Annotated in this window: 95 protein-coding genes and 2 tRNA genes (1 of these 97 only partly in view); 50 read left to right on the forward strand and 47 right to left on the reverse strand. The window is 38.7% G+C overall.

Annotation, left to right across the window (positions count from 1 at the left end; genetic code table 11):
* The first annotated feature begins 89 nt into the window (after window positions 1–89).
* The 8 genes from cmk (at window position 90) to LVD16_RS08325 (ending at window position 7,535) form a co-directional block, all read left to right on the forward strand.
* Window positions 90–791 (forward strand): (d)CMP kinase, encoded by a 702-nt coding sequence (gene cmk / locus LVD16_RS08290; RefSeq protein WP_233773461.1) that lies wholly within the window; start codon window positions 90–92, stop codon window positions 789–791.
* Between the two features lie 112 nt (window positions 792–903).
* A complete protein-coding gene (locus LVD16_RS08295) occupies window positions 904–2,268 on the forward strand; it encodes a Na(+)-translocating NADH-quinone reductase subunit A (protein WP_233773462.1) in 1,365 nt (454 codons plus the stop codon).
* A 19-nt stretch (window positions 2,269–2,287) separates the two neighbouring features.
* Window positions 2,288–3,493, forward strand: coding sequence for an NADH:ubiquinone reductase (Na(+)-transporting) subunit B (locus LVD16_RS08300; protein WP_233773463.1), 1,206 nt, complete (start codon window positions 2,288–2,290; stop codon window positions 3,491–3,493).
* Between the two features lie 28 nt (window positions 3,494–3,521).
* Window positions 3,522–4,241, forward strand: coding sequence for an NADH:ubiquinone reductase (Na(+)-transporting) subunit C (nqrC, locus tag LVD16_RS08305; protein WP_233773464.1), 720 nt, complete (start codon window positions 3,522–3,524; stop codon window positions 4,239–4,241).
* A 38-nt stretch (window positions 4,242–4,279) separates the two neighbouring features.
* Complete coding sequence (locus LVD16_RS08310) at window positions 4,280–4,957, forward strand: NADH:ubiquinone reductase (Na(+)-transporting) subunit D (RefSeq protein ID WP_233773465.1); 678 nt, start codon at window positions 4,280–4,282, stop codon at window positions 4,955–4,957.
* A gap of 11 nt (window positions 4,958–4,968) precedes the next feature.
* On the forward strand, window positions 4,969–5,580 hold the full coding sequence (gene nqrE / locus LVD16_RS08315) for an NADH:ubiquinone reductase (Na(+)-transporting) subunit E (RefSeq protein WP_233773466.1): 612 nt from the start codon (window positions 4,969–4,971) through the stop codon (window positions 5,578–5,580).
* 77 nt (window positions 5,581–5,657) lie between these two features.
* Window positions 5,658–6,230: a DUF502 domain-containing protein gene (locus LVD16_RS08320; RefSeq protein WP_233773467.1), complete on the forward strand. Its 573-nt coding sequence runs from the start codon at window positions 5,658–5,660 to the stop codon at window positions 6,228–6,230.
* A 3-nt stretch (window positions 6,231–6,233) separates the two neighbouring features.
* Window positions 6,234–7,535: a pyridoxal phosphate-dependent aminotransferase gene (locus tag LVD16_RS08325; protein WP_233773468.1), complete on the forward strand. Its 1,302-nt coding sequence runs from the start codon at window positions 6,234–6,236 to the stop codon at window positions 7,533–7,535.
* A gap of 55 nt (window positions 7,536–7,590) precedes the next feature.
* Here the strand turns inward: LVD16_RS08325 and mnmA are convergent, their stop codons facing one another.
* On the reverse strand, window positions 7,591–8,787 hold the full coding sequence (gene mnmA / locus LVD16_RS08330) for a tRNA 2-thiouridine(34) synthase MnmA (protein ID WP_233773469.1): 1,197 nt from the start codon (window positions 8,785–8,787) through the stop codon (window positions 7,591–7,593).
* 393 nt (window positions 8,788–9,180) lie between these two features.
* Here mnmA and mraZ point away from each other — a divergent pair, with 393 nt between their 5' ends.
* From mraZ to ftsZ, 14 genes are all read left to right on the forward strand, one after another.
* Window positions 9,181–9,624 carry a division/cell wall cluster transcriptional repressor MraZ gene (gene mraZ, locus LVD16_RS08335; protein WP_233773470.1) on the forward strand — a complete coding sequence of 148 codons (444 nt, stop codon included), beginning with the start codon at window positions 9,181–9,183 and terminating at the stop codon, window positions 9,622–9,624.
* A 92-nt stretch (window positions 9,625–9,716) separates the two neighbouring features.
* Window positions 9,717–10,619, forward strand: a complete 903-nt coding sequence (gene rsmH / locus LVD16_RS08340) for a 16S rRNA (cytosine(1402)-N(4))-methyltransferase RsmH (protein ID WP_233773471.1) — start codon at window positions 9,717–9,719, stop codon at window positions 10,617–10,619.
* 1 nt (window position 10,620) lies between these two features.
* On the forward strand, window positions 10,621–10,989 hold the full coding sequence (locus LVD16_RS08345) for an FtsL-like putative cell division protein (RefSeq protein ID WP_233773472.1): 369 nt from the start codon (window positions 10,621–10,623) through the stop codon (window positions 10,987–10,989).
* A complete protein-coding gene (locus LVD16_RS08350) occupies window positions 10,986–13,079 on the forward strand; it encodes a PASTA domain-containing penicillin-binding protein (protein WP_233773473.1) in 2,094 nt (697 codons plus the stop codon). Before LVD16_RS08345 ends, LVD16_RS08350 begins: the two co-directional genes overlap by 4 nt.
* Complete coding sequence (locus LVD16_RS08355; RefSeq protein WP_233773474.1) at window positions 13,079–14,542, forward strand: UDP-N-acetylmuramoyl-L-alanyl-D-glutamate--2,6-diaminopimelate ligase; 1,464 nt, start codon at window positions 13,079–13,081, stop codon at window positions 14,540–14,542. The genes LVD16_RS08350 and LVD16_RS08355 overlap by 1 nt, the downstream gene beginning before the upstream one ends.
* A 5-nt stretch (window positions 14,543–14,547) precedes the next feature.
* On the forward strand, window positions 14,548–15,756 hold the full coding sequence (gene mraY / locus LVD16_RS08360) for a phospho-N-acetylmuramoyl-pentapeptide-transferase (RefSeq protein WP_233773475.1): 1,209 nt from the start codon (window positions 14,548–14,550) through the stop codon (window positions 15,754–15,756).
* Window positions 15,757–15,821: 65 nt separating this feature from the next.
* On the forward strand, window positions 15,822–15,965 hold the full coding sequence (locus tag LVD16_RS08365; protein WP_233773476.1) for a hypothetical protein: 144 nt from the start codon (window positions 15,822–15,824) through the stop codon (window positions 15,963–15,965).
* Complete coding sequence (murD, locus tag LVD16_RS08370) at window positions 15,959–17,317, forward strand: UDP-N-acetylmuramoyl-L-alanine--D-glutamate ligase (protein WP_233773477.1); 1,359 nt, start codon at window positions 15,959–15,961, stop codon at window positions 17,315–17,317. Before LVD16_RS08365 ends, murD begins: the two co-directional genes overlap by 7 nt.
* A complete protein-coding gene (locus LVD16_RS08375) occupies window positions 17,314–18,471 on the forward strand; it encodes an FtsW/RodA/SpoVE family cell cycle protein (RefSeq protein ID WP_233773478.1) in 1,158 nt (385 codons plus the stop codon). The genes murD and LVD16_RS08375 overlap by 4 nt, the downstream gene beginning before the upstream one ends.
* Entirely contained in the window at window positions 18,471–19,580 is a 1,110-nt protein-coding gene (gene murG, locus LVD16_RS08380; RefSeq protein WP_233773479.1) for an undecaprenyldiphospho-muramoylpentapeptide beta-N-acetylglucosaminyltransferase, read from the forward strand. The genes LVD16_RS08375 and murG overlap by 1 nt, the downstream gene beginning before the upstream one ends.
* Window positions 19,577–20,968 carry a UDP-N-acetylmuramate--L-alanine ligase gene (gene murC / locus LVD16_RS08385; protein WP_233773480.1) on the forward strand — a complete coding sequence of 464 codons (1,392 nt, stop codon included), beginning with the start codon at window positions 19,577–19,579 and terminating at the stop codon, window positions 20,966–20,968. The genes murG and murC overlap by 4 nt, the downstream gene beginning before the upstream one ends.
* 4 nt (window positions 20,969–20,972) lie before the next feature.
* On the forward strand, window positions 20,973–21,725 hold the full coding sequence (locus tag LVD16_RS08390; RefSeq protein WP_233773481.1) for a cell division protein FtsQ/DivIB: 753 nt from the start codon (window positions 20,973–20,975) through the stop codon (window positions 21,723–21,725).
* Between the two features lie 67 nt (window positions 21,726–21,792).
* Window positions 21,793–23,100: a cell division protein FtsA gene (gene ftsA / locus LVD16_RS08395; RefSeq protein ID WP_233773482.1), complete on the forward strand. Its 1,308-nt coding sequence runs from the start codon at window positions 21,793–21,795 to the stop codon at window positions 23,098–23,100.
* Window positions 23,101–23,139: 39 nt separating this feature from the next.
* Window positions 23,140–24,714 carry a cell division protein FtsZ gene (ftsZ, locus tag LVD16_RS08400; RefSeq protein WP_233773483.1) on the forward strand — a complete coding sequence of 525 codons (1,575 nt, stop codon included), beginning with the start codon at window positions 23,140–23,142 and terminating at the stop codon, window positions 24,712–24,714.
* 145 nt (window positions 24,715–24,859) lie between these two features.
* Here ftsZ and LVD16_RS08405 read toward each other — a convergent pair whose 3' ends face one another.
* The 5 genes from LVD16_RS08405 to LVD16_RS08425 are packed head-to-tail and all read right to left on the reverse strand — an operon-like array spanning window position 24,860 to window position 29,355.
* Complete coding sequence (locus LVD16_RS08405) at window positions 24,860–25,390, reverse strand: NADPH-dependent FMN reductase (RefSeq protein WP_233773484.1); 531 nt, start codon at window positions 25,388–25,390, stop codon at window positions 24,860–24,862.
* A gap of 1 nt (window position 25,391) precedes the next feature.
* Complete coding sequence (locus tag LVD16_RS08410; protein WP_233773485.1) at window positions 25,392–26,144, reverse strand: head GIN domain-containing protein; 753 nt, start codon at window positions 26,142–26,144, stop codon at window positions 25,392–25,394.
* The gene (locus tag LVD16_RS08415) at window positions 26,141–27,253 is read right to left on the reverse strand and encodes an acyloxyacyl hydrolase (protein WP_233773486.1); all 1,113 of its coding nucleotides are present in this window, start codon (window positions 27,251–27,253) and stop codon (window positions 26,141–26,143) included. The genes LVD16_RS08410 and LVD16_RS08415 overlap by 4 nt, the downstream gene beginning before the upstream one ends.
* Before the next feature lie 21 nt (window positions 27,254–27,274).
* Window positions 27,275–28,012, reverse strand: coding sequence for a 3-deoxy-manno-octulosonate cytidylyltransferase (kdsB, locus tag LVD16_RS08420; protein WP_233773487.1), 738 nt, complete (start codon window positions 28,010–28,012; stop codon window positions 27,275–27,277).
* Window positions 28,009–29,355, reverse strand: coding sequence for an NfeD family protein (locus tag LVD16_RS08425; RefSeq protein ID WP_370687647.1), 1,347 nt, complete (start codon window positions 29,353–29,355; stop codon window positions 28,009–28,011). The genes kdsB and LVD16_RS08425 overlap by 4 nt, the downstream gene beginning before the upstream one ends.
* 59 nt (window positions 29,356–29,414) lie before the next feature.
* Here LVD16_RS08425 and LVD16_RS08430 point away from each other — a divergent pair, with 59 nt between their 5' ends.
* The 3 genes from LVD16_RS08430 to LVD16_RS08440 are packed head-to-tail and all read left to right on the forward strand — an operon-like array spanning window position 29,415 to window position 32,173.
* Window positions 29,415–30,206, forward strand: coding sequence for a DUF4905 domain-containing protein (locus tag LVD16_RS08430; protein ID WP_233773489.1), 792 nt, complete (start codon window positions 29,415–29,417; stop codon window positions 30,204–30,206).
* A gap of 45 nt (window positions 30,207–30,251) precedes the next feature.
* On the forward strand, window positions 30,252–31,388 hold the full coding sequence (locus LVD16_RS08435; RefSeq protein ID WP_233773490.1) for a LysM peptidoglycan-binding domain-containing protein: 1,137 nt from the start codon (window positions 30,252–30,254) through the stop codon (window positions 31,386–31,388).
* Window positions 31,389–31,438: 50 nt separating this feature from the next.
* A complete protein-coding gene (locus LVD16_RS08440) occupies window positions 31,439–32,173 on the forward strand; it encodes a TIGR02757 family protein (protein ID WP_233773491.1) in 735 nt (244 codons plus the stop codon).
* 260 nt (window positions 32,174–32,433) lie between these two features.
* Here the strand turns inward: LVD16_RS08440 and pyrE are convergent, their stop codons facing one another.
* A complete protein-coding gene (gene pyrE, locus LVD16_RS08445; RefSeq protein ID WP_233773492.1) occupies window positions 32,434–33,069 on the reverse strand; it encodes an orotate phosphoribosyltransferase in 636 nt (211 codons plus the stop codon).
* Window positions 33,070–33,171: 102 nt separating this feature from the next.
* Between pyrE and LVD16_RS08450 the strand changes: the two genes are divergently transcribed.
* Window positions 33,172–33,855, forward strand: a complete 684-nt coding sequence (locus LVD16_RS08450) for an NUDIX hydrolase (RefSeq protein ID WP_233773493.1) — start codon at window positions 33,172–33,174, stop codon at window positions 33,853–33,855.
* A gap of 3 nt (window positions 33,856–33,858) precedes the next feature.
* On the opposite strand, the gene coaD is transcribed toward LVD16_RS08450, so the two are convergent.
* The 4 genes from coaD to LVD16_RS08470 form a co-directional block, all read right to left on the reverse strand.
* The gene (gene coaD / locus LVD16_RS08455; protein WP_233773494.1) at window positions 33,859–34,320 is read right to left on the reverse strand and encodes a pantetheine-phosphate adenylyltransferase; all 462 of its coding nucleotides are present in this window, start codon (window positions 34,318–34,320) and stop codon (window positions 33,859–33,861) included.
* Between the two features lie 14 nt (window positions 34,321–34,334).
* Window positions 34,335–35,222, reverse strand: a complete 888-nt coding sequence (locus LVD16_RS08460; protein WP_233773495.1) for a DUF3822 family protein — start codon at window positions 35,220–35,222, stop codon at window positions 34,335–34,337.
* Window positions 35,223–35,231: 9 nt separating this feature from the next.
* Window positions 35,232–36,041: a hypothetical protein gene (locus LVD16_RS08465; protein WP_233773496.1), complete on the reverse strand. Its 810-nt coding sequence runs from the start codon at window positions 36,039–36,041 to the stop codon at window positions 35,232–35,234.
* Window positions 36,042–36,119: 78 nt separating this feature from the next.
* Window positions 36,120–36,605 carry an NUDIX domain-containing protein gene (locus LVD16_RS08470; protein WP_233773497.1) on the reverse strand — a complete coding sequence of 162 codons (486 nt, stop codon included), beginning with the start codon at window positions 36,603–36,605 and terminating at the stop codon, window positions 36,120–36,122.
* Between the two features lie 78 nt (window positions 36,606–36,683).
* Here LVD16_RS08470 and LVD16_RS08475 point away from each other — a divergent pair, with 78 nt between their 5' ends.
* The 3 genes from LVD16_RS08475 to LVD16_RS08485 all read left to right on the forward strand — a co-directional run bounded on the left by LVD16_RS08475 (window position 36,684) and on the right by LVD16_RS08485 (window position 39,021).
* The gene (locus LVD16_RS08475) at window positions 36,684–37,124 is read left to right on the forward strand and encodes a PaaI family thioesterase (protein WP_233773498.1); all 441 of its coding nucleotides are present in this window, start codon (window positions 36,684–36,686) and stop codon (window positions 37,122–37,124) included.
* A 3-nt stretch (window positions 37,125–37,127) separates the two neighbouring features.
* On the forward strand, window positions 37,128–38,531 hold the full coding sequence (locus LVD16_RS08480) for an ATP-dependent DNA helicase (RefSeq protein ID WP_233773499.1): 1,404 nt from the start codon (window positions 37,128–37,130) through the stop codon (window positions 38,529–38,531).
* A gap of 70 nt (window positions 38,532–38,601) precedes the next feature.
* The gene (locus LVD16_RS08485) at window positions 38,602–39,021 is read left to right on the forward strand and encodes a DUF1573 domain-containing protein (protein WP_233773500.1); all 420 of its coding nucleotides are present in this window, start codon (window positions 38,602–38,604) and stop codon (window positions 39,019–39,021) included.
* 55 nt (window positions 39,022–39,076) lie between these two features.
* On the opposite strand, the gene LVD16_RS08490 is transcribed toward LVD16_RS08485, so the two are convergent.
* Window positions 39,077–39,460, reverse strand: coding sequence for a DUF423 domain-containing protein (locus LVD16_RS08490; protein WP_233773501.1), 384 nt, complete (start codon window positions 39,458–39,460; stop codon window positions 39,077–39,079).
* Window positions 39,450–40,127 carry a YggS family pyridoxal phosphate-dependent enzyme gene (locus LVD16_RS08495; RefSeq protein WP_233773502.1) on the reverse strand — a complete coding sequence of 226 codons (678 nt, stop codon included), beginning with the start codon at window positions 40,125–40,127 and terminating at the stop codon, window positions 39,450–39,452. Before LVD16_RS08495 ends, LVD16_RS08490 begins: the two co-directional genes overlap by 11 nt.
* A gap of 67 nt (window positions 40,128–40,194) precedes the next feature.
* Here LVD16_RS08495 and LVD16_RS08500 point away from each other — a divergent pair, with 67 nt between their 5' ends.
* Entirely contained in the window at window positions 40,195–41,742 is a 1,548-nt protein-coding gene (locus LVD16_RS08500) for a GH3 family acyl-acid amido synthetase (RefSeq protein WP_233773503.1), read from the forward strand.
* A complete protein-coding gene (locus LVD16_RS08505; RefSeq protein ID WP_233773504.1) occupies window positions 41,742–42,353 on the forward strand; it encodes a LysE family translocator in 612 nt (203 codons plus the stop codon). The genes LVD16_RS08500 and LVD16_RS08505 overlap by 1 nt, the downstream gene beginning before the upstream one ends.
* Here LVD16_RS08505 and LVD16_RS08510 read toward each other — a convergent pair.
* Genes LVD16_RS08510 through LVD16_RS08520 form a run of 3 tightly spaced genes read right to left on the reverse strand, consistent with a single transcriptional unit; the run spans window position 42,350 to window position 45,171 of the window.
* Window positions 42,350–43,402, reverse strand: coding sequence for a vWA domain-containing protein (locus tag LVD16_RS08510; protein WP_233773505.1), 1,053 nt, complete (start codon window positions 43,400–43,402; stop codon window positions 42,350–42,352). The two genes, LVD16_RS08505 and LVD16_RS08510, sit on opposite strands and share 4 nt — an antisense overlap.
* Window positions 43,392–44,300, reverse strand: a complete 909-nt coding sequence (locus LVD16_RS08515; protein ID WP_233773506.1) for a hypothetical protein — start codon at window positions 44,298–44,300, stop codon at window positions 43,392–43,394. The genes LVD16_RS08510 and LVD16_RS08515 overlap by 11 nt, the downstream gene beginning before the upstream one ends.
* On the reverse strand, window positions 44,293–45,171 hold the full coding sequence (locus LVD16_RS08520; RefSeq protein WP_233773507.1) for a DUF58 domain-containing protein: 879 nt from the start codon (window positions 45,169–45,171) through the stop codon (window positions 44,293–44,295). The genes LVD16_RS08515 and LVD16_RS08520 overlap by 8 nt, the downstream gene beginning before the upstream one ends.
* A gap of 154 nt (window positions 45,172–45,325) precedes the next feature.
* Here LVD16_RS08520 and LVD16_RS08525 point away from each other — a divergent pair, with 154 nt between their 5' ends.
* Together LVD16_RS08525 and LVD16_RS08530 are read left to right on the forward strand one after the other, a co-directional pair.
* Window positions 45,326–45,787, forward strand: coding sequence for a DUF4296 domain-containing protein (locus LVD16_RS08525; RefSeq protein WP_233773508.1), 462 nt, complete (start codon window positions 45,326–45,328; stop codon window positions 45,785–45,787).
* A gap of 5 nt (window positions 45,788–45,792) precedes the next feature.
* Window positions 45,793–48,177: an endonuclease MutS2 gene (locus tag LVD16_RS08530; protein ID WP_233773509.1), complete on the forward strand. Its 2,385-nt coding sequence runs from the start codon at window positions 45,793–45,795 to the stop codon at window positions 48,175–48,177.
* A gap of 45 nt (window positions 48,178–48,222) precedes the next feature.
* Here the strand turns inward: LVD16_RS08530 and LVD16_RS08535 are convergent, their stop codons facing one another.
* The 6 genes from LVD16_RS08535 to LVD16_RS08560 form a co-directional block, all read right to left on the reverse strand.
* Complete coding sequence (locus LVD16_RS08535; RefSeq protein WP_233773510.1) at window positions 48,223–48,663, reverse strand: hypothetical protein; 441 nt, start codon at window positions 48,661–48,663, stop codon at window positions 48,223–48,225.
* A 104-nt stretch (window positions 48,664–48,767) separates the two neighbouring features.
* Complete coding sequence (locus LVD16_RS08540; protein ID WP_233773511.1) at window positions 48,768–49,406, reverse strand: ABC transporter ATP-binding protein; 639 nt, start codon at window positions 49,404–49,406, stop codon at window positions 48,768–48,770.
* A 3-nt stretch (window positions 49,407–49,409) separates the two neighbouring features.
* Window positions 49,410–50,189 carry an acyl-ACP--UDP-N-acetylglucosamine O-acyltransferase gene (gene lpxA / locus LVD16_RS08545; protein WP_233773512.1) on the reverse strand — a complete coding sequence of 260 codons (780 nt, stop codon included), beginning with the start codon at window positions 50,187–50,189 and terminating at the stop codon, window positions 49,410–49,412.
* 72 nt (window positions 50,190–50,261) lie between these two features.
* On the reverse strand, window positions 50,262–51,656 hold the full coding sequence (locus LVD16_RS08550) for a bifunctional UDP-3-O-[3-hydroxymyristoyl] N-acetylglucosamine deacetylase/3-hydroxyacyl-ACP dehydratase (RefSeq protein ID WP_233773513.1): 1,395 nt from the start codon (window positions 51,654–51,656) through the stop codon (window positions 50,262–50,264).
* Window positions 51,656–52,711 carry a UDP-3-O-(3-hydroxymyristoyl)glucosamine N-acyltransferase gene (gene lpxD / locus LVD16_RS08555; RefSeq protein WP_233773514.1) on the reverse strand — a complete coding sequence of 352 codons (1,056 nt, stop codon included), beginning with the start codon at window positions 52,709–52,711 and terminating at the stop codon, window positions 51,656–51,658. Before lpxD ends, LVD16_RS08550 begins: the two co-directional genes overlap by 1 nt.
* 29 nt (window positions 52,712–52,740) lie before the next feature.
* Window positions 52,741–53,970, reverse strand: a complete 1,230-nt coding sequence (locus LVD16_RS08560; RefSeq protein WP_233773515.1) for an HD domain-containing protein — start codon at window positions 53,968–53,970, stop codon at window positions 52,741–52,743.
* Between the two features lie 65 nt (window positions 53,971–54,035).
* On the opposite strand from LVD16_RS08560, the gene porX reads away from it, so the two are divergent.
* The 3 genes from porX to LVD16_RS08575 are packed head-to-tail and all read left to right on the forward strand — an operon-like array spanning window position 54,036 to window position 57,256.
* Entirely contained in the window at window positions 54,036–55,601 is a 1,566-nt protein-coding gene (gene porX, locus LVD16_RS08565) for a T9SS response regulator signal transducer PorX (RefSeq protein WP_233773516.1), read from the forward strand.
* The gene (gene tsaE / locus LVD16_RS08570; protein ID WP_233773517.1) at window positions 55,591–56,037 is read left to right on the forward strand and encodes a tRNA (adenosine(37)-N6)-threonylcarbamoyltransferase complex ATPase subunit type 1 TsaE; all 447 of its coding nucleotides are present in this window, start codon (window positions 55,591–55,593) and stop codon (window positions 56,035–56,037) included. Before porX ends, tsaE begins: the two co-directional genes overlap by 11 nt.
* A complete protein-coding gene (locus LVD16_RS08575; protein ID WP_233773518.1) occupies window positions 56,030–57,256 on the forward strand; it encodes an alanine dehydrogenase in 1,227 nt (408 codons plus the stop codon). Before tsaE ends, LVD16_RS08575 begins: the two co-directional genes overlap by 8 nt.
* A gap of 87 nt (window positions 57,257–57,343) precedes the next feature.
* On the opposite strand, the gene LVD16_RS08580 is transcribed toward LVD16_RS08575, so the two are convergent.
* Window positions 57,344–59,965: a valine--tRNA ligase gene (locus LVD16_RS08580; protein ID WP_233773519.1), complete on the reverse strand. Its 2,622-nt coding sequence runs from the start codon at window positions 59,963–59,965 to the stop codon at window positions 57,344–57,346.
* 181 nt (window positions 59,966–60,146) lie between these two features.
* Between LVD16_RS08580 and fahA the strand changes: the two genes are divergently transcribed.
* Window positions 60,147–61,433 (forward strand): fumarylacetoacetase, encoded by a 1,287-nt coding sequence (fahA, locus tag LVD16_RS08585; RefSeq protein WP_233773520.1) that lies wholly within the window; start codon window positions 60,147–60,149, stop codon window positions 61,431–61,433.
* Window positions 61,430–62,293: a flavin reductase family protein gene (locus tag LVD16_RS08590; RefSeq protein ID WP_233773521.1), complete on the forward strand. Its 864-nt coding sequence runs from the start codon at window positions 61,430–61,432 to the stop codon at window positions 62,291–62,293. The genes fahA and LVD16_RS08590 overlap by 4 nt, the downstream gene beginning before the upstream one ends.
* Here the strand turns inward: LVD16_RS08590 and LVD16_RS08595 are convergent.
* On the reverse strand, window positions 62,288–63,103 hold the full coding sequence (locus LVD16_RS08595; RefSeq protein WP_233773522.1) for a universal stress protein: 816 nt from the start codon (window positions 63,101–63,103) through the stop codon (window positions 62,288–62,290). The two genes, LVD16_RS08590 and LVD16_RS08595, sit on opposite strands and share 6 nt — an antisense overlap.
* 98 nt (window positions 63,104–63,201) lie before the next feature.
* Here LVD16_RS08595 and pbpC point away from each other — a divergent pair, with 98 nt between their 5' ends.
* The 3 genes from pbpC (at window position 63,202) to LVD16_RS08610 (ending at window position 68,330) form a co-directional block, all read left to right on the forward strand.
* Window positions 63,202–65,553 (forward strand): penicillin-binding protein 1C, encoded by a 2,352-nt coding sequence (gene pbpC / locus LVD16_RS08600; protein ID WP_233773523.1) that lies wholly within the window; start codon window positions 63,202–63,204, stop codon window positions 65,551–65,553.
* Between the two features lie 173 nt (window positions 65,554–65,726).
* A complete protein-coding gene (locus LVD16_RS08605; RefSeq protein ID WP_233773524.1) occupies window positions 65,727–66,956 on the forward strand; it encodes an OmpA family protein in 1,230 nt (409 codons plus the stop codon).
* 72 nt (window positions 66,957–67,028) lie between these two features.
* A complete protein-coding gene (locus LVD16_RS08610; RefSeq protein ID WP_233773525.1) occupies window positions 67,029–68,330 on the forward strand; it encodes an OmpA family protein in 1,302 nt (433 codons plus the stop codon).
* Between the two features lies 1 nt (window position 68,331).
* Here the strand turns inward: LVD16_RS08610 and asnB are convergent, their stop codons facing one another.
* From asnB to LVD16_RS08625, 3 genes are read right to left on the reverse strand one after another with little or no spacing between them, the layout of a single operon-like run.
* The gene (asnB, locus tag LVD16_RS08615) at window positions 68,332–70,227 is read right to left on the reverse strand and encodes an asparagine synthase (glutamine-hydrolyzing) (protein ID WP_233773526.1); all 1,896 of its coding nucleotides are present in this window, start codon (window positions 70,225–70,227) and stop codon (window positions 68,332–68,334) included.
* 3 nt (window positions 70,228–70,230) lie between these two features.
* Complete coding sequence (locus LVD16_RS08620) at window positions 70,231–72,333, reverse strand: ATP-binding protein (protein ID WP_233773527.1); 2,103 nt, start codon at window positions 72,331–72,333, stop codon at window positions 70,231–70,233.
* Window positions 72,334–72,368: 35 nt separating this feature from the next.
* Complete coding sequence (locus LVD16_RS08625) at window positions 72,369–75,293, reverse strand: FAD-binding and (Fe-S)-binding domain-containing protein (protein WP_233773528.1); 2,925 nt, start codon at window positions 75,291–75,293, stop codon at window positions 72,369–72,371.
* A 108-nt stretch (window positions 75,294–75,401) separates the two neighbouring features.
* Here LVD16_RS08625 and LVD16_RS08630 point away from each other — a divergent pair, with 108 nt between their 5' ends.
* The 3 genes from LVD16_RS08630 (at window position 75,402) to LVD16_RS08640 (ending at window position 78,173) form a co-directional block, all read left to right on the forward strand.
* Window positions 75,402–75,872 (forward strand): C40 family peptidase, encoded by a 471-nt coding sequence (locus tag LVD16_RS08630; RefSeq protein ID WP_233773529.1) that lies wholly within the window; start codon window positions 75,402–75,404, stop codon window positions 75,870–75,872.
* A gap of 45 nt (window positions 75,873–75,917) precedes the next feature.
* A tRNA-Ala gene (locus LVD16_RS08635) sits at window positions 75,918–75,991 on the forward strand.
* Window positions 75,992–76,724: 733 nt separating this feature from the next.
* Window positions 76,725–78,173 carry a hypothetical protein gene (locus tag LVD16_RS08640; protein WP_233773530.1) on the forward strand — a complete coding sequence of 483 codons (1,449 nt, stop codon included), beginning with the start codon at window positions 76,725–76,727 and terminating at the stop codon, window positions 78,171–78,173.
* Window positions 78,174–78,252: 79 nt separating this feature from the next.
* On the opposite strand, the gene LVD16_RS08645 is transcribed toward LVD16_RS08640, so the two are convergent.
* The 17 genes from LVD16_RS08645 to LVD16_RS08725 form a co-directional block, all read right to left on the reverse strand.
* Window positions 78,253–78,669 (reverse strand): response regulator, encoded by a 417-nt coding sequence (locus LVD16_RS08645; RefSeq protein WP_233773531.1) that lies wholly within the window; start codon window positions 78,667–78,669, stop codon window positions 78,253–78,255.
* 151 nt (window positions 78,670–78,820) lie between these two features.
* Window positions 78,821–80,368 carry an L-piperidine-6-carboxylate dehydrogenase gene (amaB, locus tag LVD16_RS08650; protein WP_233773532.1) on the reverse strand — a complete coding sequence of 516 codons (1,548 nt, stop codon included), beginning with the start codon at window positions 80,366–80,368 and terminating at the stop codon, window positions 78,821–78,823.
* A 73-nt stretch (window positions 80,369–80,441) separates the two neighbouring features.
* Window positions 80,442–81,878: a trypsin-like peptidase domain-containing protein gene (locus LVD16_RS08655; RefSeq protein WP_233773533.1), complete on the reverse strand. Its 1,437-nt coding sequence runs from the start codon at window positions 81,876–81,878 to the stop codon at window positions 80,442–80,444.
* 7 nt (window positions 81,879–81,885) lie between these two features.
* Window positions 81,886–83,913 (reverse strand): excinuclease ABC subunit UvrB, encoded by a 2,028-nt coding sequence (uvrB, locus tag LVD16_RS08660; protein WP_233773534.1) that lies wholly within the window; start codon window positions 83,911–83,913, stop codon window positions 81,886–81,888.
* Between the two features lie 158 nt (window positions 83,914–84,071).
* Window positions 84,072–84,476 (reverse strand): hypothetical protein, encoded by a 405-nt coding sequence (locus tag LVD16_RS08665; protein WP_233773535.1) that lies wholly within the window; start codon window positions 84,474–84,476, stop codon window positions 84,072–84,074.
* A gap of 245 nt (window positions 84,477–84,721) precedes the next feature.
* The gene (locus LVD16_RS08670; protein ID WP_233773536.1) at window positions 84,722–85,174 is read right to left on the reverse strand and encodes a lipocalin-like domain-containing protein; all 453 of its coding nucleotides are present in this window, start codon (window positions 85,172–85,174) and stop codon (window positions 84,722–84,724) included.
* Window positions 85,174–91,284, reverse strand: coding sequence for a type I polyketide synthase (locus tag LVD16_RS08675; RefSeq protein WP_233773537.1), 6,111 nt, complete (start codon window positions 91,282–91,284; stop codon window positions 85,174–85,176). Before LVD16_RS08675 ends, LVD16_RS08670 begins: the two co-directional genes overlap by 1 nt.
* 303 nt (window positions 91,285–91,587) lie before the next feature.
* Window positions 91,588–92,328 carry a shikimate dehydrogenase family protein gene (locus tag LVD16_RS08680; RefSeq protein ID WP_233773538.1) on the reverse strand — a complete coding sequence of 247 codons (741 nt, stop codon included), beginning with the start codon at window positions 92,326–92,328 and terminating at the stop codon, window positions 91,588–91,590.
* Complete coding sequence (locus tag LVD16_RS08685) at window positions 92,328–93,269, reverse strand: DUF368 domain-containing protein (protein WP_233773539.1); 942 nt, start codon at window positions 93,267–93,269, stop codon at window positions 92,328–92,330. The genes LVD16_RS08680 and LVD16_RS08685 overlap by 1 nt, the downstream gene beginning before the upstream one ends.
* A gap of 14 nt (window positions 93,270–93,283) precedes the next feature.
* On the reverse strand, window positions 93,284–94,057 hold the full coding sequence (locus LVD16_RS08690) for a phosphosulfolactate synthase (RefSeq protein ID WP_233773540.1): 774 nt from the start codon (window positions 94,055–94,057) through the stop codon (window positions 93,284–93,286).
* Window positions 94,057–95,460 carry a tetratricopeptide repeat protein gene (locus LVD16_RS08695; protein WP_233773541.1) on the reverse strand — a complete coding sequence of 468 codons (1,404 nt, stop codon included), beginning with the start codon at window positions 95,458–95,460 and terminating at the stop codon, window positions 94,057–94,059. The genes LVD16_RS08690 and LVD16_RS08695 overlap by 1 nt, the downstream gene beginning before the upstream one ends.
* Window positions 95,461–95,529: 69 nt before the next feature.
* Window positions 95,530–96,510, reverse strand: a complete 981-nt coding sequence (locus LVD16_RS08700; protein WP_233773542.1) for an NAD-dependent epimerase/dehydratase family protein — start codon at window positions 96,508–96,510, stop codon at window positions 95,530–95,532.
* Complete coding sequence (locus LVD16_RS08705; protein ID WP_233773543.1) at window positions 96,510–97,241, reverse strand: tyrosine-protein phosphatase; 732 nt, start codon at window positions 97,239–97,241, stop codon at window positions 96,510–96,512. The genes LVD16_RS08700 and LVD16_RS08705 overlap by 1 nt, the downstream gene beginning before the upstream one ends.
* Complete coding sequence (locus tag LVD16_RS08710; RefSeq protein ID WP_233773544.1) at window positions 97,234–99,564, reverse strand: GumC family protein; 2,331 nt, start codon at window positions 99,562–99,564, stop codon at window positions 97,234–97,236. The genes LVD16_RS08705 and LVD16_RS08710 overlap by 8 nt, the downstream gene beginning before the upstream one ends.
* The gene (locus tag LVD16_RS08715; RefSeq protein ID WP_233773545.1) at window positions 99,565–100,251 is read right to left on the reverse strand and encodes a polysaccharide biosynthesis/export family protein; all 687 of its coding nucleotides are present in this window, start codon (window positions 100,249–100,251) and stop codon (window positions 99,565–99,567) included.
* Window positions 100,252–100,335: 84 nt separating this feature from the next.
* Window positions 100,336–100,881: a dTDP-4-dehydrorhamnose 3,5-epimerase gene (gene rfbC, locus LVD16_RS08720; RefSeq protein WP_233773546.1), complete on the reverse strand. Its 546-nt coding sequence runs from the start codon at window positions 100,879–100,881 to the stop codon at window positions 100,336–100,338.
* Window positions 100,882–100,941: 60 nt separating this feature from the next.
* On the reverse strand, window positions 100,942–102,048 hold the full coding sequence (locus tag LVD16_RS08725; protein WP_233773547.1) for a glycosyltransferase family 4 protein: 1,107 nt from the start codon (window positions 102,046–102,048) through the stop codon (window positions 100,942–100,944).
* Between the two features lie 237 nt (window positions 102,049–102,285).
* Between LVD16_RS08725 and hflX the strand changes: the two genes are divergently transcribed.
* The gene (gene hflX, locus LVD16_RS08730) at window positions 102,286–103,419 is read left to right on the forward strand and encodes a GTPase HflX (RefSeq protein ID WP_233773548.1); all 1,134 of its coding nucleotides are present in this window, start codon (window positions 102,286–102,288) and stop codon (window positions 103,417–103,419) included.
* Window positions 103,420–103,422: 3 nt separating this feature from the next.
* Here hflX and LVD16_RS08735 read toward each other — a convergent pair whose 3' ends face one another.
* Window positions 103,423–103,863, reverse strand: coding sequence for a helix-turn-helix domain-containing protein (locus LVD16_RS08735; protein ID WP_255697886.1), 441 nt, complete (start codon window positions 103,861–103,863; stop codon window positions 103,423–103,425).
* Window positions 103,864–104,143: 280 nt separating this feature from the next.
* On the opposite strand from LVD16_RS08735, the gene LVD16_RS08740 reads away from it, so the two are divergent.
* Both LVD16_RS08740 and LVD16_RS08750 read left to right on the forward strand, forming a co-directional pair.
* Complete coding sequence (locus LVD16_RS08740; protein WP_233773550.1) at window positions 104,144–104,425, forward strand: hypothetical protein; 282 nt, start codon at window positions 104,144–104,146, stop codon at window positions 104,423–104,425.
* A gap of 705 nt (window positions 104,426–105,130) precedes the next feature.
* Window positions 105,131–105,202, forward strand: a tRNA-Arg gene (locus LVD16_RS08750).
* Between the two features lie 63 nt (window positions 105,203–105,265).
* Here the strand turns inward: LVD16_RS08750 and LVD16_RS08755 are convergent.
* Entirely contained in the window at window positions 105,266–105,940 is a 675-nt protein-coding gene (locus LVD16_RS08755) for a hypothetical protein (RefSeq protein ID WP_233773551.1), read from the reverse strand.
* Between the two features lie 287 nt (window positions 105,941–106,227).
* On the opposite strand from LVD16_RS08755, the gene LVD16_RS08760 reads away from it, so the two are divergent.
* Together LVD16_RS08760 and LVD16_RS08765 are read left to right on the forward strand one after the other, a co-directional pair.
* Window positions 106,228–109,365: a SusC/RagA family TonB-linked outer membrane protein gene (locus LVD16_RS08760; RefSeq protein ID WP_233773552.1), complete on the forward strand. Its 3,138-nt coding sequence runs from the start codon at window positions 106,228–106,230 to the stop codon at window positions 109,363–109,365.
* Window positions 109,366–109,427: 62 nt separating this feature from the next.
* Window positions 109,428–111,320, forward strand: coding sequence for a RagB/SusD family nutrient uptake outer membrane protein (locus LVD16_RS08765; RefSeq protein ID WP_233773553.1), 1,893 nt, complete (start codon window positions 109,428–109,430; stop codon window positions 111,318–111,320).
* Between the two features lie 81 nt (window positions 111,321–111,401).
* On the opposite strand, the gene LVD16_RS08770 is transcribed toward LVD16_RS08765, so the two are convergent.
* Window positions 111,402–113,825, reverse strand: coding sequence for a glucuronyl esterase domain-containing protein (locus LVD16_RS08770; RefSeq protein WP_233773554.1), 2,424 nt, complete (start codon window positions 113,823–113,825; stop codon window positions 111,402–111,404).
* Window positions 113,826–114,483: 658 nt separating this feature from the next.
* On the opposite strand from LVD16_RS08770, the gene galB reads away from it, so the two are divergent.
* Window positions 114,484–115,343, forward strand: the 5' portion of a protein-coding gene (galB, locus tag LVD16_RS08775) for a beta-galactosidase GalB (protein ID WP_233773555.1). It continues 1,885 nt past the right edge of the window; only the first 860 of its 2,745 coding nucleotides appear in the window; the start codon lies at window positions 114,484–114,486; its stop codon lies beyond the right edge, outside the window.

Here is a 115,343-nt window from a genome sequence, read left to right on the forward strand (position 1 = left end):
GTTAACGGTAGGATGTGCCTCCGGCAAAAAGAGAAATGGTAAATTAAAGAAAGGGAAGCCAATTCCCTGCCCTATGAAAGACTGCTAACATGAAGAAAATTATACTGGCTATTGATGGATATTCAGCGTGTGGAAAGAGTAGTACTGCCAAGGCAGTAGCTGCAGAGCTGAATTATACCTATATAGATACAGGAGCCATGTACAGAGCGGTAACGCTTTACTTTCACGAGCATCACGTTAGCCTTACCAATGATAAAGAGGTAGAAAAAGCCCTTAATAATATTGATATTACTTTTCATAACAACGCTGAAAAAGAAACTGAAACGTTTCTCAATGGCTTAAACGTGGAAGACGAAATCAGGAAGATGTATATTTCTGAAAAAGTGAGCCATGTGAGCAGCCTTGCAGCTGTGAGAGAGGCTATGGTGGCTCAGCAGCGTAAGCTAGGTAAGAAGAGCGGCATAGTGATGGATGGGAGAGATATTGGCACTGTGGTATTTCCAGAGGCGGAACTCAAAGTATTTATGTTTGCTGATGTATATGTAAGAGCAGGTCGCAGACAAAAAGAGCTCATGGAAAAAGGCCAGCTGGTAGATCTTAGTGATATCATTCAGAATTTAGAGAAAAGAGATAAGATAGATAGTACTCGTGAGGTAAGCCCTTTAAGGCAGGCCAAAGATGCTATTGAATTAGATAGTTCTTTCTTAACCTTAGAAGAGCAAGTTGACCATATTGTGAGATTAGCTCTGGGTAAGATTTTGGAAGAAAAGAAAGAAACAATTAGCGCCTAGAAACGACGCTAATTTTTATTTGTTTTAAATTATTACATTAATTTTAATTGTAGGAAAAATTGTTAATTTTGCCTCGATTTTAAAAGATGAGATTTCAATCTTAAAGTATAGCATGTCTAAATTCATCAAGCTAAAAAAGGGGTTTGATATCAACCTGGCGGGCAAAGCTGAGAAGAAGATCGCGGAAGTAGGACAACCCGAAACTTTTGCGTACAAGCCCACGAGTTTTCACGGTATTTTAAGGCCAAAATTAAAAGTTAAGGAAGGTGATGTTGTAAAAGCAGGAACTCCTATACTTTTTGACAAGACGAACGATAAAGTGCTTCATGCAGCTCCTGTGAGCGGTGAGGTAGTTGAGATCAGACGAGGAGAGAAGAGAAAAATTCTTGAGATCGTAATCTTGGCCGATAAAGAGATCGAATTTGAAAGCTTCCAAAAATATTCAACTTCAGAGTTAAGCACTTTAACTAAAGAAGCTGCCATAGAGCAAATGCTTGCTGGTGGTGTATGGCCTAACATTATCCAAAGACCATACGGAGTTATTGCTGACCCTGCAGAAGCGCCTAAGGCAATTTTCATTTCTGCATTTGACACCCATCCTCTTGCACCTGACTTTGATGTATTATTCAAAGGTCAGGAAGTTGCATTTCAGGCTGGTATAGATGTGCTAAAGAAACTTACCACTGGTACAGTGCACGTAAACATTGATGCAGATGCTGAGGTTTCTCCGGTATTCTCTCAAGTAAAGAATGCACAAATCAATAAATTCTCAGGTCCACACCCTGCTGGTAACGTAGGTGTTCAGATCCACCACTTAGATCCTATTAGTAAAGGGGACGTGGCATGGACAGTAACTCCTTTCGGTGTTATCCAAATAGGTAAGTTATTCCTGGAAGGTAAGCACGATGCTTCAAGAGTAATAGCAGTAGCTGGTTCTGAAGTGAGCAAGCCTCAATACTACAAAACTTATACTGGAGCCAGTATCAAAAAGTTTGTAGAAGGAAACCTTACTAATGATCACGTGAGATACGTGGCTGGAAACGCTCTTACAGGAGAAAAGATCGCTATCAATGGCCACTTAGGTCACTTTGATAATTTATTGACTGTACTTCCAGAAGGAGACCAATATGAAATGTTAGGTTGGATTTTACCTACCACTAAGAAGTTAAGTTTCCAAAGAGCATTCGGTCTACTTTCTTTCCTTAATCCTAAGAAAGAGTATGTTATCGATACAAATACCAAGGGTGAGCCAAGAGCTTTTGTTCAAACAGGAGTATTTGAGAAGGTAATGCCAATGGATATTCTTCCTACTTATTTATTGAAAGCTATTTTAGCTGAAGATTTTGATGAGATGGAAGCTTTAGGTATTTACGAGGTTATCGAAGAGGATTTAGCTCTTTGTGAATTCGTGGATGTTTCTAAACATGAGATCCAGGAGATTCTTCGTGAAGGAATTAATTTGATTCAATATAGTTAACAGAATATAGATTCATAGGATGAAGTTTTTAAGAGATGCACTAGATAAAGTAAAACCCCATTTCGAGAAAGGCGGAAAATGGGAGAAGTTTTACTATATATATGAAGCGCATGATACCCTACTTTTTGCTCCTAATCATACCACCAAGCCAAAAGGTGCTCAGATTAGAGATGCAATAGATATGAAACGTATGATGATGACAGTAATCATAGCTATGATTCCTTGTCTTCTATTCGGTATCTATAATGTTGGTTATCAGCATTTTTTAGCCATAGGTCAGCCCGATGCTGGTCTTCTAGACATGATTATAGTGGGAGCTATTCAGGTATTGCCTGTAGTAGTAGTTTCTTACGCAGTGGGATTAGGTGTTGAATTTGCTTTTTCTGTAATAAGACAGCACCCAATTAACGAAGGCTTCCTGGTAACAGGTATGCTTATACCTTTGGTTATGCCTCCAGATATTCCTTTATGGCAAGTGGCTTTAGCTACAATTTTTGCAGTAATCATTGCAAAAGAAGCTTTCGGAGGTACTGGAATGAACGTGCTTAACGTGGCTTTAACTGCCAGAGCGTTCTTATATTTCGCTTATCCAAGCCAGATTTCTGGTAATGTTTGGACATACATAGGAGCTGATAATCAAGCTTTAGATGGTTTCACAGGTGCTACTCCTTTAGCGCTTGGAGCTACTACAGTAGAAACTGGAGAAAAAGTAGTAACGTCATTAGCTAGTTACGGCGAAGGTTGGGCTGACGGACTTTACAGCTTTAGTAATATGTTCTTCGGTTTTATGCCGGGTTGTATTGGAGAGACTTCTACTTTAATGTGTTTGATCGGAGCTATTATCCTTATCATCACTGGTGTAGGTTCTTGGAAAGTAATAGTAAGTGTTTTTGCTGGTGCTTATGGCATGGGATGGTTATTAAACCTATTAGCTGTAAACGAATATATGGCTATGCCTGCTCACTATCACTTAGTAATAGGTGGTCTTGCATTCGGAGCTGTATATATGGCTACTGATCCTGTAACAGCAGCTCAAACTGAAACTGGAAAATGGATCTACGGTCTTTTAATAGGTATGTTAACCGTAGTAATAAGGGTATTTAACCCAGCTTACCCTGAGGGAATAATGCTAGCTATTCTATTGATGAACGTTTTTGCCCCTCTAATTGATCACTATATAGTAATTGCTAATAAGAAAAGGAGGTTACAACGTGCGACAGTCTAACGCTTATATTATAATATTCACAGTAGTCATGACCGTTGTGGTGGGTGGCTTACTGTCACTAGCTTCTCAAGGCTTAGCTCCAGCTCAAAAGAAATCTATAGAGTTGGATACCAAAACTCAAATTTTATCCTCTGTAATGGACAGAACTAAACTTGAGACCATGGAGCCAGATGCTATTTTGAAAATGTATCAAGAAAGAATTACTTCTTTAGTAGTAGATTATAGTGGTAATGAAGTAACTACAGATGAAAAAGGTGCCGCTATAAAGGCTGAGAATGTAGATATTCTGAAGAACTACAAAAAGAAGCCGGAAGATAGACTTTACCCTGTATTCAAATACAAGGCAGATGCGGCAGCTCAAGGCGTAGATGCTTACATATTACCTTTATATGGAGCTGGTCTTTGGGATAAGATTTGGGGATTCGTGGCTATGAAAAGTGATCTGAACACTATCGCTGGTGTGTCATTTGATCATAAGCAGGAAACTCCAGGTTTAGGTGCTAGAATTGCTACTCCAGAAATTCAGGGTAGATATGTAGGTAAAACTATTTTTAACGAAGGTGGAGAACTTGTTTCTGTTACTATGTTAAAAGGAGAAGGAAATGCTGACATCAGTAACCATCAGGTAGATGGTATGTCTGGTGCTACTTTAACAGGAAAAGGTGTTACAGCCATGTTAAAGAACTACCTTTCTTACTATAGCGCCTATTTTGAAAAGCTTAACGCAGGTGAAACGGCTAGCCGCTAAGGTCAGTCATATTTTTGACATCAAGAGTTTATATTATTATGAGCACTGAAACTTTAGAACAACAAAAGGAAGAAGTTGCAATCAAACCCGCTGAGGGATTGCTTTCTAAGAGAAGAAAGAGATTAGTAACTGATCCTTTAAATGAAGATAACCCGGTTACTGTACAGGTATTGGGTATATGTTCTGCTTTAGCTGTTACAGTAAAAATTCAGCCAACATTAATTATGGCTATCGCTGTAACTTTCGTTATTGCAGCTTCAAACCTTCTTATTTCTCTTATGAGAAATTTGATTCCTAACCGTATTAGAATCATCGTGCAGCTGGCAGTTATCGCTACACTAGTAACACTAGTAAGTGAGGTACTTAAAGCTTATAGCTACGATATGTACAAAGTACTTGGAGCTTTCGTAGGTCTTATCATTACAAACTGTATTGTAATGGGACGTCTGGAAGCTTTCGCCATGGGAAATAAACCTTATGATTCAGTTTTAGACGGACTTGGAAGTGGGTTCGGTTACGCATGGATCATCCTTACAGTTGCTTTCTTTAGAGAGCTGTTTGGATCAGGTTCTATATTTGACTTCAAAGTATTTGAAGCGATGCATATTGACAACTTCCCTACAAATGGTCTTATGGTAGATTCTATCGGAGCATTTATGGTGTTAGGAATACTTATTTGGGTACAGAGATCTAGAACTGGTTACGTAGAACATTAAAAAAATTAAGGATGGAATTATTAAGCATAGGAATAAAATCCATATTTATTGAGAACATGATTTTCGCATACTTCTTAGGTATGTGTTCATTTCTCGCTGTATCAAAGAAAGTTTCTACGGCAGTAGGTTTAGGTGCGGCAGTTATTTTCGTACTTACTATAACAGTTCCTGTTAACTGGCTGTTACAAGAGTATATTTTGAAGGAAGGTGCGCTAGCCTGGATCAGTGCTGATTTCGGTGGTGTAAGCTTAGAGTTTCTTCAGTTCATTATGTTCATCGCTATTATCGCTGGTATTGTACAGTTGGTAGAGATGATCATTGAAAAGTTCTCTCCTTCATTATACGGATCATTAGGTATCTTCTTACCGCTTATAGCTGTAAACTGTGCTATCTTAGGTTCTTCTCTTTTCATGGTACAAAGAGATTATACTTTATCTGAAGCTACAGTTTTCGGTTTCGGTTCAGGTATTGGTTGGATGTTGGCCATCGTTGCTCTTTCAGCTATCCGTGAGAAGTTAAAGTATTCTAATGTTCCTGATGGACTTAAAGGTTTAGGTATCACCATGTTAATCACTGGTTTGATGGGATTAGCCTTTAAATCTTTCATTGGTATTGCTATATAATAGAAACAAAAAATAAATATATTTAAAGGGTTTCTGGCAGCAGAAACCCTTTTTTTGTACGCAACTAATTACAATACATGAGCAGATTCACATTTAACAGGTTTCTTTCTTATTTCTTTAGAGGTCTATTGTTTGTGGTGCCTTTGGCATTGACCATTTACATTATCTATGAAATACTTGATTGGTTAGATAATTTAATACCAGTGAATATTCCTGGGCTGGGTATTGTGATTATTGTGGTAAATATCACTTTTCTGGGGTATTTGGCTTCTTTCTTTATAACGAGGCCATTTTTTGATCAGTTGGAGAAGTATCTGGTTAAAATACCTTTAGTGAATATTTTATATACTTCTATTAAGGACCTTATTGGTGCTTTTGTAGGAGATCAGAAGAAGTTTAATGTGCCTGTAACAGTAGCTTTTAATGACTCAGGTACGGTGCTGAAGGTAGGTTTCATTACAAGAGCAGATCTTGAGGAGATTGATTTGCCAGGTTTTGTATCAGTATACCTGCCACACTCTTATAACTTTTCAGGAAACCATTTTTTAGTAGATAAAAATCATATTAAACCATTACACATGGACGGGGCCGACGCTATGAAATTTGTAGTTTCAGGTGGGGTATCTGGTCTCGAAGAAAAAGAAGCTTAAACCATGAGAAGAAAGTTGCTTTCAGAAGGAGCGAACAAGCTTGAATATGAAATTAGGCAAATCGTTCAAAAGGCAGAGAAGGTAGCGGAGTGTGGAGTGCCAATTACGTGGGAGAACATCGGAGATCCCATTCAGAAGAATGCTGAAATACCAGACTGGATTAAGGAAATTGTTTCTGAGCTGGTCAGAGATGATAAGAGCTATGGCTACTGTCATTCAAAAGGTGTTTTAGAAACAAGAGAATTTTTAGCGGAAAGAAATAACAGGCTAAATGGCGTGCAGATTTCTGCTGACGACATTCTGTTTTTTAACGGACTTGGGGATGCTATTTCCAAGCTGTATCAATATTTGCCGCCTACTTCAAGGGTTATTGGCCCATCACCGGCTTATAGTACCCACTCTAGTGCGGAAGCGGCTCATGCTAATAGCAATGCGCTAACCTATCCATTAGATCCTGATAATTCATGGTATCCTAATCTGGAGGAGTTGTATAATAAAGTAAAGTACAACCCTAACATAGTAGGCATTCTCATTATTAACCCGGATAATCCAACTGGTATGATTTATCCGGTAGAATATCTTGAGAAAATCGTGAAAATTGCCGATGAATTTGATCTGCTTCTTATCAGCGATGAGATTTACATGGCCATTACTCAGCCCGAGATGCACACCTTGCCTTTGGCTAAGATGCTTGGTGATAGACCTGGAATATCCATGAAGGGAATATCCAAAGAACTGCCATGGCCTGGAAGTAGGTGTGGATGGATGGAATTTTATAATAGAGACAAGGATAAGGAGTTTGATCAGTTCTGTAAGTCATTAGAAGATGCTAAGACTCTTGAGGTCTGCTCCACTACCTTACCGCAAAGAGCTATCCCGAGAGTATTCTCACATCCGAAATATCAGGAATATATCATTGAAAGAAACCATCAGATATATACCAGGAATAAGCTGATTACCAGTATTCTGCAAGACGTAAAAGGGATAAGGTATATAGAAACCAAAGGAGCTTTCTACAACACTATCTTATTTGATAAGTCACTTTTGAATAGTACTCAGCAGCTAACCACTGATAATCCGGGAATTCAGAAACTGTTAGATGAGTGGATTTATCCTGAAATGGATTTTGACAGAAGGTTTACTTATTATCTATTGGCTACGAAGGGTATTTGTGTGGTGCCAATATCTTCATTCCAGTCTGATTTGTTAGGCTTCAGAGTAACTCTACTAGAGGAGAATCAGGAAATTTTGGTTAACACCTTCCAGACTTTGAAAGAAGCGATTGTAGAGTATCTTAATTCATAAATAAAAGAGGCTGTACCAAAATCATATTTGAGACAGCCTCTTTTCATTCTTTTGATCAGCTGATTACTCCTGATCCAACTAATTCTTCACCGCTATACCATACTGCAAACTGCCCTGCAGCCACGGCTTTCTGAGGGGAGTCAAAGATTATGTATAAGCCATCATCATGCATATACAGATGGGCTTTTTCCAGGTCTTGTCTGTACCTGATCCTCACCATATACTCTTTATCTTCACCAGGCTGAAGTACCATGTCTGGGCGAACCCAATGTACATCTTCAGGAGCTATTCTCAATCCTTTTCTATATAAGCCAGGATGATCTTCACCCTGACCTGTATAGATCACATTTTCTTCTGTATCAGTCTCTATAATGAATAAAGGCTTAGGAGTTCCTCCAATATTCAATCCTTTTCTTTGACCAATGGTAAAATAGTGAGCACCACTGTGTTCTCCAACCACGCGGCCATCAGCCTGCTCGTAGCTAAAACCAGTGGTTAGCTTTTGTAATGTTTCCTTTTCAGCACCATTCAGCTCCACCTGCGATGGATGGTTGACGTAATTGGAAGCATCTGCACCCACTTCAATGACTACACCTTTTTTAGGTTCTAACTTCTGCTGTAAAAACTCAGGTAGACGCACTTTACCTATAAAACACAAGCCTTGACTGTCCTTTTTATCGGCAGTGACTAAATCTTGTTCTTTAGCTATACGTCTTACTTCTGGTTTTTCCAGTTCGCCAATAGGGAAGAGGGCCTGAGATAATTGCTCCTGTGTAAGCTGACATAAGAAATAGCTTTGATCCTTATTCTTATCCTTACCGGCCAAAAGCTGATATGTGGGTTTGCCATCCACTTCTGTTTCTCCTCTTCGGCAGTAATGACCTGTTGCTATAAAATCAGCATTAAGCTTTTTGGCTGCCTTTAAGAAGATATCAAATTTAATTTCTCTATTACAAAGCACATCAGGGTTGGGAGTACGTCCTTTTTGGTACTCGTCAAACATATAGTCTACTATGCGCTCTTTATACTGCTCACTTAAGTCAATAGCCTGAAAGGGAATGCCCAGTTTCTGAGCTACTATCATAGCATCATTGCTATCCTCCAGCCAAGGGCATTCGTTGCTAATGGTAACACTGTCGTCATGCCAGTTTTTCATGAACATGCCTATTACCTCATATCCTTGCTCCTTTAGCAGATAAGCAGCTACACTGCTATCTACCCCGCCTGACATACCTACAACTACTCTTTTCATAATGCAAAATTAGGTCTTTTTAGCCACTTTATTAATACACTGATTATCTAGATAAAGGTTTCAAAGCTATCCTATTAATTTGATTTTGGATATTTTCCCCCACTTCCACCCACCACCCCCAAATGCCCACTTTTCCTCCCACTTCCTCCCACAGTGTGCTTAAATGATTCGCATTCGATGAAAATTCTGGCATATTTGCAGAAAATATCATTCCCAGGCCTTAATCAATAGTTTTTGATCTGCATTAAAATGAGCTTTTCCCAGGCCTTATTACCCAAATTTTAATTTTGATGTAAGAAAATGTGAAAAAGTGGAGGAAAGTGGAAGAAAGTGGTGGGATATGTCAAATTATTTTCTAGCTTTGTTTATTAGAATCCAAGTATACCGTCCGCAATGGCATTTTTCACAAGTGAATATGAGTGCAAGATTGATGCTAAAGGTAGGCTAGTTTTACCAGCAAAAATCAAAGCAAATTTACCAGAATCCTCTGGTAATGAGCTCGTTGTGCGACGAGGTTTTGAACCGTGCTTGATTCTTTACCCCATGGTAGAATTCAAAAAAATCTACTCTAAAATCGCTGGATTGAATGAATTTAATGAGGAGTACAGGAAGTTGCAGCGTAATTTCTTCAGGGGTAGTTCTGTTGTTGAGCTTGATAATTCTGGGAGATTTCTCATACCTAAACTAATGATGGGTTATGCCGGCCTGCAGAAAGATGCAGTGGTGGTAGGTATGGGTAATAAAGTGGAAATATGGGATCCTGAAAAATACGAAGAGCATCTTATCAGTGATCCTGGTGAGTTCTCTAAGTTGGCTCAGAAATATTTAGATGATTAAAATTGGCTGGTAGCGAAAGCTTTTGGCTGTAAATAAAAATTATTAACAAATGCCTGAAGCTTAGTTGCTTAAGGTAATAACTGGAAAATTGGATGAGTTATCATGATCCGGTAATGCTGACAGAGTGTATTGAGGCACTAAACATTAAGCCCAACGGGGTTTATGTGGATTTGACTTTTGGCGGTGGGGGGCACTCTAAAGAGATTTTGAAAAAGCTTGACGGCGGACACTTATACAGCTTTGATCAGGATCAGGATGCTAAACTCAACGCAGAAAATATAGATACAAGTTCTTTTACATTTATTGAAGGAAACTTCAGGCATCTCAGAAGATACCTCAAAATGCACGGCGTAAAGACCGTGGATGGTATTTTGGGTGATTTAGGTATTTCTTCACATCAGATAGACGCTGCTGAGCGTGGCTTTTCAACTCGTTTCGAGGCGGAATTGGATATGCGAATGGATCAATCAGCCACCAAGAGCGCTAAGGATGTTTTGAATACTTATAGCCAGGCAGAGCTGCATCGCATATTAGGAATGTACGGTGAGGTGAAAAATGCAAAAACGTTAGCCGCTGCTATAGTGGCCAGGCGCACCAATGCTGAGATAAATACGGTGAACGAGCTTAAAGAAGTTTTAAGTAAGTACACTAAAAGAGGTAAGGAAAACAGGTATTACGCTCAGGTTTTTCAAGCCATAAGAATAGAAGTGAACGAAGAGTTGAAAGCGCTGGAAGAAGCTTTAGAGCAAAGTGCTGAGATGCTTGATATAGATGGGAGGTTAGTCATTATGTCTTATCATTCTTTGGAAGATAGAATAGTGAAAAACTTCATTGCAAAAGGAAAGATGACAGGTGAGGTGGAGAAAGATTTTTACGGTAACGTAATAAGGCCACTAGAACCTGTAAACCGAAAGCCAATAGTGGCTGGGGCAGAAGAAATAGAGAGGAATAATAGAGCGCGTAGCGCCAAGTTGAGAATAGGAAAGAAAATTTAATATGGCATCTAATAGCTATAGATTAAAACAAGGAGAGGCTGGAAAAGGTAGCATTTTTTCCAGGTTGGAAAAGTGGGTCCGTATAGACACCGCTTTTCAACATGGGCTACCAGTGAAGTTCTTACCTCACGTGTTGTTTGTAACGGCTATTGGCATTTTCTATATAGGAAACAGCCATTATGCTGAAAAAAATGTAAGAAAGATTGACCGCCTAAAAACCGAAGTGGAAGATCTAAGGGCTGATTATACCACGCTGAAAGCGGATTATATGAAGGCCAGCAAGCAGTCTGAGGTGGCAGCAAATGTTAAGAAATTAGGTTTAAAAGAAAGTTTACAACCTCCTGAAAAAATAGTGATAGAGGAAGAGTGAATATTAAGAAGTCCATATTATTAAGAGTAAGAGTAGCGTTTCTATTAGTTGCGCTTTTTGCTATTGCAATAGTAGTGAAAACGGGACTTATACAGTTTGCTGAAGGGGAGAAGTGGACTGAGATGGCAGAGCAAATAAACGTGAAGTACAAAACAGTGAAGGCTACCAGGGGTAATATCTACTCTGATAACGGAAGCCTGCTAGCTACCTCTTTGCCTTTTTATAAGCTTGCTTTTGATGCTACCATTTCTAATGAAGAAGTTTTTAACCAGGGAGTAGATTCTCTGGCTTATTTGCTTTCAAACTTTTTTAGAGACGAGTCTAAAGATACCTACAAGAGAAAGCTTAAAAATGCTCGCGCAAAAAATCGTCAGTATTTGGTGTTGAATCGAAAAATGGTGGGATATCAGGATAAAAAGAAGATGTCTCAGTGGCCCATTTTCAGACAAGGCCAAATGAAAGGTGGCGTAATATTCGAGAAAATTGATAGAAGATTTCATCCTTTTGATAACCTAAGCAGAAGGACTATTGGCTTTATAAATGAGAATAGTAGAGGAGCCGGTCTTGAATACAGTTTTAACGAGCAGTTGGCAGGAAAAGATGGAGAAGCATTATATCAAAAGTTAGCTGGTGGTGGTGAGAAGCCTCTTTTTGATAGCAATGATGTGAAAACTGAAAATGGTTATGATATCGAGACTACAATTGATATCAACCTTCAGGATGTAACAGAAACAGCGCTTTTAAGAGCTCTTGAGCATCATAATGCTGACTATGGCGTGGTGGTAGTAATGGAAGTGGCTACCGGAGAGATCAAGGCTATTTCAAATCTGAGCAAAAGCAAGAGTGGCTACTATCATGAAAGATATAACTACGCTGTAGGTGGACTTAGAGAGCCAGGGTCAACTTTCAAATTAGCAACCATGATTGCTCTATTGGAAGATACAAACATCTCATTGTCAGATAGTATTGATACAGGAAATGGGGTGCTGCAGTTTTATAAAAACACTGTAAAAGATCATGAGCAGGGTGGTTATGGAACCATTACTGTGCAGCAGGCTTTTGAAAAATCATCTAACGTGGCCATGGCTAAGTTAGTAGATAAGCACTTTGGGTTAGATCCGGATAGGTTCCTGTCTTATATCGATCACTTGGGTTTATCGCAGCCGCTTGGTCTTCAGATCAAAGGAGAAGGTATTCCGAAGATAAAAAGGCCAAATGATAAAAGCTGGAGTGGTATCACTTTGCCGTGGATGGCTTATGGCTATGGTTTGGAGTTAACTCCTATTCAGTCGCTGGCACTTTATAATGCCGTGGCTAATGATGGAAAATTGATCAAGCCTATTCTGGTTAAGAAAATTAGAAGAGCTGATAAAGTGCTCGAAGAGTACAATACAGTGGTGCTAAACAAAAAAATATGCTCTGATGAGACGCTGGAAAAGCTAAAGATAATGCTTGAAGGTGTGGTGGAAAGAGGTACTGCAGAAAATATTAATAACAGCTACTATAAAATAGCTGGTAAAACGGGTACAGCCCAGATTTTGGACAAAGGAAAATATACCAAACGATACCTTACCTCTTTTGCAGGTTATTTTCCGGCAGATGAGCCTAGATATAGTGCAATTGTACTTATTAAAAACCCACAAGGGTACAAGCAATATGGTAGCAGCGTGGCGGCGCCAGTATTTAAAGAAATAGCGGATAACATCTATTCCAGAGATATTGATATGCATAAGCCAATGCCTAAAGAGTATATCGCTGAAGAAGATGTGTTTCCGGTTATCAAATCAGGTAATTACGAAGAGTTGAGCCTGGTATGTAATGAGTTAGGAATTAAAAACCTAAGAGGAAACAGCGTAGAAGATTGGGTAACTACTGCCGCCCAGGGAGATTCTATCTTATGGAAAGACAACAGCGTGAGCACCAAGTTTGTGCCCAACGTAAAAGGAATGACTTTAAGAGATGCACTTTACTTGTTAGAAAGCTGCGGACTTAGAGTAAATATAAAAGGAAAGGGTAGAGTGAGTAAGCAGTCTCAGTACCCTGGAAGTAAAGTATTGAGAGGAAGCACAGTAACCATAGAATTGAGTTAATGCCTGTTTTAAAAGACATATTATATAAAGTATCATTAGTTTCTACCTCTGGAGATATGGAGCGAGAGGTGAAATCTATTGCCTTCGATTCCCGAAAGGTAGAAGAGGATACTTTGTTTGTGGCTATCAAAGGCACTCAGTCAGATGGGCATGAATTCATTGAAAAGGCCATTGCTTCAGGTGCTACGGTAGTGGTATGTGAAGAGATGCCTGGTGAGATTAACCCTGCTGTAACTTATGTGGCGGTAGCTGATAGCTCCAGAGCTTTAGGCTTCATTTCTTCTAATTTTTATGGTGAGCCATCTACCAAGCTAAAGCTGGTAGGTGTTACCGGTACCAATGGAAAAACCACAGTAGCTACCTTGCTTTTCAACCTATATGTAAAAATGGGTTATAAAACAGGTTTGCTATCTACTGTAAATAATAGAATAGGTGATGAAATTATTCCTTCATCACACACTACGCCTGATGCTTTGAGCTTAAATCAGCTTTTAGCTAAGATGGTGGAGAGCGGCTGTGAATATGCTTTTATGGAGGTGAGTTCTCATGCCATTCAGCAGGAGCGCATCGCTGGTCAGTTGTTCGCGGGAGCTATTTTTACCAATATCTCTCATGATCATTTAGACTACCATAAAACCTTTGATGCTTACATTTCTGCTAAGAAAAAGCTGTTTGATGATTTGCCATCTACTGCTTTTGCTTTGGTAAATGTAGATGACAAGAGAGGTCGTATCATGTTGCAAAACACGAAGGCTACTAAAAATACATTTGCACTAAAAAGTGTAGCTGAGTTCAAGGGTAAAATGATAGCGAATACCCTCCAAGGCCTTGAAATGGACATCAATAACAAGAATGTTTGGTTCAGACTTATTGGTGATTTTAATGCTTATAACCTACTAGCGGTATATGCTACTTCAGTGCTGTTGGGTAAGGATGCTGATGAGGTTTTAACTCAGTTATCAGTGCTGGAAGGTGCCCCGGGAAGATTTGAGCAAGTGATATCACCATCTAAGATAACCGCAATAGTGGATTATGCCCACACACCAGATGCATTGCAAAATGTGCTGGAGACCATCAATAACTTCCGAACTGGAAATGAAAGGGTGATCACCGTGGTTGGTTGTGGTGGTAATAGAGATAAAACAAAGAGACCTTTAATGGCCTCTATTGCTTGTAAGCTGAGTGACAAAGTGATCCTTACTTCTGATAATCCCAGAAATGAAGATCCTATGGAGATCATTAAGGACATGCAGGAAGGTGTAGGTCCTGTAGATTATAAGAAAACAGTTGTAATTGCTGACAGAGAAGAGGCTATTAAAACCTCATGTATGCTGGCAGGTGAAAATGATATTATTCTGGTGGCCGGTAAAGGCCATGAAACATATCAGGAAATAAATGGAGTGAAGCATCCCTTTGATGATAAAGAGGTGCTGAGTAGAATGTTGAACTTATTTGCTAACTGAGATAGATGTTATACTATATTTTTGATTATCTGGAGAAGAATTTTGACCTCATCGGGGCGAGTGTATTCCAGTACATTTCGTTTCGGGCAGGTATGGCTGCGGTCATTTCTCTATTAATCACTATCACTTTTGGTAAAAAGCTTATCAACTTCCTGAGAAGAAAGCAGGTAGGAGAGACCGTGCGTGACTTAGGTTTAGAAGGGCAAATGGAGAAGAAGGGTACGCCTACCATGGGTGGTATCATCATTCTCAGCGGAATACTGGTTCCGGTTTTACTTTTTTCTAAGCTGGATAACATTTATGTAATCCTTCTCATAGTAGCTACCGTCTGGTTAGGACTTATTGGCTTTTTAGATGATTATATCAAAGTATTTAAAAAGAACAAAGAAGGACTTGCAGGCCGATTTAAGATAGTAGGGCAGATTGGAATAGGCCTTATTGTTGGGCTCACACTTTATTTTAATGATGATGTGGTGATCAGAGAATATTCTGATACTGCTACCATTGAAAACAATGAAATAGTGAGAGAATATGAAGAGGTAAAGTCAACTAAGACTACGGTGCCTTTCTTCAAAAATAATGAGCTGGATTATGATGAGGTATTCTCCTTTTTAGGGCATGATTTTACATGGGCCATTTATGTGCTTATTGTAATCTTCATCATTACGGCAGTATCTAATGGAGCTAACATTACTGATGGTATAGATGGTCTGGCGGCAGGAACCTCCGCCATTATAGGGCTCACCCTAGCCATTTTTGCCTATATATCAGGCAGGGTGGATTTTAGTACTTATCTCAATATCCTTCACATTCCTAACCTAAGTGAAGTGGTAATTTTCTGTACCGCTTTTGTAGGAGCTTGTTTAGGGTTTTTGTGGTATAACTCATATCCGGCGCAGGTTTTTATGGGTGATACAGGAAGCCTTTCATTAGGAGGTATCATAGCAGTAATTGCCCTTGTAGTAAGAAAAGAATTGATGATTCCATTGTTGTGTGGAGTCTTTTTGATAGAGAATTTATCAGTGATTTTACAGGTGTCTTATTTCAAGTACACCAGGAAGAAATACGGTGAAGGTAGACGGATATTTTTAATGTCTCCACTACATCACCACTATCAAAAGAAAAATTTACATGAGGCAAAAATTGTCACCAGATTCTGGATAGTAGGTATCCTGTTGGCCATACTTAGTTTGGCCACATTGAAGCTGAGATAATTTGTGCTGAAGAAAGGTTGTGATGTTGAATTTATAAGAATAGGAGAAGTTTTAAATTCTTGATAATGATAACAGTAGCAGACATTTATTTAAAAGTATTTGAATTGATCGCTGTCGCTTTCAAGAGAGGTGCTAAAGTTTTGAAACAATGGTACCTGGAGGCGATAACATCAATCAGAGAGATGGAACAATTACAGATTGAATGGTAAACAAGAAGGTGACCATATTGGGCGCTGGAGAAAGCGGAACAGGTGCAGCTCTTTTGGCGAAAGCTAAAGGGTATGATGTATTTGTGTCCGATGCTGGAACCATCAAAGATAAGTACAAGGCTGAGCTTGAGGCTGAGGCTATTGTCTTTGAAGAGAAAACTCATTCTATGGATGAGATTCTTGGTTCTGAGCTTATTATCAAAAGCCCAGGTATACCTGAAAGTGCTGAAATCATTCAAAAATGTATCGAAAAGCAAATTGAAATCATTGATGAGATTGAATTTGCCTTTCGATACACCAATGCTCAGATTATTGCCATTACGGGAACGAATGGCAAGACTACTACTACACTTTTGACTTATCACTTGCTGGAGCAGGCTGGGTTAAAGGTGGGCTTAGCAGGCAATGTTGGTCATAGCCTGGCCAAGCAGGTAATCAAAGACGAATATGATTACTATGTAGTGGAAATGAGCAGTTTTCAATTAGATGGAACGGTCACGTTCAAGCCATACGTAGGTGTGCTTTTGAACATTACGCCAGACCATATGGATAGGTATAACTATAGCCTTGCTAAGTATGCCGATTCCAAATTTCAACTCATTAAAAACATGGACAAAGCTAGCCACTTTGTCTATTACCAGGATAATGAGTTGGTCAAAGCTGGTCTTTCATCACGAGCTGATAAAGGAGCCAGACATGCTGTTTCCTTAGTAGAGGAAACAGCCAACTACTTTGATCAGGGTATGATGTACTTCGATCAAAGTGTGAAAATAGCTCAGGAAGAAACCTCATTGAGAGGACTTCATAACGCTATTAACATGATGTGCGCCATTAGGGTGGCTTTAATTTTAGAGCTTCCTGAGGACAGGATAAGAGAAGCATTGAAAACATTCAAAAATGCTCCTCATAGAATGGAATATGTGGCTACCATCAATAATGTAGATTTTGTAAATGATTCAAAAGCTACCAATGTAGACTCAGTGAAATATGCTTTAGGAAGCTTCAATGAGTCTTTGGTTTGGATAGCCGGAGGAATAGATAAAGGTAATGACTATAACCTGATCAAGGACAGTGTTAATGCCAAGGTAAAAGCTTTGATATGCCTGGGCAAAGACAATAGTAAGCTGAGAGATGCATTCCATGAACAGATTATTGATTTGCTGGAAACGGATAACGTAAAAGATGCAGTGCGATCAGCACTGAAATATGCTGATGCTCATGATGTGGTGTTATTATCACCTGCATGTGCCAGTTTCGACCTTTTTAAGAACTATGAAGATAGAGGTGAACAGTTTAAAAAGGCCGTTTTAGAGTTGAAAGAAGAATTTGAAAGTAACGCGATAAAGCAATGATGAAGATCAAGGCATGGGCGGATAATAACCTGAAGGGAGATCCTGTGATCTGGGCGGTAGTGTTTGCACTTTCACTTATCAGTATTCTGGTAGTGTATAGTGCTACAGGTACACTAGCCTTTAAGCACATGCGTAACCCTGAAAGTTACTTGCTTAAACATACCGTGCTTATTGGTGTGGGTATTTTAGCTATGTGGTTGGCGCACAGGGTAGATTATAGATATTACTCAAGAATATCAAGGTTAGCACTGTGGGTAAGTGTGCCCTTATTGCTTTATACTTTTACTAATGGAGTAAGCTTAAACGATGCATCAAGATGGATCAGTGTGCCCATTATTCACGCTACTTTCCAGCCTTCAGATTTAGCGAGTTTGGCCCTGATTACCAGCTTGGCCAGTATGCTTTCTAAAAGGCAACAAAATATAGCAGACTTTAAAGAGTCATTAATTCCAATACTGATTTGGTGTGGGGTTATCTGTGGTCTTATTGCCCTTACTAACCTGTCGTCAGCTATCCTATTATTCCTTACCTGCATGTTGATCATGTTCATAGGTAGGGTGCCTGTAAAATATCTGGCTATGCTGGTTTTTGTAGGTGGCTTAGCCGGAGTAGTAGCATTGAAGTTTGGAGTAAGAGCTGAAACGGCCAAGAGTCGTATCGAAAGTTTTGTGAGTGGTGATGATCTTCCATTCCAGTCATTACAAGCTCGTTTGGCAGTAGCTACGGGGGGCATTACTGGAAAAGGACCAGGCAAAAGCCAGCAAAGAAATATTCTTCCTCACCCATATTCGGATTTCGTGTATGCCATCATTATCGAAGAGTATGGAATGATAGGAGGCGTAGTGGTTTTAGTGCTCTACCTGATTTTACTATCACGCGGTATGAAAGCCGTGGTGAACAGTGAAAGGGCCTATGGAGGGCTTCTCTCCGCAGGACTCAGCTTTTCGCTGGTGCTTCAGGCATTAGTGAATATGGGGGTAGTAGTAGGATTAGGACCTGTTACAGGTTTACCATTACCGATGGTAAGTATGGGTGGTACATCATTGATGTTTACCGGTCTGTCATTAGGCATCATCCTCAGTGTGAGCCGAGGTGAGACAGATACAAGCTGGAAAGACAGCTCAAGTTTAGTTAAAAACATGGCCAGGGCATAGTGAGTAAGAATAGACCATATCGATTCATGATCAGTGGTGGCGGCACCGGCGGGCATATTTACCCTGCTATAGCTGTGGCCAACGAGATCAAGCGCCGTTATGAGGATGCTGAAATCCTTTTTGTAGGAGCTAAAGGTCGTATGGAAATGACTAAGGTGCCTGAGGCAGGTTATAAAATAGAAGGACTATGGATCAGTGGTTTACAAAGAAGGCTTACAATAGATAACCTGTCTTTTCCGCTAAAAGTAGTTCATAGCTTTTTAGCAGCTAAGCGCTTAGTGTCCAGCTTTAAGCCTGATGCGGTGGTAGGATTTGGTGGATACGCCAGCGGACCTACTATGCTTGCAGCTACAGGCAAAAAGATTCCGGCTATGGTACAAGAGCAAAACTCACATGCCGGTATCACAAATAAAAAATTGGGCAATAAAGCCCGGAAAGTATGTGTGGCCTATGAAAATATGGACAGATACTTTCCTAAAGAAAAGATAGTAATTACAGGAAACCCTGTAAGAAGAGATATACTGGAGGTAGACAGCAAAAAGGAGAAAGCACTGAAGCACTTCAATTTGTCCGCTGGCAAGAAAACGATTTTGGTTTTAGGCGGAAGCCTGGGAGCCAGGACTATAAATAACAGTGTCATTGGTCAATTGCAAAAGGTGGTTGATGCCGACGTGCAGTTGGTATGGCAAACGGGTAAAATCTATCACTCTGAAATGACTGCCAAGGCAAGCAATTTTGACCTTAGTAACATCAGAGTGATGGAGTTTATTAAAGAAATGGATTTGGCTTATGCAGCGGCAGACCTTGTTGTTTCCAGAGCTGGTGCTCTTTCCATTTCAGAATTATGCCTGGTGGGCAAACCGGTTATTCTGGTACCATCAGCTAATGTGGCTGAAGACCATCAGACTAAAAATGCCATGGCGCTGGTTGTGAAAGATGCAGCGGTAATGGTGAAAGACAGCGAAGCTGAAAATAATATGATTCCAGAAGCATTAAACCTTCTGGCAGATAATGATAAACAAAAGTCATTAGGCGCTAATATCAAGAAAATGGGTAAGCCTAATGCAGCAGAAGATATTGTGAACGAACTAATGAGCATAGTGAATTGAAGCTTACTGATTACCATAGCGTGTATTTCATAGGCATCGGGGGCATCGGTATGAGTGCGCTTGCCAGGTGGTTCGTGCATAACGGCTATCAGGTAAGTGGTTATGACCGCACGCCTACTAAGCTCACAAAAGTGCTGGAGCAGGAGGGTATGGCTATTCATTATGATGATAACGTGGAGAACATTCCAGCAGATGTGATGGATAATATGGAAAAAAGCCTGGTGGTGTATACCCCAGCTATTCCGGCATCGCATCAGGAGTTTAACTATCTGAAAGATAAGGGCTATACCATTAAAAAGAGATCGGCCATTTTGGGTATGATCAGTGAACATTTCTTCACTGTAGCTGTGGCCGGAACTCATGGTAAAACCACTACTTCATCTATGGTGGCGCACTTGCTGAAATCAGCAGGTAAAGACATCACCATGTTCTTAGGTGGTTTGGCTACCAACTATGACTCTAATTTCATAGCGAATGAGTCAGATAAGGCGGTGGCCATTGTAGAAGCAGATGAGTTTGACAGGTCATTTTTAACCCTGTCACCAGATTTGGCAATAGTGACATCAGCAGACGCTGATCATTTAGATATTTATGGCGACAAGTCTCATTTAGAGCAGTCGTTTAAGGAGTTTATAAACAAAATAAAAGATAGCGGTAAGCTATACATAAATGATAAGATAGTAAACGAATTGGTGGATCATACTGCTAAGGCAGAGATCAATACCTATGGAATGAACCGGGGGCAATTTTTGGCCAGTAATGTTACCATGGAAAATGGATTTTTTCAATTTGATTATAACGACAAGCAGACTAGGATTGAAAGGTTGATACTAGGCGTCCCCGGATTTCATAATGTTGAAAATATTACAGCAGCCATTGCCATAGGATTGGAGCTCGGTCTCTCAGATGATCAGATTCGTCATGGTGTAGAAACTTATAGTGGTGTTAAAAGAAGGTTCGAGTATCAGCTCAGAACCGAGCAGATTGTATATGTAGATGATTACGCGCATCATCCAGTGGAGATAAATGCATTTTTAACTTCCCTGAAAGCACTATATCCGGATCGTAAAGTGACGGCCATTTTCCAGCCGCACCTCTTTACACGAACCAGAGATTTTGCTGATGGTTTTGCGGAAAGTTTAAGCCTGGCAGACGAGGTGATTTTGCTGGATATCTATCCGGCACGTGAAGAGCCTATTGAAGGTGTTACTTCAGAACTTTTGTTCAAGGATATTACCTCAGAAGCGAAGGAATTGTGTAGTAAGGAGCATTTGATAGAATGCTTAAAAGAGAAGGAATTAGAAGTGGTGGCTACCATAGGTGCAGGAGATATTGATAAGCTGGTGGAGCCGGTAAAAGAATTATTAAACAACAGGTATCATGTTTAAAAAGATGAAACTAAAAATCGGGGCGAAGTTGCTGATAGCAGCCGTGGTGCTGATATCTGTTATTGGCTTTACTAATAGCAGGCAGAGCGGCGAAGTGTGTAAAGACATAGCCATTCGTATAGCTAACCAGCATGAAAACTATTACATAGATGAGCAGGATGTAATAGCGCTTATGACTGAAAATGGTGATAGAGCTATCAAAGGAACAGATTTTAAAGAGCTGAACCTTAAGGAAATAGAGCATAGAGTAGAGCAGGAGAAGTTTATAAAATCTGCTGAAATCTATAAGGATTTGAAAGGTAATCTGGTGGTAAAGGTTTCTTTAAGAAGGCCGGTAGCCAGAGTGATCCAAAATATGGGGCCAGATGCTTACGTGGCTGAAGATGGCAGCATGTTGCCCACTTCAGGAAAGTTTACCTCGCGAGTATTATTGATTAGCGGAGGTTATGCAAACACGCTGGTAAAGCAGGATCTACCTGAAACTGAAGAAGGAAAGAAGGTATTTAATCTGATCAACTATATCAGTAAAGATAAGTTCTGGAGAGCCCAGATAGCTCAGATAGAGATAGATAAAAAACTGAACGTGATACTCTACCCGCAAGTAACAAAGCAGTACGTAGAGTTAGGGCAGCCAGATAAGCTGGAGGCCAAGTTCAAAAAGCTTAAAATATTTTACGATCGAATTTTAAAGCAGAAAGGCTGGAATACCTATGAGAGGGTAAACCTGGAGTATGAAGGGCAGATAATAGCAGAGTAGAAAATCGATCTATAGAAGGAATTAAGAAATTAGAAAACAACAACCACTTAAAAATAAATTTACAACCATGGAAAATGACAAAATCGTAGTAGGGCTCGATATCGGCACCACCAAGATTTGCGCTATTGTGGGCAGGAAGAACGAATTCGGGAAGCTGGAAGTTCTTGGAATGGGTAAGGCCGAGTCAGATGGCGTTATTAGAGGAATAGTAACAAATATTGACAAAACGGTAAACGCAATAGAGAAGGCGGTACGTGAAGCAGAAGATCAGTCTGGTATTGATATCAGAGTGGTAAATGTAGGTATTGCAGGGCAGCATATAAAGAGCTCAATTCATCATGGTAGCATCACCAGAAGCACTAATGATGATGAGATCACGATAGAAGATATTAACAGATTGAATAATGATATGTACAGGATTGTAATACCTCCTGGCAGTGAAATTATTCATGTTATGCCACAGGATTATACTGTAGATTATGAAGACGGTATTAAAGATCCTGTAGGAATGTCTGGTGTTAAATTAGAGGCAGACTTCCATATTATCACAGCACAAACCAATGCTATCAATAACATTAACAAATGTGTAAAAAGAGCTGGTTTGGAGATAGAGCATCTTATTCTGGAGCCTTTAGCTTCCAGTATGGCTGTGCTTAGTGATGAAGAAAAAGAGGCTGGAATATGCCTTATAGATATAGGTGGTGGTACTACAGATATTGCTATTTTCCATGATAACATTATACGCCACACCGCAGTAATTCCTTTCGGGGGTAACATTATCACATCAGACATTAAGCAAGGATGTATGGTAATGCAGCACCAGGCGGAACTACTTAAAACTAAATTTGGTAAGGCTATAGCTGAAGAGGCTAGCCCTAATGAAATTGTTTCTATTCCAGGTATCAGAAACCGTGCTCCAAAGGAAATATCAGTGAAGAATTTGGCGCACATTATTGAAGCTAGAATGGAGGAAATAATAGAACTGGCTCATACTGAGATTATTACCTCAGGTTTTGAGAACAGACTAGCTGGTGGTATTGTAATCACCGGTGGTGGTGGGCAGCTGAGCTGTCTTAAGCAACTCGTAGAGTATATGACTGGTATGGATGCCAGAATTGGTTATCCTAACGAGCATCTTGGCAGGAGCAAGGTGGACATAGTGAAGAGTCCTATGTATGCTACTTCTGTTGGGTTGGTACTATCTGGTTTCCGTGCTATTGATGAGCGCGAAAACAGATACAATGAAGTGAAAGTGTCCGGCCGTCCCGGAGTACAACAGAAGAAAAAAATTGGAGGAGGAGACTTCTTCAGCAAGATTTTAAACAAAACCAAAGGTCTTTTAATAGACGATCTTGACGGTAAGAGCGATTATTAAGAAGACATAACAATTTGCAACCACTAAACAAGAAATACTATGTCTGAAAACGCATATAAATTTGAAATGCCAAAACACCACAAATCGATCATAAAAGTGATTGGTGTGGGTGGCGGCGGAAGTAACGCTGTAAACCACATGTTTAGCCAGGGCATTAAAGATGTGGAATTTGTAGTATGTAATACAGATTCGCAAGCTTTAAAAACCAGCTCTGTTCCAGGTAAAATTCAGATAGGTGTAAACCTTACTGAAGGTCTGGGTGCTGGAGCTAACCCTGAAGTGGGTAAAAACGCTGCTTTAGAAAGCAAAGAAGATATAAGAGATTTATTAGGTAATGATACCAAAATGGTATTCATCACCGCCGGAATGGGTGGAGGTACCGGTACTGGTGCAGCGCCTGTTATAGCTAAAATAGCTAAGGAGATGGACATCCTTACAGTGGGGATAGTTACGGCTCCTTTCGGTTTTGAAGGTAAGAAAAAAGCTAACCAGGCAGAATCAGGGATCAACGCTTTAAAAGAAAGCTGTGATACTGTGTTGGTTATATTAAATGATAAACTAAGAGAGATTTTTGGAAACCTTTCTATAGGTAGTGCTTTTGCTCAGGCGGATAATGTGTTGACCACAGCCGCCAAAGGTATAGCAGAAATTATTACGGTAGCAGGTTATGTAAACGTCGATTTTCAAGATGTTAGAACAGTAATGCACAATGCTGGTGCGGCTGTTATGGGATCTGCCGAAACTAAAGGTGAAAACAGAGCTAGAAAGGCTGCTGAAGAGGCATTAGCTTCGCCTTTATTGGATAACAAAGACATCCTTGGTGCTCAGAAAATATTGCTTTCCATTATATCTGGTGAGCAGGCTGAGTTACAAATGGATGAGCTTACTGAAATCACAGAATACATCCAGGAGCAAGCTGGTGACGATGCTGAGGTGATCTTCGGTCACGGTGTAGACCCTGACTTGGGAGATAGTATCAGAGTGACAGTAATTGCTACAGGCTTTGATCATGATCAGGCATACCTGCCTCAAAACAGACCTTCTAAAATGGCTGAGCACCCTCAGGAAGAGGAGAGAAAGGTGTATGATCTTGATGCTAATAAGCAGATCACTATGTTCGAAGTGGACAATACAGTGAATCATGCCAAGCAGGAGATGAGCAAGAGAAATATTAACGACGGTAACAACGCATCAGACAATCGTTTTGCTGAGCCTGATAGAAGCTATTCTTTCACCAGCCCGGTAAACTCAGATTTTAATGATGACGATGGTGACGACGGTCTTTTCTCTGAGCTAGAGGATGAGTTCGAATTCATGCAAGATGATTCTGATCAGCGCATCAATGATGATGGCATGATGGACGTGAATAAGAACACCAAAGATGTAATGCGTAAAAAAGCTCAGGACAGAATAGACAGACTTAAAGGTCTGCATAAAGCTGACATGGGAGCTGAAGAGTTTAAGGAAAAATTAGATGTGCCTGCTTACTTGAGAAAGGATATCAGGTTACAAAACGTGCCTCACTCATCTGAGCCTCACGTGTCTAAGTATAACTTAAATGATGATAATCAGATATTAGGAAACAATAGATTCCTACACGATAATGTTGATTAAAGATCACTGATTGACATGGCAGCGCAACCGGCTTGCTTCCAATTTTGTAGTGGTTGTTGGTTGTAAATTTTTTGGCCGGTGCTGTAGTGTCATCTTTTTCAACTAGACCTCCGGGGTGCGCCCCAGGAGGTTTTTTTATTTCTATCTAAAAGGCGATAAGTTTTTCTGCTTGGTCTGTTAGAAGCTGGGTGTAAAGCTCATTTACAATGCTTCCATCCTGAAAATGCTGGTTGATGTGAGATAACTTAGGCTTTTGTGCCAACACATGCATGCCGCAGTAGTTAAAGATGTCAGTAAGGTGGCTAAGCGCCATGCCAGCACCCTGAATACCAGATGATACACCCACCAAAGCACATTTCTTATTGGTGAAGCTATCCGGATACTGTAAGCCATCTATAAAGGTCTTGAGCACTCCTGGGAAAGAGCCATTATATTCAGGAACAATAAAAACAAACTTTTGGCTGCTCAGCATTACTTTTCTGAAGTGATTGAAATCCTTGTTCATTCCGGCCTTTTCATACAGCGCAGAAAAAGCAAAGTCAGCAGGCAATTCGGTTAGATCTAGCAGTTCGCTGCTAACTCCTAAACCATCTAAAATTTCCTGGTATATAGTAGCTATTTTATAAGATACAGAGTCAATTCTGTTAGTTCCGCATATAATTATGATCTTCTCCATTTTATTGGGTTTGGTCTATTAGTTCGCCTAAATTTCTATCCTCTATTTCAATCAATTTAGGTCTTGATCCTCTTAATATAATATTTCCTGAAGAGAGAATGCTCCCTGTTAAAGTATCAGAAACATTTACTATAATGTCATTAGATCCTCTGTTGGTCACATTCGCATTTCTTGTTTTTAAATTTTCACCTTCAAATCTCCCATCACCAGCGGCAAAGAATATTCTAAATTCATCCGTGAGGCCATCCACACGAAAGTTTGACAGGCTATTAGTTACCACTCCGAAGTAGTTAGTTTCAATAGTAAGATCGAAATCGCCACTTCTATCTTCGCAAGATACGCTCAATCGGTCTAGTTTTAAGGTATCAATAGAGGACACAGTTCCGTCTCCATTGTTGATAATGTTATTGATGTCGGGGGTGTAGATAGTCACTTCTGGAAAACCATAGCTTCTTACCCATTTGCAACCTAGGTTGTTGGTTAAGTATAAAACACCGCCTTCGTCTACAGAATAGGCTATATCGTTAATCAGGTTACTGCCGACCGTGAGTTCTACCCTTTGCTCGCTGGCTTGTTTAATGAATACATTTAAACTGTTGGTGATCTCAATCTTTTCAAAAGCATCTACTTCCAGCTCTACAGTGGTTGTATTTCCTGCTTTTTTCAGGCAATCAGGAGCGCTGTCATTATCGCATTGAGCAAATAAGGATAGAATAGCTACAAAGGTCAATATGTTGAATAATACCTTTCTCATTTAAATCTATATCCTATTCCAAATTCAAATGCCTCTGCTTTGGCTCCATGTGATTTTAAAAGGATGGAAGTGTACATCTTATTTTTAAAATACCTTCTTAAACCGATCCTTAAATACATTTTGCCAAAGTAATCGTATTCATCAAACACATAATAACCAGCCTGTGTAAGCACTGAAAGCCTACTAACAAATAGCTCATGGCTAAATGCTACTCCCAGTCGCATCCAGCTGGGCTTATTAGGCTCATCCATGAGATGCCAGTCATACTTTATATCCTCTCTCATAGATAACGACCCAAACCATTCTACAGCCAGACCTAAGGCACTTTTATGGTTTAGTCGTTTATCAACCGTTCCTGAGAGTACAAAAAACGGATGCTGACCAGTACCTTGTCTGGAATAGGCGTGCATGCCAGAGGCTAATGTGGCGGTAAATCCTACAGACCTCTCGGCCTTAGGTTCGTCCTTGAAAATATACTCTTTGGGCTGGTAGTTAAACTTGTAAGCGATGCCTGCATTAGCCGAAACGATGTTAATGCCAGAGTTCGGCTTTTTCAGTGATCCATTTGAGAAGTGGGTCAATGATATTGAGCTTAAAAAGAATAGCTGCGGAGTAACTTCTCTCCTGTAGCCGGCTTCAAATAAAACGGCGCCGTTAATGTCAGTGCTAAGCAGATTGTTTTTGTTATTGGTTTCCCGGTCATATTTTTCAGTATTATACTCTGCTCCAAAGCCAATAGTGTAATGAAATTGATTCTTAGCTTGCTTATTCTTATTGATATATGCTTTGTAATGAGGTATAATAGCTATTGACTTTCCTATTACAGGGTTTTTATAATCCAGGTAAATGGCAGTAAAACCAATATCAGGAAAATTATACCGTTGTTGCCATGGTTTTCCACCATAGGTCTCACGATCAAAGTCTATTCTTAAGCCAACTGGGTGGTGGGTTATCAGGTGCGATATACCAGCCTTATGCTCAAAGATAAAACCACCTATATATTCTGCACTAATGATCTTATTATCATGACCTTTAAACTGACCGGAGCAGAGCCTGGGCAAACTGAAAAGGCAAATCATTACTAAAACCACTTTGGTTGACTGCATCATAAGGAGAAAAAGGCCTTTGGTTTAACTGAGGAAAGGTTTTAGTTTCTCCAAATCTTCCGGCGTATCAATGCCAATAGAGTCATAGCTGGTTTCAGCTACTTGAATAGCATAACCATTTTCAATCCATCTGAGCTGCTCCAGAGATTCGGCTTTTTCCAGTGAAGACACACCTAGTTGAGTTATTTGCTCCAAAACATCCGTTCTGTAGGCATAAATCCCAATATGTCGGTAATAACTATGCTGATTAAGCCAGTCATCTTTTTCATGATTCCTGTTGTATGGTAGAGGAGTTCTGCTGAAATATATGGCTTGTTTAGTATTGTTGAAGATCACTTTTACCACGTTAGGGTTAAATACATCTTCAGAGCTGTCTATTTTCTTAATAAGTGTCCCCAGCTGAGTTTCTCCATCTAACATTTCAGCTACCAAATTGATCTGTTCAGGTGCTATAAAAGGCTCATCACCTTGAATGTTAATGACATAGTCATACGTAGAGCCTTGTTGCTGAAGGGCTTCGTAACATCTATCCGTACCACTCTGATGGTCTTCTGAGGTCATGACTACTTCACCACCAAAGCTTATTATCTCTTCATAAATAGCTTCATGATCTGTAGCTACCACCACTTCACTGAGCATAGAAGCCTTCTTAGCTTGTTCGTAAACCCTGCGTACCATCGTTTTACCACCAATATCGGCTAATGCCTTGGCTGGAAAGCGGGTGGATCCATACCTTGCTGGAATAATTCCCAGTATCTTCATTCGTTAACTTTTACTTTAAGAGACGTTCCTTCATTGCTGGTAACTATTATGGGGGTGCCTTTTTCTATGTACTCGCCTCTGGTATAAGCATCATATACTTCACCTTCAATGAGCACTTTGCCACTTGGTCTAAGAATGGTATAAGCCTCTCCTGTTTTACCTACTAATGATACTTCATTGAAGTTAGAAGTAAAGCCTTCTTCTCTTCCCATGGTATCTGTCAGTGCTATTCTGGCAAATGCTTTTGATTCTGTAAACCGCACGCCGCCAATAAATAAAACGGCCAGACTTCCCAAAAATCCTCCTAAAGTAGCTGCTAGAGCCAGTAGGAGTTCGTTACTACCCACAAAGCTAAAATTAAATAGATCATTATTCAGCATTACGAGAACTAATGAACTCAAAGTAAAGGTAATACCGAGCACACCAGCTACTCCGAAGCCAGGAATCACAAAAACTTCCATGGCGATGAGTATTATTCCTATGAAGAAGCAGATGATCTCCCAGTTTTCGGCCAGGCCATTCAGGTAATAAGGAACAAAGTATAAAACAGCGGCAATTATGGCCGCCAATATAGGGAATCCTATGCCAGGTGATTGTAATTCAAAATAAATGCCCCCAATGATAACCAGGATCAAAAGTCCACTGATAAATGGGTTGAGAAATACTGAAATGATCTGCTCGGTGGCATCTAGCTCGTAAGTCTCAATGTCATAATTGGTTACGCCATTCCTTTCTAATATTTCATCTATAGAATTGACTTTTCCTTCGCAAAATCCCCATTTAATAGCTTCTGAAGTAGAGAATGTGATCACCTGACCGGCCTCAGATACGCTATCTACTGCCAGATTCTGATCTACCATAGCCTCAGCTATTTTTGGATCTCTACCTTTTTCTTCAGCTATTGATCGCATGGTACTTCTCATATAAGATTGATACTTATCCGGAGCTGCTACCCCATCAGAAGTCACCACCGTGGCAGCACCAATATTAGCGCCGGGAGACATGTAAATACTGTCGCAAGCAATAGAGATTAGAGCCCCTGCTGATGCCGCATCTTTATTGATAAAGACCCAAACGGGCTTTTTAAAATTCAGAATGTTTTCTACTATGTCCTTGGCATCTGTTACGGCACCTCCATAGGTATCCATTTCTATAATTACATAATCTGCCTTTATGTCTTCTGCGTGTTCCAAACTTAATTCTACATAGCGGTTCATGCGCGGATCAATTTCTGCTTTTATCTCCATTTTCATGACTTTAGCCATGGTAGAGTCCTGAGCAAAACTGATAAATGGTGTGGCAACTATGAACAATATGTTAAGAAGCCAGTATATCTTTCGTATTATCACTTTTTTGAGTTATTAATGCCTTAATTTTGTTAAAATAACAAATAAATAAGCACGTGAGAAAACTCCCACTTAAATTTTCATATTTATCTGAGGGTAAGATCTGGAATATCATATCTGCTTTTGGTAGTGATTATATGCTACTGGAAATCAGGCATCCTGATGAGCTTCTGGCGCAGTACTATCTGCTTGATTTGGAAAATAATGAATGGCTGATAGAAGGGCTCACATTTGAAGAGAAGTGGTGGATCAGCGCCTCTTATGTCTATGAAAATGTAATCCTGTTTTATACCTATGGCGGAAAGGATAATCCTGACTATAAAGACTTTTTTGCTTACGATGTGTCTGGTAAGAAAATCCTTTGGACCAAAGAAGAAGTACGGTTGCTTCAAACGGGCAATAACCATCTCTTACTAGGGAAAAAAGGCGAGGAAGATCCTTTTATTGTTGATTTTAGAACTGGTAATACCGTGGCTGCTACTACGGAAGAGGAAATAGAAAATATTCCGATAATACAGCCGTTCTACTACCAGCAGGATTCGCCTCATTTTCATACGGTGAGTAAATTCCTAAAATCAAGGCTGGCCATAGGGATAGTGAAAGGAGCTCATTACTTTGAGAATGAGCAATTTATAGTTGTTTCATATTATTATAATGAAGAGGAAACTCTAAATAATAAGCTCATAGTTCTGGATAGAAAGGGCAATATTTATTTAAATGAGTTAATTGGGCAAAAATTGCCAGGAATAGCTGATGATACCTTCTTCGTTTATGATGATAAGCTTATTTTTGTTAAAGATAATTCTGAGCTTTTTATATATCATTTACGAATAGATAACGTTAACTAGTTTAGTGTTTATAATTTATCCGGTTTAATAATTTTCAAAAGGGGAATGAGATATTTTTTATTAGTTGCACTTCTAGGGTGCAGTTTTTATGGTCGTGCTGAAATCTACCCAATGGATTCAGTAGGGGTGGAGAAGAAAGATGGAAAGGTATTTATACTTCATAAAGTGGAAGACAAGGAAACGTTGTATTCACTTTCCAGAAGATATAATGTTTCTATTTACAATATCATAGAACATAACCCACCTGTGGAATTTGGACTTGAAGTAGGGCAGATAGTGAAAATTCCTTACCAGAAAGCGGCTAAGACAGAGGTTGTTTCTAATAAGCCAAATAATACTACCCCTGTAAATAACACAGTGACTACACCCAAACCAGTATCATCAGATCCTGGTAAGAAAATACATGTGGTAAAGCCTAAGGAGACTATCTACTCCATTTCTAAGATGTATGGCATCACCCGTGAAGAGCTGAGAGAGTGGAATGGTATTGAAGGAAATGTTTTAGACATAGGGCAGGAGCTTATTATTAAGCAATCTAATACAGCTACTGCAACCAATAATACTCCCACATCAAATACGCCTGCAGCGTCTGGAGATAAAATCCATGAGGTGAAAGCCGGCGAAACATTGTATTCACTTTCTAAGAAATATGATGTGGCCATGGGTGAGATTATGGTTTGGAATGACCTTCAGGAAGCTACTGCTATAAGTGTAGGTCAAAAATTGATTGTAGGCAAATCAAATGGAGCCGCTGAAACAAATACGGTGAAAGAAGAGCCAGTATTTGATCATACTAAGCCAGTATCCAGTGAAACTACTACATCTGAGGAGAATCAGTTTCCTTCTATAGCTAGAAAGAAAGATAGCACCACAGTTACCACACCAAAGGGAACCATGGAGCCTACTTTTAAGAAAGAAATTATCGAATCTGGAAATGCTCAACTGATCGATGGTTCGGGGAATACCAGAAAATATTTAGCACTTCATAGAACAGCCAAAGTAGGCACTATTATGAAAGTGAGAAATGAAATGAATGGCCAGGAGGTTTTTGTTAGAGTAATGGGTAAGTTACCTGATACCGGAGTTAACGATAATGTTCTCATAAGAATCTCAAAATCAGCTTATGATAGGTTAGGTGCCATAGATCCTAAATTCAGAGTGTCTCTTTCATACCTTCCATAAATCATTGAGTTATTAAGCACGATCAGTTAAAGGCTTTCTTAGATGCTAAGGTGGAGGAATACAATCACCCGGGTTTCATTCTGAATGATCCTGTATCTATCCCTCATCAGTATACTAAGCAGCAAGACATAGAAATAGCAGGTTTCGTAGCAGCTGTGCTGGCCTGGGGGCAGCGTGTAACCATAATCAATAAGTGCAATGAGCTTTTCGGGCTGATGGATAATGCTCCTCATGATTTTATCATTAATCATGAGGAAAGTGATCTCAAGAAGTTTTTAAACTTTAAGCACCGTACATTTAATGCTACGGATACCCTGTACTTCATCGAATTCTTTCGGGAATTTTATCAGCATAATGGCACACTTGAAACGGCTTTTATTAAAGGATTGAATGCAGAAAGTGAGCATGTGGGTGAAGGCATTAAAAACTTTCATCATACCTTCTTTAGTCTGCCAGATGCCCCTCAGCGTACTAAAAAACATATTGCCACCCCGGAAAGAAAATCAGCTTGCAAAAGGATAAACATGTTCCTTCGCTGGATGGTTAGGCAAGATGAAGCCGGTGTAGATTTTGGCTTTTGGACTAACATAAAGCAGAGTCAGCTCATCTGCCCCTGTGACCTACATGTAGATAGAGTAGCTAGAAAATTGGGGCTCATCAAAAGAAAACAAACTGATTGGCAAACAGCCGTAGAATTAACGGCTGAACTAAAGTCCTTTGATCCAGAAGATCCGGTAAAATATGATTTTGCCCTATTCGGCCTCGGAGTTGAAGAGAAGTTTTAAAAAGGCTGAATGTACGAGGCCAACAAACAAATAATAATTTCGCAATTGTATTTCTCTATTGTTTGTATCTACATCCGCCATTGTCTGTGTCTTCACAAACAATCTCACCTAAGCTTTTGAATCCGCTCCGCCATTGTTTGTGTCCTCACAAACAGTCTCACCTAAGTTTTTGAATCCACTCCGCCATTGTTTGTGTCCCCACAAACAATCTCGCCAAACAATCTACTGCACTTGTATCTCCACAAGCAATCAAACTCAAATTACTTACCCCAGGTATCTGGGCTTTCTCTCCATTCTTTTAAAGAGTCTATCTGATCTTCAGAAACATACCCTCTTTTTAATGCTTCTTCTATTAATAGGTTGTAGTTGCTCAGGCAAACAAGAGATACATCAGCGTCAGTGAAGTTTTTATCGGCTATATTGAATCCGTAGGTGAATATGGCTGCCATACCAAGAACTTCCATATCAACAGCTCTAAGCGCTTCTACAGCCTTCAGAGAGCTTCCCCCGGTAGATACCAGGTCTTCGATTACCACTACTTTTTGTCCTTCAGTGATTTTACCTTCAATCATGTTTTCCATGCCATGTCCTTTAGGTTTGGATCTAACATAGATAAAAGGAACTCCTAAGGCATCAGCTACAAGGGCACCTTGTGGTATACCGGCAGTGGCTACCCCAGCAATGGCTTCTACATCAGGATATTGCTCCTTAATAGTGCTGGCTAAGGCATCTTTTATTAAAGTTCTTGTCTCAGGGAAGGATAAAGATAACCGGTTGTCGCAGTAGATAGGTGACTTCCATCCGGAGCTCCAGCTGAAAGGAGAATCAAGGTTGAGCTTAATTGCTTGAATATCTAAAAGTTTCGCGGCGATGGTGTATCCTAAATCTGCAGACATATTTATGTGTTTTGCATGCGAAATTATGGATTAAAAAACGGAAATTCTATTGGCGTGCTGCCAAATATTTTTTTCATTTGTGACTGGACTAAAAAATCTTGGATGAACCTATTCATCAATGACATTCCTGTTCAGCTGGTGAAAGCTACGGAGAAGCTTGATAAGCGTGAATTTAACAATATCATAAATGCAGAAGTGGAGCCTATCACACAGGCTAAATTGTTGCATAGGGTTTGGATAAAGCATGTGAAACGTGAGGACTTGGATCATTTGTTTGATCTGCTGGATACCACAGTGCCTCAAGGACTTATTGCTTTAACCTTGACCATCGATGACTATGATGATATGAAGAAGTTTCTGAAAAAGAAATTTAAGATCATCAAAGCCGCAGGTGGTATTGTAAGAAAGAAGGATAAGATCCTTATGATCTACCGCCTTAAAAAGTGGGATTTGCCTAAGGGTAAGCTAGATAAGGGTGAGGGAAACCGTGTGGCAGCTCAAAGAGAGGTGGAAGAGGAATGTAACGTTAAGGTAGATCTTCAAGCGAAGATTTGTACTACATGGCATACCTATACCATGAAGAAAAGGCGCATTTTAAAGAAGACCGCCTGGTATAGTATGGATATAGTTAAAGACTCAAAAATGAAGCCTCAGCTGGAAGAAGATATTGAAGAGGTGAGATGGATGACACGTAAAGAGATTTTTCACGCCCTCCAGGACTCATACAAATCTATAGGCTTTGTATTTGATCAATACTTCCAAAAGGAGAAAGAGGAAACGGAATAAGGCTTATTTAGGAAGCGGGTAGGGGATGAAGTCACTTACATCTCCTCCGTACTTATGTACCTCTCTGATAATAGAACTGCTTATTGCTGCTAACTCTGGTGATGTAATCAGGAAAACAGATTCCAAATGCTCATAAAGGTATTTGTTTACCTGAGCAATGCTGTTTTCATACTCAAAGTCGGTAGTATTTCTTAGCCCTCTCAGTAAGTAGTTGGCTCCATGCTTTCTAGCCAGCTCTGCCGTAAGCTCATTATATACCACTACCTTTATATTATCATAGTCTTTAAAGGTCTCTTCTATTAAACCTACCATAACATCAATATCAAAGTATCTGATGTTCTTTTTGCTGTTATGGCCTATACCGATAATAATTTCGTCAAATAGTGTTAAACCACGTAAAACTATGTCCTCATGCCCCTTGGTGAAGGGATCAAAGGAGCCAGGAAAAATAGCTATTTTTTTCATGAAGGGTTTGTTTGCTAATCGCAAAGGTGGATACTGTACAAGTCAAAATAGTGATGATCCTGTACCTCATCAAAAATATATCCGAAGTCAAGGTAAGAAGGTCTCTCACCGAAAGATATGTTTTTGATAAACTTGTAAAATTCCTGATAGTGAGGAGACTGCTTACCGATGTAGCCCCATAAAATCACCTCAGTTTTTTGCTGGCTCTTCTGTAATCCTTTCATTACCAGCATAATGTATTTAATGTAATCGTTAAACTGCTTAATAGAAAACTGGTTATAATATTCCAGTTTATTGTTCTTAAGGGTAATAAGGTGCAGTTTAAAACGGTCTATGTAAAGGTAAAGTGTGTCCTTTTTGTTAGACTCTTCGTAGTTGGTTGTTCCTTCTATCAATACACTAGACTGGTGCAAGAAGCCTACATCTGCGTTAGGATATAGCTCTTTAAGCCATTGGTATAGGTTTCTATTAATAGCGAAAACGCAAATAGCATCTGACTTAATGTGCTTGTAATAAAGCACCTCTTCCTTTTCAGGATTTACAGGGCTGTTAAGACTTAAATAGTCTACTAGCGCTTCTTTTACAAATAGTGATGAAGGGACTAAAGAGAATTTAGAATTTTTAATGCTAATTCTCACGTTTTTCCAGAAACCAGCCATCAATATGTGGTGGTCTCCAAATAGTGCCTTTAAGATGTCTAAGAACTCGTGGTGAGTTTTGGCACTTGATAATATATAATCTTCTAAAAGAAGAGTACGGTTGCTGGTAGAATCAACTACAGCCACCTGTAAGTCTCTGATTCCAATCTGAATCATCAGATTATAAAGGTGAAGATTTTCTACATCAAACTTCTCGTCCTTTATTTTCTTTATAAGCTTATAGCTGGCTGTAGCGGTATTCAAAATATAATATTATTCCCAGTTTCCTGATGTTGTTACGTCTGTTCTGCTTCCGAATCTTAAAGGCTTTCTACCTTTGATTTCTGCGTCTTCGGTTCTTGTAGGGTCAAATGGATGAGAGTTTTTAACCTCAATTACGTTTACCGCACTTCCATTTTTGTCTAACTGATCAGCGAAGATTTCAAATTTCACGTTATCTAAACCTGGCACGTAAGCTAGTTGGCTTAGGTCAATGTTTTCGTTAAATTTAGTTTCTTCTAGTGTCATCAAAAGATCTCCTTTAGTAACTTTTTGACCAGCTGATATATTTTCTTTCTTAACTACTTTACCATTATCTCTAAACTTGTGAGTAGTTCTTTTACCATCTTGATTAAGAACGTAGGCACCTGAACTTTTAGTCACGTTAGATCCAACTTCAGCAATGAAATTTACGAACGTACCATTGTTAGCAGCTGTAACGTTATGAGTTTGGATGAAGATTCTTTCTTTGGCAGGAATCATACCTAAAGTATCGTAAGAAACCACTGTACTATCAGCTCCGTAGCTTAAAGTATAAACTGTTTCTTTTCTTTCTACAATAGGGAATTGACCATTAGCAATGAAGTCAGCTAATTTATCCCAATCACTAGTATATTTTCCATTTACCTCTTGATAAGCAATTTCTGCTTCTCTGATAAGCATTAAGCGATCAATAACAGCTGCTTCCTGTGAGGCAATTTGTTCCTTAGCCTTGATTTCTGTGTTTATATCATCAAATAGAAAGTAAGCTAATCCTAGACTTCCTATAAGTAATAGTATAGAAATAATTTTGGTGACGTTCATTTTCTACGTTTTTTTTTGGTGCAATAATAAAACTTTTGAACTGCAATACATAATTTATTAAACCGCTATTTTATACAATTATCGGCAAAATTTAAAATAGCCGTTCATATTTAATATCGAATTTTTGTCCTTCGCTTCGTGAAGTATATTATGTAATGTTTCATCTGCCATAATCACTATTTCATCAAAAGTCACAAAGCGCACTTCTTTAATGATCTGATTTTCCTCTTCCAATTCCGGATCGTGCCCTTTTATTAGGGAATCATTCAATGCGCTGACCTGAAAAAATAGCTCCACCGCATGCAGCGGATTCTCCTTATACTCGTTGATAAATAGGAACTTATCCACCTGAATGTCTAAGCCTGTTTCTTCCTTAAATTCTCTGATCAATGCAACTTCTGCTGTTTCGTCAAAGTCAATTTCACCGCCGGGCGGAGCCCAAAGGATTCCTTTCTTTCCAAGCCCAGAATGTTTAACAAGTAAAAGGCTGTCCTGTTTTATACAAATGCCAGATACTCTGACCCTTATTCTGTTGCCAAATGTTTTTTCTAAATTCTTATCCATCAGTTAGTTTCGGGTATCTTGTCATTCACTGTTTATGGGTGAAGGTTTGGCTTATATTTGTGAAGTAAAATAGTAAATATGGTTAAAAGTTATAATCCTCAATACAAGGAGCGGGTAGAAAAGTTTTTAGAAAGGCAATTTTTCATGCAGCACATCCATTTCTCATTGTCAGAAATAAAGGAAGGCTACACAGAAGGATGGATGGATATTGAGAAATTTCATCTTCAGCAAAAAGGGTTGGTTCATGGTGGCGTAATCGCTACTCTGGCTGATAGTGTCATGGGTTTTGCTGCCTATACCTTGCTGCCCATTAATCAACATGTGGTTACTGGTGAGTTGAAAGTTTCTTACCTAAATCCTGGTGCCGGTGAAAAGCTGTTTGCTAAAGGCTGGGTGCTAAAGCAGGGGAAAAAGATTAATTTTTGTGAAGCAGAAGTCTATGTAGTAAAAGGAGATAAGAAAACGCTCATTGCCAAGTCTAGCTCCACCATGGTGACTATATTTCCTGAAGCACACTAGTTTATGCCTAACCCGTCAGACATATTAAAAAATAAGTTTCCGTTTACGCCTACGCCAGGTCAGCTCCGCCTTTTCTCTCAAGTGGATGACTTTCTGAAGGAGAAGGACGAGAAATCTGTTTTAGTGATTAAAGGATATGCGGGTACTGGTAAAACTACGGTAGTTAGTGTTTTAACGCAGGTATTGCCTTTATTTAATAAGAAGTTCGTTCTGCTGGCTCCGACAGGAAGAGCGGCCAAGGTAATGTCTCAATATGCTAAGAGGGTAGCTTTCACTATTCATAAAAGGATTTACAAACAGGTAGGTGATGCCTCTGAAGGGCCAGCCTTTAAAAGACAAAAGAACTACGCGAAAAATACCGTATTCATTGTAGATGAGGCATCTATGATTCATGAAGATAAGAGTTTTGGTAGCCGGGGTCTGCTTTCAGATCTTATACAGTTTGTATTTTCAGAGGAGAGTAATAAACTTATTCTCATAGGTGACAATGCACAGCTTCCGCCAGTGGGCCAGCTAATAAGTCCGGCGCTGGATAAAGATTACCTGGAGTCGGGTTATGGTGTATCGGTACATCATTCGTTGCTTACCGAGGTAATGAGGCAGGAGGGTGATTCCGGTATTCTTATGAACGCTACAGATCTACGAAATCAGTTGGGGAAAGAGAAACCGGAAATCTTATTCAGTACCAAAGGCCATAAGGACATTTATAAGATGACTGGTGAGAAGATGGAAGATGGCTTGAGGTATGCCTATGATAATTTCGGCATGGAAAACACTATAATTATCTGCAGATCTAATAAGCTGGCTAATAACTATAATCAATACATAAGAAATAGAATTCACTTTTATGAGTCTGAATTGGAGGTGGGAGAAATTCTTATGATAGTTCGAAATAATTACGTTTTCACCCCTGATGATGTACCTGGTAGTTTTTTGGCCAATGGTGATTTTGTGGAGGTAATGAAGATAGTAAACTTCGAAGAAATGTATGGCTTTAGATTTGCTACGTTAGAACTTAGAATGCTAGACTATCAATCAGAAACATCATTCGAGGCTAAGGTAATACTGGATACACTTCATTCGGAGTCTCCTTCTCTTAACTCCGAGCAGAATAGAGGGCTGTATGAGGCGATCATGGAAGATTATCAGGATTTGGCTTCGGTAAAGGAGCGCCGTGAGGCTATGAGAAAAGATCCTTATCTCAATGCACTGCAGGTGAAATTTGCCTATGCACTTACTTGCCATAAATCTCAGGGTGGGCAGTGGAATGCTGTTTTTGTAGACCAAGGTTACCTGAAGGAGGATGGGATAGATACAGAATATGTACGCTGGCTGTATACGGCAATTACCCGTGCTACAGATCAACTTTTTTTAGTGAATTTTAACAAGAAAATGTTTGTTAATTGAATTATATTGAGCAGGATTGCTGTTCTTTATAGATAACTTTGAATTAGTAACCAATAAAAACGATCTTAATATGAAGACTTTTGTATCATTTATTTTTGGGATTTTCGTGATTTTCAGCGCTTTAGCTCAAGAAGATAGTACTATGGAGACCAAAAATGGACCTGCTATGACTTTTCAGGAGGTGAAACATGAGTTCGGTGATATCCATCAGGGAGATAAAGTTGAGCACGTGTTTAAGTTTGAGAATACAGGAAACGAGCCTCTTGTTATCAGCAACGTACAAGTTACTTGTGGTTGTACTGCTTCTGATTGGCCTAGAGACCCAATTGCTCCTGGTCAGGAATCTAGCATGACTATCAAGTTTAATAGTGCTGGTAAAATGGGAACACAGAATAAAGTAATTACCATTATTAGTAACTCTGAAGAGAAGTATAGATTAACTATTACTGCTAATGTTCTTCCAAAAGAAGAATCTGGAGATACTAACTAAGGAGTAAATAGACATTACATGAAAAAGGCTAGCCGATTTGGCTAGCCTTTTTCATTTATTTAATCTTTCTTATTCCGAGTAGCAATAACACCCAGCCCACAATCAGAAGCACTCCGCCAAAAGGAGTAATGGCTCCTAAAATTGGTGTGTTAGTTAGGCATAAGATGTACAGTGACCCACTGAAGATAATCACACCTATAAAAATGCTATAGGCGGCATAGCTAAGTAGTTTTTGAGGCCACTTGGTATCTATTATACCTATGGCTAATAAGGCTAGTGTATGATAAAATTGATATTTAACGGCCGTTTCAAATGTTTCTATTCTGCCATATTCAGTAAGTAATGGCCTTAAGCCGTGAGCTCCAAAGGCTCCAATCATAACAGACAATGCTCCCAGAGCACAGGCTGTAATAAGAATATTTTTACTTTTAGTTGGCATAATTTCTCGCTCCGAAAATCGCGCTCCCCACTCTAATTAATGTGCTTCCCTCTTCTACAGCTATCTCATAGTCGCCGCTCATACCCATGGAAAGCTCCGCCATCTCTACGTTATCAGGAAGGCTCTTCTCTTTCATGGTATCAAATAGTGACTTTAACGACTGAAACTCTTCTCTAATTTGAGATTCCTTTTCAGTGAAAGTAGCCATGCCCATGAGACCTACCACTTTTATGTTTTTCATTTCAGCAACTTCCTCAGATTCGATGAGTTCTATTAGCTCTTCCTCAGATAATCCGAATTTGGTTTCCTCTTTGGCGATATGAATTTGTAGTAGACAAGAGATGACTATGTCATTTTTCTGGCCCTGCTTGTCAATTTCCTTGAGTAGTCTCAGGCTGTCTACAGAATGAATGAGACTCACAAACGGAGCGATATATTTTACCTTATTTCTCTGTAAATGACCTATCATGTGCCATTCTATGTCTTTAGGTAAAACCTCATACTTGTCTGATAACTCCTGAACCTTGTTTTCACCAAAAATCCTAATCCCCTCATTATAAGCTTCTTGTATAAGATCATTGGGCTTAGTTTTGCTTACAGCAACTAATCGACAAGATTTGTCTGATAAAAAACTTTTAAATTCTTTAATATTGTTTTTGATATCCATTTGTATAGTTTTAAATATCGATTCAATATTTACTACTGACAAAGTAAGAAATTTTAACTGAGAGCATATGCCTATTTTAGGTACTTTATTAAAGAAGGGAATTCGAATTAGAGAGAGCCTTGAGCAAGAGTATTCGAACCCTTACGACCTACAAAAGCAGGAATTAAAAAAACTACTAATCACCGCCAGTCAGACCCAATTCGGAAAGTACTACGATTTCGATAAGGTGCTGAAATCTTACAGGGAGTTAGATCCAAAGGCCTTCTTTAATTTATATAAGGAGCTGGTTCCTATACATAATTACAATAAAATGTATAAGGACTGGTGGCAAAAAGCGCAGGGTGGCAAAAATGATGTGTGCTGGCCAGGGAAAATCAGATATTTTGCCCTGAGCTCAGGTACATCAGAGGCCTCTTCAAAATACATTCCTATTACAAGGGATATGAAGCGCGCCATTCAAAAGACCAGTATTAGACAGATATTATCACTATCTAAATATGATCTTCCCTCAGAGATCTTTCAGGGTGGCATACTTATGCTTGGGGGAAGTACGCATTTAAATAACAGGGGTAGCTACTTTGAGGGCGACCTCAGTGGTATACAAGCTGCTCAGCTACCGTTTTGGTTCCAACATTTCTATAAGCCTGGTAAAAAGATAGCTCAAACCAGAGATTGGGACGAGAAGTTGACGGAGATAGCTAAAAAGGCCAAAGAATGGAATATCAGTATCATTGTAGGGGTGCCTGCCTGGATACAGATATTGATGGAGAAAATATTGGAGCATTATCAGGTAGATAATATCCATGAAGTATGGCCAAACCTTACCGTGTATGTGCATGGAGGGGTTTCCTTTGATCCATACAGAAAAGGATTTAAAAGACTTTTAGGTAGAGAGATTCATTATATAGAGACCTACCTGGCTTCTGAAGGCTTTATCGCTTTTCAGGCCAAGCCGGATACTCGCAGTATGAAAATGGTGCTTAATAATGGAACATTCTATGAGTTTGTGCCATTTGAAGAGCAAAATTTTGATGATAACGGTGAGGTCCTTGCCGACGCACCAACTTACATGATTGACGAGGTAGAGGAAGGCAGAGAGTATGCCTTACTATTATCTTCTTGTGCAGGTGCATGGAGATACATGATCGGGGATGTGGTGAAGATAGTTTCTAAGGAAGAGGCCGAGATAGTGATCACGGGAAGAACCAAGCACTTCCTTAGTTTGTGTGGAGAGCACATGTCTGTGGATAATATGAATAAGGCCATAGAAATGCTTTCTGATGAACTTAACATCACCATCAGAGAATTTACAGTAGCAGGTATCCCTCACGGAACACTATTTGCCCATCATTGGTATATCGGAACCGATGCTGATGTTGATCCTAACGTAATTAGAGAAAAGCTAGATGGCTACCTGAAAGAATTAAATGACGATTATAAAGTCGAAAGGATTGCTGCGCTAAAGGAAGTGCTGGTAGATGTTCTACCGGTGAGCACTTTCTATAAATGGATGGAGTCTAAAGGAAAAGTGGGAGGGCAACATAAATTCCCTCGTGTTATTAAAAGTCATCAATATGATGATTGGAAGGAATTTATAAAGACTATTGATTCGTAATGTATATTGTTAATGGGGTCTTGTTTGGTCTTTTACTTATGGTTTTGGTGGGGCCGGTGTTTTTCACACTCATCCAAACCAGTATAGAGAAAGGATTAGACAAGGCAGTTTTTGTGGCGTTGGGTATTTTCTTTAGTGATGCTCTTTTTATTGGCTTAGCTTACCTGGGCGTTTCTCAGTTTGTAGATAATGCCGGATATAATGTATGGATCGGTTATATAGGAGGAGTGATACTTTTCTCTTTTGGTTTATACTATCTCATTAGATCTCAGAAAGCAGCTGTTTTTACGGAAGCTAAGTCTGTAGCCGTAAAGGGTAAGTTCAGGTTTATATTCAAAGGTTTTATCATCAACGGTGTCAGTCCTTTCGTACTCCTGTTTTGGATAGGAGCCATGAGCTTGGCTACTGCCAGATATCAATACCATGGACACGAGTTACTAGCTTTCTTTATTACCATTCTCATTGTAACCCTCTGCAGTGATGTCTTAAAAGCTTATTTGGCTGGTAGGCTAAGGAAACTATTTACCCCTAAGCTTTTTAAAATATTAAATCTGATCGTGGGTCTTGCCATGATTGGCTTCGGCATTCATATGTTTATCTATAGCATTTAATCCTGAAGCACGTTAGATATAAACGTGGACTTTAGGAGAAGCCATAAAAGGAAGAAGCACATGGCCCATAGTAGATAATTTCTGTAGAAGTCAGTGGTGTCCTTATACCTTGACTCTTTGATTTCAGCTTTTTCGTATTTGTCAATTAAATCGAAAACTTGCTGTAAAGCTTCATTATCAGACACCCTATAGAATTCGCCTTCACCGATTTTCGCGATCTCCCTAAGTGTAGTCTCATCAAGGGTATTATCTATCATCCTGGGTCTGCCAAAGAAGCCTTGTCCAAAAGGTACTTTACCCTCTTTGCCTATGGCAATGGTGTAAATCTTAATGTCATAGGCAGCAGCCAGCTTAGCAGCGGTTATAGGGTCTATATTTCCGGCGGTGTTGTCTCCATCACTTAACAAAATCACCACTTTTGATTTAGAGTCAGACTCTCTCATACGGTTGGTGGCTACCGCCAAAGCACTACCAATGGCCGTACCTCTGTTTTCAATCATATCAAAGTTTATTTCTTCGATGTATGATTTAAGTAGGTCATAATCAGTGGTTAGTGGGGATAATGAATAAGCATCTCCAGAAAATATTACCATACCTATTCTATCCTGAAAGCGGCCATCAATGAAATTTTCAGCTACCTTTTTAGCGGCCTCAAGGCGGTTAGGTTTGAAATCTTCAATCTGCATAGATTGCGAAATATCTACCACTAGCATTATATCGATCCCTTCAGTCCATTGCTCTACTTTTTCATTGGTTTTCTGAGGACGGGCCAAAGCCACAATTACTAGGGCCACAAAGAAGATAAGTAGAATGTCCGGAATCAATCTCACCAAGTTGGTAGGGTTAGATTTTACCTGACTTTTAGTAAGCGCTATAGGCAACTTTTGGTTAAAGAAATGCCTGATTACCCACCTTAGAACGATAAATATAGGAATCAGAAGCAAGGCGTAAAGCACGAGCTGATACTCCCAGGTGAAGCTCTTAAAAGTAGAAGCTGCAAACCACCTCAATGAATACCATGGCATGTCAAATCCTGAATTATCTGTCATTTTTCACCTCCTCTACTTTCTGGTTAAACCTGTCATGAGCATACTTTTTAAGGCTGGTATAAGCCGGCATAAGCTCTTCAGTACTTTGCTTGCTGTAAATGGCTCTATCAATAGTTTTAAGAGATCCTTCAATCCCCTCTACTTTATACCATTTTATAATTTCTTTGGTGGTAAGTTTGGTATAAGGTCTTCTCTCAAGTCCTTCCAGATATCTTTTCCATGAGATCAATGCTTTTTCAGCCTTAAAAGTCGGGGTTGTGGCTGAATCAGAAATAATTTGATCATAAGATGCCACAAATTTCTGATATGATTTTCTCATCCTCCTTATTACAAAATTCTGCTTAATTTTTCCTCCGAATATGATGAGGAAAATGGTAATTGCCACAATCAGTATACCTAATATTAAGATAAGTACTGGGTAGTTAAATTGCGTGTCTACATTCTTATAAGTAGTATTTTCTTTTAATGGCAAGGCCTCTATAGCCACAGAGTCTGGTACTTCCTCTACTAATTGATCTAAAATAATAGAATCAGTATTGGAATAGACTGTGGTACTATCTTTACTGTGCAGAATAAAAACGGGCAGTTTTAACGTTTGAATGCTATCTATCTCAAATGATAAGAAATAGTAAACCGCACTATCATAGCTATGGGTGCTGTCAGATTTGGTAGGGAAGTATTCTTTATGATCGATTTCATAAGGTGAGAAATCATATAAAGAATCAGGAAACACCACGTCAAGTTCTTTTGGGTATTTCAAGGAAAGAGAATACCCTACAGGCGTTCCAATTTTAATGGTGTCTTCCAGAAATAGGCCCTTAGGTTCAATTTCCTGGGCTAAAACTGACTGGTTTACAAAAAATAAAACGAATAACAGACCTAAAATACCTCTAAACACTCTTTACTGTTTTATTTCTTACTTTGAATAATTTAAGGAGTTTGGGCACGTAATCTTCTTCTGTATCTACTGATAAGAAGTTGATCTGGTGCTTTTTAGCGAAAATAGAAAGAGCTTCCTCATTCACATCATAATTCTGCTTTATTTTCGATCTGAAATTCCCAAACGATGTATTTACCCAGATAGTTTTTCGGCTTTCTTTTTCAAAAACAGGAACAATTCCCAGCTTAGGTAGCCTGGTTTCTCTCTTGTCAGTAACTCTTATCATCACCACATCATGCTTTTTGGCAAGACCTTTCAGGTTGTGCTCATAATCCTCATCTATGAAATCGGAAATGAAAATGATTACGCTTCTTTTCTTTATGGCATTGAGAGTCCATAAGATAGCAGCATTGAGATTTGTGGTATATGATGTTGGCTTGAGTTTAGCCAGACTGCTTACTAATTCATATGCCTGTCTGGGGCCTTTGGCCGGTTTTACATATTTTTCTTTTTGATCTGAATAACAAATTAAACCTACCTGGCTGGCTTGCTTTACCGCAGATAGTGCCAGCACTCCACAAATTTCTTTGCTTATATCCAGCTTTTGCTTTCCTGGACTACCAATTTCTTGAGAGCCACTAACATCTAATATGAAAAATACCGTTTGCTCCTTTTCCTCTTTAAAGGTTTTCACAAAGGTACCATGTCCTTTAGCACTTACATTCCAGTCTATAGTTCGAATGTCATCACCATATTGGTAGGTGCGTACATCATCAAACTCTAGTCCTGATCCCTTGAAAATAGAATGAAAATCTCCTTGCATCTGGCTGTTGATAGCCTTTCTAATTTGGATTTCATATTTTCGCAGTTTTTTTAACAGGTGCTTCATTGGCCTAATTTTCGCTATAAAACTATTACAAATTTCACGATTATCTGCAATTTGCAAAAGAGTGATTATTTAGCAGGGATAATTATTTTATTAATGGACGTATTTGAACCTAGAATACTAATCTGGTTCAATGCGCTAAATCAAAACCACTGAAATGAAAACGAAAATATTTGTTATATGTTATCTTTTTCTCATCGGATGTAGCTCTGATAAAGAGGTGCCCAACGATATCATAAAGCAAGACAAAATGGTAGCGGTAATGCTGGATATGTATCTGGCCGAAGGCAAGGTAAATAATATGCGTTTAAGCCGTGATTCGTCACTAGCTATATTCGATGTGTATGAAGATATGCTCTATAAGAAACATGGAGTAATAGATAGCGTATATGAGAGGAGTATGTCTTACTATTATGATCACCCGGACATGCTCGAGACAATATATGAATCCGTGCTGGATAGTTTAAACCTGAAGCAGGAAAGGCTCAAAGAAAAAGCGGAGGATCCTGAGGATGACAAAGCTGAGCCTAAGAAAGAAGATGAACAAGGGAAGACTTTGGAAGTGAAGAAGGATGACGCTAAAGTGGAGGGTGATAAGAAAGATAATAAAAAGGAGTAAAGAGAATGTTATATCCGAAGGATATTGAGCAAAAAATAGGATTTGATAAAATACGGGAGTTTCTCAAAGAAAGATGTTTATCTGCCCTGGGAACTTCCATTGTGGATAAAATCAGTTATACAGATGACGTAGAACAGATTCAGAAATTACTGCATCAGGCATCTGAGTTTGTTAAGATCATTAGTGCTAATGACCCTTTCCCTACTAATTACTTTTATGATGTGTCATCATCGTTGAAAGGTATTAGGGCTGAAGGTACGTTTCTTACGGTAGAGGAGTTTTTAAGAGTAAACAACTCCTTAAAAACCATAATTGCTTGTATAAGCTTTTTAGATAAGCGAAAGGAAGAATACCCATATTTACAGTCATTAAATGGCTTGGTAAAGTTCAATGAGACAATTATTGATGCCATAAGTCATAAAATTGATGAAGGTGGTTTTGTTAAAGATTCGGCCAGTGAGGCTCTGGCGGATGTAAGACGAAACTTAAGAGGTAAGCACGCCCAGGTGAGAAGAGCACTAGATGCTATCTATAAAAGCGCCGTTAAGAATGGCTATGTGCCTGAAGGAGCATCCCTTACCGTAAGAGATGGTAGGATGGTGATTCCAATCACTGCGGAGAACAAAAGAAGGATTAAAGGCTTTGTTCATGATGAGTCATCTACAGGGCAAACTGTATTCCTGGAGCCCTCAGAAGTGCTGGAAGGTAATAATGAGATTCGCGAACTGGAAAATGCAGAGAAGCGTGAGGTGATCAAAGTACTCACTCAGCTTACCGATTTATTGCGAGATGATCTGCCTAATATAAAAAGAGGCTATCAATATCTGAGTTTAATTGATTTCATAAGAGCTAAAGCCAAGTTGGCCTTAGACATGGAGGCGGTAAGGCCAGAAATTGAAGATAAGCCTTTCTTCGATTGGCGAGATGCCAGGCACCCAACTTTGTATATGACTTACAAAGCAAGTGGAAGAAAAGTAGTGCCGCTCACGATCGTTATTAAAGAAAACCAGAATTTTATAGTTATCTCAGGACCTAATGCTGGTGGTAAGTCTGTCTGTTTGAAGACTGTGGCTTTAACACAGTATATGCTCCAGTGCGGGCTTCTGATTCCGGTGAGAGAAGATTCAAGAGCAGGTATTTACAAAAATATCTTTATCGATATAGGAGATGAGCAGTCTATAGAGAATGATTTGAGTACCTATAGTTCTCATTTATCTAACATGAAGTTCTTCCTGCAGCATGCCGGTAAGGATTCCCTGTGTCTTATAGATGAGTTTGGAACCGGAACTGACCCACATTATGGTGGCGCTATTGCCGAAGGTATTTTGGATCAGCTGGTGCAGAGAGAAGCTAAGGGGGTAATCACCACTCACTATAGTAATATAAAGCACTACGCTGAGAATAAAGAGTCAGTAGTTAATGGTGCCATGAAGTATGATGTGGAGCATCTGGAGCCGTTATATCAACTGGAAATAGGTAAGCCTGGAAGTTCATTTTCTTTGGAAATCGCCAGAAAGATTGGCTTGGCCAATGTGGTGACGAAATATGCCAGAGAGGTGATAGGTAGAAAGGGACTGGATGTAGATGATCTTATTCTAAAGCTGGAGAAACAGACTCAGGAAATCCAGAACAGAGAGAGAGAAGCCAAGGAGATGGACCGTGAGGTGAAAAGGCTCAAGAACAAATATGATCAACTTTATGATGAGTTAGAAGCCAATAAAAAGGAAATCATTAATAAAGCCAAGAGAGATGCAGCTTCTTTACTGGCCACTACCAATAAGGAGATAGAAAAAACAATTAGGCATATTAAGGAAAACAAAGCTGAGAAGAAAGAAACCTTGAAAATGCGTAATCGTCTGGCTAATCTGAAGGATGAAGTTCAGGTTAAACCAACTGTACAGAAGGCTAAGGTTGAAGTGGTGCCAGGTGAAATTGAAATAGGTGATAGCGTTAGATTTATCGATAATCAGGTAACTGGAGAAGTTATAGATATTAGAGGTAAAGATGTAGAGGTGAAAGTGGGCGACCTGAAAACGGTGGTGAAGAAAAAGAGGCTGGAAAAGATCAGTCGTACTAAGGCACGTGAAATAACGCGAGGATATACCAAGCCAAGTTCTAGTATGAACATTAATCAAAAGATGGCTGATTTCAGTGGTACTTTAGATGTAAGAGGTAAAAGGGGAGAAGAAGTGCTCGGGCTGGTAGATAAGTTCATAGATGATGCCTTACTAGCCAATAGCTCGGAGCTTAAAATACTTCACGGTAAAGGAAACGGAATTTTAAAAGACTTAATCAGAAACCACTTGAAAGGCTCTCATATGGTGCAGAGTGTTCAGGATGAACATGTAGAAAGAGGCGGAGCAGGTATAAGTGTGGTGACACTAAAATAAAAAAGGAGCTCATTGAGCTCCTTTTTTATTTATATCTAATTGAAATTAGTTCTTTTCAAATACGAATGTCCAATCACCATTAACATTCGCAGTTTTGGCGTTTCCAGGGAAACCATCACCATTGTAAGTGAATGTTATAGTAAGCACATCGTCAACTATGCCATAAGTCATAGGCTGACTAGACAATGAAATGCTACTAGTAACTGGAGTTCCTAAAGACCATGAACCACTATTTTGGAAAGGAAGAGCTTTATCTCCTTCTGGTCCACCTGTAGTAGAATAAGTGCTTTGAGTAAATGTTATGGTAAAGTCATCATAATCATCTCTTACAGTTCCATCATTTACTGTAGTGGCAGTCCATACGCCAATTAGTTTAGCAGTCTGCTGCTCCTCTTCAGTGGGGCCACCGTCATCACTACCGCATCCTATAGTAGCTAAAAGCATAAAAAGTATTCCTGCCGAAAGTAAAAAGGTTAATTTTTTCATTATCTATTAGTAATTTTTCAGGGTTTTAATTTAGTAATTAATAACGTTTTATCTAAGTAAAGATAGGTAAAGTAACCATTTTGAAAACAAAATTCAATGTTAATTTAATTCGATGGCTTAATCTCAGTAAGGTTTATTACCTCAGGGCAATATTTTTCGTACTCTTCCAGCTGATTGCTGGCTATGATCAAAGTCTTATCTGAACTTGCAATCTTCTCTATTTCTGCATGATACCAATCTATTCCTTGTGCATCTAGATTAGATGTAGGTTCATCAAGCAATACGTAGTCACTCTTGGTATAAAAGGTAAGGGCTAGCTTTAGCCGTTGCTTCATTCCCGAACTAAAATTCTTAATGTATTTATGAGCAGAGTTTGAAAGCCATGCTATTTCCATTATCTCTTTTGGGGAGATGTTATCGGTGATCTTCCTGAATTTAAAATGAAAATCAAGGTGTTCGGCCAGAGTGAAATCTTCAATAAGCTCCATGTAGGGAGTAGCCACTGTGAAATGCTCGAAGACAGAGTCTATAGGAATTTCATTATCCGATTGCTCACTAAAGTAACTTATTTGGCCTTCAGTAAATAAATGATATCCACTAATGATTTTTAAAAGGGTAGACTTACCGCTACCATTGTGTCCGGTAAGTGCATATCCTTTGCCCTGATAAAAGGTATAGTTGAAGTTTCGAAATATCCATTCGTTTTGGTAGCGCTTACCAAGCTTTTCGATGGATATTTTCATATTTTAATAGCTGTAACCTTTCATTACTCCTCTATCTGAGTTTCTGATGAAATTAATAATTTCATCTCTTTCTTTAGAAGGAGGAAGCTCTAATTCTACTAAATCTAATGCTTTAGAGTTATTTAGACCTTTTAGGAATACATATCTGTAGATCTCCTGTATTTCATTGATTTTTTCCGAAGGAAAGTCTCTTCTTCTTAAACCAATAGAGTTAATACCACAGTATGTAAGAGGCTCACGAGCTGCTTTAGTGTAAGGAGGTACATCTTTTCTTACCAAAGAACCACCGCCAATATAAGCATGAGATCCTAATCTTGTGAATTGCTGTACAGCACAAGAGCCACCAAAGATTACAAAGTCATCAATCAAAACATGGCCAGCTAGCTGAGTAGCATTACCAAGTATACAGTTATTTCCAATAATACAGTCATGACCGATGTGAACGTATGCCATGATAAGGCAGTTAGCTCCCACTTCAGTCTTGTATTTATCTATAGTTCCTCTATTGATGGTAGCACACTCTCTAATAGTAGTATTATCACCAATAATAGTAAGCGTCTCCTCACCAGCGAATTTTAAATCCTGTGGTATAGCAGAGATAACGGCTCCAGGGTAAATTTTTACGTTTTTACCAATTCTGGCTCCCTCAAAGATGGTAACGTTAGGGCCTATCCATGAGCCTTCTTCTATTACTACATTTTTATGAATAGTAGAGAAGGGTTCAATTACTACGTTTCGGGCTATTTTAGCCTGAGGATCTATATATGATAACGGTTGGTTCATAAAATTAAATTCAAATAACCAAGTTTTGCAACCTAAGTATGTACCTGAGATGCCTCAGGTACTCATTAAAAATTAACTGTCTTTTCTAACTATGCTGGCGGTCATAGTACCTTCACAAACTAAGGTATTACCTACATAACCTCTTCCAGACATTTTAGCAATACCTCTCTTAATAGGTGCAAGAAGATCACACTTAATAACTAGTGTGTCACCTGGTAATACCATTTTTCTGAATCTAAAGTTCTCGATTCCAAGGAAATAAGTCCAATAGTTTTCAGGATCAGGAACGGTATTTAATACAAGAATACCACCTATTTGAGCCATAGCTTCTACTTGTAATACTCCTGGCATTACAGGGTTTCCTGGGAAGTGACCTAGGAAGAAGTGCTCATTTAAAGTGACATTTTTTACTCCAGATACGCTCTCTTCATCTAAATGAATGATCTTATCGATCAATAAGAACGGATATCTGTGAGGTAATATATTGGTGATTTGGTTGATGTCCAGTACGGGTGGTAAACTAGGGTTGTACTTAGGGACATTGTTTTTGTTAGAGCTCTGCATCGCTTTTTTAAGCTTTTTAGCGAAAGCTACGTTAGCCGCGTGGCCAGGACGTGCCGCTAAAATCTGAGCTTTAATAGGTCTACCTGCTAGTGCAAGGTCTCCCATAATATCTAACAGCTTGTGTCTTGCAGGCTCATTTTTATATCTAAGCTCTACGTTATTTAAGATGCCTTCTTTTTTAACTTCCACTTTGGGTTTGTTAAACAATCCGGCAATACTTGCTAATTCTTCATCTTTAACAACTCTGTCTACTACTACAATGGCATTGTTTAAATCACCACCTTTAATCAGGTTGTTTTTATGTAACATTTCAAGTTCATGTAAAAAACAGAAAGTTCTACATGAGGCAATTTCTTTTTCGAACTGGCTGATGTTCGTTAATGAAGCATGCTGACTACCTAAAACAGGAGAGTTGTAGTCAATCATTACTGTAACTCTATAGTCATCTAAAGGTAAAGCAGCAATTTCTACATCTCTTGATGCATCTCTATAGAAAATACTGTCTTGTACTTCATAAAAGTCTCTCAGAGCATTTTGCTCTTCGGTACCAGCTTCTTTAAGGATATCTACAAACTGCTGAGAGCTACCGTCCATAATAGGAGGCTCTGGCCCATCTAGCTGTATAAGTACGTTGTCTATTTCTAAACCTACTAACGCGGCAAGGGTGTGCTCTACCGTGTTTACTCTAGCGCCACTCTGCTCTATGGTGGTACCACGAGATAAGTCTACTACGTTATCTACGTCAGCATCTACTATAGGCTGGCCTTCTAGATCTACTCGTTGAAATTTGATTCCATGACCTGGTTTGGCGGGAAGGAATGTCATGTTGGCTTGAACGCCTGTATGTAATCCTACACCAGATAATGTAACCGATTTTTTGATTGTTTGCTGCTTGATATTCATTATTTTTCTTGAAATGTCGGCAAATTTAGTACTTTTTCTTCAAGTTGCTTTAATCTGACATTTAAATCCGGGAGATTTTTAAAAATTGCGTAGGTCTTGTAATAGTCTTTGTAGTTAAAAGCGGGGCTACCCATGAGTTGAGCGCCTTCATCCTTGATATTCTTTCCTAATCCTGCCTGTGCTCCTATAGATGTTTTATTGGCTAAAGAGATGTGTCCGGCTATACCTACCTGGCCAGCTATCACACAGTTTTCTCCCACTTTGGTAGATCCGCTTACACCAGTTTGTGCCGCGATCACGGTATTATTGCCAATCTCTACGTTATGAGCTATTTGAATAAGGTTATCTAATTTTACTCCATCTCCAATTTTGGTGGCATCGCCATAGAAGGTAGCACAGTCAATAACTGTATTTGCACCAATATCTACATGATTGCCTATTTTAACATTACCCATTTGAGGGATGGTCTTATAAGTGCCATCTTTTTGAGGGGCAAATCCAAAACCGTCACTTCCTATTACGGTGCCGGAGTGGATAACACAGTTGTAACCTACCTTCGTATGAGGGTAGAGCTTTACGCCTGCGTTAATAATGGTGTTGTCACCAATTTCTACGTTATCTCCAATGTAAGCATGAGGGTAGATTTTAACATTATTTCCTATTTTAACATTGCTGCCAATATATGAAAATGCTCCTCTGTATAAATCTTCTCCGGCGGTGCTGTTCTCACCTATAAAAGAAGGTTGCTCTATGCCTGATTTTTGGAAACTTATAAACTTGTGATATTCTTCGAGTAGAACTGTAAAACAGCTGTATGGATCTTCTACCAAAATAAGGGCGGCATTCACCTCTTTCTTTGGCACAAAACCTTTTTTAAGTATTACTGCACTAGCCTCAGTAGTGTATAGGTAGTTTTCGTATTTGGGATTGGAAATAAAAGATATATCGCCCTGCTTTGCATTCTCAATTTTAGCCAACATACCTATCTCCACACTACCATTTCCTACTACTTCGCCTTCTAAAAGTGATGCAATCTGATCAACCGTAAACTTCATTTAAATGGGATAGAATGGTTAATTTCTTTTCACAAAGATACATTTTTAGGGCAGCATAGATAGTATTTTTTGACAATTTTACTCATGGCCTTAATATTAGGTAAGTCGGCTGCCTCTGCAATGTCTATTACCTTTCCTTTTTTAGTGAGTATGTTTATGGTTTGTCCTCCCGCTATGTAAGCTTTATTGGTTACTTCACCATGTGCGAAGAAGTATCTGCTGTCTGTTCTTAGTACATTATAGCTCTCTGCTATCTTGTTCCTCAATGACTTTAGCTCTTCTTTACTAAGGGGCTCATTGGTAAGCTTAATCTTGAATAATTTCCTGTTAAGCAAAAACTTGCTGAGCTGGCTAAGGATCTTATCTTCATGATGTTGCCATACTTTTATGGCACCCCAAATATCATAATCATCCAGCTGACCAAACATGATGAGAAGATCGTCATTTTGCTGAAAATCGTCTAATGTGTATTGGTGCGTTAGAAAATGTTTGAGCGCAGGAGTTGCAAATACATCATGGCCGCTCATGGCTAAATCTTTAGCCCTGATGATCAGGTTAATGAGCATTTTTTCGGCGCTGACAGAAGCTTTGTGAAGATAAACCTGCCAATACATCAAACGCCTGGCATTAAGGAAGTTCTCTATGCTGTAAATTCCCTTTTCTTCCACTACAATGTTGTCATTCACCACATTGAGCATGCTAATGATTCTCTCCAAACCAATGGCTCCCTCAGACACTCCGGTAAAGAAACTGTCTCTTTTCAGGTAATCCAATCGGTCCATATCCAGCTGGCTGGACACAAGCTGGTGGAGGAATTTCTTGTGGTAAGTGTTTTGAAATATTTTGATGGCCAAAGACAGCTGGTTGTCAAACTGTTCATTTAAATATTTCATAAAGAGGAACGAGATACTTTCGTGCTGAATACCGTGCAGAAGACTGTATTCTAAAGCATGCGAAAATGGCCCGTGACCCATATCATGAAGTAGAATAGCTATTTGTACGGCTTCACTTTCTTCATCTGTGATTTCTACACCTTTGCTTTTTAGGCTCTCTAAAGCCTGAGACATCAGGTGCATGGCGCCCACAGCATGATGAAATCTGGTATGTAGGGCTCCGGGATATACTAAATCAGTTAACCCGAGCTGCTTAATCCTTCTTAACCTCTGAAAAACAGGGTGTTCAATAATATCGAACACCAGCTCACTTTTTATGTTAATAAATCCGTAAACAGGATCGTTGAAAATTTTCTTTTTATTCAATCTAATCTATGATTATTGCGTTACGATTGTAAAAGAAGTTTTTAATTTGAGTAAAAAACCAATGTATGCAAAGATATAATATTTTGTGGGCCGACGACGAGATTGACCTATTAAAGCCCCATATACTTTTTTTAGAGAATAAAGGATACGATATAACCCCGGTAAATAGTGGCGCAGATGCCATGGAAAAATGCGAGCAACAGCATTATGATGTAGTGTTTCTAGATGAAAACATGCCTGGTATGACAGGACTTGAGACATTAACGCAGATAAAAAGTATGAAGCCTAACCTACCCGTGGTAATGATTACCAAAAGTGAGGAGGAGCTGATTATGGAGGAGGCTATCGGGGCTAAAATTGCTGACTACCTTATTAAACCTCTAAATCCAAGTCAAATATTATTGTCTGTAAAGAAGATATTGGATAACAAGAGGCTGATTACTGAGAAAACGAACCTTAGCTATCAGCAGGAATTCCGAAATATCAGCATGGCATTTGGTGACAATCTTGATCATGAAGAATGGGCAGAGATTTATAAAAAGCTTGTATACTGGGAGTTAGAAATAGATAAGACTGAAAATAAGAGCATGGCCGATGTTCTCTTTATGCAGAAAGATGAGGCTAACAGTCAGTTTACTAAATTTATAAAAGAGGAATATGAAGACTGGCTCAATGATGCTGATGTTGAAAAGCCTTTATTGTCTCATATGCTTATGAAGAAAAAGGTATTCCCTCACCTCAGTGACGAGAGGCCTGTTTTCTTTTTAGTGATTGACAACCTTAGATATGACCAATGGAAGGTGATAGAACCCGCCATAATGGAATATTTTACTGTAGAGGAAGAAGATAGTTATTATTCTATACTGCCAACTACTACCGCATACTCTCGTAATGCCATATTTTCTGGAATGCTACCTGAGGAGATGGCTAAGAAGCATAAGGACCTTTGGGTGGGTGAAGATGTAGAAGAAGGAAAAAATAACAATGAGGACCAATTCTTAGAGCGCCAGCTGAAAAGAAATAATCTTGATATAAAATTTAGCTATCATAAAATTAAGCAGATAAGCGAAGGTAAGCAGCTGGTAGATAACATTAGAAATCTGGCTAGTAATCAGCTTAATGTGATTGTTTATAATTTCGTAGATATGCTTTCTCATGCCAGAACAGATATGGCTATGATCAGAGAGCTGGCACCCGATGAATCCGCTTACCGATCTATCACCAAATCCTGGATAGAGCATTCTCCACTTATTGAAGCCATCAGAAATATTGCCGACGCTGGTGGTAAACTTATTATTACTACTGATCATGGTACTATCAGAGTAAAAAGACCTTTTAAAATTGTTGGTGACAGAAATACTAATACCAACTTAAGGTATAAACAAGGTAAAAATCTTGGGTATGATGGGGGTGATAAAATTATGGAAGCCCTTAAGCCTGAGAGACTTCACTTACCTAAAATCAATGTTTCTTCGACGTACGTGTTTGCCACAGAAGATCAGTTTTTCGCTTATCCTAATAACTATAATTATTACGTGAATTACTATAGGGATACCTTTCAGCATGGAGGAGTTTCCATGGAGGAAATGATTATTCCAATTATTTCACTAAATTCGAAATATGGTGGATAAAGCTTCTGCAGATTTAAGCATAACTTATGCTAATCTGGAGGAAATTGAGAAGGTTGCTCAGCAGATAATTTCATTTGCTGATCAGGATAAAGTGTGGATTTTTGAAGGCGAAATGGGAGCTGGAAAAACCACGCTTATTAAGGTTATATGCGAGCAGTTAGGTGTGGAAGATGTAGTGAATAGTCCTACATATGCCATAGTTAATGAGTATCAAAATGGTGAGGGCGAAGTGTTCTATCATTTTGATTTTTATCGACTAAATAGCCTGGAAGAAGCAATGGAAATTGGCACTACGGAGTATTTCGATTCTGGTGATTATTGTTTCATTGAGTGGCCTTCTAAAGTAGCGGAGCTTTTGCCTGATGACATTTTAAAAATTCAGATAAGTATAACTGAAGATAATAAGCGGTTAATTGAAATAACCAGGTATGAGTAAGAAAGAACATAGAGGGTTTGCGGAGTTGGTAAAGGAATCCAGCTTATCCCCACAGGAAAAATTGATGCCTGTAAAAAACGGTACACATTCTTTTTTTCTAGGCCTACCTAATGAAATATCATTACAAGAACGTAGGATAACACTAACCCCTGACTCTGTGGCCCTTTTGGTAAACAATGGCCATGAAGTGTGGGTAGAAACTAAGGCCGGTCTGGGCTCCAAGTTTACTGATAAGGACTATAGCGATGCCGGCGCAAAGATCGTTTATTCGGCAGAGGAAGTTTATAAGGCGGAAGCTATTTTAAAAATAGAACCACCTACAATAGAGGAAATTCAGCTCATGAAGCCAAAGCAGATATTGATATCTGCCTTGCAAATGGGAAGTCAGTCACCTGAGTATATCAAAGCCTTAAATCAAAAGCAGATCACCGCTTTAGCCTTCGAATATATAGAGGATAAAGTAGGAGGGATGCCTATTATTCGTGCCATGAGTGAAATTGCTGGTAATACAGTAATGTCAATAGCCGCTGAATACTTAAGCAGTAGCAATGGCGGCCGTGGAGTGATAATGGGTGGAGTTACAGGGGTACCGCCGACCAAGGTTGTCATCCTGGGAGCTGGTACTGTCGCTGAATATGCTGCTAGAGCCACCATAGGACTAGGAGCAGATGTGGAGATATTCGATAATCATATTTATAAACTCAGAAGGATAAAACAGGCGTTAGGACGCCAGTTATATACTTCTACTATTGATTCGGCTACTTTAGCCAGAAGCCTTAAGCAGGCAGATGTAGTGATAGGAGCCTTAAGACCGGAAAAAGGAAGAAATAGATACGTAGTTACTGAAGAAATGGTGGCTGAAATGAAGCCGGATTCGGTGATCATCGATTTATCTATAGATCAGGGTGGCTGCTTTGAAACTTCTGAACAAACGAGCTTAAAAGACCCTGTTTTCAGAAAGTTCGATGTAATACATTATTGTGTTCCTAACATCGCTTCAAGAGTAGCGCACACAGCTACGAATGCTTTGAGTAATATTTTTACTCCAACTATATTACGAGCTGCCGAAGAAGGAGGAATGGAAGATATGATTTTCACTCATAAATGGTTCATGAGAGGGGTGTATACCTATAAAGGTTCCCTAACTAATGAACACATAGCCAGAAAATTCCATATGAAACATAAAGACTTGGGCTTGCTGATGGCAGCCAGGTTCTAAAAATATAAAAGGGCTGTATCAAAAGCGGGTTTTCCTTGATTTCAGGAAGCTTTTGATACAGCCCTTTTAATGCTGAAAGTGTTGTGATTATCCTAAGTTAGCCAAGCTTTCTTCTAAAACTTTGATTTTAGCTTCAGCATCAGCTTTCTTCTTTTGCTCCGCAGCCACTACTTGCTCAGGTGCGTTATTTACGAACCTTTCGTTGCTCAGTTTTTTGTCTACTGATTTTAAGAATCCTTGAGTGTATTCTAACTCTTTCTGGAGCTCTTCTTTTTCTTTTTCAATATCAATTGATCCTGACACTGGAATAAAGAATTCATCAGCATTTACTACAAAAGTCAGAGCACTCTCAACGTTGTCAGATACAGCCTCTAAAGAGCTAATATTTGCCAGCTTCTTAATGATAAACTGGAAGTTGTTGAAGGTGTCAAACTGTTCTGATTTTACCTTTAACTCTAAAGCTTCTTTAAAAGATATCTGTTTGGTTGTTCTGATATTTCGAACGTTAGTCACTACTTCAAAAGCCAATGCTGCATCAGCTAAAAGTTGCTCATCTATAGCTTCAGGCTTTGGCCATTCTGCTATAATTAGACAATCTTCTTCACTTCTTTCTCTCAGTTCATGCCACAATTCTTCTGATAAGAATGGCATAAACGGATGAAGGAGCTTCATTAATTGCTCGTTAAAATCGATAGTTTGTTCTAGTGTTTGAGCATCTATCGGTTGACCATACTCTGGTTTAATCATTTCCAAATACCAAGAGCAGTAGTCATCCCAAATCAGTTTATAGATGCTCATTAAGGCATCAGAAATTCTGAATTTGGTGAAATGGTCTTCTACCTCAGCTAGTGTTTGCTTAAATCTTGATTTAAACCAAGCAATAGCGGTAGCATTATAACTTCCATCCAGATTTTTGTCTACTTCCCAGCCTTGAACCAGTCGGAAAGCATTCCATATCTTATTAGAGAAGTTTCTACCTTGCTCACAAAGTTTTTCATCAAACAACAAGTCGTTTCCGGCAGGTGAGCTGAAAAGCATTCCAGTCCTCACACCGTCTGCTCCATATTGTTTAATCAGGTCTAAAGGATCAGGCGAGTTGCCTAATGATTTAGACATTTTTCTTCTTTGTTTATCTCTAACTATACCAGTGAGGTATACGTTTTTGAAAGGTTTTTCTCCTCTGTATTCATATCCGGCAATGATCATTCGAGCTACCCAGAAGAATAAAATCTCTGGCGCTGTTACTAGGTCATTAGTAGGATAATAATAGTTAATATCTTCATTATCAGGATTGTTCAAGCCATCAAATACTGATATTGGCCACAACCATGATGAGAACCAGGTATCTAGTACATCTTCATCTTGAGTAAGCTGATCTATAGTGATGCTGCTATCCTTTTCCAGTGCTTTTACTAAGGCTTCTTCTTTAGTTTTAGCTACTACAAATGTGCCGTTTGGTAAATAAAACGCAGGAATTTGATGTCCCCACCAAAGCTGTCTTGAAATACACCAGTCATGAACATTCTCCATCCAATGCCTGTAAGTGTTTTTGAACTTAGGCGGGATCAGCTGGATTTCATCATTCATTACATTTTCTAAAGCTGGTTTAGTAATATCTTCCATCTTTAGAAACCACTGAGTAGAAAGCTTAGGCTCTATCACGGCATCAGTTCTCTCAGAAAATCCTACCTTGTTAGGATAATCCTCTACTTTATTAAGCTGGCCTAGTGCATCAAGCTCTTTGGCTATTTTCTTTCTCACCACGAAGCGATCTTCACCCACATACATCTGAGCAGTTTCATTCAGAGTTCCATCGTCATTCAAAATGTCGAAAGACTCTAAATTATGCTTCATGCCTAATTCATAGTCATTAATATCATGAGCAGGAGTCACTTTCAGACAACCCGTACCGAATTCCATAGTAACATACTCATCCTCTATAATAGGAATAGATCTGTTAATCAATGGCACTAGCGCTCTCTTGCCTTTTAGATGAGTGTATCTTTCATCATTCGGGTTAATACAGATTGCAGAATCACCTAAAATGGTTTCAGGTCTAGTAGTAGCTATAGTTACGAAAGTGTCTTCACCTTCAATTTTATAGTTTACATGGTACAGCTTAGATTGTACCTCCTTATGTATTACTTCATCATCAGAAAGAGCAGTTTTACCCTGAGGATCCCAGTTTACCATTCTCACACCTCTGTATATAAGGCCTTTGTTGTAAAGGTCTATAAATACATCGATTACAGATTCTGATAAAGATTCTTCCATGGTGAATCTGGTTCTATCCCAGTCGCATGATGCCCCTAGCTTTTTAAGCTGTTCCAGGATGATGCCACCATATTTCTCTTTCCATTCCCAGGCATGTTTCAAGAATTCTTCACGAGTGATGTCCTTCTTTTCAATGCCTTGTTCTTTCAACATGGCCACAACTTTGGCCTCAGTAGCAATAGATGCGTGGTCCGTTCCTGGTACCCAGCAAGCTTCTTTGCCTTCCATTCGGGCCTTTCTTATCAGTACATCCTGAATGGTGTTGTTTAGCATGTGCCCCATGTGCAATACACCAGTGACGTTAGGAGGTGGTATTACAATAGTGTAAGGCTCCTTGTCAGGGTTTGGCTCTGAGTGAAAAAAACCATGGTCCATCCAATACTGGTACCATTTTTCTTCTACTGCCGATGGATCATACTTTGTTGAAAGCGACATTCTAAATTTTGGATTTTTGGTTAAGACCGCAAAAATAGGAAAATGCCTCCGCTTTTTTAATATAAAATGTAAGGTTAAACATCAGCCTGTTTTTTAAGGTTATTCTGTGACTTGAAAAATGATTTTTGGTTTCACCTAGTTGCTTTAACTTTGGTAGAACCTCATGAATGAATAATGAACTATGAATATAAAGGCAAATGACCCATCGTTAAAAAGTTGGGTAGAGATTCCATCTGATTCTGATTTTCCGATTCAGAATTTACCATTTGGTATTTTTAGTACTGATTACCTGGAAGCTGGCGCTGGTGTAGCTATTGGTAATCATATTTTAGATCTTACCTATTTGCATGAAAATGGCTTTTTAGATGGATTAGGATTGCCGGCAGGAGTCTTTAATCAGAAGTATTTAAATGATTTTATCGGTTTAGGTAAGCAAGTAGCGCGGGAGGTAAGAGGCAGAATATCTGAGCTTTTGAATGTAGAAAATGATGAGCTTCAAAGTCAGGTGGCCGCTAGAGAGCTATCCCTGATCCCTATGGATGAAGCACAGATGCACATGCCGATAAGGGTTCCGAATTATACTGATTTTTATAGTAGTGAGTATCATGCAGCTAATGTTGGCACTATGTTTAGAGATGAGGAAAATGCCTTGTTTCCTAACTGGAAGCATCTTCCGGTAGGTTATCATGGTAGGGCATCTTCTATTGTGGCCTCAGGAGTAGATATTCATAGACCATATGGACAGTTAAAGCCAGCTGAGGTTGAAAAGCCATTCTTTGGAGCTTCAAAAAGGCTTGATTTTGAATTGGAAATGGCCTTTATTACTTGTAAAGAAAACGGACTTGGAAATCCGGTATCTCTTTCTGAATCAGATGATTACATATTTGGTTTTGTCTTATTTAATGATTGGTCTGCTCGTGATGTGCAGGTGTGGGAATATGTGCCATTAGGACCATTTTTAGCTAAGAGTTTTGCCTCATCCATGTCTCCCTGGATAGTAACGGCCGATGCTCTGGAACCATTTAAAGTGAATGGCCCTAAACAGGATCCCGAGGTGTTACCTTATCTTCAATATGAAGGAAGTAAGAATTATGATATTGATCTTCAGGTGTTTATTCAACCTGATAATGATGTGGCCAATTTAGTGTGTTCTACCAATTTCAAGCATATGTATTGGAATGTAAATCAGCAGCTGGCACATCAAACCATGAATGGCTGTAATTTGCAGGTCGGAGATATGTATGCTTCCGGCACCATTAGCGGACCAGATGAAGGTAGCTTTGGTTCTATGCTGGAGTTAGCCTGGAAAGGTACTAAGCCTATTCAACTCAAGAATGGTCAAAAGAGATCATTTTTGGAAGATGGAGATACCGTGATAATGAAAGGTCAATGTGAAAGAAATGGTGTAAAAATTGGCTTTGGAGAGTTGAAAAATAAAGTTTTACCCTCAAAAAATAAAGACTCATGATTATAGATCCGAGTACCGAAGCTTTAAATAAGCTACATGGCATATTAGTAGGTGCAGTGGCTCCCAGGCCCATTGCATTTGCTAGCACAATAGATGCTAAGGGAAATGTAAACCTGAGCCCTTTTAGCTATTTCAATGTATTCAGTGTTAATCCGCCTATTCTTGTGTTTTCTCCTTCCAGGCGAGGAAGAGATAATACTACTAAAGATACTCAGGATAATGTGCTCGAGGTGCCGGAGGTGGTAATCAGCACGGTGAATTATTCTATAGTGGAGCAAATGTCATTATCAAGCACGGAATATGACAAGGGTGTAAATGAGTTCGTGAAATCGGGTTTAACACCGATTCCCTCTACCAAAATAAAGCCACCAAGAGTAGCTGAAGCTCCGGTTTCTTTTGAATGTAAAGTGATAGATGTACAACCTTTAGGTGAAAACGGTGGCGCTGGTAATCTCGTACTTTGTGAGGTACTCCTGGTTCATATTAATGATGATATCCTGGATGAAAATGAAGTAATTGATCCATACAAACTAGATGCTGTGGCCAGAATGGGAGCCAACTGGTATTGCAGAGCTCAGGGAGATGCTATTTTCGAGATACCTAAGCCACTACGCAGACTAGGGGTTGGCGTGGATCAAATTCCTGAGTCTATCAGAAATAGTGATGTGCTAACGGGTAATAACTTAGGCAGATTGGGCAATGTAGAAGTGCTTCCTACTCAAGATGAAATAAATGCCTATATCGAAAATAATGTGCTAGTGGAGGATGTGAAGGAATTACATATACAGGCGAAGCAACACCTCGATAATGGAGATGTGCTTACCGCCTGGAAAGTGCTCTTATATGCAGATAGTTTATAATACTACCACAGGTATTTTGGTTGTAGAAACTATCTTTTTACTCATGCTTTTGTGAAACAAGTCAGAAATAAAGTTTCTGTCCTTGTGAATAACGAAAAGGGTATCAATGTTATTGTGGGACGTATATTCATTAATAGCATTGTCAACGTCGCCATCTAATCTAACAAAGGTGGCTTCTTTGCCAATGGATGTCTTTAATTGATGAATCCCACTTACATCTTTTTCAGCCACATAGATTACAGAAATGTTAATGTCAAAAGCATTATCCATCAGTTCCATAAACCTTAATTTTTCCTTCTCTGGAATGTGATCAGGGTCAATGGCTATCGCTATATTTTGTGGATTACGGTAAAGAGCATTTTCAGGAATTACCCATAAAGGGCTGTCAATACTTCCAACCATGTTGGCAGTAGTTGAACCACCTAAAAATTGCTCCCAACCTGACGCGCCGTGTGTCCCCATGATTATCAAGTCAACGGGATATTCTTCGGAATAGATGTTCAATGCTTGTGCCAGCATTCCCGGAGAGGTGGTTGTGAAATAATCAATTTCATGCAGTTCAGTAAATTCTGAGGACAGTTGATTGAGTTCATCTTCAGTGGCCTCTTTAAAGTCTGTTAGTGAAATAGGATACACACCTGTAGCGGCATCTGTGGTGGTTGTTTCTACAGGTACATTGTAACTTTTAAGTATAGTGAGTTTTCCGTGGAGGATTTTTGTTAATGCTATAGCGTAGTTTAATGCATTTCTAGAGGGTTTTGAGCCATCGTAAGCAATTAATATGTTATTTATGGGGCTTAAGGTTTTCATAGCTGGTTATCTTTTTTATAAATAATATTGAAAATATAATGCCACATTTAAATATGTTTCACTTTTAAAAATCATGTTGATTAGCCTAATTCGCCTTTGTGAAGCAATTATTATTGAAGTATAGGTATTATTGGTTGGGGCTGGTCGGAGTTTTACTGTTAGTATATATTTTCATATTGCCTTCTAGTTTATTTAATGACCCATACTCCACCGTCATCACCTCGTCAGAAAGACAACTGCTTTCCGCATCTGTTGCTGAAGATGGGCAATGGCGTTTTCCCGCTTTAGATTCTGTGCCCGAAAAATATGCCACGGCTGTTACCTATTTTGAGGATGAGTCTTTTTATTGGCATCCTGGTGTTAATCCATTTTCTCTGGTCAGAGCCACTGTTCAAAACGTTAGAAAGGGCCATGTGGTAAGTGGAGGAAGTACCATCACTATGCAGGTGGTGCGCATGAGTAGAAAAGATAAACCACGAACTTTTTGGCAAAAGTGCATCGAAATTGTGTTGGCCACTCGTTTAGAATGGAGTTATTCAAAGGAAGAAATTCTTTCTACTTATGCATCTCATGCACCTTTCGGAGGTAACGTAGTGGGATTAAGGGCAGCTACCTGGCGTTACTTTAACAGAAATCCTGATGACTTAAGCTGGGGCGAAGCCGCTTTACTTGCGGTACTTCCTAATAGTCCGGCGCTCATTCACCCGGGTAGAAATCGGGATGAATTGCAGGCTAAAAGAGATAGGCTGCTGCGAAAATTGAGAGATAATGAGGTGATCGACAGCTTAACCGCTGAGTTAGCTATGGCTGAAACCATTCCTTCTGAGCCTCTGCCTTTGCCTCAAAGAGCACCACACCTCCTTACGAGAGCCATTAATGATGGTAAGGCTCAGCAAAACCTGCAGACCACTATCAGGGCAGGCCTTCAAGATAGAGTTACACAAATCTTAGAAACTCATCACCGACATTTAAAAGCCAATGAAGTGCACAATGCGGCGGCTATAGTAGCTGATGTAAAAACTGGGGAAGTGCTGGCGTATGTTGGGAATGTAGTTCTGGCTGGGAAGGAGTATGATAGTCAGGTAGATGTAATAACGGCACCTCGAAGTACCGGAAGCATTCTTAAGCCTTTTTTATACGCTGCCATGATGGATGAAGGGCAGCTACTTCCCAAAATGTTAATTCCAGATATTCCAGTATTTATAAACGGCTTCGCTCCAAAAAATTTCTCAAAAACATATGATGGAGCCGTTCCGGCAGATAGGGCTTTAGCGCGGTCTCTAAATGTGCCGGCGGTTCAGTTATTAAGACAGTACAGGTATGAAAAATTTCATTCCCTGTTAAAAGAGTTAGGCATGACCACACTAACTAACTCCGCAGATCATTACGGTTTATCACTGGTCCTTGGCGGTGCAGAAGGATCTTTGTGGGACATCTCCGGAATGTATGCAGGCATGGCCAGATCTCTTAATTTTTATTCCGAGCATACAGATCGTTTCAAATATAATCAGCAGAACTATAAGCCCTTGACCTATCTGACTCGAGAGGATACTGCTGAAAAACGCAGTAAAAATGGACTTTTAAGTGCCCCTTCCATATATCACACATTCACTTCTATGCTTGAAGTTTATCGACCAATAGAAGAATCAGCATGGAAAATCTTTGAATCATCACAAAAAATTGCATGGAAAACCGGCACTAGCTTCGGTTACAGAGATGGCTGGGCGGTGGGTGTTACGTCAGATTATGTGGTGGGTGTATGGGTAGGTAATGCTGATGGCGAAGGCCGACCTGGTCTTACCGGAGTAGAGGCTGCAGCCCCAATAATGTTCGATATTTTTGATTTAATGCCTAAATCATCCTGGTTTAAGGAGCCTTTGCAAGAAATGATTAGTTTGCCTATTTGCGCTGTTAGTGGATATCAGGCAAATGAATATTGCACAGAAGTGGATACAGTAAATGTGATAAAATATGGGCAAACCTTACATCAATGTCCCTACCACAAATTGGTACATTTAGATCAGAGCGGTTACCGAGTAACTTCTGACTGTGAGTCGGTAAATAACATGGATCATGTGAGTTGGTTTGTATTGCCTCCTGTGCAGGAGTTTTATTACCGATCTAAGCATCCTTCATACAAGAAAATGCCTTCATTAAGATCTGATTGTCAGTTGATTAATGCTGAAATAATGGAGCTTATTTACCCCAAGCCGAATGCTGAAATATTCATCCCTAGAGAACTGGATGGGACACCGGGTAGGGCCGTGTTTGAAGTAGCCCACCGCAGGCCTGAAACTACCATTTATTGGCATTTAAATGATGTTTATATTGGTGAAACAAAGAGGATCCATCAGATGTCCGTTAACCCTGGGGGAGGTGACTATGAGTTGACCCTGGTAGATGAAAATGGTATGAGTATAAAGCAGAGTTTTACCATTATTTCTAAGTAACTTCGCGAAATTCTTGAAAAGAATGAGGTAATAACTTACCTGAGATGTTTTAATTTGAAAATTAAAACTATTATATTTATTAAATATTTTTTTAAGCTTTTGCAATGTTGCTAATAAAAATTTTTAAGAGGTTAAGGTTCACCCCTCTGATAATCTGTGTATTATCAATTGTATTGACATCAACCGCGCACAGTAATAGTTACGCTAAATTTGAGCCAAATCCCGAGAAGAGTTATGTTGTAATTGGTGCTTTTAGCTACCATAAAAATGCATTGAAATTTGTGAGCTTCGCTCAGAGAAAATCTCTTCATGCGTTCTACGAGAAAAATTTAGACAGAGGTTTATATTACGTTTATGTATACTCTTCAGATGATAAGCAAAAGGCAATTGATGAGGCCTCTCGCGTAAGGGATGAATATGGCTTTTATGATGCCTGGGTATACACCGGTAATTTTGGAAAGGCCAGTGGGTATGTTGCTGCTGTAGATACTGTTTCGGGAGTAGTAGAATCTCCTTCTATGCAAGAGGAATATGAGGATATGCAAGAGGCTCCTGAAGAAATTGAGGAAGAGCAGATGGAAGAGGTGAGTGAGGAGCCTGAAATGGTGTCAGAAGTGGAGGAAAAAGGACAGAACCTTGTTCAGGAAAAGGCCGCAGAAGATATCAGCGAAATGGACAGTGAGGAGGGGTACTTCAATTTATATCTTAACGCTATAAACACTAAGAACTATCAAGAAGTAAAGGGGAAAGTTAAAGTGATAGACCCTGAGCGGGTAAAAGAGCTTGATGAAGTTAAAACTCATAAGTTGGTTAAGCTTAAGGATCCTCACAATGGTACCGAAAAAGTGCAGTTGATTACTAATATATTCGGGTTCAAAGAAGTGCAACACACCATAGATCTGGATGATCCGGTTAATGATTCTACAGAAGCTTTTGTAGATGTTATGGGTGATTCAATAATAGTGCATTTCGATTTGGAGAGATTCAAAAAGGGAGATGTTCTGGTTATGTACAATGTATATTTCTACAAGGACGCCGCCATTATGAAGCCTGAGTCAATCTTTGAGCTAAATAGTCTATTAGATATGCTCAATGAGAATAAAAAGTATAAAGTAGCCATTCATGGTCATACAAATGGTAATTCCACCGGTAAAATCATCCATTTAGATGATAAGGATAAGAATTATTTTAGCCTACATGAGCAGCATAAAGAAACGGTAGGGAGCGCCAAAAAGCTTTCGCAGTACCGAGCATACACTATTCAGCAATGGTTAATAGAGCAGGGAGTTGATCCAGCTCGAATGGAAATTAAAGGCTGGGGCGGTAAAAAAATGCTTTATGATAAGTTTGATGCTCAAGCCCAAAAAAACGTTCGAGTTGAAATAGAAATTACAGACGAGTAATTTTTTTTGAAATTAACTGGAACTTCACTTACTTACATTTTATTTTACAATTTTTATTAACCTCAACCTGTAATGAAAGCCTTTTCATATTTCTTCATTGTCTTACTATGTCTGTTGGTTTCGTCTACTGGCTTTGGACAAACCAACTCATCTGATAAAGAGATGCTTCAGGGCTATTATGTAGTAGTTGGAGCTTATTCACCCAGAAAGGAAAGCTATGCTCAGAGATATGTGGATGTAATAAAAAAGATGGGTTATGAGGCTGACTATGGTTTCAATACCAAGAAAGACCTTTATTTTGTTTTTGTGGACTATACTGAGAATTATAGAGCATCTATAACCAGTATGAGTGAAACCAGAACTATCGAGAAGTTTCATGATGCCTGGGTTTTCGTGTGTCTTGGTGGTCCGGTAAGAGTGCCATTGGCACAAGCTGATACTGAAGCTGGTAAAGAAGAAGAGGCGGATGTGGTGGAAGCCAAAAGGGATGAAAAGCCTGCTGAAGTAGCGCAAGAAAAAGTTTCTGATGTGGCTGTAACTGCACCAGTTACGGAATCGGTTAAAGAGGAGGAGGTTGAAGATTCATCTGCAGTGGCTGTAGAGGAAATCTTAATTGATGAAAATGCTGAGGAGAAACCAATAGTCAAAAATGGCAACCTGTCAGATTATTCTGTTTTCTTTAATCTGGTAAATGCCAGAAATAATTCTGATGTAAAAGGTGAGGTTCAAATAGTTGATGCCGAGCGCTCTAAGTTGATAGCTGTTAAGGACGGAGGTGATTATATCGAATTGCCTGATCCACATAACGGTACTGGAAATCTTACTCTGCTTTGTGATGTGTTTGGGTTTAGGAAGACTCAAATGGAGATTAACTATTACCATCCATTAAAAGATACAATATCTGAAGATGTAGATCTTTTAGCAGATGTTTATCTGGTGAATTTTGACCTGGTAAGATACCATGCGGGTGATATTGTAACTATGTATAATGTTTACTTTTTTAATGATGCAGCGCTTATGAGGCCTGAATCTAAATACGAAGTAAATAGTCTGTTAAGTATGCTTCAGGAAAATCCAGGTTATGCTATAAGAATTCATGGACATACTAACGGTAATGGCGTAGGTAAAATCATTTCCAAAGGTGATGCTAGCTCATATTTTGCTCTCGATAATGGTAATAAAGAGGGTGCTGGTAGTGCTAAAGAACTTTCCAAGCAAAGAGCTGAGCTTATCAGAGATTATCTAATAGAACAAGGTATAGAGCCTGAAAGAATAGAAGTAAAAGCATGGGGAGGAAAGCGCATGCTTTATGATAAATACAGCACAAAAGCTAAACAGAACGTGAGGGTAGAAGTAGAGATTCTTAGCGAATAATTTACATATACCTTTTATACCACCACTGAAATACTATCAAAGACCAGATCCGGGCGTGTACATCGCCTGGATTATTAGAAAATAGTTTCTTCTTAAGTTTCTGAACTGTTTTCAAATCAAAAATTCCTTGATCTTTAATAAAGTTGTCTTCAAGAAGGTCTTGAGTAATCAATGACTTCATGTCATTTCTAAGCCACTTGAGTAATGGTACTTCAAAACCTTTTTTAGGTCTGTTATAAAGCTCCTTAGGAAGTATATCTTTGAAGGTGTCTTGCAGTATTCTTTTTCTTATCTGACTGTTAATTTTAGATGAGTCAGGTAGATTAAAGGCAAACTCCACCACCTCATGATCCAGGAATGGTACCCTTACCTCCAGACTATTTGCCATTGACATTCGGTCAACTTTAGTTAGCATGTCATCGGGTAGTACCATATTCATGTCAGTCATTAATATGTCATTAATGCTTTCATTATCAGGAAGATGTTTCAATAGTTCTTGTTTGGCTTCCAGATATTTTTCTCTATCTACAGCATTTTGAGATTCGTTAGTGAGTAAATCATTCACCTCATTTTCAGAGGCATATCCAGCCCATTGCCAATAGCGCTCACTACTGCTTAGTTTCATTCCTGTGCTGAACCTGTCTAGCTGTCTGAATAGGTTGGTGAGAGAGTTGCTGCGCGATTTCGGAAGCGCCTTCCATACTGGCCCTAGTTTTTTCACTAAATCTGCCTTAGAGCCACCTTGAAGGATTTTATAAAATGCGGCGTGCTTATTATATCCAGCGAATAGCTCATCGGCACCATCGCCTGACAATGCTACTGTGGCATGTTTTCGGGTTTCCTTTGAGAGTACATAAACAGCTATGGCAGAGCTATCCGCAAAAGGCTCATCTATATAATCAAGAATATCATTTAGGTGAGAATACATTTCTTCATTGGTTAATGAAAAAATAGTGTGCTCAGTGCCGATTTTTTTTGCTACCAGGCTAGCATAAGAAGACTCGTCAAAGAACTTCTCATCTTTGTAACCTATTGAGAATGTGTGTAAATCTGGCTTATGTTTTGCGGCCAGGCTTGCTATAACTGATGAATCAATTCCTCCACTAAGAAACGAACCAAGCGGCACATCAGCGACCAGCCTTTTTTGAACGGACTTTTCCAGAATCTCTCCCAGTTCTTTCCTTTGCGAATCATAATCCTTTTTAGTAAAGTTATTTTTGTTATAAGGAATAGAGTAGAAAGGCGTTATATTAATTACCTCGCTGTTTAATTCAATATAATGTCCTGGCTTAAGCTTTTTCACATCCTTAAGTATAGTCTGTGGGGCAGGTATGTAATTGAGTTGCAGGTATGTGTATAACGCCGAGTAGTCTATCTTCTTCTCTATTCCATAAGCCTCTATAGATTTCATTTCAGAAGCGAATAGAAACCGATCATTGTCCAAAAGATAATAGAGAGGCTTTATGCCCATTCTGTCTCTTGCTATAAACAGTGATTTTTCTTCTATATCATAAATAGCAAAGGCGAAAAAGCCATTTAATTGAGAGAGGCAATCTTTACCCTTTTTAATGAAAAGCTGTAAAAGAACTTCAGTATCAGTATTGGATTTGAACTGGACCCCGGTGTTAATTAATTCTTCTCGTAGCTCTCTGTAGTTGAAAATTTCGCCGTTGAAAATGATAACATACCTGCCGGAAGCATCATACATGGGTTGGTTGCCTTCAGGAGAAGGGTCTATGATGGAAAGTCTGCGGTGGCCCAGTGCAACATGGCTGTCATTATAGAGATTTTGAATGTCCGGACCTCTATTAGATAAGCATTCTGTAGCCTTGGCTACATTGATCATGCTCACCTTTCCTACAAGGTTAAAGGCGTAAATTCCACTGATGCCACACATGTGTTAATCTTTTGGGATGAAAATACTAAATGTAGTGCCTTTCTCAGCTGATGAATCTACCTGAAGGTCAATATCAAGGAGGTCAGCAGCCTTGGCGGCCAGGTATAAACCAAGACCATTGCCCTTTGACTTTGTACTCGCTTTATAAAAGGCCTTGTAAATTTCAGATTTTTGTCTCGGATTAATGCCATTTCCATTGTCATAAATCTTAACTAAATAGCTTTTAGCGGTCTCCTCAGTTGTAATGATCACCTTAGGCGTGTCCTCATCGCTAAAGTAAATGGCATTTTCGATGATATTTCGAATGATTATCCTTATCAGTTCGGGGGAAGTGACCAGGCTAATTGCGCCAATATTTGCTTGAATATCAATATTATACTTCTGAATGTGCTCTTCGTATAGCTTGAGTATAACAGTGATTAAGGGCTGAAGCTCAAGCTCTGTTTTATGAGTGTGATCATGATTCAGTAAGTAGCTCATCTGCAGCTTCCAAAGCATGTTGTCCATGTTTAAAGCTGTTTCCTTAATCTTTATAAGCACCTCAGCAAGATTGGGATCAGAAGTGTAATTCCTGGCTAGATTTTCCAGACCCAGTATTGTAGCTATGGGCTGGCGGATGTCATGTGAAGATCTGTAAATGAAGGTGTCGAGCTCTTCATTGAGCTTCTTTAACTTCAGTGTTCTTTTCTCTACTTCTTCTTCCAGATTGGTGTTAATGTGCTGAATTACCTTGTTTTGCTCACTGAGTTGCTCACTTTGGGCTTCCAGCTCCATGTTCTGAGCTTCTATTTGGTTTTTGTTCTTCTCCAGAATGACATGCTCACGCTTTTTCAGCCTTAGCTGTCGATAGAAAAGAAAAGCTATGATCATAATTAAGATTATGGCCACGATGGAGCCTATAATTATTAGGTTCTGATTCTTAATCTGTTGCTGCTGAATCTGACTGTTTTTGGTGAGGAGGTCAATCTCCGTAACCTTAGTTTCAAAGTCATGAAGTGCCTTTATCTCAGTTAGTTTTATTCTAAGTTGTTCTTCCTTAAGTGAGTCAGATTGCTGCTGAAACAGCTGCTGATAAGCATAAGCATTTTCAAATTGCTTCTGAGCTCCAAACCAGGAAGATAAATGCTGAGAGTATTTCATCCTGATTTTTAATGGGCTTCTTCCAATATTATCAATAAGGACAGCAACGGTGTCATAGTAAAGTTTTGCTGTAGAGAAATCATTGTCCTGCTGGTAGATTTCACCAAGGGAGAAGGCTGCATTAATTGCGCTCAAAGTTTGCTTATGCTTTCGGCTGATGAGGTAATCTTTCTTCAGTAGGGGGATGGCTTTTTCCGGTTCTCCAAGGCTTTTATAAATTAAACCCAAATTACCAGCGGTAAGCGCCTCCCAAAATTCAAAACCGTTATTGTTGGCTAATGATCGGGATTTATTGAGATAGTGGATGGCACTGTCGTAATTCCCAATGTCTCTATGGCTAATGCCAATACTGTTCAGCGTATTTATGCTGTTTTCTATCTTTCGTTTGTTATCCGGTAATGCGTTAAGGATTTTAATGGCTTTATTGCCATAAATTATGGCCTCTCTAAAGTTTTTAGATCTGTATTCCAGATTAGTGATGTGGTTTACGCTTTTATAAGAATAGGCGGAATCTGTTTTGATAAAGATAGAGTAGGCCTCCAATTCTGCCTTTAAAGCCTCAGGTTTCTTGTCAATAGCATCATAAACCCGAGCAATGTTAAACAGCATAACAGCATAAGTGAAGTCATATTGATGCTTCTGGCTAATGGAGGCAGCTATTCGGTAGTTTCGGATGGCTTCTACAAAATTGTCTTTACTGTGAAAATAGTCTCCTTTGGCTTTTAGAATGTTACAATGCAGAAGGGGCCAGTTTTTAGCGCTTCTATGCTGTTGGATGTCATTGTAAATAGAAAAAGCGGCAGCAGAATCCAGGTTGTGCTGTATTGAGTCAAAATAGTTGAACACTAATTTTTCCTCAATATCACCACCTAAAAAGGCTGAATAGGGCAGTTTAGAGCTGTCCTGAGCCTTAACAAATGATAACGAAATAAAGATTAAAAAATACAGACTAAACTGCGATTTCATACCGAAAATTTCTCCAATATAAAAAAATACCTTGTTTATATTAAAGCATCATACATAATTTCGACCAGGTGAAGGGCCTTTCTGCTGGTGCCATCTTTTATCTGGTGCCTGCAGCTGGTCCCGTTTGCAGCTATTATAACATCATCTGCCTGTTTTCTCACCGTTGGAAATAATACGAGCTCACCAATTTTCATGGAAACTTCATAATGCTCTTTCTCATATCCAAAGCTGCCAGCCATACCACAGCAACCGCTAGGTATTAGCTGAACCTCATAATTGGCTGGTAAAGAAAGTACTTTTTTTGTTGGCACTAAGGATGAAAGTGCCTTTTGGTGACAATGACCATGTAATTTTATGAGCCTTTTTTCACTAGTAAATTGACTAGCCGTAATATGGCCTTCTTTTACTTCTCTTTCCAGGAACTCATCTATAAGTAATACATTACTAGCGAGTTCCATGGCTTTTGCTCTATCATTAGCTTTCACCAAATCAGGATATTCATCCCTAAAAGATAGAATTGCAGAGGGTTCTATACCTATTAAAGGGGTGTTTTTGCTAATGATATTTTCGAAGATTTTAAAGTTTTTTTGAGCCACATTTGCTGCCTGATCGAGCATTCCTTTGGATAAAAAGGTTCTTCCACTCTCTTCATGGTCTACCGTTTGCACTTTATAGCCTAGCTTATCTAGTAATAAAACTGACTTAATGCCAAGCTCAACATCATTGTAGTTTGTGAACTCATCCATGAATAGATAAACTGTGCCTTTCACGTTATCTTTTGATGGATTAAACTTCTTCTTAAACCAGTGCTTTAACGTGTATTTATGGAGTAATGGCATAGATCTTTCATTAGCAAAGCCAGTGAGTGATTTAGCCAATTTAGAAGTAACAGCATTAGTAAATGTGAAATTGTACAAGCCAGGAACGAGGGAGGCTACCTTATTTAATGTGGTAAAGCTTGATATTAACTTCGTTCTCAAAGGCACGCCATTACTCTTGTAATATTGGTGAAGGAACTCTGTTTTTAGTTTACCCACGTCCACATTAGAAGGGCATTCTGACTTACATCCTTTACATGATAAGCAAAGATCCATTACATCTTTTATCTCCTCGCTGTCAAAAGGATTCTCTTTGGTGGAGTTGGTAAGTACTTCTCTTAATATGTTAGCTCTTGCTCTTGTCGTGTCCTTTTCATTTTTTGTGGCCATATAAGAAGGACACATAGTACCTCCTGATAAGTGTGTTTTTCTACAGTCTCCAGAGCCGTTACACTGTTCTGCAGCTCTTAAATAGCCTTGAAATTGATCAAAATTAAGTGCAGTTTTAAATTGCCTGGTTTCTTGTCCCGGTGTGTACCTCAGCATGGTGTTCATGGCGGGTGTGTCTACAATTTTGCCAGGATTAAAAATGGCATGAGGATCCCAAACCGCTTTTAGCTCTTTCAGTAGTTGGTAGTTTTTGTCACCAATCATATAAGGAATAAACTCTCCTCGAAGTCGGCCATCACCGTGTTCACCACTTAATGAGCCATTATATTTTTTAACAAGCTTCGCAATCTCATCAAGGATGGTTCTGAAAAGCTCATTACCTTCCTGAGTCTTTAAATTTAATATTGGGCGAAGGTGCAGTTCTCCAGTGCCCGCATGAGCATAGTGAACGCAGAATAGGTTGTGTTTCTTTAAAACAGCGTTGAAATCATTAATATATTCTGGTAAGTCATTTACATCTACCGCTGTGTCTTCTATTACAGGTGCAGGCTTAGCATCTCCTGGCAAGTTGCTTAAAAGCCCAAGGCCAGCTTTTCTTAAATCCCATACCTTTTTCGTATCCTCTCCTGTTACCAATGGAAAGTGGTAGCCTAGTCCTTCAGCTTTTAATTCTTCTGTTAGCTCAAAGGCCTTTCTTTCCATTTCTTCTTGGCTGTCCTCTCTGAGCTCAACCACTAGAATGGCCTGTGGGTCTCCCTGCACAAAGAATCGGTTCTGGCGATAATGAATATTTTCTTTAGTGCACTCCAGAATATAATTATCCATAAGCTCACAGGCGGTCGGCGCATATTTTAATGCCACCAAATTTCCTTTCAGCGAGTCATAAACAGATTCGAAATGAATACATAACAAGCCTTGGTGAACTTTTGGTAAAGGCTGTAGTGCAAGCTTAGCTTCGGTTAGAAAAGCAAGTGTGCCTTCTGATCCTGCTATCAGTTTGCAGAAGTTAAAAGGTTCTTGGCTATCCGTGAAAGGAGCCAAGTCCTTTAATAAGTCAATGGCATAGCCAGTATTCCTTCTTTGGATAGACTTTTTAGGGAAATTCTTTTCTATTTCCTCCCTGTTATCCGCTTGAGAGAGTACATCGTATGCATGCTTATATAGTTGTCCTTCCAGGTTATTCTGTTCTCTTTTTGAGTGAAACTCTTCGTTAGATAATGACTTGAATTCCACCTCAGAGCCGTCAGAAAGATACCCTTTAGTAGAAATAAGATGATCTCTGGTGCTGCCATAAACGAGTGAGTTTGATCCACATGAGTTGTTACCAATCATGCCACCAACCATAGCTCTATTGGCGGTAGAAGTCTCAGGACCGAAGTATAAACCGAAAGGTTTTAGATGCATATTCAGTTCATCACGAATAACACCTGGCTGAACTCTTACCCACTTCTCGTTTTCATTCACTTCCAGAATTTGAGTGAAGTGCTTGGAAACATCTACAATAATTCCTGCACCAACCACTTGCCCTGCCAGTGAAGTGCCGGCCGTCCTTGGGATCAAAGGAACCTTATGCTCATTTGCAAAACTTATTAAGGGCTTAATATCTGCTTCATTATGAGGAATGGCTACTGCTAATGGCATCTCTCTATACGCGGAAGCATCCGTGGCATACAGAGTTCTTAAGGTGTCATCAGTATAAAAGTCGCCTTTTAATTGAGCGCGTAGATTGTTCAGGTCTTGTTCGGTATACAACTTCTATCGGAGATTTATTTTTTCGAAAAATATAACCTTTTTGTTTTTGTAAAAAGATCTTAACCGTTAAGTTACGGGAGGAAAATTTTTTTAACTACATTTTTTAAGATGAGACACTATCGCCTCTTCGTCTGGTTGGTTCTAATTTCTTCATTATTTTCATGTGCTTCTGCTAAGAAGGCTAAAGTTAGACAGGATAAGATTCAGACTGTCATAAAAACAGCAAAAAGTTATATAGGTACTCCGTACAAATGGGGTGGTACTACAAGAGCGGGGATGGATTGCTCCGGATTGTTGTACAATAGTTACACTTCTATAGGTTTTGCTATGCCACGAACTTCTGATGCTCAGAGTAAATTAGGCAAAAAGGTAAAGATAGGGCAGTTAGAAGAAGGGGATTTGGTCTTTTTTGCCACAGGAAAGAAGAAACGCAAAGTAACTCACGTAGGTTTGGTCACATATTCTCGCAAAGGAAATGTGAGGTTCATCCATAGTTCTTCCTCATTAGGGGTGGTAGAAAGTAGCCTGGAGAGTAAATATTATAAAAAAAGATTCAGAACTGCTCGAAGACCCTTTTAGTATTTCCATAATTAGATTATATTTGCCGTCCCTTACAAGGAAAATGGGGAATTAGCTCAGTTGGCTAGAGCGCTACACTGGCAGTGTAGAGGCCACCGGTTCGAATCCGGTATTCTCCACATTTTTCTTACTTATCTGAATATCAATTCATTATCATTTAATTTTTCTTTTTTATCTCTTCTGGGGAATTCATTCACAGCCGTGAATTCGTTCTTGTTTATGAGTGGATATGGTCTGTTTGAAGTAAATCTTGCTTGTAATAGAATGAGTATGTTATGGTGAATTCACACCTAATTTTTTCAAATTTTCATTATTCTGAAGAAAATAAATTATTGTAATGAAATGAATGAATTGTAATATTCAATTTATCGCTTAAGAATTTATATTACAATGTCTGATACCAGTCTTCCTTTTTGAATACTTTAGTTTAGTTAGTTAATATTTTTCGTAAGATCGTTAATATTTAGGTGAATTTACCAGTGAAGCAGGTGGGTGATTTTGTTACATTGTAGGTTTTTTGCTTTGTGTAAACTAAATTCTGTATTAGACTAATAATATTGTGTCAAATTGCGTTTTAAACAAGTGTTCTGTAGTATTAAAAGTTTAATGATTGATTTTCATTTTATAGTTAGTTTGATTTTTTGACCTGGTTTTCAATTAATTTGCTGATAAATATTACATATTGAGTTGCTAAATATTGGTTTATTTAGTGTTACCATGAGCTTAAAAGACTAATTTCTCTGAGGCTCATAATGTATGTAAAAAATATATTTAGTAACTTTTTCATATGTAAGTTGTAAGACTTACCTATTGATTTATAAGAATTAAAATTTTTTTGAATTTAGAAAGTCTATGGCTAAGCTGAAGAACATAATAAAACAACTTTCGAATAGAGACTATCGAGCAATACATGATTCACTGATTGAGAGTAATGCCGATAAATCAGCTTATCTAATACAGGCTATGCGAGAGCGTCAGCTATCTGATACTAAAATCATGATGGAGCTGGAGGTGAATACTAATGCGTATTACACCTTACGTTCCAGGCTTAATCAGAAAATTGAAGAATATTTGCTGCAGCAGATGGAGAGTCCTAGAACGGACATCCTGAAGAAGGTGGCTAATATTAATGAAATAATCTTTACAAAAAAGAAGGCTATTGCGGTAGCTACTTTAAAGAAGCTCGAGAAGGAGCTCTTAGACTATGACTTATCAAACGAGTTAACCATAGTTTATAAGTCTTTAAAGAAGCTTCATATAAACTCACCTGATTATTTTAATTACTCGCAGTTGTATAACCGCCATGTAGCATATATGCTAGCGGTAGATAAGTCAGAAGATCTGTTGGCTGAATACTTTAAGAAGTTTGGAAATTATTCATTGTCAGGAGACGAAACGGATAAGTTGGGTCTAACCCTCTTGCTGAAGGAGATGTACAACGTGAGTGCCCTCTATGAGTCTCACAGGCTGTATGTTTATTACAGCTGTATGGTTATATTCCATAGGTTGTTTGTCGATCAGGAAGATTCCATGGATGAAGACATGGAGCCGATCGAAGATATACTGGAAAATGTACAGAAAATTTTCAATCAGTATCAACTAGACTCTATATACTATCACCTTAATCTGGTGTTCGAGTTTTTGAAATTTGAATATTATACACATTATAAGGTGTTCAGAAAGGCGGAAAGATTTTACGAGGAAGTAAATGATGCTGCCAGTAATCTCCTTACGAATTATACATTATACACTTACCCTGCACAGTTTCTGGTGACGAAAATGGAACGTCATATAAGAATTGGAAATGTGAGAAAGGTGTATGAAGAGAATGATGGAATTTTTCATGACTTTGAGGTCGATAAGCAGGACATTCCTACTTACGTGACCTATACTATGTACAGAGCCATATCATGCTATTATGTTGAGAAATACGATGAAGCCAGTAAGTGGATTAATAATTTGTTGAATGAGGTGAGCTTGAAAAAATATCCCTTCATGCAGCTGGAGATTAAAATCGTATTGGCACTGCAGTATTGTTTAATGAATGACTATGATCTGTTTAATCAACTTATTAATAGTATTCAGAGGCAGATACGTTTATTAGGCAAGGAGAATTGCGAACACATTCTATTCTTGTCCAAGATCATGAAGGTATCAATCAGTGATATAAAGAGAAATAAAGTAGATAAAATCAGAGCACTAATTGAAAAAGCTGAAAGTGTAAAAACTGAGCATTTTTCTCCTACTGCTCTTATTAGATTAGACGAAGATTTTATCAGTAGATTAAGTACTCAGCTCTAGGCTGATTACTGATAAGGATAAAAAGAAAGGGCTGCTTTGAAAAAGCAGCCCTTTCTTTTTATATCCAGTTATGACGATACTAAACGTTCAACTTCTCCAGATTCTCCTGAGAAAGTGGTTTGTTGATGTATTGTTTTACATAACTATATTTCTTCGATTTATTAACATCTTGAGGGTTAATTGAGGAAGTAAGCATTACAATCTTACATTTCTCTCTTGTTTCCTCAGATAGCTTTTCAAATTCGTCTAAGAATTGAAAGCCATCCATGAGCGGCATATCTATATCAAGAAAAATGACATCAGGTAATACGCTGGCAGATATTTCATCTACTTTCTCAATATTCTTAAGAAACTCAATAGCGCTCTTAGCTCCAGTGTGAGTATAAATATATCTGGATATATCTGCGGCCTCGATCATTTTCTGATTAATGAGATTATCTATCTCATTGTCGTCGATTAGCATTACTGATATATATTTTTTTTGAGTATCAGACATAAGTTGATTTATTGTATAAGTTAAATATAAATCATACAGAAGTAATTACAAAATTATCAATAAAAGATAAAAACAGTGCGATGTTCACCTCATTGAGTTACCTGTAATTTGCCTCAAAAACTTACAATTGTAAGTCTTATAATTTTTTAAACTAAATGTCGAACTTGATGCCTTGAGCTAATGGTAAGTCTTTACCATAGTTGATGGTGTTGGTCTGTCTTCTCATGTATATTTTCCATGCATCAGATCCAGATTCTCTACCACCTCCGGTTTCCTTCTCACCTCCAAAGGCACCTCCAATTTCAGCTCCTGAAGTTCCAATGTTAACATTGGCAATTCCGCAGTCTGAACCATCATGAGATAGGAACTTCTCTGCTTCTAATAAGTTCGAAGTCATAATGGCAGAAGAGAGCCCTTGAGCCACGCTGTTCTGTAGGGTAATGGCCTCTTCGATAGAGCTATACTTCATCAAATATAAGATAGGAGCAAAGGTCTCAGTCTGAACTATTTCCATTTCATTATTGGCCTCAGCAACTACAGGTTTTACATAGCAGCCAGATGCGTAATCATCACCTTCAAGCACGCCACCTTCTACTAATATTTTACCTCCTTGAGCCTTGATTTTTTCCAAAGCACTGCTATACATTTCTACAGCCTGAGTATCAATTAAAGGACCTACGTGATTCGACTCATCTAATGGATTACCTATCTTAAGTTGACCGTAGGCATTCTTTAGTTGCTCTTTTACCTTATCGTAAATGCTGTCATGAATTATGAGTCTTCTGGTAGATGTACATCTTTGACCGCAAGTACCTACTGCACCAAATAATGCTCCTGTTACTGCTATCTTAAGATTAGCATCTTCACTGATAATTATAGCATTATTTCCACCTAATTCTAACAAAGCTTTACCTAACCTTGCACCTACTGCTGCACCTACCTTTTTACCCATTCTGGTAGATCCAGTGGCAGAAACTAATGGAATTCTACTGTCGTTAGAGATCAACTCTCCGATTTTATAATCACCATTTACTAAGCATGAAACACCTTCTGGTACATCATTAGCTTTAAATACTTCTGAGATAATATTTTGACAAGCTACGGCACAAAGAGGAGTTTTTTCAGAGGGCTTCCAAATACAAACGTCACCACAAACCCACGCCAACATGGTATTCCATGACCATACCGCTACAGGGAAGTTAAAGGCTGAAATTATGCCTACAACCCCAATCGGGTGATATTGTTCATACATTCTATGGTGAGCTCTTTCAGAGTGCATAGTGAGTCCGTGCAGCTGACGACTTAAGCCAACGGCAAAGTCACATATGTCGATCATTTCCTGAACTTCTCCCAGACCTTCCTGGTAGGATTTACCCATTTCGTATGAAACGAGCTTACCAAGTTCAGTTTTATATTCGCGGAGTTTATCTCCTATTTGTCTAACTATTTCACCTCTTTTAGGAGCAGGCAATAGTCTCCAGCTTTTAAAGGCTTCAGTAGCTTTAGTAATTGCTTTTTCGTAGTCTTCTGAAGTAGAAACACCAACTTCAGCAATAAGCTGCCCATCTGCCGGTGAATATGATTTTAGATAGTCGCTACTGTCTCCAAACCATTCACTTCCAGTGGAGGAGCCTTGGTTTTTGTCTTTTATGCGTAGCGTTTCTAGCGTTTTTTTAATTCCGAAACTATTAATATCCATGAGCGTTTTTTGTTTGCAAATCTATAAAAATGTGTGATTCATTGCAGGGAAACTTGGTCAAATTGGTAAAGGGCTACCAATCAATGCCATATAGACCTTCTGATCCATCGGGTTTAATGCCTTCGATCAAAATCCCCCCACTTTTGTTTTTCAGAGTGCGAGTAAGCTCATCAATAGATGTAATTTCAATTTTATCAACTTTCGTGATAATAAATCCAGTTTCAATGCCGGCATCTTTCCACTTGCCATCATTTAGCTCTTTGATCAATACGCCTTTTTCTACAGGAGATTCCTTATCATCTGATGACTCGAAATTTTCTAATGTAGCACCTTCTAAAACATTATCTACATCTGACTTGAGAATATCCACTGTGCCTTGGGTGTTCTGTAAAGTGGCTTCTGTAGTTTGCTTTTCGCCATCTCGTATGAAAGTTACATTCACTTCATCTCCAGGTCTATTTCTGGCAATCATTTCTTGTAGCTCAGATACATTGTGGATAGTCATTTCATCTATGGCAATGATAATGTCTCCAGCCATAATGCCAGCCTTATCAGCGGAGCTGTTTTCATATACATCACTTACAAAAACGCCACTAAAAATGTTTAATCCTTCTGCTGCTGCTATTCGTGAGTTCATATCGCCTATTCTGATGCCTAAAAGGGCTCTTTGCACCTCTCCAAACTCTAAAAGGTCATCAATGACTTTCTTCACCAGGGAAACGGGAACGGCAAATGAATAACCAGCATAATTACCAGTAGGTGTAGCAATTGCCGTGTTAATACCCACTAATTTACCTTTAAGATTAACCAGAGCGCCACCGCTATTTCCTGGGTTTACAGCTGCATCTGTTTGTATGAAAGCTTCTATTTGAAGGTTGTTCTTATCTCTTAAAATGCCAATGTTTCTGGCTTTTGCACTCACAATGCCCGCAGTCACCGTAGATGTGAGGTCAAAGGGATTTCCTATTGCTAATACCCATTCCCCTGTTTTTATGAAGTCAGAGTTTCCATACTCTACGTAAGATAGGTTTTGCTCCTCAATTTTAAGTAATGCGAGGTCAGTGGTAGGGTCGACGCCGATGGTTTTAGCCAGATAAGTTCTGTTATCATTGAGTACTACCTCTATGTTGCTGGCATTTTCAATCACATGATTGTTGGTTACTATAAATCCATCATCAGATACGATAACGCCTGAGCCGGATGATTGAGTAGGACTTCTAAAGTAGCCTTCTAAAGGATTAATGCTATACTTTCCAGAAGAATATAGAGACCTAATATGAACCACTCCTGGGATTACTTTTTGAGCAGCATTTACAAAGTTCAAACCTTCTGGGACCACATATGAGGTGTCCATAGATGAGTTTTTGGTCAAGTTCAGCTGATGCTTGGCTATTGAGTTGTAGCTACTTGATGGTTGGCTACTGAGGTATAGATAAACTACTACGCATGAAATCAGGCCACTTAAAATAGAGGAAAGTATAATGCCTATAAAAAATGTGCTTTTATTCATTGCTGTATTAGTTTTCTTTCTCTTGAGCTAGCTTTTGTAATTCCAGTAGTTCATCCCTAAGCTTGGCAGCCTCCATGAAATCAAGCTCTTTGGCTGCTTTTTCCATGTTTTTCTGAGTGGTGTTAATAAGCTTTTGAAGTTGATCTTTGCCCATATATTCTACCACCGGATCCGCGGCTACTGATGGAGCCTCATCACCACTGTAGTACTTCTTGCCAGACTTCTTCTTATCAGCTACGTTAGTTTGCTGTAGAATGGAATCTTTTGATCTGAGAATGGTGGTTGGTGTTATTCCATGCTCTTCATTGTACTCCATTTGAATACTACGTCTTCTATTGGTTTCATCAATGGCCGTTTGCATTGATGGGGTAGTTTTATCAGCGTACATGATTACCATTCCGTTAGCATTTCTCGCAGCTCTCCCAATAGTCTGGATTAAAGATCTCTGATTTCTCAAGAAACCTTCTTTGTCAGCATCCAGAATGGCTACCAGAGATACCTCAGGGAGGTCTAGTCCTTCTCTTAAGAGGTTAACTCCTACCAGCACGTCGAAAATTCCTAGTCGGAGCTCGCGAAGGATCTCAACGCGATCTAATGTATCCACCTCGCTATGTATGTAACGACACTTTACACCTGCTCGTTCCAAAAACTTGGTCAATTCCTCTGCCATTCGCTTGGTTAAGGTGGTAACAAGCACACGCTCCTCTTTCTTTATTCTTTCATCCACTTCTTCAAGCAGGTCATCAATTTGATTAAGGCTAGGCCTTACATCAATTTTCGGATCTAATAGTCCCGTAGGTCTAATAATCTGCTCTACCACCACTCCCTCTGATTTTCTCAGTTCATACTCGGCGGGTGTAGCGCTAACATATACCACCTGATTGAGCATGGCTTCAAATTCATTGAAGGTAAGGGGTCTGTTGTCTAATGCAGCTGGTAGCCTGAAACCAAAGTCCACCAGATTTACTTTTCTGGCTCTGTCTCCACCCCACATAGCTCTTACCTGAGGAATGGTAACGTGACTCTCATCAATGAACATTAAATAATCATCAGGGAAATAATCCAAGAGACAGAAAGGTCTGGCGCCAGGTATTCTTCTATCGAAGTATCGAGAGTAATTTTCTATTCCAGAACAGTAGCCTAGCTCCCGCATCATTTCCATGTCGAACTCAGTACGTTCCTTCAGTCTTTTTGCTTCAAGGTGCCTTTGTTCTACTTCGAAATGATTAATCTGAGCCACTAAATCATCTTGTATTTCATGGATTGCCTGATGTAAAGAATCTTTACCAGTTACAAATAAGTTTGCGGGGAAAATGGTAATTATCTTTTCATCAGAAAGAGTTTTACCGCTGAATGGATCAACTCTTTGAATAGACTCAATTTCATCGCCCCAAAACATGATACGGTAAGCAAAATCTCCATAGGCAACGAATATATCAACCGTATCACCTTTAACTCGGAAATTACCTCTTTTAAACTCTCCTTCAGATCTGCTGTAAAGTATGTCTACCAGCGCGAACAGGAGCTTGTTCCTAGGGATGGTTTCCCCAACTTTTAGCTTAACGATATTCCTTCCAAACTCCTCAGGGTTACCAATACCGTAGATGCATGAAACCGAGGCCACTACAATGATGTCTCTTCTACCTGTAAGTAGAGAAGAGGTGGAACTCAATCTTAATTTTTCAATTTCTTCATTAATGGAAAGGTCCTTTTCAATATAAAGATTGGAAGATGGAATAAATGCTTCTGGTTGATAATAGTCGTAATAGGATATGAAGTATTCAACAGCATTTTCAGGGAAGAACCTTTTAAATTCACCATACAGCTGGGCAGCCAGAGTTTTGTTATGGCAAAGCACCAGAGTGGGTCTGTTTGCTTTAGCTATTACATTGGCCATGGTAAATGTTTTACCTGTTCCGGTTGCTCCCAAAAGGGTTTGAAAGCTCTCTCCATTTTCTATACTGGCCGATAATTCTTCTATGGCTCTTGGCTGATCACCTGTAGGTTCGTACTCGCTGGATATATTAAACTGCATAAGCTATTGGTTCTATTCAAATCTAAAGAACTAATATCTTATAATACGGGATGGGTGGAAAATGTTGTAGATGAAGGCATACTTAATTCCTGTAAAAAATAAATCCGATGAATGGAGGGGCATGCATCGGATTTTAGTTCTAATGGAGAGGTAACTTACTAGTTATAAGCTACCTCTTTGCTCTTTAGCCATTGTTCCGCATCATATACTGAATGAAACGTGGTAACAACGTCTGAATCTGGCTTGGCCTTTTGCGCAGATAGTTCTGCGAAAATGTTAGGAGAAAACACCCATGCAAAGTGCTTTAATCCTGCACTCTCCATTCTGGGAAACCAATTTTTAGCAGTCCACTCGGCTGCGTCTTGCCATGGGCCTGATACGCTGGTGTTGTCATTAAGGACTTTAGCGCACCGTTTACTCTTCAGTAGCTCGAGGATTTTCTCCCCGCTGTTCATGATTTTTTCCTTGTTTTGAAAGCCAAGCCATACACAATAGAGTATTTGTTCATCCTTGTCGTAGCTTACTTCCAAATTTGATTGTTTTAATAAAATTTCCCTATCCATTTCCTTCAAGTTTTAAACATTATTAGAATTACTAAGATTGAAATTTTTCATATGAAAAAAGAATCAATTTTTGGTATTAAACCATCTCTATAAAAAAATAATAAAATTTCTTCGATCTGTCGTTATAAACATCTTGTTAATGTCTTTTAACTGGTTGCAACGCTTTAAATGTTGTAATTGATATAATTTTTATTGATTTATTTCACTGAGCTTTTAAAAACTTAGCCGTTATTCTTTTATTTTGATTATTCCTTACATCGCTCCCATACAACATAAAAGACAATGTCACCATTTTCTGTAGGAATAGGAGGAGTGTAGATAATGAGCTGATTGTCTTCAATTTTGGCATACCTTTTTTCAACATTTCCTTCCCAATTAGGAAAGAGTCCGCCTTCAACAATGTGGGTCATAGTGCCTTCATCATCTTGATAATATTTGCCGTAATAGGCAAAATAGCTTTTAAAAGCAGATTCGATCTCTTCAGGCGTACCTTCATACATTCCATCCGTTTTAAATTTGGTTCTCGAATTTTTCATGATGTGAACACTCATATAGCCCGCGTTATCATAGATTAAAATGCCTTGCGGATTACGACCAAAGTAATCTACTCTATTGCCATCTTCATCCTGATAATACCATGAAACAAGCTTCCATGTACCTACTATCTTTTTAGTTAGATTATTTACTGTTGTTTCCATTATTTATTGATTAAAATGGTTTTGTCTATCTCTGAATTGATTAAATGAGTAATGAATTCACGGTCATTCCTTAAATAGTGATGTCCACCTTTTCGTTGAATTAATTTGAATGTAGTGGTGGTTTCATTCTTCCAATTTTCAATCTGTCCGTGTGATACGGTATTATCATCGACACCATGTATTGCGATAATGGGCAGATCAAATGGTGGCTGAAATTCATATTTAAAGCTATCAATCAGGGCAAGGTCATTTCTAAGAAGAGTAATCAGTACTTTTCTTAGTTCAGGATCAGGTGTGTTTTCAGGTTTCAAATGAGGGAAGGAATCCATGAGTTGCTGGTTGTCTAACCTTGGGTCCAGGTGCGCGCGCTCATAAGAGGCCAACTGTGGGGTACTGCTAATAAAGAGCTGCTGAGGCTGACGTAAATTATTTGTTCTGATGAGCCTTAATAGTTCAAAAGCAATTAATCCACCCATGCTATGACCAAATAGGAAGTATGGTTTATCCAGATGATTTTTGAGATCTTTTAAAATTTTATTGGTAGCAAATTTTATGTCTTGAAAAGGCTTTGCCGATAGCTGTTTACCTCTACCGGGTAATTCCAATATTATAAGCTCAATATCGGCATCTAACATAGTTTCCCACATGTCATATAGAGAAGAACTGCCACCGGCATCATGAAAACAAATCATCCTGAAACTAGCCTCTGGATTTGGTTTTGGAATGACAAGACTTTGAACAACCTTACCGTTTCTTTTGGGAGTGGTTAGTAAATCACCTTCTTCGCTATTCACCAGCCTTCCCATTAGAAATGAGGAATATTCCCCAATGGTGGGGTACTCCCAAATATTGGTCACTGATAATTTAAGTGATAAATCTTTTTCCAGCTTGTTTCTTAACTGAACTGCCATTATAGAATCTATTCCCAGGTTTTTAAATCGCATCTCGGAGTTGAGCTTTCCTGGTGTGCTTTTGATGATTTTAGCGGTAAGTAATTTAACATGGTTTTCTAATGCCAATTGCTTCTCCTCTTTGTTCGGTAATAATTCCAACGTTTGAAGTAAACTTTGATTCTCATTGGATTTTTCTTCTTTAAGTAAGAGGTTTCCAAAGTAGTTGCTGGCACCTAGTGAAGGGAAAAAGTCTGCTGTTTGATCAGGGCTAATTTTGAATATCCCAATATTTACAGGTTGCTGAAAGATTATATGATCTAGTGCATCTACTGCCTCTTTCATGGTAGTAGGAATGAAACCCTCAGCTTTAGCATATTTAGCCATTTCTTCGGCATTAGCCACCATACCTGCATCTGTCATGACGCCCCAGTTTACTGCCGTGGCTGTAAGGCCCAGAGAATGACGGTACTGTGCTAGCGAATCTAAGAATGCATTAGCGGCTACATAACTACCTTGTCCGCTGAGGCCAATCATTGAGGAGGCAGATGAGAAAAGGAGAAATGTATCTAAATCATATTCTTTGGATAAAAGGTGGAGGTTCCAGCCACCTTTTACTTTCGGTGCTAAAATATTAGAATAGTTGTCCGAAGTTAATTCATTGATTGGTGTAGCTTGTATAAGACCAGCAGCGTGAATTATTCCTTTTAAATTGATGCTAAATTCTTGATCTTCAAAAACTTGCTTCAGTCCAAAGTAATCAGAAACGTCGCATGGTATGATTTCAAATGATGCGCCACCTTTCTGAAACTCCTGTATTTTACTGCTTGTGTATTCATCTGTATTTCCACTTCTGCTGAGTAGAATGAAATTTCTTGCCCCCTTGGCAAACATCCACTCCACCAGTCTAAATGCAATGCCGTTATAGCCAGTGACCAGGTAGCTGCCTACAGGTGAGAAAGTCTTATTTTGAATGCCGAAAATGTCTGGTTTTACCTTGTTTAATCTGGAGACATAAACATCCTTATTTCTTATGGCAATCTCTTTTTCTTTACTTAACCTGCTTGATAGTAATTGCGTGAAGATTTCCAATTCCGAATTATTAGGTAGATAACTCAGGTCTATTTGCAAAGTTTCATACTGAGGAAGTTCATTGGCAATAACCCTTGCTAACCCATTTAATGGCCCATGTTCAATATTAATCATGGTGTTTTCAATAGGTTTACTTCCATTAGTTACTACGTTAAGTTTTGGATAGCGCTTCAGTTTTAATGCATTTATAGCTTGCATTACATTAACTAGATAATACGCGGAAGCGGTTTTGAGTTGAAGCTTGTCATGATGTAGCTCCTTGGTAAAGAAGAAAATGACATCGTCTTGAGAGTTTAGATTAATCTCCCTTAACGTCTGCTGTACTGACGCAAGGTCATCATAATTGGTCTTGTAGATTTTAACGTTTTCTGAATTCGGGCTCTCTAGTTTATTTATTAAAACTGATACGGTATGACCTTGCTTGCTTAGTTTGCTAACTAGCTGTTGAACAGCGATATAAGAATTGCTAATCAGAAGGTAGTTTTTCAAACCAGCAGAGGCTGATTTCTTATTAATTTCTGTTTTAAGCCACTGCACCTGATGAAACCATTCATTGTCAGCCTGATGGTAATCTGACACTGACATAATTTTTGCTCCAACCTGTTCTACTTTTAAAAGTGGATTACCTTGTTCATCATAAATGACTAAATCTGCCAGCAAGTCAGTGAAGTGCTCATTTTCCTGTTTGGCTTTAATTTTTATATTCACCTGTAGGTCTGAGTTCTTAGGAATATTGCCGAAGACTTCCAATCTACCTACTCTGGTTAAATAGGTGGTTCGGTAATTACTATCTTCTCCATTTAACGCAGGGACAAAAAGTGCCTGAAAACAACTGTCTAATACAGCAGGATGAAAGTGATATTTGTTTATGTTCCCTGAGATTTTGGAGTCAATCTTTACATTGGCCTTAATGTCATTTTGATCTATAGTTAGTTGTGAGATACCTTGAAAGTACGGTCCATAATTGAGCCCGATACTTTCCAGTTGCTTGTAGTAGTCTTCACCTGAAATGATATCTCCGGCTAGAGTTTTAAATGGACTCACATTGTAAGAATGAACTTCGTCCTTAAAGTGATATTCTCCTTCAGCGGTTAGTAGCCATTTATCCTGGTTTTGCTGATAAAATTTAAATCCAGACAGCCCATCATCTTCTTCATGTAGTTTCAATTGCACCTTTATGGACTCATTATCTTCGAAAGTGATAGCTTTTTTGAATGATAAATTAACTATTTCACAATGTTGGGATCCTGAGAGTTCGTTTAATGCGGCCAATATCATTTCTACATATGCAGTTCCTGGCAGTACAGTAATGTTATTTACTTGGTGATCTTTTATATAAGGAAACTGATTTAAATTAATGTGCGCTTCCCAAAAATGTATTTCAGGAAGGTTGGCCAATTTTATTTCTCTACCAATCCATGGGTGTCCAGATTTGTTTTTATCGAGAGATAGCCGTTCATTGAGCTTGTACTCTTCCCTTTGGAATGGATAGGAGGGAAGGAATGTATGGTAGGTATTAACATTTTTATAAAACTGATTCCAATTGATACTAACGCCGTTTTCATATAATGTAGATACGTTATCATACAGTTCGCATAATTCTTCTTTGTCTCTGTGTAAGGTGCTTGTAACAACGGCTTTACAGTTGTTGGCATCCAAACATTCGTTAATAGAAGTGATTAATACAGGGTGAGGACTTACCTCAATGAATACCTTATGTCCATCTTCGACAAGCTTATCCATTACAGCGGCAAATTGAACCCCATGCCTTAGGTTATCTACCCAATATTCACTTGTCAAATCTTCACCTTCTACTATTTGATTTCTTACGGTAGAATAAAGAGTAATGTCTTGATGTTTGGGATTGAGTTGGAGGCTATTACCAAGCTCTTCTTTAATTGGATCCATTTGTTTAGAATGCGATGCCACATCTACTTTTACTCTTCTGGTGAAACGCCCCTGCTTATCTAGTTCTGCAATAATTTCTTCAATCGCTTGTTCAGCTCCCGCTAATACTGTTGATTTTGGACTATTATTTACTGCAATAGATAATTCTGGATATCTCTTAACCACCCTTTCTGCTTGCTCAAGTGTTAATTCTGTAACAGCCATGGCACCGCCTTTGCCACTCATAGTTTTCATTAACTTACTTCTGTTGCATATGATCTGGGCGGCTTCATTAATAGAAATACTGCCTGAGATATAGGCAGCAGCTACTTCACCCATGCTATGCCCGACTACGGAGTCTGGTTTTAAACCGATTGACATCCATAATTTTCCTAGTGCAATTTGAACTGCGGAAAGCATAGGTTGTATCACATCAATCTCATCAAGCCTGGATTCTCCTTCTGCTGCATGAAGTTGATCTATCAGAGACCAGTCTGTATACTTATTCCATTCTTTATCGCAAGCAATAATGGTTTCTTTAAAAACGGGCTCGTATTGAAATAGAGCTTTACCCATTCCTATCCATTGAGAGCCTTGTCCGGGAAAGATAAAAACAACTTTATCATTGACGGCATGTAGAGGCGTAGAAGCAGTCCATTCTTTGTGATCGCTGAGAAAGGAGCTTATTGACTCTATCATATTCTCCTTGCTATTGGCTTTGAAAAGTTTTCTGAACTCAAATGATGATTTCGTAGTTGCGGCCAGTTTACAGGCATTTTCAAACTGATGTGCTACTCCGTTAATTTGAGTACGATAGTAATGGAGATAATTATATATTGATTGAAACAAAGCCCCTTCAGATTTGGCAGATAACGGTAATAAGTAGCAGCCGTGCTGATGATCTCCAATATTAACATTGCATTCTTTTGGTACGTACTCTTCGAGAATGGTGTGAGCATTTGTTCCTCCCCAGCCGAAAGAATTCACGCCAGCTCGTAGGGGTTCACCGGGCTTGGCAGGCCAATCACTGAGTGAATCCTGCACTTTTAATTTTAAATTTTCAAAGTCGATGTCAGGGTTGGGTGTTTTAAAGTGCAAGTTTTTAGGCAGCTTTCTTTTATTCATGGCTAGCACCACTTTAATAAGCCCTGCAATGCCAGCTGCCCCTTCCAAATGACCTATATTTGTTTTGACCGAACCCACATGCAGCGGCCTGGTCCGGTTAGTGCTGAAGAACTGACCTAGTGCTCTACTTTCTGTAGGATCACCCAGTTTAGTGCCGGTGCCATGGGCTTCCACATAATGTACGTCAGCTGGTGCAATGTCAGACCTTTCATAAGCAGATTGTAAAACGTCCAATTGTCCATTAGTACTGGTGGCAGGTAGGTTTACATTGAAGCCATTGTTATTCATGGCACTACCTTTAATAAGTGCGAAGATTTTATCTCCATCTCTTTCAGCGTCTTCTAAGCGCTTTAGAAGAATTATACCACCACCTTCACCACGCACAAAACCATCAGCAGCTATATCAAAAGTACTACAGCTACCCTTAGCGGAAAGTCCTCCAAATTTGGAGAGCAATATGTTTTGATCCGGATCAAGTGTGTGATTTACGCCACCTACCAGACCGTAGCTGGTGCTTCCGTCCCAGAGACTTTGGCAGGCTAAATGAAGTGCCACTAAAGAAGAGGAGCAACCTGTATCTACCACTAAACTAGGGCCGGAAAAGCCATAGAAGTAAGAGATGCGATTGGCTATAATATTAGCCGACTGCCCCATGGCGGAATGAGAAGTGACTACTGCATTCTTATGTTTCCTCAGGTGCTCAAAATCACTCCATATATTGCCTACATAAACACCCACTTTTTTACCAGCTATCTGCTGATATGGAATGTTGCCACTTTCGAGACATTCCCAGGTGAGTTCCATCATAAGCTTTTGTGATGGAGTCATTTCAGCGGCTTCTGCAGGAGATATATTAAAGAAGAAAGGGTCAAATTTGTCAATGTTATCAAGCATGGCTGCATGTCGCTGATGAGTTTTGTCGGCCGCACTTTTATCGGCATCGTAATATTCATCGATGTCCCATCTGCTGGCAGGAATTTTCTCAACGGCATCAATACCGTTCTCCAACATTTTCCAGAATTCCTGTAAATTTTCAGCCTTAGGGAAACGACATGAAAGTCCAACTATAGCAATAGGGTTGATTTTGTTTTCAGCATTCTTATTAGTTTCTAACATTGTTATAAATGGTTAGTTTTTAGCTTCTTGCATCTATGAAATTAAGAGGAAGGCCACTAATAATCGCTGTTATGTATAGCTAGAGTCTACTTAAGTAATAAATAAGTATTTTTAGTTGGAATAGTATTGAAATAATAATTATATAAATATTTTATAATCAGATAGTTGAATATGTCTATTCTAACGAATGGTTGGGGTGATGATAGGAGATATACCCATGTAAGTAGTAATGTTTTGAGAATGAATAGGGGGTATTAGTCTGTATATCTGATGATTATAAGACTGTGGCGGTTACCAGTGAAATTAAGAATTCCAGATCTCCCAGGACTTTTCTGCCTGAAGATGAAGCATTTCGAGACCGTTTTTAACTTGGCAATTTTGAGCCTTACCTAAACTCAAAAATTTCGTTTCTGTAGGATTATATACCAAATCGTATAAAAAGTGATCAGAGGTTAAATGCGCATAGGGTAACTCTGGCATACTTTCTGTATTGGGAGCCATTCCTAGTGGAGTTGTGTTGATAATTAGTGGGTACTCAAGTATGAGTTCGGGTGAATCAACAAAGTTGTTATACGTAAGCGAAGCTTTTTGGTTGTCTCTTGAAACATATTTAAACTCTATGTTTAAAGCTCCTAAAGCTGCGGCTACAGCCTTACTAGCTCCGCCTGTGCCTAACACCAGGGCTTTGTTGTTTTTTGTTGGCTTATACCAGTTTTCTAAAGAAGATTTAAAACCGAAGAAGTCCGAATTATAGCCTGTCAGTTTGTTGTTTTTTATTTTAACAACATTGAAAGCACCAATCTCTTTAGCATTCTCCTCCATGCTATCAAGGTATGGGATGATTTCTTCTTTATAGGGAATGGTGATATTAAAACCTTGAAGTTCTGGATTGGCCTTTATCAGATCAACTATTTGACTAATGTTTTCTAAAGGAAATAAATCGTAGGAGTAGTCAGTTAGACCTAGATCCATAAACTTTTTAGAAAAATAGTCTTTTGAGAAAGAGTGAGACAGCTTCTTTCCGATAAGGCCATACTTTTTCATTACTGAGTAGGTTTTATCTTGTAGTTAGCCACCTTTTCTATTCCTACTACCAGAAGAATTCCTATTGCAAGGAAAAGAATGGCTGTAAAGAGCTGAGGATCAGTCTTAAAGTGCTCGGTGTACTCATTGGGCATAACGTTCTTGGCTGCAGCTACCACTTGCTCTCCGTGTCTATCAACTCTAAAAGCTGTTGGTATCTTCCATGGCCATACTTTATTTAGCGAGCCCAACATAAAGCCAGCAAGTAATGCTATAGTAAGGTCATGAAATTTCTTGAACAGATAAGATACTACCCTAACGAAAGAAAGTAGACCTGTAACACAACCAGCCATAAAAACCAGAATAGTCACTACATCTAAATTACTTAGCGCTTTGAAAATATATTCGTACTTGCCTAAAACCAAAAGTATGAACGAACCCGAGATACCTGGTAGAATCATAGCACAAATGGCAATGGCTCCTGACAGAAATATAAACCAAAGGTCAGTGGGCGTTTCAGAAGTAGTAGCAGAAGTAATTAAATAGGCAATGGCAATACCGGCTAGCAAAGTTATTACTACGCCTACATTCCATTTTTTAATAGGTCTTAAAACTAGAATAGCCGAGATTATAATCAGCCCAAAGAAAAATGACCACACAGGTATTGGATGCTCATCTAATAGATATAAAATGAGCTTAGAAAGCGTTAGGAGACTCACTGCTATGCCTAGAAATAGTGGAAGCAGGAAGTTGCCGTTTATCTTTCTCCAAAATTCTGGAAGTTTAAATGAAATTAGAAGCTTAAATGCTTCCAAGTCAACCGCCTTAATAGAGTCAAGAAGTTCTTCGTAGATTCCTGTGATAAAAGCGATGGTACCTCCAGAAACTCCTGGAACTACATCAGCACCGCCCATACCAATTCCTTTTAAGAATATGAGCAGGTGCTCTTTAAATTTACCCATGTGGTAGTGATTGTTTAAAGGTTGTTCTGTAAAGAAAGAAAATGATTGAATGTATCTCCCCTCAACCCTAAACGAATAGTCTCTAATGGTATTATTTCATTGGGTGCAATATTGCCCAGGTTTACATTAGAACCTAATAATTTGATGAACCATACTTGCTGCGCCTTTTGTGGTGCCTCCCAAATGATTTTCTCAAATGGAATTTTGGTCAAGATCTCTTGAACCAAGCCTGATCTTACTTCACCTGTAGATCTGAAAAGTCCTACGTTTCCGCTTTCCCTAGCTTCACCGATTACTTTCCATGCTCCTGCATCTAATTCTGCCTGCATGAGTTTGATCCACTGATAAGGAGGAATAATTTTTTCCTCATCTTTAGATCCTACTTCAGAAAGTACAGTTACCTGCTCGGAAAGTTTGCTGATATAGTCACACTTTTTATCGTGATCCAGTTCAATTGAACCATCAGACACCTCAGCGTACTGAAGATCATACTTATCAAGTACCTTTCTATAATCGTCAAACTGATTTCTAATAATAAAAGCTTCGAAAAGCGTTCCTCCAAAATATACAGGAATACCAGCGTCGTGGTACACTTTTATCTTTTCTTTAAGATTTGGAGTAACGAAGGATGTAGCCCATCCAAATTTTACAATGTCAACGTAATCACCGCAGATACTAATAAAATCTTCTACTTCTCTAATACTAAGACCTTTGTCCATAGCCATAGTAAAACCATACTGCCTGGGCTTTACTGTGCGCTCAGGAACGTTATTCAAAGTATAATTCATTATGAATTTTCTTTTCTAAATTGATTAATGATTTTATACAATGCTTTTTGAGTCTCAAGCTGTGGAAAAAACTCAAGGAGAACCTCATGCATATCAAAGTCCAAAATTAAGGCATTTTCAAGATAATTAAATGCTTCTTTATATTTTCCTGCACTAATAAGATATGCGGTTAGCCTGTAAAAATATTCAGGATCATCAGGGATTTCCTCTAAACCGGATAAAATCAGCTCTATTGCCTTATCATATTCACCTTGTTCAAAGTAAATATATGACCAGTCCATCCATATTTCTTTGTCTTCAGGGGCTAGCATACTAGCCTCTTCATAAGCATCTATGCTGGACACAATATTTCCAATATTACACTCCGTTTGAGCTACAGCTTTCCAATACTCTGCATTTTCGTGGTCAAGTTTCAGTGCTTTATTGTAGAAATGCAAGGATTGATACCATTTTTGTTGCTGAAACAAGCATTTACCCGCACCATACCAGGCTTCATCATAAAGATTATCCAATTTTGCAGCCTTTTGGTAATATTTTAGTCCAAGTTCATACTGTTCCATGTTTTCGTAAACAATGGCAATCTGACAATAAACTTCTGGACTAGGTCCTTCAATGTCAAGAGTTTTCGTGTACGCATCAAGTGATTTAGAAAACAGTTCCATTTGAAGGTAAGTGTTCCCCATGTTAAAGTATGCGGAGGAAAAATTATCTTCAATCACTACGGCAAATTCATAAGCTTCAATGGCTTTTTCAAATTCACCTATTTTATTATACACTATACCTAAATTATACCACGCAGCCTGTGAATACGGGTCTGCATCTATAAACTTTTTGTAATAAGTGATGCTGCTTTCTAGTTCTCCACAAAGGTCTAAACAATAAGCTAGTTCGTACAAAGCTCCATCATGAAGAATATTTTCTTCAATAGCCTGCTTATAAAGCTCAATAGCCTTTTGATAATCTTCTTTGCTTTGATAGGCCAGCCCGATACTGTAGAATAATTCGTCTTTATCTTCAGTATAAGGTAGCGCCTTATAATATACTTCAATGGCACCATCATAATCCGCTCTTAGGGATAAGATTGATCCCTGCAGAAAGTAAATTTCTGAATCGTTGGGTTGAAAAGATTCAGCCTTGCTTAGCAGTTCTAGTGCCTCATTATATTGCTCAAGATTAGATAAAATTTGTGCCTTAGTTACCAGAAGCTCGGTGGAGAAAGGATATTGATCTGAAGCCATATTCACAGCTTTCAGAGCTTTCCTATATTGCCCTCTGTCTATGTAGAGACCAACTATTTGTTCAAAGCTGTCTAACTCGAAGAAGTAGTTAGCCTTGTTTTTTATATGATCTTCGAACCTTTTTAGAAGTTCGTTTTCTTCTTTTTTCTTGAAATTCTCAGCCATTCAGTCCCTCTAATAGTTTAAACAATTTAAAGAAATTAATCTTATTTTTAATAAGGTTAATAGTGAATTTTAATTTGTTTCTTGTTCTAAATAATACTTACAGGTCCAGTCTATAGTATCTTCAATTGGTGTAAATGTATAGCCTAGTTCATTCTTAACCTTAGCATTATCAAAGTAAATTTTATTTTTACTTACTCTTGCTGTTTCTTTTGTGATAATTGGCTCTTTATCAGTGAATAATGATTTAACTTTTTGTGATGCCAATGCAAACCTTGTAAGCCACTTGCCAGCTTCGATGTGAGGTGCTTTTTTGTTTAGTTTGGTCGCAACTTGCTCGAAAAACTCTTTATAGCTTAAAGTACCACCATTAAGGATAAATCTACTATTGGTTAAACGCTTATTCAACATTAATATTATAACCTTTACAACATCTCGAAGGTCTACATAGTTTAAAAGTCCTTTGGTATAGAACGGCTTTTCGTCCCATACATATTTAATAAGCTTAGAGCTACTTTTTTCCCAGTCTCCTGGCCCTATAATTAATGATGGATTAAGAACTACTGCATTCAATCCTTCGGCCATGCCACGCCATACTTCTAGTTCTGATAGATGCTTTGATTCGGCATAAGCTGTGGTTTTAACTTCATTTTGCCACTTTTCCGTTTCATTAATGGTGCCTTCAGCTTTGTTTCTACCTATGGCAGCAACAGAGCTGATGTGGATGAAGTAATCTATCTGGTGAGTAATGGCAAGATTAACTAAGTTGGCTGTGCCTTCTACATTAACGTTAAACAGCCTTTCTTTTTGGGAAGGATCATAAGAAACTATTGCAGCGCAATGTATAATGACGCTACATTCTTTGATAATGCTTTCAATATCCTCTACATGCCTGATATCTCCATATCTTAGATCTATCTGATCTTTGATGTCTTTCAATAGGCTTAAGTCACTATTTTCCCTTATCAGACCAATAAATGGTTGGTTGCTTTGTAATAGCGTTCTACAGACATAGCTACCCAACAATCCATTTGCACCTGTTACCAATATCATTATAGGCTATCGTTTAGTAAGGGCAAATCTAAGGCCTTTTTATAATATTTCTCTTGTCTGGATTTTTTCATTACGCCAAAGTGACGAATATTATGGCAATCACTTCCGATCAAATGGACCTGTTTTGCATCGATCAGCTTCTCCGCAGTTTTTTTAATTCTTTTAGAGTAATACCCTGATAGCGAGTTTATATTTAGCTGCATTAATACGCCTCTATTGATCAGGTCTTCAACCTTACTAAGGTCTTCTTGTAGATAGACATATCTTTCTGGATGGGCTAAAATAGGGTTTAAGCCTTTGGATTTTGCTTCGAAGATGAACTCTTTCATATACAGCGGCTCTGTCATAAAAGAGGTTTCGAAAAGAAAATAGTTGTCACCGAAAGTCAACAGTTCTTTTGGTTTTTCTGCTACGATATTAATAAGCTGTTCATCCAAATAATATTCCGCACTGGCCTTTACCTCTACGTCTATATTTTGCTCTTTTAATAATTGCTTCAGTTGCTCTAATTTGTGAAGGATATCTTCTGACGAGTTATTATAAAAGTCATGCATTACATGAGGTGTGGTAATTATCTTACTGTAACCAAGACTTTTAAGGCCATTGATGATCTCTAGGCTTTCTTCAAAACTTTCAACACCGTCATCTAACCCGGGAAGCAGGTGAGAGTGTAGATCGCAATTGACAGCTTTTACTGGGGCACTATTTTTTTTAGAGAATATTTTAAACACCTCTTACAAAAGCGTATCGTATTTTATTAATTAGTCCTTTGGGCTTTTCTTCATAGTAGCCATAGCCATAGCTTTTAGCACCTACAATAGAGGCTGCATTAAGTATAACTGCGAGGTTTTTAAAATTATTAACCTCTCTTAATTTATTTAATGTGTTGAGGAATATCTTTTTCGAATAATTAGATCTTACTATGTATAAGGCCAAATCTGCCTTTTTCATCGCCAGCACACCATCAGTGACCAGACCTACCGGAGGAGTATCCAAAATGATAATATCATAGATTTTCTTCAAGTCCTCTAAAAGTTGATCAAATTCACCGTTTAACAAAAGTTCTGAAGGGTTAGGCGGAGTAGGACCTGCAGAAATGAAATCAAGGTTTTCTATCTCAGTCTTTTGGATACATTCTTCAAGTGTATGCCTTTGAATGAGTATTGTACTAACACCCTTAGGTGATTCCGGAGTGCTAAAAGCGGTGTGAACACGAGGTTTACGCATGTCAAGGTCAAGCACCACCACCTTCTTCTTTGAAAGCGCAATTATACCACTCAGGTTAACTGAAATGAAGGTCTTTCCTTCTCCACTTATGGTGGAGGTGATGGAGATAATCTTCTTTTTATCGTTGGGAATAATAAATTCAATATTAGTTCGAATGGTCCTAAGGGCCTCACTTACAGCAGATTTCGGTCTTCTATTGATGGTTAATTGAGTCTCAGATATTCTTTCCTGGCTCTTAGGAACACTACCTAAAATAGGTGCGGAGGTAAGTTTTTCAAGTTCAGCTATGCCATTAATTTTATTGTGAAGTAAATATCTGCCACCGACAAATAATAAACTTAATATAAGGCCTGCTACCATGCCAATACCCTGAATGATTACTTTATTAGGTGATATTGGCATCCAAGGTGTAGTTGCTGGAGATAGAATTTTGAAATCGGTAGTTGTTCCTGCCTGAGCAATTTGAAACTGTGCCTTGCTTTGCATTAATGAAAGATAGAACTCTTCATACAAGCTAAAGAATCTTTGATTTTTCTTGTACTCCGTACTCTTGCCTGGTAATCTCACGAAACTTGCCTCAAGTTCATTTTTTCGTTTATTTAGACTCACTCTGTCTTTGAAATAGCCCTCTTGTAGCGTATTAATTTGTTGTTTTAGCTCTGCCGTTGCCTGGTCTATTTCCTTATCTAGTCTCTTAACCGCAAAAGTGTTTTCGCTGTAGGACAGATTTACTTTTTTTCTGAGTTTAATATTTTCCTGAAGCTCTTTGAGTGATTGAGTGACGTAATCTGGAAGATAGTACAGATTGGCACTTATTATATCATCTTCAGATCCTAGACTTGATAATAGATTTTCGGCGGCTTGTATTTTTTTAGAGACATGATACCTCTGAGAATCAATTTCATTAATGGCTGTTACTGTTTTTCTTAGGTCTTCATCAAGGTTATTAGTTCTATTCTGAATGGTAAAGTTTTCAAAGAAGTCCTCGTATCCTTCAAGTTGTGCCTCAATCTCTTTTAACTCCTGATTTAACCAGTTGATCTTCTGACTATTCTCAAGGTTTTTTTCTTGTTCCGTATAATTTAAATACAGCGTATCAATGGCGTTTACTAGATCCCTGGCCTTATATGGGTTGTAATCTCTAAAGGCAACTTTAATAGTGTTAGCATTGAAATTCAAAGGCTCGACGGTCAGGTGACTCGCTATATATGCAATCTGAGCTTCTTCGCTATTAAGGGTGAAAAAGAAGTTCTTATCACCATTGGGCTCGTAATTTTTGGTTAAGTAAACTGTGAATTCTATTTGACTAGTAACAACCTTTTCCCCAAACCTGTATTCTACAGCATTATCATTGTCTTCAGAGCCACTGAAGTTGATATTATATACTTTATCATTTAAGATGGTGATGTAGATTCTTCTGTCGTAAAGACTAGGATTTAATAGTTTGTAACTAACTATAAAGGGAGAGGTTTTAAACTTTTCGTCCACCAAAACATTACCAGCTGTATAATAGCTGATGTTCAGATCAACGGCATCAATTACCTTATTAAAGAAAAGTCTTGATTTAAGAAGCTCTATTTCCCCTGAAATCATATTGATATTAGGAGATTCATTAATTCCAGCTATACCGAGTTCTGATGCTTCTGACTTTACATCTATTTTTAACTCTGATTGAGATTCGAAAAGTGGCTTGGTCCACCGGACATATAGATAGGCTATGCTATTAGTTAAAAGAAAAATGAGGATAACCCAGATAATACTTTTCTTGAAAACAGCATAAACTTTTTCAAAATCGATTGTTTCTATGGTTTTTCCCTGCTTTTCCAATTAATTCAAACTAATAATTATCACCACCAATGAGACAACGCTGCTGAGCATACTGACTACAGGGCCATTATCCCTTATGAATTCAGAAAAAGGCTTTTTCACAGGCTCTACATATATGATGTCACCATTTTGTACTGTCATGTTATCGGTAAGGTATCCATTGAGCGTGGAAAAATCAATCATGTACATTTCTTCCCCTCTTAACAAACGAATATTGTTCACTTTATTAGTGCTTTCCATATTAGATGAAAGAGCTAAAACCTCTGTCACTTTCATGTTTTCATTCTCAAGAGGAATAACCTGTCCACCGCCACTGGCTCCTAGTAAAACTACTCGTTTATTTAAGTATCTTAATTTAACGAAGGGCTCTTCATAAAACTCCTTAAACTTCTCTTCTAGAATATCTTCTGCATCAGAAATGGAATGGCCCTCTAGTTTAATTAAGCCTACCATTGGGAAGTCAACAAAACCATCAATATTAACTAGATATTGATTTTTTTCTTCTGAAGTAGTTTGAGTAGTATTAGAGATTTCTTTGAGATGATTTTCAGGATCTATAAGCTGCTCCCCGTTATGAGTGTAAACTTCTATGGATAAATAGTCATTTTTCTCAATAAGGTAGTTGCTTTCAGCTGATCTGACCTCTTCAGAAATTTTTAAACTCCTGTTGCTTTCATTCTTAAACATGATCGTGTTTTTATACGAGCCACATGAACATAGCAACAATATGGAGCACAGGTAAAATAAATTTTTCAATTTTAACCTATCAATTTAGTTTAAAAAATTACGTTCAAACTCTTCTAAGGTAGGTAGCTCTAAATCTTTATCAGAAATAATAGGGTTAGAAACACCCCAGTCTATATTTAAGGTTTTATCATCAAACCTAATTCCACCTTCAGAGTTCTTGTGGTATAAATTACTGCATTTATATTGAAAAATACTATCTTCTAGAGCGGCAAATCCATGAGCAAACCCTTCAGGAATAAGGACGGCATTATTTTTAACTGCGTCTAACTCAAAGTAATATACCTGTTTAAAAGTTTCAGAGTCGGGTCTTAAGTCTACCGCTACATCTAGAACCCTACCTGAAGTAACTCGCACTAGTTTGGCCTGAGCATATGGAGCGAATTGTAAGTGTAAACCTCTCACAACACCCTTTTTCGAAAACGACTGGTTGTCCTGAACGAAATCGTAATTAATTCCTTTTTCCGTGAGCCTTTCCTGATTAAAAGATTCAAAGAAGAAACCTCTGTCATCTTCAAAAATATTTGGGGTTAATTCATAAAGCCCTCTTACACCTGTCTCTTTTACGTTCATTGAGTTGATAGTTATTCTATAGAAAATACTAAGATAACACTAGTAAGAGACAAATACAGATTATTGATTAAATTCTGCTATAGTTTTGATGTATGAGTCAATAACCAGAACTTCATTGAATTCCTCTTCCACCTTTTTACGACCATTGAGGCCAAAGTTTTTGATATCTGAATCTGGCAAAAGGCACATGTTATTCATTTTTAGAGCCAGATCTTCTGAACTCTTTAATTCACAGAGATAACCATTGAAGTTATTGGTAACTACATTGTTGCAACCTGGTACATCGGTAGCAATAATCGGTTTTGCAGAGCTAGCAGCCTCCAGTAATGTTCTTGGAGTGCCCTCTCGGTATGACGGCAGAACTATACAATCTGCATTTTCTATGAAATTTCTTACATCACTTGTGGTGCCTAAATACTCAATTACGTTGCTGTTAATCCAGTCGTTAATAAGATCTTCTTGAATACCTCTCTTATGTTCTGGGTCTTTTGCTCCGAGAATTTGGAACCTGGCATTGATGCCACTTTCCTTTAATTTCTTCACTGCATCAATGTATTCAATGACACCTTTATCATATATAAGTCTGGATATTAAAAGGAAGGTGAATGGGTTATTTCGCTTAAAGGCCATAGGAGGGAAATGATTCAAATCAATTCCTGATCCAGGTATCACTTCGCAGAGTTCCTCTTTGATAAGTTTTTCCTTTATAAAAAGGTCATTGTCATGATGGTTTTGGAAGAAGACTTTCTTTGGAAATTTAAATGCAACTTTATACATTAAAAGTGCTATAGTGGAGACGATGCCTTTTTGCAAAAACACTGTTCCTAGCCCACATACATTATTTATGCAAGGAATTTTTAATGAAGCTGCCGCTAATGTACCGTAAATATTGGGTTTAATAGTGAAATGAAGAATGATGTCTGGCTGTACCTTTTTATAGATAGATCTAAGCTCAAAAAATAGAGCCATATCTTTTATAGGATTTGCGCCTCTGCTATCCATCTTTACAGGATGAAATTCGCAATTACTCTCCTTTATTTTTTGCGTATAATCGTCTGCCGGGGCGATAACGTGTATAGCATGATTCTCATTTTGTAAAGCCTTTATCAGGCTCATTCTGAAATTATATACATTCCAGGATGTATTAAGTACAATCGCAACCTTCATTCCACCAACTAGTAATTCTTTTCTATGCTGAACAAGCAATGATATCGTTATTTTTTAACTTTGTAAACAATATAAGCCTGTTTCTGGCTATATATTTTTTTTGACATAAAAGTAACCAATTCTTACATGACAGCAAGAACTTGTAATGTTCATATAAGTTACACATTCTGGCTAACATTATAAATTAAATTATCGTTAATAAATTTAATTGGTAAGAATTAAGGAGAGAGAAATTATATGGATAAATGTGTATTAGTAACGGTAGCTGATAAAGGCGCTGACGATAATGTTATTAATGAGCATCTGGACGAGCTGGCATTTCTAGCATCTACTGCTCATATAGAAACCGAAAAGATTTTTATTCAGAAACTTGAAAAGCCTGATATAAGAAGTTTTGTAGGTAAAGGTAAGCTCGAAGAGATTAAGCAGTATATGATTAGCCGAGATATAGAAATTATCATTTTTGATGATGACTTATCTCCAAGTCAACTTCGAAATCTTGAGCGTGAACTGAAGTGTAAAATATACGATAGAAGTTTACTTATCTTGGATATCTTTCTTGAGCGTGCCCAAACTGCCCAAGCCAAAACTCAGGTGGAGCTAGCCAGATACCAGTATCTTATGCCAAGGCTTACAAGAATGTGGACTCACTTGGAGAGACAAAGAGGTGGGACAGGAACTCGTGGTGGAGCAGGAGAGAAGGAAATTGAGACTGATAGAAGAAATATTCGAAACCAGATCACTGTTTTACAGAAAAAGCTGGAGAAGATAGAGAAGCAAAATGCAGTACAACGTAAATCTAGAACTGGCATAGTGAGAATGGCACTGGTTGGATATACTAACGTAGGTAAGTCTACGCTGATGACCATGCTGTCTAAAAGTGACGTTAAAGCAGAGGATAAGCTTTTTGCTACGGTTGATTCTACGGTGAGGAAGGTTGTTTTTGAGAATATTCCATTTCTGCTTTCAGATACGGTAGGATTTATTAGAAAGCTACCTCACCACTTAATAGAGTCTTTTAAATCTACGTTAGCGGAGGTGAAGGAAGCTGATGTGCTTATTCATGTTGTAGATATTTCGCATCCGGCCTATGAGGATCATATTAGGGTAGTAAAAGAAACACTTAAGGAATTAGATGCGGTGGATAAACCGACTATATACGTTTTTAATAAAATTGACCTTTTAGAAGAGGAGGAAATGGAAGACCTTCAAGATAGAAGAATAGCAAATATTGAAACGGATGATAAAAGGGTATTTGTTTCGGCGGCTAGTAAAATTAATATAGATGAATTAAGGCAAGCTATATTGGAGGCTGCAAAGATTAGACATTATCAGATATACCCTAACTCACTGAGTGATGTAACCTGGTAAATCTTAAAGTCTCATAATTTCTCTAACAGCCTTTAATTGAGTGATAACTTTTTCATGTTGGTTAACTACATCGTTTAAGTTATCAAGTATTTCCTCAGCAAGCTCTCTTAGATTCATGAATGCCTCAGGTTCACTACCTGAGTCAAATTCACTTTGAATTTCGTTGAGAGCTTTCTTATATAATAGGATGTCTTTTATAGAGGTGACGTAGCTCGCTTCAGAATTATTCTGTTTTTCGTATAATTCGTCTACGTTTACCTCTAAGATGCTGGCGAGTACGTTAAGTACATCCATATCAGGAGCCGTCTTCCCGTTTTCCCAAGAAGAGATGGTTCCTTGTCTGAATTTCTTACCTATCCTTTTATACACTTCATTACGCAAGTCATGTTGGGTTAATCCCTTCTTTTTGCGAAAAAAAGCTATTTTATTTCCTGTTGTTATCAATGTTATAACAATGTATTAGAATAACGAGTAGCGCAAATTTCTAAAAATAAACTTTTTAGAATCTTAAATATAGTAAAAAAATATGTTGTTCTGTTTTTGATACAATTTAAAAATAGAAATACGGCTACAGAAAAAATTTTACGAAAAAATACGTTTATGTTTTGAGTAATACGTATAAAAACTTACATTTGGTTGAATAAAAATTCTATATATCGTTTATTTGAAATATATCTAATCTAAAAACCGTATATTTTATCAACTAAACCTTATATACAACGTTATGATATCAATTGAGAACTATCCGCGTTTAGAATTTTTCATTCACTCATCAGCAGAAGAGCTGATAGATAAGTCGTATAGACATGTTGAGAAGTTGCCTATTTGTTGGGTTGCGCACGAGGAAATGGAGCTTGAGTATGGAAAAGCTTTAAGTGAGCATGGTGTAGAGATAGAGATGAATGAAGGTCAGCTTTTATATAAAGATAAACTAAGCGATACTGTAGTAGCTAGAATACTATTTAGTAAGAAGCTTGTAGAGATGGATTTACGAATAACCGCATAAAGGTTATTTGAAAAATATTTAAGATACCCACCTGGGTTTAGGTTGAACGTCATCACGAGGAGGTAAAACGTTATCTCCTCCGATGACATTTTTTGTTTATACCCCTTCCGAACTTGATACCCGTAAATTATTTTTTCTTTCCCGGTCCTTTAATATTCTGAAAAGTAATTTTAAACAGCATATAAAGTAAAAATATCCATGGAGCTCCGTGTAAAAATAAATCGAAGTAATCCATAGGTTTCATGCCTATACCTCCACCAAATACTCATTTTAATTTCCCCCAAATATGAGGTTCGGGTGCAAATGGTGCTAATCCAAGTGAAAGTGATGCTAATAATGCCAAGAAAAGCTAGGATTTAGTCCCTTACTCACATTCATAAGTTGAAAATTTTACGTGTATAAAATATATGTTAAAGTACATGTGTGTAGAAGTGTTCATTATTTCTAATTTATAGTATGCAATGGTTGCTTCAAAGCAGTGAATTGTAATGAATATCAATTCCTTTACAGATATACTTACTAATCATAAAAAGGGTTCGTGATAAATATTACACAGTATGAGACATATAGAATGCGCCTATATAAAATAAGATAGAGCTTAAAAGGCGGTAATTCATTGGGTGAAATGTAGCTTTTTTATACCTTTGATCCTTTCGAATTGTCAGACATCAGAGCAAATCATACTTTTCTTTTGCTCCAATACAAGGCCCCGTAGTTCAATGGATAGAATAAGAGTTTCCTAAACTCCAGATACAGGTTCGATTCCTGTCGGGGCTACTACATAAACAAAAGGCCACCTAGATTATTCCAGGTGGCCTTTTGTTTTAATAAACGAATTTCTTATAAAGTATTGTAGTGATTAAAAATTTGAATTAAATCTTCTTCTTTTCTGGTGTTTAACTTATTTGCAGAAATAAAATTTTTCATTTGTGAAGATTTGTTGCCAAACAGACTCAATGTTTCTTTTTTTGAAGGCTTGAATTCTATTAAAGAAGAATTCTCTGAATTACGATAAAAATAGCTTTCCTTTTGAACGTATTTATCAGGAGTGGCTTGAATAATTCCATTAGAAGCCTTTCCTGGCTGTATTGAAATATTGAAGCCCTTCAAGAGATCAATTCCTGATTCTGACTCTACCAATACTTGAAATGCTTCTTTTTTATTGTTGTATATTATCTTTTCGAATTTTTTAAGTCCAAGCGTGAATTGATGCACTATGAGAGTAGGTTGTGGGGTTAGTTCTTTACCATTCTCTTTAAATGTCAATATCTGTCGAGCTATGTGATAATTTAATTGGTCAACACTAATTTCTAAGCCAGTACTGGTGATTATTTTTCCTGGGAGCCATTCCTTGTTAATATATGGGCTTCCTTCCATGTCAGTATCACCATCATTAAAAAGACGATATTCAATGCTTGCGCCAGCATTATTGTCTCCTCTTGTTGTTAAATACGTCTGTGCGTAAGAGATGTTAATCCATAGGGCAAATAGGGGTAGAGTTAAAAGCTTCCTCATAGTCATAAATTTACGTTTCCTCAATGGTATAAAAAAAACAGAAATAATTCTATTTCTAAAGATTTCTTTTTCGCAATCAGTTGTTTCAATTTTATGTTATTACTCCAATTTATTTGCTAATTATAAGTTTAGTGAATATAATTTTTTACACAACCGATTGCGTAAATCTAAAATCTTTTCTAATTTGTGCCAATGAAATCATAATCAGTCGATTCTGACTCGCTTAAAGCGGTCTCTTGATATTCTGAATCGTCTATTATCCCATTTTGAAAACTAATAAACCTACTATGCAAAAAACATTACTATTTTACACGGCAGGAATCGTTTGCAAGAATCGATTTTTGGCCTTGATCACAGTTTTACTACTGTGCTCCATAGCTTCATACGGTCAGCGTAAGGCGGTGACTGGGAAAGTGGTGGGAGGAGACACGAATGAACCTTTGCCGGGTGTGGCGGTGATGGTTAAGGGTACCAATGAAGGTACAGTTACTGATGTGGATGGAGCTTTTAGCGTCCAGGCGAATGCCAATGACATGCTTATTTTCTCTTTTGTTGGTTTTGCTACGGAGGAAGTGGCAGTGGGTTCACAAACTACAATAAATGTTACCCTCACCGAAGATATTACTGCTTTAGATGAAGTAGTAGTGGTCGGTTATGGTGTGAAGCAAAGAAAAGAAGCCGTTACAGGTTCCGTGGCTTCTATTGGTGGCGATGCTGTTCGGGAGGTGCCGTCTGCGAATATCACGCAATCACTGCAAGGACGCTTGCCTGGAGTTGAATTCACCCAGACATCATCAAGGCCAGGCGCTACCAGGCAGATACGTATTAGAGGTACACGATCATTAACCGCAAGTAATGATCCTCTGGTGGTTCTAGACGGTATTCCATTCGCAGGTTCCATTAGCGACATTGATCCAAATAGTATCAAAAGCATTGATATTCTGAAAGATGCATCAGCTACAGCTATTTATGGATCCAGAGGTGCTAACGGGGTAATATTGGTTACAACGAATAGAGGCCAAATGGGGCAAGCAGCTAGAATATCATATAATGCCTTTTATGGTGTAAATGATGTTTTCTCTAAATATCCGATGATGGATGGACCAGAGTTCGCCAGACTTAGAGCTGAGGCTGCGCGCACTGTTGATGACCTGGGTAGGGGTCCGGTTTTCTCCAACTCATCTGATGAAATGAATGATATTAACACAGATTGGCAGGATCTACTCTATAGAAAGGGTAAAATAATGAGTCATGACATTAATATTACCAAAGGATCTGATAATGGAAATTACTCTTTCGGTTTTGGATACTTTGAAGATGAAGGAGTATTGCCAACCAACCAATACACACGTTATTCATTAAGAGCAGCTATTGATCAGGAGGTAGGTGAATATTTCCGCTTTGGCTTAACTTCTAATAATAGTTACGGACTCACTGAAGGAAATCAGGTGGGGGTTGGAGATGCTCTGGCAGCCTCGCCATTGGCCAGTCCTTATGATGATGAGGGAAATCTGAAGAGAGCCACTTTTGCTTCTCAGGATGTTTACAAAGTATGGACAGCCGAAACAGTTGAAGATGTTAAGGACTTGTGGCTCAGCGAAACAAAAACTTACGGAACTTATAATAATATATATGGTGAAGTAGAGGCTCCCTGGGTGAAAGGTTTGAAATATCGCTTGAATTTAGGTCTTAACTTAAGAACCACTGAGGGTGGAAGTTTTACCGGAATAGGAGTTACAAATCCCACAGATCCTAATGCACTATCTTCAGCTTCTATAAGTCATTCACGTACAACAAGTTGGGTTATAGAGAACTTGCTATCTTATGATAAAACTTTCGCAGGGAAGCACGAAGTCAATGTAGTGGCCTTGTATTCTTCACAGGAAGAGAAATATAATAGCTCAAGAATTGCTGCCTTGGATTTACCGGCGGATCACTTTCAATACTATAATCTAGGATATGCGGAGGGGGAAATCACCATAAATCCAAATGAGCAAAATTATTCGGTTTGGGGTCTGAAATCATGGATGGGGCGTGTTATGTACTCCTATGATGATCGCTATATGCTTAGTGCCACAGTAAGATCAGATGGTTCTTCCAGATTGGCGCCAGGCCATAAATGGCATACTTACCCTGCCGTATCTGCCGGCTGGAATATTGCCAAAGAAAACTTTATGCAAGGAGTTTCTCCACTGAACCTATTGAAGCTAAGAGTGGGTTATGGCGAAACTTCTAATCAGGCCATTTCACCATATGCTACTCTTGGTCGACTGTCTACCAGGTTTTATAATTTCGGAGATGATGGTGAAGACAGTTATTCCACTGGTTATATTATTTCAGAGCTTCCAAATCAGGAATTAGGGTGGGAATATACTCAGACCTGGAACTTTGGTTTAGACTTTGGTCTGTTTGGGAATCGTCTCACTGGTACGGTGGAGTACTATAAGCAGCATACCAAAGATATACTTTTAAGTGTTGATCTTCCTCAAACTGCTGGTGTGAATAGCTATGTGGCCAATATTGGTGAAACAGAAAACAAAGGGGTGGAGATTTCACTCAATGGTATTATCATAGAAAATCCTGATGGTTTTACCTGGGAGGCTGGTTTTAATATTTATGCGAATAGAAACAAGCTTTTAGCACTTACATCTGGCCAGGAAAGAAATGAAGGTAACTGGTGGTTTGTTGGGCATCCTATCAATGTGATCTATGATTATGAGAAAGAAGGGCTTTGGCAGGAAGAAGATCCTTATCTTGATATACTCGAGCCTGGAGGAAACCCGGGAATGATTAAAGTGAAGTATACGGGGGAATACAATGCTGATGGTACTCCTGTAAGAGAGATTAATGAAGATGACCGACAAATACTGGATTTCAACCCAGATTTCCAGGGAGGATTCAATACTCGATTTGCTTACAAGGGACTAGAATTAAGTGTAGTGGGCGCTTTTAGGAAGGGTGGAACTTTGATCTCTACGCTCTATGGCGGCAGTAGCTATTTAAATCTTATGAGTGCCCGTCATAATAATGTATCAGTAGATTATTGGACACCTGAGAATACTGGTGCAGATTACCCTAGACCCGGTGGTGCTTCAGCCGGAGATAATCCTACTTATGCCAGCACTCTGGCCTATTTCGATGCTTCCTACCTGAAGATCAGAACTATGACTTTAGGCTATAAATTCAAAAAATCTAATTGGATGTCTTTGGCAGGCATTGAGCAACTGAGGCTTTATGTAACAGCTCAAAATCCATTTGTTATGTTCTCGCCATATAAAAGAGAGTCTGGAATGGATCCTGAAACCAATTCATATGGTAATCAAAATCAGGCAGTTACCACTCAGATACAGAGTCGTTTGCCAGTGCTCGCCGTTAACGCACCATCTACGCGCAGCTATCTAATCGGAATTAATTTGACTTTTTAAAAGTAGAAATCATGCAGAAATTATATAAGAAAATAGTATTAATGATTGCCGCGTAATTTCTGATGGCTGGCTGTCATGATATCCTGGAAGAAACCACAAGGGAAAGATTTGAGCCAGGCTTCTTTAAAACAGAGGAAGGAGTTGTAGGTGGGCTTACCGCACTATACGCTAATTTAAGAAGGGTATACGGTCAGCCTTATTATTATAATGCTACTGAAACAGGTACCGATGAATATACTTATGGTGCTCAGGCGGATGGAAACTTTCAAGCAGCAGATCTGTCGGGTTTAGGTATTCCTGATGCACAAACTAGTAGGTTTGATGTGCTATGGAATGCTTCATATGCAGCTATTAATTCCTCCAGTGGGATAATTGCTAATGCCACGGAGGCAGAAATGCCTGCTGCGCTTATTGCCGAGGCTCGATTCTTTAGAGCATTTGGATATTTTCAGCTAGTACAAGCCTTTGGTGGTGTGCCTTTAGATTTAGGTGGTGGAATTTTAGAATTTAACACAGCTCCTACACTAGTTTCTTCTCGAAATACTGTTCCTGAAGTGTATTCATTAGCAATTTTTCCTGATCTGGTGCAGGCAGTGGCTGATTTGGAAGACAACCCTCGAGTAAACGGTGGAGTCACTAAAAACGTAGCAAGACTGATATTAGCCAAGGCATATCTTACTTATGGTTGGTGGTTAGAAAATCCTAATAATATTCCCACATACCCTGAGGCGAGTAGAACTGACCCGGATGGGCATGATGCACAATGGTATTTTCAAGCGGCCTATGATGTTGCGACAAATGCTATTGATAACCCTGGACCATACATGCTTCAGGAAACATTTTATGATGTGAATCTAGCTCAAAACGATCGTAACAGTGAAATTATGCTATGGGCAGATCATACTGAATACAGTGCCAAGTATAGCGAAAGCAATGTTACTGGCTGGGACGGAGGTGATGCTCAAAATCAAGCTGTTTGGATGGTGACATGGTATTTTCATACTATAAAAGCCAGTGCTGATCCCGCCACCTGGTCACCAGTAGATGCCATGTTTAGAACAGTGCAGGCAGGGCAGTCTTATAGCAGAATGTGGTCAAGAATGGCTCCACCAATTGGTGTTTTTACCAATACTTTTGCAGATAAAACCAATGATTCCCGTTTTAATGGCACTTTCACCACGGCATATCGAGCTACATGGCACTACAATCCGGGACGAGCTGAAAATACGCTTTATGGTGCCAACTTTATGCCTGTAGGGCCAAATGACAGAATTCTCTCGTTTTTACCAAGTGATCCTGGAGGTATTGATTATTCTAATACTACATTCAATAGCGGCACGGAAGCTGGCTACTTGCCTGGAAGACAAGATTATGTGGTTCCATTAACCAAAATATCTAGAGCTGATTATCCTGGACTTTGGAAGCTGGGGGTTTATCGTCAGGGTAGCGATTATAATGATGATAAGGTGGCAAGCTCAAGACCATATAATATTCTTAAATTCTCAGAACTGTATTTCATTGCTGCCGAAGCAGCTGTTAAGGGGGCGAACGGCTCAAGAACTGCCCGAGATCTTATCAATGTAATCAGATCAAGAGCTGGTAAGTGGAGGTTTGATGTGGCTGAAAATCAAGAGAAACTAGAAGATTACAGTGCGGAAATGACCAACGCAACACCAGTTACCATAGATATTAATTATATTCTTGATGAACGCTCAAGGGAATATTTTGGTGAGGGCTACCGGTGGTATGATCTTGCTCGTACGCAAAAATGGGAAGAATATGCCGGAACCTATCAGATATCTCCGAAAGCTGGACAAGATCCCGTGACTGTAGAAAGAGAAATTGAGCCATATCTTTATCTACGCCCTGTACCTGTAGGACAGCTAGATCGAATGGATGGTGATGAGGCTTATAAAACTAACTATCAAAATCCTGGCTACAGAGGTGGTGAATAAAGTCTTGTAGGCAGTTTTCTGTAAAAATAAAAGGGTTAACAGATTCGCTGTTAACCCTTTTATTATTCTTAAGACCTGATTTTATTCCTTTACAAACTTCGAGTTGATTGTTCCATTAGGTGTGATGAATTCAAGGATATAATGTCCCTTTTTTAGGTTGCTCACATCTATTTTTTGATCTTCCCCGGAGAATGTTTCCTGCAATACTCTTTTACCTGATGTGTTGTATATACTAACCTCTTGAGCGCTGCGTCCCTCTGGTAGCTTTATGTGCAAAAAGCTTTGCACAGGATTTGGGTAAATTAATGCATTTTGTTCGTAAATATTTAAGTCATTCTCTGCCGGACTGTGCCTCGCAGAAGAACTTGACGATACACTAATTAATTGCCACTGAGCATTTTGATTAGTCGTATTGGCATATTGGCCACAAGCTGCTCCATTTGTATTTCTTCCCATTCCATCCAGATAAAGACCGGTAGCTCTGTTTTGAATTCGATAGTAGCTGCCGCTATATTGCTGGGCAATCCAGTGAGAGTTAGGATGGCTAGTGTTGGCCCATTGAGCTACGTCAGCACCGTTGGTGGTTGTGCCCATACCATCCAGATACAAACCAGCGCCTACATTTCTTAGTTGGTTATAGCCGTCGCCTGTACTAATAAACTGCCATTGAGAATTGGGATGAGACGTACTGGCCCATTGCACTGCAGGATCTCCATTAGTTGTTGATCCTAATCCATCTAAATACATCCCAGTAGCTCTATTTCGAATTTGATAAATACTTCCTGTACTACCTCCACCTCCAGAGCAGTTGCCAGCGGCACTTCCAGTGCCAGAGGGAGAGCCGGAGGTGGTTAAATATAGTTTGTCCAGCTGTGCTCCATCTTCTCGATAGGCAATGGTAAGGGTATGATTTCCAGAGCTTAAGTTATATGATGAGAAGCTATCCCAGGTCCAGGAGGTGGCTCCGGGAGCAATGTTGTTCCAGCTTTGCCAGCTGCCGTTATCGATTCTTACCCAGAAAGAATCATCGTTAGCTGTAGGCGTAATTACTCTGCCCCACAAGTTATAGTTTCCAGCAGTGCTGACATTAAAATTATAGGTAATATGTCCATTAGAGCTGGATGGAGCGGATGAAGTACTGTTGTTGCCAGGCTGGATTGTGACAAACTGGCCATTTGAAGCACTTTCGCTTGATGATGTGTTCCAAAGGCTGCCGGTTGATCCACATTCGGCTTCAAGCCATATTTCACTGGCATTACCACCGCCACCGCCATTGCCACCTGAAAGGTTTGGCGTAGTCCAGTTTACATATGATTGCCAGTTATAATTAAAATCTGATCTGGTGGGTTGCACTCTTATGGTGGTGTTAGTGCTGGTGTTGTTTCTTAGAAATTTATTTACAAATGCAGTAACCGCCGAGTTTTGACTTGATGCAGCTTGACAATGTTGGTGGCCTCCGGTGAAGTTAAAGCCAAAGCGATCTTCTACGCCCATGGCTTTCCATACTTCTAAAGCTGCCATGGTAGACTTATAGCCAGATTCATCTCCCAGCCAATCACCATAGTTTTCGTTTCCTAATGTTAAAAATGCCCGTGGTGCTATCATAGCTATTAGCTCGTGGTGATCATGCGGTAGACTGTATGGGTTTCTGCTGAGCATGCTACTCATAAACCATGAGCCATTGGTATTGTCAATTTTTTCAACATTAATACCTGTGCGGTTAACAAAATCCTGAGAGGCGCGCCATGAGTTAATACCTCCACCACCAGACTCCTGGGCAATTGTGAGTGCTATCCTTTCGTCTAGGGCACCTGAAAAAAGAGCCATTTTACCTGCATACGAACATCCGGTTACGGCTATTCTGCTCATATCCAGATTTAGTTGTGGTGCCACTATTTCTAAACCATCTATTAAACGACTGACTCCCCAGGACCAGGCGGCATAATCCCCAACATAAGTCAGGTTTGGGTAAAAGCGATAGAATGGTGCGCCAGTATCTTTCCCACTGAAAGAATATGTAGCTACCTGATTATGATTAAAGGGCACTTGTACAATACCATTAAATAAAGATGAGGATAAACTGCCTGTGCCGCTATTCATACCTATTACAATGGGGTGCGGTCCGCCTCCTGAAGGTATGCTAAATTGGGAGGTTAAAGTAAGCGATCTACCATTTTCACTAACAGTTACGGTAAGTGTATTGCCTGAATAGCTGGCAGTAACATTGGCAGGTTTGTTGGGTTTCTGGCCGATCTCATAGGCCTCGAGATCTGCTTTGATCTCATTCCTTCGGCAGATCCAGTCATCTAGTGATGATACCCGGCCACCACTGGTAAAACTAAAGGGATCTGGAAAGTTAGGATTATTGCTTAGACTTCCGGCGCTTACAGAGCAAGATTGCCACCTGTTTTCAACATTATATGAAATAGGGATTGATTGTGCTAAAGAATTGATAATCAGCCAAAAGAAGGCGAGCTTAAAAAGGATAATTGATTTGATTTTCATGAGTTTGTAGGTTTATTTTTAATTGGTTGAGTACGTTTTACTTCTGATATATTAGCCGTTTCAAGCACATATACGCCTGAAGGGAATTGAGATGAAAACAGTAATAGAATAGCTTTTTCATTGCGGTGAGGTTTTGGTTGAAATAGATTATCTGACAATGAGAAAAGGCTGGGACATTCAAATGCACTCATTAAAGGTGTGAAGAGCCTTTTCAAATTATCATAAAGTCGACTTATAGACAGTAATAAGTGATGCTTCAGTTAAGTGAATGGGTTAAGTGTACAAGTTTAGGTTTATGTGAAATTTACTCAATCGATTGCGTAATGAATTTATGAATATTAATTACTAAAAACCAGTGTTAATTTTAATAAATGCGATTTTCACATTGGCCTTTTCGATAAAACATTGATAGGTATATTATTAAGCTTTAAATAATAAACAATCGATTGTTTTGTGATCAGGAGTTTGGTTTGAATAAATTATCCATTGACATAAAAGTCTCTTTGATCATCAATGAATCAACTTCTTCTTTAAAAGAACAAAAACTATTGGTAAAGGAATAATTAATAAATTATACGCAATCGGTTGCATTATTTGTATGTCTTGATTAGTTTGAGATTTGAATTAATATGATCATGATCTGAAGCACTGAATTTCTATGCCTAAGCTTACTAGCTTTTTTGTTGTCATTTATCTTTTACTGTTCTCATGTGAAAGTGAGAAAGTACCATCAAGTCTTGAAGAGTCATATTATAATACCAGACAAAGAATCTCCATAAACGAAGGCTGGAAATTTATGAAATATGCCTCTGTGGAGAATGCTGATAGCTTAACTTATGATGTGAGGCCAGAAATAACTGACGACAGAGATGAAAAACCTGCGGATGAAAAACCAACCGAAGCCGTGGAGGTTGCTTCTACACATAATATTCTAAAGCCATGGATAATGCCTACAGGTAATTCATTTATCAAGGATGCTTTCAGGCACTACAAAAGACCCGAAGGAGATCCGGGAAAAGACTTTCCATTTGTAAAAGCTGACTTTGATGATGCCACCTGGGAAGTAGTTGATCTGCCACATGATTGGGCCATAAAAGGACAATTTATGGAAGGTTGGGATGCCGCAGTGGGAGGTGGTATGGGCAGGTTGCCAAGCCCTGGTGTGGGGTGGTACCGTAGAAAGATAGCTATTTCAGAAGCCGATCAAGATAAAAATATATATCTGGATATAGACGGAGCCATGTCTTATGCTATGGTCTGGCTCAATGGTCATCTGGTAGGCGGCTGGCCGTATGGCTATTCCTCATGGAGGGTAGAGCTAACTCCATATTTGAAGGAAGGGGATAATCAGCTGGCAATCAGAGTAGATAATCCATCTCATTCTTCTCGCTGGTATCCTGGTGGTGGTATTTACAGAAATGTGTGGTTAGTGAAAACCAATCCTACTCATGTGAGCCATTGGGGTGCTTCTGTTACTACAGAGGATGTCTCAAAGTCATCGGCAAGAATCCATTTGGA

The sequence above is a fragment of the Fulvivirga ligni genome (assembly GCF_021389935.1).
Taxonomy (GTDB): Bacteria; Bacteroidota; Bacteroidia; order Cytophagales; family Cyclobacteriaceae; genus Fulvivirga; species Fulvivirga ligni.

Bases quoted from the DNA above. Each gene is read 5' to 3' on its own strand.
- mraY (WP_233773475.1), top strand. From the start codon at position 14,548: ATGTTATACTATATTTTTGATTATCTGGAGAAGAATTTTGACCTCATC.
- LVD16_RS08525 (WP_233773508.1), top strand. From the start codon at position 45,326: ATGAAAACGAAAATATTTGTTATATGTTATCTTTTTCTCATCGGATGT.
- LVD16_RS08355 (WP_233773474.1), top strand. From the start codon at position 13,079: ATGCCTGTTTTAAAAGACATATTATATAAAGTATCATTAGTTTCTACC.
- LVD16_RS08765 (WP_233773553.1), top strand. From the start codon at position 109,428: ATGGCTGGCTGTCATGATATCCTGGAAGAAACCACAAGGGAAAGATTT.
- LVD16_RS08490 (WP_233773501.1), bottom strand. From the start codon at position 39,460: ATGCCAACTAAAAGTAAAAATATTCTTATTACAGCCTGTGCTCTGGGA.
- LVD16_RS08405 (WP_233773484.1), bottom strand. From the start codon at position 25,390: ATGGAGAAGATCATAATTATATGCGGAACTAACAGAATTGACTCTGTA.
- LVD16_RS08320 (WP_233773467.1), top strand. From the start codon at position 5,658: ATGAGCAGATTCACATTTAACAGGTTTCTTTCTTATTTCTTTAGAGGT.
- amaB (WP_233773532.1), bottom strand. From the start codon at position 80,368: ATGGATATTAATAGTTTCGGAATTAAAAAAACGCTAGAAACGCTACGC.
- LVD16_RS08665 (WP_233773535.1), bottom strand. From the start codon at position 84,476: ATGGATAGGGAAATTTTATTAAAACAATCAAATTTGGAAGTAAGCTAC.
- LVD16_RS08645 (WP_233773531.1), bottom strand. From the start codon at position 78,669: ATGTCTGATACTCAAAAAAAATATATATCAGTAATGCTAATCGACGAC.
- LVD16_RS08755 (WP_233773551.1), bottom strand. From the start codon at position 105,940: ATGAGGAAGCTTTTAACTCTACCCCTATTTGCCCTATGGATTAACATC.
- LVD16_RS08695 (WP_233773541.1), bottom strand. From the start codon at position 95,460: ATGGCTGAGAATTTCAAGAAAAAAGAAGAAAACGAACTTCTAAAAAGG.
- nqrE (WP_233773466.1), top strand. From the start codon at position 4,969: ATGGAATTATTAAGCATAGGAATAAAATCCATATTTATTGAGAACATG.
- LVD16_RS08590 (WP_233773521.1), top strand. From the start codon at position 61,430: ATGATTATAGATCCGAGTACCGAAGCTTTAAATAAGCTACATGGCATA.
- coaD (WP_233773494.1), bottom strand. From the start codon at position 34,320: ATGAAAAAAATAGCTATTTTTCCTGGCTCCTTTGATCCCTTCACCAAG.
- LVD16_RS08540 (WP_233773511.1), bottom strand. From the start codon at position 49,406: ATGAAAATATCCATCGAAAAGCTTGGTAAGCGCTACCAAAACGAATGG.
- LVD16_RS08300 (WP_233773463.1), top strand. From the start codon at position 2,288: ATGAAGTTTTTAAGAGATGCACTAGATAAAGTAAAACCCCATTTCGAG.
- LVD16_RS08450 (WP_233773493.1), top strand. From the start codon at position 33,172: ATGAACCTATTCATCAATGACATTCCTGTTCAGCTGGTGAAAGCTACG.
- nqrC (WP_233773464.1), top strand. From the start codon at position 3,522: ATGACCGTTGTGGTGGGTGGCTTACTGTCACTAGCTTCTCAAGGCTTA.
- LVD16_RS08700 (WP_233773542.1), bottom strand. From the start codon at position 96,510: ATGATATTGGTAACAGGTGCAAATGGATTGTTGGGTAGCTATGTCTGT.
- mraZ (WP_233773470.1), top strand. From the start codon at position 9,181: ATGGCATTTTTCACAAGTGAATATGAGTGCAAGATTGATGCTAAAGGT.
- LVD16_RS08475 (WP_233773498.1), top strand. From the start codon at position 36,684: ATGGTTAAAAGTTATAATCCTCAATACAAGGAGCGGGTAGAAAAGTTT.
- LVD16_RS08770 (WP_233773554.1), bottom strand. From the start codon at position 113,825: ATGAAAATCAAATCAATTATCCTTTTTAAGCTCGCCTTCTTTTGGCTG.
- LVD16_RS08655 (WP_233773533.1), bottom strand. From the start codon at position 81,878: ATGAATAAAAGCACATTTTTTATAGGCATTATACTTTCCTCTATTTTA.
- LVD16_RS08500 (WP_233773503.1), top strand. From the start codon at position 40,195: ATGCCTATTTTAGGTACTTTATTAAAGAAGGGAATTCGAATTAGAGAG.
- LVD16_RS08550 (WP_233773513.1), bottom strand. From the start codon at position 51,656: ATGAATATCAAGCAGCAAACAATCAAAAAATCGGTTACATTATCTGGT.
- LVD16_RS08630 (WP_233773529.1), top strand. From the start codon at position 75,402: ATGAGACACTATCGCCTCTTCGTCTGGTTGGTTCTAATTTCTTCATTA.
- fahA (WP_233773520.1), top strand. From the start codon at position 60,147: ATGAATATAAAGGCAAATGACCCATCGTTAAAAAGTTGGGTAGAGATT.
- LVD16_RS08715 (WP_233773545.1), bottom strand. From the start codon at position 100,251: ATGTTTAAGAATGAAAGCAACAGGAGTTTAAAAATTTCTGAAGAGGTC.
- LVD16_RS08390 (WP_233773481.1), top strand. From the start codon at position 20,973: ATGAAACTAAAAATCGGGGCGAAGTTGCTGATAGCAGCCGTGGTGCTG.
- lpxD (WP_233773514.1), bottom strand. From the start codon at position 52,711: ATGAAGTTTACGGTTGATCAGATTGCATCACTTTTAGAAGGCGAAGTA.
- murD (WP_233773477.1), top strand. From the start codon at position 15,959: ATGGTAAACAAGAAGGTGACCATATTGGGCGCTGGAGAAAGCGGAACA.
- hflX (WP_233773548.1), top strand. From the start codon at position 102,286: ATGGATAAATGTGTATTAGTAACGGTAGCTGATAAAGGCGCTGACGAT.
- LVD16_RS08575 (WP_233773518.1), top strand. From the start codon at position 56,030: ATGAGTAAGAAAGAACATAGAGGGTTTGCGGAGTTGGTAAAGGAATCC.
- LVD16_RS08485 (WP_233773500.1), top strand. From the start codon at position 38,602: ATGAAGACTTTTGTATCATTTATTTTTGGGATTTTCGTGATTTTCAGC.
- LVD16_RS08620 (WP_233773527.1), bottom strand. From the start codon at position 72,333: ATGAAATCGCAGTTTAGTCTGTATTTTTTAATCTTTATTTCGTTATCA.
- lpxA (WP_233773512.1), bottom strand. From the start codon at position 50,189: ATGAACCAACCGTTATCATATATAGATCCTCAGGCTAAAATAGCCCGA.
- LVD16_RS08325 (WP_233773468.1), top strand. From the start codon at position 6,234: ATGAGAAGAAAGTTGCTTTCAGAAGGAGCGAACAAGCTTGAATATGAA.
- rfbC (WP_233773546.1), bottom strand. From the start codon at position 100,881: ATGAACGTAAAAGAGACAGGTGTAAGAGGGCTTTATGAATTAACCCCA.
- LVD16_RS08510 (WP_233773505.1), bottom strand. From the start codon at position 43,402: ATGACAGATAATTCAGGATTTGACATGCCATGGTATTCATTGAGGTGG.
- LVD16_RS08685 (WP_233773539.1), bottom strand. From the start codon at position 93,269: ATGGGTAAATTTAAAGAGCACCTGCTCATATTCTTAAAAGGAATTGGT.
- ftsZ (WP_233773483.1), top strand. From the start codon at position 23,140: ATGTCTGAAAACGCATATAAATTTGAAATGCCAAAACACCACAAATCG.
- LVD16_RS08670 (WP_233773536.1), bottom strand. From the start codon at position 85,174: ATGGAAACAACAGTAAATAATCTAACTAAAAAGATAGTAGGTACATGG.
- mnmA (WP_233773469.1), bottom strand. From the start codon at position 8,787: ATGAAAAGAGTAGTTGTAGGTATGTCAGGCGGGGTAGATAGCAGTGTA.
- kdsB (WP_233773487.1), bottom strand. From the start codon at position 28,012: ATGAAGATACTGGGAATTATTCCAGCAAGGTATGGATCCACCCGCTTT.
- LVD16_RS08480 (WP_233773499.1), top strand. From the start codon at position 37,128: ATGCCTAACCCGTCAGACATATTAAAAAATAAGTTTCCGTTTACGCCT.
- LVD16_RS08435 (WP_233773490.1), top strand. From the start codon at position 30,252: ATGAGATATTTTTTATTAGTTGCACTTCTAGGGTGCAGTTTTTATGGT.
- ftsA (WP_233773482.1), top strand. From the start codon at position 21,793: ATGGAAAATGACAAAATCGTAGTAGGGCTCGATATCGGCACCACCAAG.
- LVD16_RS08345 (WP_233773472.1), top strand. From the start codon at position 10,621: ATGGCATCTAATAGCTATAGATTAAAACAAGGAGAGGCTGGAAAAGGT.
- LVD16_RS08310 (WP_233773465.1), top strand. From the start codon at position 4,280: ATGAGCACTGAAACTTTAGAACAACAAAAGGAAGAAGTTGCAATCAAA.
- LVD16_RS08365 (WP_233773476.1), top strand. From the start codon at position 15,822: ATGATAACAGTAGCAGACATTTATTTAAAAGTATTTGAATTGATCGCT.
- tsaE (WP_233773517.1), top strand. From the start codon at position 55,591: ATGGTGGATAAAGCTTCTGCAGATTTAAGCATAACTTATGCTAATCTG.
- LVD16_RS08415 (WP_233773486.1), bottom strand. From the start codon at position 27,253: ATGATGCAGTCAACCAAAGTGGTTTTAGTAATGATTTGCCTTTTCAGT.
- LVD16_RS08295 (WP_233773462.1), top strand. From the start codon at position 904: ATGTCTAAATTCATCAAGCTAAAAAAGGGGTTTGATATCAACCTGGCG.
- LVD16_RS08505 (WP_233773504.1), top strand. From the start codon at position 41,742: ATGTATATTGTTAATGGGGTCTTGTTTGGTCTTTTACTTATGGTTTTG.
- LVD16_RS08595 (WP_233773522.1), bottom strand. From the start codon at position 63,103: ATGAAAACCTTAAGCCCCATAAATAACATATTAATTGCTTACGATGGC.
- LVD16_RS08640 (WP_233773530.1), top strand. From the start codon at position 76,725: ATGGCTAAGCTGAAGAACATAATAAAACAACTTTCGAATAGAGACTAT.
- LVD16_RS08470 (WP_233773497.1), bottom strand. From the start codon at position 36,605: ATGGATAAGAATTTAGAAAAAACATTTGGCAACAGAATAAGGGTCAGA.
- LVD16_RS08675 (WP_233773537.1), bottom strand. From the start codon at position 91,284: ATGTTAGAAACTAATAAGAATGCTGAAAACAAAATCAACCCTATTGCT.
- LVD16_RS08740 (WP_233773550.1), top strand. From the start codon at position 104,144: ATGATATCAATTGAGAACTATCCGCGTTTAGAATTTTTCATTCACTCA.
- LVD16_RS08520 (WP_233773507.1), bottom strand. From the start codon at position 45,171: ATGAAGCACCTGTTAAAAAAACTGCGAAAATATGAAATCCAAATTAGA.
- pyrE (WP_233773492.1), bottom strand. From the start codon at position 33,069: ATGTCTGCAGATTTAGGATACACCATCGCCGCGAAACTTTTAGATATT.
- LVD16_RS08610 (WP_233773525.1), top strand. From the start codon at position 67,029: ATGAAAGCCTTTTCATATTTCTTCATTGTCTTACTATGTCTGTTGGTT.
- porX (WP_233773516.1), top strand. From the start codon at position 54,036: ATGCAAAGATATAATATTTTGTGGGCCGACGACGAGATTGACCTATTA.
- LVD16_RS08580 (WP_233773519.1), bottom strand. From the start codon at position 59,965: ATGTCGCTTTCAACAAAGTATGATCCATCGGCAGTAGAAGAAAAATGG.
- LVD16_RS08690 (WP_233773540.1), bottom strand. From the start codon at position 94,057: ATGAATTATACTTTGAATAACGTTCCTGAGCGCACAGTAAAGCCCAGG.
- LVD16_RS08535 (WP_233773510.1), bottom strand. From the start codon at position 48,663: ATGAAAAAATTAACCTTTTTACTTTCGGCAGGAATACTTTTTATGCTT.
- LVD16_RS08410 (WP_233773485.1), bottom strand. From the start codon at position 26,144: ATGAGAAAGGTATTATTCAACATATTGACCTTTGTAGCTATTCTATCC.
- LVD16_RS08465 (WP_233773496.1), bottom strand. From the start codon at position 36,041: ATGAACGTCACCAAAATTATTTCTATACTATTACTTATAGGAAGTCTA.
- cmk (WP_233773461.1), top strand. From the start codon at position 90: ATGAAGAAAATTATACTGGCTATTGATGGATATTCAGCGTGTGGAAAG.
- LVD16_RS08760 (WP_233773552.1), top strand. From the start codon at position 106,228: ATGCAAAAAACATTACTATTTTACACGGCAGGAATCGTTTGCAAGAAT.
- uvrB (WP_233773534.1), bottom strand. From the start codon at position 83,913: ATGCAGTTTAATATATCCAGCGAGTACGAACCTACAGGTGATCAGCCA.
- rsmH (WP_233773471.1), top strand. From the start codon at position 9,717: ATGAGTTATCATGATCCGGTAATGCTGACAGAGTGTATTGAGGCACTA.
- LVD16_RS08495 (WP_233773502.1), bottom strand. From the start codon at position 40,127: ATGGATATCAAAAACAATATTAAAGAATTTAAAAGTTTTTTATCAGAC.
- LVD16_RS08375 (WP_233773478.1), top strand. From the start codon at position 17,314: ATGATGAAGATCAAGGCATGGGCGGATAATAACCTGAAGGGAGATCCT.
- asnB (WP_233773526.1), bottom strand. From the start codon at position 70,227: ATGTGTGGCATCAGTGGAATTTACGCCTTTAACCTTGTAGGAAAGGTG.
- LVD16_RS08725 (WP_233773547.1), bottom strand. From the start codon at position 102,048: ATGAAGGTTGCGATTGTACTTAATACATCCTGGAATGTATATAATTTC.
- LVD16_RS08530 (WP_233773509.1), top strand. From the start codon at position 45,793: ATGTTATATCCGAAGGATATTGAGCAAAAAATAGGATTTGATAAAATA.
- LVD16_RS08680 (WP_233773538.1), bottom strand. From the start codon at position 92,328: ATGAAAAAGTATGGCCTTATCGGAAAGAAGCTGTCTCACTCTTTCTCA.